The 112,401-nt window shown below is 56.7% G+C and carries 115 protein-coding genes and 5 tRNA genes (1 of these 120 running past the window's edge); 46 read left to right on the top strand and 74 right to left on the bottom strand.

Features of this window, described 5'->3' with window-relative positions; all coding sequences use genetic code 11:
- The 14 genes from AACV31_RS02420 to flhD form a co-directional block, all read right to left on the bottom strand.
- On the bottom strand, positions 1–863 hold the 5' portion of the coding sequence (locus AACV31_RS02420; RefSeq protein ID WP_007759975.1) for a protein-glutamate methylesterase/protein-glutamine glutaminase. It extends 187 nt beyond the left edge of the window; 863 of the gene's 1,050 nt are visible here — the first part of the coding sequence; it begins with the start codon at positions 861–863; the stop codon falls past the left edge of the window.
- Positions 860–1,726 carry a protein-glutamate O-methyltransferase CheR gene (cheR, locus tag AACV31_RS02415; protein ID WP_015741641.1) on the bottom strand — a complete coding sequence of 289 codons (867 nt, stop codon included), beginning with the start codon at positions 1,724–1,726 and terminating at the stop codon, positions 860–862. The genes AACV31_RS02420 and cheR overlap by 4 nt, the downstream gene beginning before the upstream one ends.
- A 282-nt stretch (positions 1,727–2,008) precedes the next feature.
- Positions 2,009–3,679: a methyl-accepting chemotaxis protein II gene (gene tar / locus AACV31_RS02410; RefSeq protein WP_165154533.1), complete on the bottom strand. Its 1,671-nt coding sequence runs from the start codon at positions 3,677–3,679 to the stop codon at positions 2,009–2,011.
- A gap of 96 nt (positions 3,680–3,775) precedes the next feature.
- A complete protein-coding gene (locus tag AACV31_RS02405) occupies positions 3,776–4,729 on the bottom strand; it encodes a Csu type fimbrial protein (RefSeq protein ID WP_161588607.1) in 954 nt (317 codons plus the stop codon).
- Positions 4,726–7,113, bottom strand: a complete 2,388-nt coding sequence (locus AACV31_RS02400; protein WP_105537814.1) for a fimbria/pilus outer membrane usher protein — start codon at positions 7,111–7,113, stop codon at positions 4,726–4,728. Before AACV31_RS02400 ends, AACV31_RS02405 begins: the two co-directional genes overlap by 4 nt.
- Positions 7,092–7,850 carry a fimbrial biogenesis chaperone gene (locus AACV31_RS02395; protein ID WP_165154535.1) on the bottom strand — a complete coding sequence of 253 codons (759 nt, stop codon included), beginning with the start codon at positions 7,848–7,850 and terminating at the stop codon, positions 7,092–7,094. The genes AACV31_RS02400 and AACV31_RS02395 overlap by 22 nt, the downstream gene beginning before the upstream one ends.
- A gap of 16 nt (positions 7,851–7,866) precedes the next feature.
- The gene (locus AACV31_RS02390) at positions 7,867–8,379 is read right to left on the bottom strand and encodes a Csu type fimbrial protein (protein ID WP_165154537.1); all 513 of its coding nucleotides are present in this window, start codon (positions 8,377–8,379) and stop codon (positions 7,867–7,869) included.
- 61 nt (positions 8,380–8,440) lie between these two features.
- Positions 8,441–9,007: a Csu type fimbrial protein gene (locus AACV31_RS02385; RefSeq protein ID WP_007769792.1), complete on the bottom strand. Its 567-nt coding sequence runs from the start codon at positions 9,005–9,007 to the stop codon at positions 8,441–8,443.
- A gap of 394 nt (positions 9,008–9,401) precedes the next feature.
- On the bottom strand, positions 9,402–9,905 hold the full coding sequence (gene cheW, locus AACV31_RS02380; protein ID WP_004384891.1) for a chemotaxis protein CheW: 504 nt from the start codon (positions 9,903–9,905) through the stop codon (positions 9,402–9,404).
- A 28-nt stretch (positions 9,906–9,933) separates the two neighbouring features.
- Positions 9,934–11,934, bottom strand: coding sequence for a chemotaxis protein CheA (gene cheA, locus AACV31_RS02375; protein WP_007769781.1), 2,001 nt, complete (start codon positions 11,932–11,934; stop codon positions 9,934–9,936).
- Positions 11,935–11,944: 10 nt separating this feature from the next.
- A complete protein-coding gene (gene motB / locus AACV31_RS02370; RefSeq protein WP_007769780.1) occupies positions 11,945–12,877 on the bottom strand; it encodes a flagellar motor protein MotB in 933 nt (310 codons plus the stop codon).
- Positions 12,874–13,761: a flagellar motor stator protein MotA gene (gene motA / locus AACV31_RS02365; RefSeq protein ID WP_007769777.1), complete on the bottom strand. Its 888-nt coding sequence runs from the start codon at positions 13,759–13,761 to the stop codon at positions 12,874–12,876. The genes motB and motA overlap by 4 nt, the downstream gene beginning before the upstream one ends.
- Before the next feature lie 131 nt (positions 13,762–13,892).
- Complete coding sequence (flhC, locus tag AACV31_RS02360) at positions 13,893–14,474, bottom strand: flagellar transcriptional regulator FlhC (RefSeq protein ID WP_007719451.1); 582 nt, start codon at positions 14,472–14,474, stop codon at positions 13,893–13,895.
- 3 nt (positions 14,475–14,477) lie between these two features.
- Positions 14,478–14,828 carry a flagellar transcriptional regulator FlhD gene (flhD, locus tag AACV31_RS02355; protein ID WP_015741652.1) on the bottom strand — a complete coding sequence of 117 codons (351 nt, stop codon included), beginning with the start codon at positions 14,826–14,828 and terminating at the stop codon, positions 14,478–14,480.
- 814 nt (positions 14,829–15,642) lie between these two features.
- Between flhD and uspC the strand changes: the two genes are divergently transcribed.
- On the top strand, positions 15,643–16,065 hold the full coding sequence (uspC, locus tag AACV31_RS02350) for a universal stress protein UspC (protein WP_165154539.1): 423 nt from the start codon (positions 15,643–15,645) through the stop codon (positions 16,063–16,065).
- A 43-nt stretch (positions 16,066–16,108) separates the two neighbouring features.
- Here uspC and otsA read toward each other — a convergent pair whose 3' ends face one another.
- The 7 genes from otsA to AACV31_RS02315 form a co-directional block, all read right to left on the bottom strand.
- Positions 16,109–17,533 carry an alpha,alpha-trehalose-phosphate synthase gene (gene otsA / locus AACV31_RS02345; RefSeq protein ID WP_007769774.1) on the bottom strand — a complete coding sequence of 475 codons (1,425 nt, stop codon included), beginning with the start codon at positions 17,531–17,533 and terminating at the stop codon, positions 16,109–16,111.
- On the bottom strand, positions 17,508–18,308 hold the full coding sequence (gene otsB, locus AACV31_RS02340) for a trehalose-phosphatase (RefSeq protein WP_007769773.1): 801 nt from the start codon (positions 18,306–18,308) through the stop codon (positions 17,508–17,510). The genes otsA and otsB overlap by 26 nt, the downstream gene beginning before the upstream one ends.
- 178 nt (positions 18,309–18,486) lie before the next feature.
- Complete coding sequence (gene araH, locus AACV31_RS02335; RefSeq protein ID WP_007769772.1) at positions 18,487–19,467, bottom strand: arabinose ABC transporter permease AraH; 981 nt, start codon at positions 19,465–19,467, stop codon at positions 18,487–18,489.
- Between the two features lie 13 nt (positions 19,468–19,480).
- Positions 19,481–20,995 (bottom strand): L-arabinose ABC transporter ATP-binding protein AraG, encoded by a 1,515-nt coding sequence (araG, locus tag AACV31_RS02330; protein ID WP_165154541.1) that lies wholly within the window; start codon positions 20,993–20,995, stop codon positions 19,481–19,483.
- Positions 20,996–21,058: 63 nt separating this feature from the next.
- Positions 21,059–22,048, bottom strand: coding sequence for an arabinose ABC transporter substrate-binding protein AraF (gene araF, locus AACV31_RS02325; protein ID WP_007747777.1), 990 nt, complete (start codon positions 22,046–22,048; stop codon positions 21,059–21,061).
- Positions 22,049–22,336: 288 nt separating this feature from the next.
- Positions 22,337–22,843, bottom strand: coding sequence for a cupin domain-containing protein (locus tag AACV31_RS02320; RefSeq protein WP_165154543.1), 507 nt, complete (start codon positions 22,841–22,843; stop codon positions 22,337–22,339).
- Between the two features lie 55 nt (positions 22,844–22,898).
- Positions 22,899–23,456, bottom strand: coding sequence for a DJ-1/PfpI family protein (locus tag AACV31_RS02315; protein WP_015741658.1), 558 nt, complete (start codon positions 23,454–23,456; stop codon positions 22,899–22,901).
- Positions 23,457–23,735: 279 nt separating this feature from the next.
- Between AACV31_RS02315 and AACV31_RS02310 the strand changes: the two genes are divergently transcribed.
- The 4 genes from AACV31_RS02310 to AACV31_RS02295 all read left to right on the top strand — a co-directional run bounded on the left by AACV31_RS02310 (position 23,736) and on the right by AACV31_RS02295 (position 27,365).
- On the top strand, positions 23,736–24,236 hold the full coding sequence (locus AACV31_RS02310) for a non-heme ferritin-like protein (protein WP_007769761.1): 501 nt from the start codon (positions 23,736–23,738) through the stop codon (positions 24,234–24,236).
- A gap of 202 nt (positions 24,237–24,438) precedes the next feature.
- Entirely contained in the window at positions 24,439–25,782 is a 1,344-nt protein-coding gene (locus AACV31_RS02305; protein ID WP_075199211.1) for an anaerobic C4-dicarboxylate transporter, read from the top strand.
- A 100-nt stretch (positions 25,783–25,882) separates the two neighbouring features.
- Entirely contained in the window at positions 25,883–26,725 is an 843-nt protein-coding gene (locus AACV31_RS02300) for an AraC family transcriptional regulator (RefSeq protein WP_015741661.1), read from the top strand.
- Positions 26,726–26,762: 37 nt separating this feature from the next.
- Positions 26,763–27,365, top strand: a complete 603-nt coding sequence (locus AACV31_RS02295; protein WP_075199209.1) for a LysE family translocator — start codon at positions 26,763–26,765, stop codon at positions 27,363–27,365.
- 26 nt (positions 27,366–27,391) lie between these two features.
- Here the strand turns inward: AACV31_RS02295 and AACV31_RS02290 are convergent, their stop codons facing one another.
- Entirely contained in the window at positions 27,392–27,640 is a 249-nt protein-coding gene (locus AACV31_RS02290) for a DUF2766 family protein (protein WP_007769747.1), read from the bottom strand.
- 189 nt (positions 27,641–27,829) lie between these two features.
- A complete protein-coding gene (gene azuC / locus AACV31_RS02285; protein ID WP_085958860.1) occupies positions 27,830–27,913 on the bottom strand; it encodes a stress response protein AzuC in 84 nt (27 codons plus the stop codon).
- A gap of 207 nt (positions 27,914–28,120) precedes the next feature.
- On the opposite strand from azuC, the gene AACV31_RS02280 reads away from it, so the two are divergent.
- Positions 28,121–29,542, top strand: coding sequence for an MFS transporter (locus tag AACV31_RS02280; RefSeq protein ID WP_165154545.1), 1,422 nt, complete (start codon positions 28,121–28,123; stop codon positions 29,540–29,542).
- A gap of 40 nt (positions 29,543–29,582) precedes the next feature.
- On the opposite strand, the gene AACV31_RS02275 is transcribed toward AACV31_RS02280, so the two are convergent.
- Both AACV31_RS02275 and AACV31_RS02270 read right to left on the bottom strand, forming a co-directional pair.
- Positions 29,583–30,221: an RpiB/LacA/LacB family sugar-phosphate isomerase gene (locus tag AACV31_RS02275; protein ID WP_075199207.1), complete on the bottom strand. Its 639-nt coding sequence runs from the start codon at positions 30,219–30,221 to the stop codon at positions 29,583–29,585.
- A gap of 136 nt (positions 30,222–30,357) precedes the next feature.
- Positions 30,358–31,614 carry a methyl-accepting chemotaxis protein gene (locus tag AACV31_RS02270; protein ID WP_165154547.1) on the bottom strand — a complete coding sequence of 419 codons (1,257 nt, stop codon included), beginning with the start codon at positions 31,612–31,614 and terminating at the stop codon, positions 30,358–30,360.
- 281 nt (positions 31,615–31,895) lie between these two features.
- Between AACV31_RS02270 and yecR the strand changes: the two genes are divergently transcribed.
- The 3 genes from yecR (at position 31,896) to tyrP (ending at position 34,449) form a co-directional block, all read left to right on the top strand.
- Positions 31,896–32,243 (top strand): YecR family lipoprotein, encoded by a 348-nt coding sequence (yecR, locus tag AACV31_RS02265; protein WP_185155270.1) that lies wholly within the window; start codon positions 31,896–31,898, stop codon positions 32,241–32,243.
- A gap of 267 nt (positions 32,244–32,510) precedes the next feature.
- Entirely contained in the window at positions 32,511–33,008 is a 498-nt protein-coding gene (ftnA, locus tag AACV31_RS02260; RefSeq protein ID WP_007769735.1) for a non-heme ferritin, read from the top strand.
- A 232-nt stretch (positions 33,009–33,240) separates the two neighbouring features.
- Positions 33,241–34,449: a tyrosine transporter TyrP gene (tyrP, locus tag AACV31_RS02255; RefSeq protein ID WP_165154549.1), complete on the top strand. Its 1,209-nt coding sequence runs from the start codon at positions 33,241–33,243 to the stop codon at positions 34,447–34,449.
- A gap of 32 nt (positions 34,450–34,481) precedes the next feature.
- Here the strand turns inward: tyrP and AACV31_RS02250 are convergent, their stop codons facing one another.
- On the bottom strand, positions 34,482–34,901 hold the full coding sequence (locus AACV31_RS02250) for a GNAT family N-acetyltransferase (protein ID WP_165154639.1): 420 nt from the start codon (positions 34,899–34,901) through the stop codon (positions 34,482–34,484).
- An 871-nt stretch (positions 34,902–35,772) separates the two neighbouring features.
- On the opposite strand from AACV31_RS02250, the gene cspE reads away from it, so the two are divergent.
- A complete protein-coding gene (cspE, locus tag AACV31_RS02245) occupies positions 35,773–35,985 on the top strand; it encodes a transcription antiterminator/RNA stability regulator CspE (protein ID WP_007720208.1) in 213 nt (70 codons plus the stop codon).
- Between the two features lie 650 nt (positions 35,986–36,635).
- Here cspE and AACV31_RS02240 read toward each other — a convergent pair.
- The 6 genes from AACV31_RS02240 to uvrY all read right to left on the bottom strand — a co-directional run bounded on the left by AACV31_RS02240 (position 36,636) and on the right by uvrY (position 40,193).
- Positions 36,636–36,722: transfer RNA gene (locus AACV31_RS02240), tRNA-Leu, on the bottom strand.
- Positions 36,723–36,734: 12 nt separating this feature from the next.
- A tRNA-Cys gene (locus tag AACV31_RS02235) sits at positions 36,735–36,808 on the bottom strand.
- Positions 36,809–36,861: 53 nt separating this feature from the next.
- A tRNA-Gly gene (locus AACV31_RS02230) sits at positions 36,862–36,937 on the bottom strand.
- Positions 36,938–37,102: 165 nt separating this feature from the next.
- Positions 37,103–37,651: a CDP-diacylglycerol--glycerol-3-phosphate 3-phosphatidyltransferase gene (gene pgsA / locus AACV31_RS02225; RefSeq protein ID WP_007699136.1), complete on the bottom strand. Its 549-nt coding sequence runs from the start codon at positions 37,649–37,651 to the stop codon at positions 37,103–37,105.
- 56 nt (positions 37,652–37,707) lie between these two features.
- Positions 37,708–39,540 (bottom strand): excinuclease ABC subunit UvrC, encoded by a 1,833-nt coding sequence (uvrC, locus tag AACV31_RS02220; RefSeq protein WP_015741673.1) that lies wholly within the window; start codon positions 39,538–39,540, stop codon positions 37,708–37,710.
- A complete protein-coding gene (gene uvrY / locus AACV31_RS02215; protein WP_004387982.1) occupies positions 39,537–40,193 on the bottom strand; it encodes a UvrY/SirA/GacA family response regulator transcription factor in 657 nt (218 codons plus the stop codon). Before uvrY ends, uvrC begins: the two co-directional genes overlap by 4 nt.
- Positions 40,194–40,675: 482 nt before the next feature.
- Between uvrY and AACV31_RS02210 the strand changes: the two genes are divergently transcribed.
- Positions 40,676–40,900, top strand: a complete 225-nt coding sequence (locus AACV31_RS02210) for a DUF2594 family protein (RefSeq protein WP_075199202.1) — start codon at positions 40,676–40,678, stop codon at positions 40,898–40,900.
- Positions 40,901–40,973: 73 nt separating this feature from the next.
- On the opposite strand, the gene sdiA is transcribed toward AACV31_RS02210, so the two are convergent.
- From sdiA to AACV31_RS02105, 21 genes are all read right to left on the bottom strand, one after another.
- Positions 40,974–41,699, bottom strand: coding sequence for a transcriptional regulator SdiA (sdiA, locus tag AACV31_RS02205; protein ID WP_165154551.1), 726 nt, complete (start codon positions 41,697–41,699; stop codon positions 40,974–40,976).
- Positions 41,700–41,950: 251 nt separating this feature from the next.
- Positions 41,951–42,703, bottom strand: coding sequence for an L-cystine ABC transporter ATP-binding protein TcyN (gene tcyN / locus AACV31_RS02200; protein ID WP_165154553.1), 753 nt, complete (start codon positions 42,701–42,703; stop codon positions 41,951–41,953).
- Positions 42,700–43,368: a cystine ABC transporter permease gene (gene tcyL, locus AACV31_RS02195; RefSeq protein ID WP_007769707.1), complete on the bottom strand. Its 669-nt coding sequence runs from the start codon at positions 43,366–43,368 to the stop codon at positions 42,700–42,702. The genes tcyN and tcyL overlap by 4 nt, the downstream gene beginning before the upstream one ends.
- A gap of 23 nt (positions 43,369–43,391) precedes the next feature.
- A complete protein-coding gene (gene dcyD, locus AACV31_RS02190) occupies positions 43,392–44,372 on the bottom strand; it encodes a D-cysteine desulfhydrase (RefSeq protein ID WP_165154555.1) in 981 nt (326 codons plus the stop codon).
- Positions 44,373–44,479: 107 nt separating this feature from the next.
- Positions 44,480–45,280, bottom strand: coding sequence for a cystine ABC transporter substrate-binding protein (gene tcyJ, locus AACV31_RS02185; RefSeq protein WP_032806368.1), 801 nt, complete (start codon positions 45,278–45,280; stop codon positions 44,480–44,482).
- A gap of 85 nt (positions 45,281–45,365) precedes the next feature.
- Positions 45,366–45,914 (bottom strand): flagella biosynthesis regulatory protein FliZ, encoded by a 549-nt coding sequence (gene fliZ / locus AACV31_RS02180; RefSeq protein ID WP_007769687.1) that lies wholly within the window; start codon positions 45,912–45,914, stop codon positions 45,366–45,368.
- A gap of 60 nt (positions 45,915–45,974) precedes the next feature.
- A complete protein-coding gene (locus tag AACV31_RS02175; RefSeq protein WP_004387973.1) occupies positions 45,975–46,694 on the bottom strand; it encodes an RNA polymerase sigma factor FliA in 720 nt (239 codons plus the stop codon).
- Positions 46,695–46,826: 132 nt separating this feature from the next.
- Positions 46,827–48,029, bottom strand: a complete 1,203-nt coding sequence (locus AACV31_RS02170) for an acyl-CoA reductase (RefSeq protein WP_165154557.1) — start codon at positions 48,027–48,029, stop codon at positions 46,827–46,829.
- Positions 48,013–49,095: a LuxE/PaaK family acyltransferase gene (locus tag AACV31_RS02165; protein ID WP_165154559.1), complete on the bottom strand. Its 1,083-nt coding sequence runs from the start codon at positions 49,093–49,095 to the stop codon at positions 48,013–48,015. Before AACV31_RS02165 ends, AACV31_RS02170 begins: the two co-directional genes overlap by 17 nt.
- On the bottom strand, positions 49,088–50,503 hold the full coding sequence (locus tag AACV31_RS02160) for an AMP-binding protein (RefSeq protein WP_165154561.1): 1,416 nt from the start codon (positions 50,501–50,503) through the stop codon (positions 49,088–49,090). The genes AACV31_RS02165 and AACV31_RS02160 overlap by 8 nt, the downstream gene beginning before the upstream one ends.
- A complete protein-coding gene (locus AACV31_RS02155; protein ID WP_165154563.1) occupies positions 50,500–51,468 on the bottom strand; it encodes a transketolase family protein in 969 nt (322 codons plus the stop codon). Before AACV31_RS02155 ends, AACV31_RS02160 begins: the two co-directional genes overlap by 4 nt.
- Entirely contained in the window at positions 51,465–52,286 is an 822-nt protein-coding gene (locus AACV31_RS02150; protein ID WP_015741686.1) for a transketolase, read from the bottom strand. The genes AACV31_RS02155 and AACV31_RS02150 overlap by 4 nt, the downstream gene beginning before the upstream one ends.
- A complete protein-coding gene (locus AACV31_RS02145) occupies positions 52,283–53,026 on the bottom strand; it encodes an SDR family NAD(P)-dependent oxidoreductase (RefSeq protein WP_075199194.1) in 744 nt (247 codons plus the stop codon). Before AACV31_RS02145 ends, AACV31_RS02150 begins: the two co-directional genes overlap by 4 nt.
- A 12-nt stretch (positions 53,027–53,038) precedes the next feature.
- Positions 53,039–53,785, bottom strand: a complete 747-nt coding sequence (locus tag AACV31_RS02140; RefSeq protein ID WP_041923698.1) for an SDR family NAD(P)-dependent oxidoreductase — start codon at positions 53,783–53,785, stop codon at positions 53,039–53,041.
- A gap of 16 nt (positions 53,786–53,801) precedes the next feature.
- Positions 53,802–54,041 carry a hypothetical protein gene (locus AACV31_RS02135; protein WP_015741689.1) on the bottom strand — a complete coding sequence of 80 codons (240 nt, stop codon included), beginning with the start codon at positions 54,039–54,041 and terminating at the stop codon, positions 53,802–53,804.
- Positions 54,042–54,078: 37 nt separating this feature from the next.
- Entirely contained in the window at positions 54,079–54,717 is a 639-nt protein-coding gene (locus AACV31_RS02130; RefSeq protein ID WP_105537793.1) for an acetyltransferase, read from the bottom strand.
- A complete protein-coding gene (locus AACV31_RS02125; protein ID WP_105537792.1) occupies positions 54,714–55,847 on the bottom strand; it encodes a DegT/DnrJ/EryC1/StrS family aminotransferase in 1,134 nt (377 codons plus the stop codon). Before AACV31_RS02125 ends, AACV31_RS02130 begins: the two co-directional genes overlap by 4 nt.
- 69 nt (positions 55,848–55,916) lie before the next feature.
- Positions 55,917–59,267: a bifunctional class I SAM-dependent methyltransferase/glycosyltransferase gene (locus AACV31_RS02120; protein WP_165154565.1), complete on the bottom strand. Its 3,351-nt coding sequence runs from the start codon at positions 59,265–59,267 to the stop codon at positions 55,917–55,919.
- A gap of 21 nt (positions 59,268–59,288) precedes the next feature.
- Positions 59,289–60,776 (bottom strand): hypothetical protein, encoded by a 1,488-nt coding sequence (locus tag AACV31_RS02115; protein ID WP_165154567.1) that lies wholly within the window; start codon positions 60,774–60,776, stop codon positions 59,289–59,291.
- Between the two features lie 213 nt (positions 60,777–60,989).
- Complete coding sequence (locus AACV31_RS02110) at positions 60,990–61,826, bottom strand: flagellin N-terminal helical domain-containing protein (RefSeq protein ID WP_007769644.1); 837 nt, start codon at positions 61,824–61,826, stop codon at positions 60,990–60,992.
- Positions 61,827–61,960: 134 nt separating this feature from the next.
- The gene (locus AACV31_RS02105; protein ID WP_158685763.1) at positions 61,961–62,164 is read right to left on the bottom strand and encodes a hypothetical protein; all 204 of its coding nucleotides are present in this window, start codon (positions 62,162–62,164) and stop codon (positions 61,961–61,963) included.
- 97 nt (positions 62,165–62,261) lie between these two features.
- Here AACV31_RS02105 and fliD point away from each other — a divergent pair, with 97 nt between their 5' ends.
- From fliD to fliT, 3 genes are read left to right on the top strand one after another with little or no spacing between them, the layout of a single operon-like run.
- Complete coding sequence (fliD, locus tag AACV31_RS02100; RefSeq protein ID WP_165154569.1) at positions 62,262–63,692, top strand: flagellar filament capping protein FliD; 1,431 nt, start codon at positions 62,262–62,264, stop codon at positions 63,690–63,692.
- A gap of 9 nt (positions 63,693–63,701) precedes the next feature.
- Positions 63,702–64,112, top strand: coding sequence for a flagellar export chaperone FliS (gene fliS, locus AACV31_RS02095; RefSeq protein ID WP_007769638.1), 411 nt, complete (start codon positions 63,702–63,704; stop codon positions 64,110–64,112).
- Positions 64,112–64,474, top strand: coding sequence for a flagella biosynthesis regulatory protein FliT (fliT, locus tag AACV31_RS02090; RefSeq protein ID WP_007769635.1), 363 nt, complete (start codon positions 64,112–64,114; stop codon positions 64,472–64,474). The genes fliS and fliT overlap by 1 nt, the downstream gene beginning before the upstream one ends.
- Before the next feature lie 267 nt (positions 64,475–64,741).
- Here the strand turns inward: fliT and yedD are convergent, their stop codons facing one another.
- Positions 64,742–65,155 (bottom strand): lipoprotein YedD, encoded by a 414-nt coding sequence (yedD, locus tag AACV31_RS02085; RefSeq protein WP_007769633.1) that lies wholly within the window; start codon positions 65,153–65,155, stop codon positions 64,742–64,744.
- Between the two features lie 203 nt (positions 65,156–65,358).
- On the opposite strand from yedD, the gene yedE reads away from it, so the two are divergent.
- The 4 genes from yedE to AACV31_RS02065 all read left to right on the top strand — a co-directional run bounded on the left by yedE (position 65,359) and on the right by AACV31_RS02065 (position 67,714).
- Positions 65,359–66,576 carry a selenium metabolism membrane protein YedE/FdhT gene (gene yedE / locus AACV31_RS02080; RefSeq protein ID WP_007769631.1) on the top strand — a complete coding sequence of 406 codons (1,218 nt, stop codon included), beginning with the start codon at positions 65,359–65,361 and terminating at the stop codon, positions 66,574–66,576.
- Entirely contained in the window at positions 66,573–66,806 is a 234-nt protein-coding gene (yedF, locus tag AACV31_RS02075; RefSeq protein WP_004386794.1) for a sulfurtransferase-like selenium metabolism protein YedF, read from the top strand. The genes yedE and yedF overlap by 4 nt, the downstream gene beginning before the upstream one ends.
- 78 nt (positions 66,807–66,884) lie before the next feature.
- Positions 66,885–67,568 (top strand): SOS response-associated peptidase, encoded by a 684-nt coding sequence (locus AACV31_RS02070; protein WP_165154571.1) that lies wholly within the window; start codon positions 66,885–66,887, stop codon positions 67,566–67,568.
- Positions 67,565–67,714 (top strand): hypothetical protein, encoded by a 150-nt coding sequence (locus AACV31_RS02065; protein ID WP_221413618.1) that lies wholly within the window; start codon positions 67,565–67,567, stop codon positions 67,712–67,714. Before AACV31_RS02070 ends, AACV31_RS02065 begins: the two co-directional genes overlap by 4 nt.
- 74 nt (positions 67,715–67,788) lie before the next feature.
- On the opposite strand, the gene AACV31_RS02060 is transcribed toward AACV31_RS02065, so the two are convergent.
- The gene (locus AACV31_RS02060; protein WP_165154573.1) at positions 67,789–68,658 is read right to left on the bottom strand and encodes a helix-turn-helix transcriptional regulator; all 870 of its coding nucleotides are present in this window, start codon (positions 68,656–68,658) and stop codon (positions 67,789–67,791) included.
- A gap of 589 nt (positions 68,659–69,247) precedes the next feature.
- On the opposite strand from AACV31_RS02060, the gene AACV31_RS02055 reads away from it, so the two are divergent.
- The 4 genes from AACV31_RS02055 to AACV31_RS02040 all read left to right on the top strand — a co-directional run bounded on the left by AACV31_RS02055 (position 69,248) and on the right by AACV31_RS02040 (position 73,009).
- Positions 69,248–70,258: a Gfo/Idh/MocA family oxidoreductase gene (locus tag AACV31_RS02055; RefSeq protein WP_165154575.1), complete on the top strand. Its 1,011-nt coding sequence runs from the start codon at positions 69,248–69,250 to the stop codon at positions 70,256–70,258.
- Between the two features lie 60 nt (positions 70,259–70,318).
- On the top strand, positions 70,319–71,260 hold the full coding sequence (locus AACV31_RS02050) for a sugar phosphate isomerase/epimerase family protein (RefSeq protein WP_165154577.1): 942 nt from the start codon (positions 70,319–70,321) through the stop codon (positions 71,258–71,260).
- A gap of 262 nt (positions 71,261–71,522) precedes the next feature.
- Positions 71,523–71,972, top strand: a complete 450-nt coding sequence (locus AACV31_RS02045) for a hypothetical protein (protein WP_165154579.1) — start codon at positions 71,523–71,525, stop codon at positions 71,970–71,972.
- A 125-nt stretch (positions 71,973–72,097) separates the two neighbouring features.
- On the top strand, positions 72,098–73,009 hold the full coding sequence (locus tag AACV31_RS02040) for an ATP-grasp fold amidoligase family protein (RefSeq protein ID WP_007769617.1): 912 nt from the start codon (positions 72,098–72,100) through the stop codon (positions 73,007–73,009).
- Positions 73,010–73,024: 15 nt separating this feature from the next.
- Here AACV31_RS02040 and AACV31_RS02035 read toward each other — a convergent pair whose 3' ends face one another.
- Both AACV31_RS02035 and AACV31_RS02030 read right to left on the bottom strand, forming a co-directional pair.
- Positions 73,025–74,089, bottom strand: coding sequence for an ATP-binding protein (locus AACV31_RS02035; RefSeq protein WP_165154581.1), 1,065 nt, complete (start codon positions 74,087–74,089; stop codon positions 73,025–73,027).
- Positions 74,086–74,790 carry a response regulator gene (locus tag AACV31_RS02030; RefSeq protein WP_165154641.1) on the bottom strand — a complete coding sequence of 235 codons (705 nt, stop codon included), beginning with the start codon at positions 74,788–74,790 and terminating at the stop codon, positions 74,086–74,088. The genes AACV31_RS02035 and AACV31_RS02030 overlap by 4 nt, the downstream gene beginning before the upstream one ends.
- Positions 74,791–75,059: 269 nt before the next feature.
- Here AACV31_RS02030 and crrC point away from each other — a divergent pair, with 269 nt between their 5' ends.
- Entirely contained in the window at positions 75,060–75,512 is a 453-nt protein-coding gene (gene crrC, locus AACV31_RS02025; protein ID WP_255491244.1) for a colistin resistant protein CrrC, read from the top strand.
- Between the two features lie 271 nt (positions 75,513–75,783).
- A complete protein-coding gene (locus tag AACV31_RS02020) occupies positions 75,784–78,873 on the top strand; it encodes a multidrug efflux RND transporter permease subunit (RefSeq protein WP_165154583.1) in 3,090 nt (1,029 codons plus the stop codon).
- A 154-nt stretch (positions 78,874–79,027) separates the two neighbouring features.
- Here AACV31_RS02020 and AACV31_RS02015 read toward each other — a convergent pair whose 3' ends face one another.
- On the bottom strand, positions 79,028–79,552 hold the full coding sequence (locus AACV31_RS02015) for a hypothetical protein (RefSeq protein WP_165154585.1): 525 nt from the start codon (positions 79,550–79,552) through the stop codon (positions 79,028–79,030).
- A gap of 404 nt (positions 79,553–79,956) precedes the next feature.
- On the bottom strand, positions 79,957–80,268 hold the full coding sequence (gene fliE, locus AACV31_RS02010; RefSeq protein ID WP_075199174.1) for a flagellar hook-basal body complex protein FliE: 312 nt from the start codon (positions 80,266–80,268) through the stop codon (positions 79,957–79,959).
- Positions 80,269–80,498: 230 nt separating this feature from the next.
- Here fliE and fliF point away from each other — a divergent pair, with 230 nt between their 5' ends.
- The 14 genes from fliF to rcsA all read left to right on the top strand — a co-directional run bounded on the left by fliF (position 80,499) and on the right by rcsA (position 92,235).
- On the top strand, positions 80,499–82,214 hold the full coding sequence (gene fliF, locus AACV31_RS02005; RefSeq protein ID WP_075199173.1) for a flagellar basal-body MS-ring/collar protein FliF: 1,716 nt from the start codon (positions 80,499–80,501) through the stop codon (positions 82,212–82,214).
- Entirely contained in the window at positions 82,211–83,233 is a 1,023-nt protein-coding gene (gene fliG, locus AACV31_RS02000) for a flagellar motor switch protein FliG (protein WP_041923703.1), read from the top strand. Before fliF ends, fliG begins: the two co-directional genes overlap by 4 nt.
- Positions 83,226–83,930, top strand: coding sequence for a flagellar assembly protein FliH (fliH, locus tag AACV31_RS01995; RefSeq protein ID WP_007769339.1), 705 nt, complete (start codon positions 83,226–83,228; stop codon positions 83,928–83,930). Before fliG ends, fliH begins: the two co-directional genes overlap by 8 nt.
- Complete coding sequence (fliI, locus tag AACV31_RS01990; protein WP_041923704.1) at positions 83,930–85,300, top strand: flagellar protein export ATPase FliI; 1,371 nt, start codon at positions 83,930–83,932, stop codon at positions 85,298–85,300. The genes fliH and fliI overlap by 1 nt, the downstream gene beginning before the upstream one ends.
- A 21-nt stretch (positions 85,301–85,321) precedes the next feature.
- Positions 85,322–85,765: a flagellar export protein FliJ gene (gene fliJ / locus AACV31_RS01985; RefSeq protein ID WP_007699260.1), complete on the top strand. Its 444-nt coding sequence runs from the start codon at positions 85,322–85,324 to the stop codon at positions 85,763–85,765.
- Positions 85,762–87,024 (top strand): flagellar hook length control protein FliK, encoded by a 1,263-nt coding sequence (fliK, locus tag AACV31_RS01980; RefSeq protein ID WP_165154587.1) that lies wholly within the window; start codon positions 85,762–85,764, stop codon positions 87,022–87,024. Before fliJ ends, fliK begins: the two co-directional genes overlap by 4 nt.
- Positions 87,025–87,127: 103 nt before the next feature.
- On the top strand, positions 87,128–87,601 hold the full coding sequence (gene fliL, locus AACV31_RS01975; RefSeq protein WP_004388144.1) for a flagellar basal body-associated protein FliL: 474 nt from the start codon (positions 87,128–87,130) through the stop codon (positions 87,599–87,601).
- Positions 87,602–87,605: 4 nt separating this feature from the next.
- Positions 87,606–88,610 carry a flagellar motor switch protein FliM gene (gene fliM, locus AACV31_RS01970; RefSeq protein ID WP_007769282.1) on the top strand — a complete coding sequence of 335 codons (1,005 nt, stop codon included), beginning with the start codon at positions 87,606–87,608 and terminating at the stop codon, positions 88,608–88,610.
- Positions 88,603–89,067: a flagellar motor switch protein FliN gene (gene fliN, locus AACV31_RS01965; protein ID WP_105582587.1), complete on the top strand. Its 465-nt coding sequence runs from the start codon at positions 88,603–88,605 to the stop codon at positions 89,065–89,067. The genes fliM and fliN overlap by 8 nt, the downstream gene beginning before the upstream one ends.
- Complete coding sequence (gene fliO / locus AACV31_RS01960; protein WP_015741714.1) at positions 89,068–89,445, top strand: flagellar biosynthetic protein FliO; 378 nt, start codon at positions 89,068–89,070, stop codon at positions 89,443–89,445. It abuts the gene before it with no gap.
- Positions 89,445–90,182, top strand: a complete 738-nt coding sequence (fliP, locus tag AACV31_RS01955; RefSeq protein WP_007769278.1) for a flagellar type III secretion system pore protein FliP — start codon at positions 89,445–89,447, stop codon at positions 90,180–90,182. The genes fliO and fliP overlap by 1 nt, the downstream gene beginning before the upstream one ends.
- An 11-nt stretch (positions 90,183–90,193) precedes the next feature.
- Complete coding sequence (fliQ, locus tag AACV31_RS01950; protein ID WP_004388139.1) at positions 90,194–90,463, top strand: flagellar biosynthesis protein FliQ; 270 nt, start codon at positions 90,194–90,196, stop codon at positions 90,461–90,463.
- 11 nt (positions 90,464–90,474) lie between these two features.
- A complete protein-coding gene (gene fliR, locus AACV31_RS01945; RefSeq protein WP_165154589.1) occupies positions 90,475–91,263 on the top strand; it encodes a flagellar biosynthetic protein FliR in 789 nt (262 codons plus the stop codon).
- 348 nt (positions 91,264–91,611) lie between these two features.
- Complete coding sequence (gene rcsA / locus AACV31_RS01940; RefSeq protein ID WP_007699277.1) at positions 91,612–92,235, top strand: transcriptional regulator RcsA; 624 nt, start codon at positions 91,612–91,614, stop codon at positions 92,233–92,235.
- Positions 92,236–92,403: 168 nt separating this feature from the next.
- On the opposite strand, the gene dsrB is transcribed toward rcsA, so the two are convergent.
- A complete protein-coding gene (dsrB, locus tag AACV31_RS01935; protein WP_007670278.1) occupies positions 92,404–92,592 on the bottom strand; it encodes a protein DsrB in 189 nt (62 codons plus the stop codon).
- A gap of 125 nt (positions 92,593–92,717) precedes the next feature.
- Between dsrB and AACV31_RS01930 the strand changes: the two genes are divergently transcribed.
- Both AACV31_RS01930 and AACV31_RS01925 read left to right on the top strand, forming a co-directional pair.
- Complete coding sequence (locus tag AACV31_RS01930; RefSeq protein ID WP_165154591.1) at positions 92,718–92,930, top strand: DUF2525 domain-containing protein; 213 nt, start codon at positions 92,718–92,720, stop codon at positions 92,928–92,930.
- 302 nt (positions 92,931–93,232) lie between these two features.
- Positions 93,233–94,048, top strand: coding sequence for a mannosyl-3-phosphoglycerate phosphatase-related protein (locus AACV31_RS01925; RefSeq protein WP_165154593.1), 816 nt, complete (start codon positions 93,233–93,235; stop codon positions 94,046–94,048).
- Between the two features lie 3 nt (positions 94,049–94,051).
- On the opposite strand, the gene dgcQ is transcribed toward AACV31_RS01925, so the two are convergent.
- From dgcQ to AACV31_RS01910, 3 genes are all read right to left on the bottom strand, one after another.
- Positions 94,052–95,722: a cellulose biosynthesis regulator diguanylate cyclase DgcQ gene (dgcQ, locus tag AACV31_RS01920; RefSeq protein WP_075199169.1), complete on the bottom strand. Its 1,671-nt coding sequence runs from the start codon at positions 95,720–95,722 to the stop codon at positions 94,052–94,054.
- Positions 95,723–95,923: 201 nt separating this feature from the next.
- Entirely contained in the window at positions 95,924–96,106 is a 183-nt protein-coding gene (locus tag AACV31_RS01915; protein ID WP_007769259.1) for a YodC family protein, read from the bottom strand.
- An 89-nt stretch (positions 96,107–96,195) separates the two neighbouring features.
- Positions 96,196–97,110 carry a DUF808 domain-containing protein gene (locus tag AACV31_RS01910; RefSeq protein ID WP_165154595.1) on the bottom strand — a complete coding sequence of 305 codons (915 nt, stop codon included), beginning with the start codon at positions 97,108–97,110 and terminating at the stop codon, positions 96,196–96,198.
- Between the two features lie 178 nt (positions 97,111–97,288).
- Here AACV31_RS01910 and yedA point away from each other — a divergent pair, with 178 nt between their 5' ends.
- Positions 97,289–98,188: a drug/metabolite exporter YedA gene (yedA, locus tag AACV31_RS01905; protein WP_161588568.1), complete on the top strand. Its 900-nt coding sequence runs from the start codon at positions 97,289–97,291 to the stop codon at positions 98,186–98,188.
- Between the two features lie 15 nt (positions 98,189–98,203).
- On the opposite strand, the gene AACV31_RS01900 is transcribed toward yedA, so the two are convergent.
- The 3 genes from AACV31_RS01900 to AACV31_RS01890 are packed head-to-tail and all read right to left on the bottom strand — an operon-like array spanning position 98,204 to position 100,877.
- Complete coding sequence (locus AACV31_RS01900; RefSeq protein ID WP_161588567.1) at positions 98,204–98,701, bottom strand: very short patch repair endonuclease; 498 nt, start codon at positions 98,699–98,701, stop codon at positions 98,204–98,206.
- Complete coding sequence (locus AACV31_RS01895; protein ID WP_234006126.1) at positions 98,685–100,118, bottom strand: DNA cytosine methyltransferase; 1,434 nt, start codon at positions 100,116–100,118, stop codon at positions 98,685–98,687. The genes AACV31_RS01900 and AACV31_RS01895 overlap by 17 nt, the downstream gene beginning before the upstream one ends.
- 60 nt (positions 100,119–100,178) lie before the next feature.
- Entirely contained in the window at positions 100,179–100,877 is a 699-nt protein-coding gene (locus AACV31_RS01890; RefSeq protein ID WP_075199165.1) for a phosphohydrolase, read from the bottom strand.
- A gap of 641 nt (positions 100,878–101,518) precedes the next feature.
- On the opposite strand from AACV31_RS01890, the gene ompC reads away from it, so the two are divergent.
- The gene (ompC, locus tag AACV31_RS01885) at positions 101,519–102,643 is read left to right on the top strand and encodes a porin OmpC (RefSeq protein WP_105537766.1); all 1,125 of its coding nucleotides are present in this window, start codon (positions 101,519–101,521) and stop codon (positions 102,641–102,643) included.
- Between the two features lie 154 nt (positions 102,644–102,797).
- The gene (locus AACV31_RS01880) at positions 102,798–103,037 is read left to right on the top strand and encodes a DinI family protein (RefSeq protein ID WP_007699307.1); all 240 of its coding nucleotides are present in this window, start codon (positions 102,798–102,800) and stop codon (positions 103,035–103,037) included.
- Between the two features lie 77 nt (positions 103,038–103,114).
- On the opposite strand, the gene AACV31_RS01875 is transcribed toward AACV31_RS01880, so the two are convergent.
- Together AACV31_RS01875 and AACV31_RS01870 are read right to left on the bottom strand one after the other, a co-directional pair.
- Complete coding sequence (locus AACV31_RS01875) at positions 103,115–103,909, bottom strand: SDR family NAD(P)-dependent oxidoreductase (protein ID WP_105537764.1); 795 nt, start codon at positions 103,907–103,909, stop codon at positions 103,115–103,117.
- Between the two features lie 29 nt (positions 103,910–103,938).
- Positions 103,939–104,784: a type 1 glutamine amidotransferase domain-containing protein gene (locus AACV31_RS01870; RefSeq protein WP_165154597.1), complete on the bottom strand. Its 846-nt coding sequence runs from the start codon at positions 104,782–104,784 to the stop codon at positions 103,939–103,941.
- A 123-nt stretch (positions 104,785–104,907) separates the two neighbouring features.
- On the opposite strand from AACV31_RS01870, the gene AACV31_RS01865 reads away from it, so the two are divergent.
- Positions 104,908–105,810 (top strand): LysR family transcriptional regulator, encoded by a 903-nt coding sequence (locus AACV31_RS01865; RefSeq protein WP_165154601.1) that lies wholly within the window; start codon positions 104,908–104,910, stop codon positions 105,808–105,810.
- Positions 105,811–105,818: 8 nt separating this feature from the next.
- On the opposite strand, the gene AACV31_RS01860 is transcribed toward AACV31_RS01865, so the two are convergent.
- The 3 genes from AACV31_RS01860 to AACV31_RS01850 form a co-directional block, all read right to left on the bottom strand.
- The gene (locus tag AACV31_RS01860; RefSeq protein ID WP_165154605.1) at positions 105,819–107,360 is read right to left on the bottom strand and encodes a GGDEF domain-containing protein; all 1,542 of its coding nucleotides are present in this window, start codon (positions 107,358–107,360) and stop codon (positions 105,819–105,821) included.
- Between the two features lie 286 nt (positions 107,361–107,646).
- The gene (locus tag AACV31_RS01855) at positions 107,647–108,366 is read right to left on the bottom strand and encodes a YnfC family lipoprotein (protein ID WP_165154609.1); all 720 of its coding nucleotides are present in this window, start codon (positions 108,364–108,366) and stop codon (positions 107,647–107,649) included.
- Between the two features lie 251 nt (positions 108,367–108,617).
- Positions 108,618–108,707: transfer RNA gene (locus tag AACV31_RS01850), tRNA-Ser, on the bottom strand.
- Between the two features lie 93 nt (positions 108,708–108,800).
- On the opposite strand from AACV31_RS01850, the gene mtfA reads away from it, so the two are divergent.
- Both mtfA and AACV31_RS01840 read left to right on the top strand, forming a co-directional pair.
- Positions 108,801–109,598, top strand: coding sequence for a DgsA anti-repressor MtfA (gene mtfA, locus AACV31_RS01845; protein ID WP_165154612.1), 798 nt, complete (start codon positions 108,801–108,803; stop codon positions 109,596–109,598).
- A gap of 101 nt (positions 109,599–109,699) precedes the next feature.
- Positions 109,700–109,775: transfer RNA gene (locus tag AACV31_RS01840), tRNA-Asn, on the top strand.
- Positions 109,776–109,998: 223 nt separating this feature from the next.
- Here AACV31_RS01840 and AACV31_RS01835 read toward each other — a convergent pair.
- The 3 genes from AACV31_RS01835 to AACV31_RS01825 are packed head-to-tail and all read right to left on the bottom strand — an operon-like array spanning position 109,999 to position 112,338.
- Positions 109,999–111,375 (bottom strand): hypothetical protein, encoded by a 1,377-nt coding sequence (locus AACV31_RS01835; RefSeq protein ID WP_165154615.1) that lies wholly within the window; start codon positions 111,373–111,375, stop codon positions 109,999–110,001.
- Positions 111,375–111,632 carry a PAAR domain-containing protein gene (locus tag AACV31_RS01830; RefSeq protein WP_075199157.1) on the bottom strand — a complete coding sequence of 86 codons (258 nt, stop codon included), beginning with the start codon at positions 111,630–111,632 and terminating at the stop codon, positions 111,375–111,377. The genes AACV31_RS01835 and AACV31_RS01830 overlap by 1 nt, the downstream gene beginning before the upstream one ends.
- A gap of 13 nt (positions 111,633–111,645) precedes the next feature.
- The gene (locus tag AACV31_RS01825; RefSeq protein WP_165154618.1) at positions 111,646–112,338 is read right to left on the bottom strand and encodes a T6SS immunity protein Tli3 family protein; all 693 of its coding nucleotides are present in this window, start codon (positions 112,336–112,338) and stop codon (positions 111,646–111,648) included.
- Positions 112,339–112,401: the final 63 nt, after the last annotated feature.

The following is a 112,401-nucleotide window of genomic DNA, read 5'->3' as shown; positions in this document are numbered from 1 at the left end:
GCGCCATCGTTGCCCATCCCGGTGAGGATCACGCCCACCGCGTTGCGCCCCGCATGTTTGGCTACGGAGTGAAACAGTACATCCACGGCCGGACGGTGCCGGTTGACCGGCGGCCCGTCGTGGATCTTGATCTGGTAGTTAGCGCCGCTGCGCGCGAGCTCCATATGCTTATCGCCCGGGGCGATATAGGCATGGCCCGGCAGCACGCGCTCGCCGTCTTCGGCTTCTTTCACGCTAATCTGGCACAGCTTGTTCAGTCGCTCGGCGAAAGAACGGGTAAAACCTGGCGGCATGTGCTGGGTAATCAGCACCGCCGGGCTTGAGAGCGGCAGCGGCTGGAGCACATGGCGGATAGCTTCGGTGCCGCCCGTGGAGGCGCCGATGGCAATCAGTTTTTCCGAGCTCAGCAGCGGGCCTGCTTTCAGCGTTTTCGGCACTACGTCCGGCATGCGGGCGGAGATCCGCGCGCGCGATGCGGTACGCACTTTATCGGCAATCAGTTCGCTGTAGGCCAGCATCCCTTCGCGGATGCCGAGCTGCGGCTTGGTCACGAAATCCACGGCGCCCAGCTCCAGCGCGCGCAGCGTGACTTCTGACCCTTTGCCCGTCAGCGACGACACCATCACCACCGGCATCGGACGCAGACGCATCAGTTTTTCCAGGAAATCGAGGCCGTCCATACGCGGCATTTCGACATCCAGCGTTAACACATCCGGATTGAACTGCTTAATCAGATCGCGGGCCACCAGGGGGTCCGGCGCTGTCGCCACCATCTCCATATCGCTGTGGCTGTTGATAATTTCGGTCATGATCTGACGCATCAGCGCCGAATCATCTACTGACAACACTCTGATTTTACTCATTCTTTTTCCTTACTCAGGGCATACACCGTCTGACCGCGCAGCGAGAAATCCCGACTGAGGTTACTGAAGTTTTCTGAGTGGCCCGCAAACAGCAGACCGCCCGGCTTCAGCAGCGGAACAAAGCGTTTGAGGATCTCCTGCTGTGTTTCTTTATCGAAATAAATCATCACATTGCGGCAGAAAATCGCATCAAATGGCCCTGGTACGTTGTACTGCTTATCAAGCAGGTTCAGCGAGGCGAACTCAATCTGGTTCGCCAGTTCGTTACGCACGCGCACCAGCCCCTGGTGAGGACCTGTGCCGCGCATAAAATAGCGTTGCATCTGCTGCGGCGAGAGGGTTTTCAACTCCTCCTGCCGGTAAACGCCGCTTTGCGCTTTTTGCAGCACTTCGGTATCGATATCCGTGCCGTAAACTTTCCAGCGGCCCGGCGCGGTGCCAAGCGTATCGGCAAGCGTAATGGCGATGGAGTAAGGCTCCTCGCCGGTCGATGCCGCGGCGCTCCAGATACGGTACTCGCCGCTGCGCTTACGCGCATGCTCCGCCAGAACCGGAAAATGGTGCGCCTCGCGGAAAAACGCCGTCAGGTTGGTGGTCAGCGAGTTGATAAACGCCTGCCACTCGGCGCTGTTCGCGTTGGCTTCCAGCATGCTGAGATAGCGTCCGAAATCATCCAGCCCGAGCGTACGCAGACGTCGAACCAGACGGTTGTAGACCATATCTCGCTTATGTTCGGCCAGCACGATCCCAGCGCGCTGGTATATCAATTGACATATCCGACGGAAGTGGGTGTCGGACAGCGCGAGGCGCTGTGTCATCTGTACTAATAATGACGTTTGCCCAGCAGGCATGGATGATGTCATATTGCCTTCTTCTTCACAGTCAGAGTGTTACTGGCACCACGCTCAGGGTGGTGCGGCCATCTTGTTACGCTTACAAAAGCCGTGTTCAAGGTTTAAGACTGAATCTTTTTTCATCTCAGACGCGCCGTGCAGCACGCATCTGATTCTGTTCGTTTGCACGGACGTGCTGTGCAGCACGTCCCCTGCTTTAGCGCTGTGCGCTGATCCCAAAAACCCTTCCGACAGCGTTCCCTTTTGGTACAACATGCCTGCTTCCTTAGCCGGTCATACGCCGGAGTCTGTTCAGAATGTTTCCCAGTTATCCTGGCCTGCGACGGCCGGTTTGCTTGCCGCCGCGAGCGCCGGGCTTGCGCTCACTGGCGCGGCCGCGGGTTCGCTACGCGGGGCGTTAGCACGCGCGCTGGCGAGACGGAAGGCGGCGACCGCCTGCGACAGACGGCTTGCCTGGTCTTCCAGCGCGCTCGCGGCGGCGGCAGACTGCTGCACCAGCGAGGCGTTTTGCTGCGTAACGCGATCCATCTCGGAGACGGCCAGCGCCACCTGATCGATGCCGCGGCTCTGTTCGTCGGAGGCGGAGGCGATCTCGCCCATAATGTCGGTCACGCGCGTTACCGCACCGACAATCTCCTGCATCGTCTCGCCCGCACTTTCCACCAGTACGGAGCCGGAATCGACGCGTGAGACGGAATCTTCAATCAGCGCCTTAATCTCTTTGGCGGCCTGGGCGCTGCGGCTGGCGAGATTACGCACTTCGCCCGCCACCACCGCGAATCCGCGGCCCTGCTCCCCTGCCCGCGCCGCTTCCACCGCGGCGTTCAGCGCCAGGATGTTGGTCTGGAAGGCGATGCCGTCAATGACGCTGGTAATGTCAGAAATCTTTTTCGAGCTGGCGGCGATGTCGTGCATGGTGTTCACCACGCCGTCCACCACTTTGCCGCCGCGCTGCGCGGTATCCGATGCGCTCAGCGCCAGTTGCGACGCCTGACGGGCGTTCTCGGCGTTCTGCTTCACGGTCGCGGTCAGCTCTTCCATGCTGGCGGCCGTCTGCTCCAGCGCCGAGGCCTGCTCTTCGGTACGCGAAGAGAGATCGGTATTGCCCGCGGCGATTTCGCTGGTGCCGCTGTAGATGGCATCGGTGCCTTCACGCACGCTGCTCACCGTCTGGATCAGCGCCTGCTGCATGTGCTGAACGCTTGCAGAAAGCTCTGTAATCTCGTTACGGCCGGAGACCGTAATGGTTTCGGTCAGGTTGCCGCCCGCAATCTCGCGAATGTGATGGATAACGCTCGCCAGCGGCGTCAACAGAACGTGGCGGATGCCGTACCACACCAGCGCGATGACCAGCACCACCAGCACTGCCAGAATGGCGGTCTGCCACTGAGCCAGACGGAAATCGCTGCGGCTTTCGTCCCAGGCCTGCTGCGCCAGGCGCACGTTCACGTCATCATAGCGGGTGACGGCTTTTTCCAGCGCGTTCTGTTTGCCCTGGGTCGCCTGCGCGAAGTAGGCGTCCATGTTGCCGGTTTCCAGGTACTGCACCAGTTCGCTCAGCGCCTGGTAGTAGTCGCGATAGCTTTGCTCGACGTCGCCTGCGGCGGCGTTGATTTCCGGCACATCCACTTTTACGCCTTTAAACGCGCTGAAATGGGTATCCGCTTCAGCCAGCACTTTTTTCGCCGTGTTGAGCAGATCGGTTTTCGCGCTGCTCTGCTGGTTGCTGGCGTCCATCATCATGCGCGCCGCCGAACGGCTTAAATTGATGCGGGTTTGTAGCAGCAGATTCCACGACTGGTTGAGCTGCGCCTGTTGCAGACGCAACTGGTGCGACGCGGCGAAACTCTGCTGGTTTTCATTCAGCGACGAAAAAAACACCCCACCGGAAATGAATTGCAGCAGTGCGAACACCACCAGCACCATCATCAACAGTGAGACAACGCGGATACGATTCAACATGCGACACCTTCCTTCTGGTTCCTGAAGGGGTTATCGGCATGGCCTGGGGGAACTTTATCGTTGTGTAAAGGAAATTTGCGTTAGTCGGCGGCGGGGTCAGAAGGCGACGTCCACCACCAGCGTATCGGTGTAGCTCCCGGCGGGCGGCGTGTTCTGGGTCGCGAGGATACGCGCCGTGTATTGATAGGATTTCAGCAGGCCGTCGGTGCTGACCTGCGAGGCGCTGGTGCTGGCCCAGCGTTCGGTGCCGCTGACGCCCCAGCGGTTCGTGGTGCTGCCTTTATAGATCTCATAGCTCAGCCGGTTCGCCCCGCTCGCCATATTGCGCACGCTACCCACGGCATTGTTGCCGTTATTAATGCCAACGGTATAAGTGCTGCCTTTGGTGCAGGTGATAGCAATGGTTTGTGATACCGGCGCGAAGTCTTTTACCAGCGGCGCGCTGGCGAAGTTGAGGTTCGGGGCGGTAATGGTGCTGCAGTCGTTGGTGACGGTGAGCGTCACCAGGCTGGTAAAGGTGGTGGTGCCGTTCTGCGGCGTCAGGCAGACCGCGACGCCCAGCGCGCAGATGCTGTAATTGACGCTGAAGTTGAGCGTTACCTGATACGTCCCCGCCGCGACGCTCTGCCCCTGAAGCGTGCGCAGGTAAATCGGGAAGGTGTAGCGTTTACTGGTTAACAGATTCAGTAACGACTGCCCGGTCCAGCGATAGCTGCCGTTGATGGCAAGCTCGCTGCCGGACGGGCAGCCGCTCTGGGCGCACACCTGGAGCGGAATACGGTCGGTGGTATCGCCGCTGCGCCCGAGCGTGGCGCGGGTGCCGGAGGTCGTGGTGGCGCCGGTCAACGTCAGGGTCACAAAGTCATTATTGAGCACGTTCAGTACCGCGTCGCAGTCCAGCGTCAGCGTCGCCGTGGTGGTCTGTACGGTGCTGTTGATGACAAAGGACGTCTGGCTGCCGTAAGCGGCGCTGGTGCCGCTTACGCGGCACTCCGCGAGCGCAGGGAGGCTGACAAGAGACAAGACGATGACCAGCAGCAGACGAATCATGGCGCAACCTCACGACAAATAAGCGGACCATAGGTTTCCAGGCGATGCGTGCGGTTCGCCCCGACCGTCAGGGTGACGCGGCACGTTTTACCATCAGGCTTCATGACGCGCAGCGGGTTAACTTCACCGATATCTTCAATCCATGCGATGCCATCATAGCCCACGACCGCCGTCGGGCGATCGTCGCGAAACACCTGGCTTGATACCGGCAGCGGCTGGTCATTTTCATCATGCAGGATGACGCTTGCCACGCGCTCCTGCTCCATCGGGAACGTCACCAGATAACCGCTGTTGCGCCGCAACGCGAGGCGCCGTTCGGTATCGCGAATGCGGGTATCGGCGGGCAGATTCAGCGCGTCGATGCTGTAGGTCGCCGGGTAGTAGGACGTCACCCCGCTCACCAGCAGATAGCCCTCCTCGTCGGTCTCCCCTATCGGCTGGTTTTCAAAGTTCACCGTCACGCCCGGCTGCCCTTCGGTACTGACTACCGCGAAGGCGTCGTTAATCTGGTTGGCCGCAAACAGCTCGCCGTCCATCGTCACCAGCGAGCCGGTGGCCTCGCCCCAGCGCGTGAAGTTTTTGGACTGGCCGTAAATGCCGCCCTGCGTCTCGACGTGGTTATTGCGCCAGCCCAGTGTGGCCTGCTGGTAATTGTCATCGCGCGACTGATTCGCATACGCCAGGTTCCAGCTAAAACCGCCGTCGCTTGGCATCGCGCTATTCACGTTAACGCGCTGGGTCGAGCCGCCCTGCGGCGTGTTTTCGGCGCTGATCGCTACAGAACTTTGCACGCCGAGCGGAATTTGCACCGAGAGCGCGAATGTCCAGTCGCGCTCCTCGTAGTCGTGGCTCGCGGCCAGATAGAGACTGCTGTTCCACAGCGTTTTATTCCAGGAGACGTTCAGCAGCCGCGTGTGGTCGCGGTTGAATGACTGCACATCAAGCCAGGCCGCGCCGACGCTGCCCGCCGCGCCCATATTGAGCGTCAGCGCATACTGCGTAGTGGCGCGGCTTAACGTGATGATAGGCTCCTGATACTGATCGTAGCGCACGGGCTGATCGTAGAGCGCCAGGTTGCCGAACCCGCGCGTGCGGCGGGTCTGCTGGGTAGAGAGGCTAAAGCCCGCCGTGTTGTACTGATAACCCCAGTTCCACTGCTGGCCGCTGTTTTCACGCATCTGGCTCCAGCTGCCTGCGCCGTTGACCACACCGAAGCGGCCCAGCTTCACCAGCGACCCAACGCCGCCGAGTTTCAGTTTTTCCGCCGCTTCGCCGTGGGTCTCCAGCGTCCAGAAATCCGTCACCCCGTAGCGCCAGGAACCGCTCGCCGCCGCCGGGCCGTAATCGAAATTTTTCACGCCGTAGTTGCGGCGCAACGCGCCTGCGCTGAACGAGCCGTCGCTTAAGCCGGGCTTGAGCAGCTCGCTTGCCACATAGAACGGCAGCGTGGTGGAGACCTGACGGCCCAGGGCGTCGGTCGTGACCAGCACCGCATCGCCGGAACCATTGATATAAGGCAGATTGGTCAGCGTGAACGGGCCGGGGGCGAGCTCGGTGGAGCCGGAGCGGTAGCCGTTGATAAATACATCGACCGTGCTCGGCACCGCCGCCTCGCCGGAGAAAGCGGGCAGCGGATAGGTGATGAGATCGGGGCGCAGCGAGAAATCGCGCCCGACCGAGATGCCGCCCATGCGCACGCTGTTGCTCCAGCTCAGGCTGTCGCTTATCACATCGCCCAGCGACCAGCTCCAGGCATTGTCGTCGTTGGTGCTGTTAAACATCGTGTCGTAGCGCATATAGCCTTCATCCTGGCCCGGATAGCCGCGAAAGACTTCTCGTAACGCCCCGGTGGACGAGAACGACCCCGCGTTGCCAAAGAGGCGCATCTCGTGCCAGAGAGACGCCTGGCGCAGGCCGTGATTGGTATCGCTGGCGTAAAAATCGTAATTGAGCACCGCGCCGTTGCTGGCGCGCGGCCGCACCCGCCGCTCCTGCTCGCCGAGCGCTACGGTACGCGCAGGCACCCAATCGGTGGGTACAGTTAACAAGAGCCGCTGGCCGGTACTGTCATAGCGGCTTTTCACCTGCGGGAGCGCATCGACGTTCACCTCGCCCTGCGGGATTTTATCGCCCGGCAGCCCGGCGCGCTGAAGATCCGCCGACGAAACCCACATGGCGCCGCCACGCCGCGTCACCGGCACCACCAGCCCGGTATCGTAATAGTTCACCACCAGCGACAGATGAAACACCGCCTGGCGGTCGATAGCCTGCGCGTCCGGCGGCGGCGGCAGCGCATCGTCCCCGTCCAGCGCGTTAACGACGGGAGAGACGACACACAGCAGGCTGATTATCACCCCCCGACTCACCGGGCGGCGGCTTGCCATGTCCCCTCGCGGGCATTGACGGAGGCGCTAAGCTGCGTGGGTTGCGATATACCGGCGGGCAGAGCAAAAACGCGCGACTGACCTGGCAGCACGTAACCCAGTAACCCTTCCGCCAGCACGCGCGGCTTGCCGCCCTGCTGCACCGTCACTTTACTGATCCGCGCATGGATCTGGTCACGGTTGGTGATTTCAATCGCGGGCTGGCCGTTTTCCCTGACCACGCGCCAGGAGAGGTTTTCCGGCTGCAGATAAGCGTGATGCGCGCCTGCGCGCTCGGTGGCGACGCCCTGGCCATAGACAAATAGCGGGATCGAGTAGCGCATTTGCAGCTTCAGCCCGAGCTGCGGTTTGCCAGGATCGGTCGGCTGCGGGATCTCATCGACCACAATACGGTAAGCCTGCTCCACGCCTGCCGGTACCTGAGCCTGGCTTATCAGGCGGATTAACTGCTTTTTGCCGCCGTCGATGCGCACGATGGGCGGGCTTGCCGCGACATCCTGCTGTTGTTGATAGCGCTCGTTGCCGCCCTCCTGCCGCCAGCGCACGATGCGCACCTGCATGGTCATTGGCGTGGCGCCCTGATTCTGTATCCACAGCTCTGCGGCGTTGTCGTCTGCCGCGAGATAAGGATCGATAGGCCAGATAAGCATATTACCGGCGGCCCAGGCGTTGCCTGTGACCAGCCAAAACGCGGCGGCCAGTCCGAGCCGCCTGAGAGACGTTGCGCCTTGCATCATGTCTGCTCTCCCTGTATCACCATGATAATGTCACCGTCAGCGTGTCGGTATAGCTGCCGGCGGGGCTAAAGCCCGTGAGCTGCGCTGCGCCAAAGAGAGGCAGCGAAATGTTATTGCTGTTGCTGTAAGCGATGGATACCGCCTGGTTGACGCCGATTTCACTCGTCGCATTTAACGAACTCGACGTATAGAGACGATACGGCACCCGCTCGGTGCCGCCGCCGCGCACCATATTGCGCACCGAGGAGCCATAATTCTGGCCGCCGTCAATGCTCATGCTGAGCGCCACGCCTGGCGTGCAGGCGAGCAGTAATGAAGAGGACGGGACAAAGCTGGTACTGACGCGCGTGCTTTCCACGCCGCTGCGGGTACCGAAATTAAGCGATCCCATCACGCCGCCGGTACCGGTGGTGACGGAGCAGCCAGCGGCAATGGTGGCGCTCACCTGAAACGACTGCGTCGTCACAGCCTGCGCGCCGCCGCAAGCGACGCCGAACAGACCTATGGCTCCCCACAGAATGCGCCGCACAGCGCTCTCCAGGGGCAACCGCACCCGGTGCCCTTCATCCTCATCGTGGCTCTGCTGGCGCTTAGTACGTGACGCTGACGTTAATGGTGTCAGTGTAAGTGCCCGGTACGACCGTGACGCTGTTACCGCCGCCCTGGATACGGCCATAAATGGTGTAGTTGCTTACCCCGCCCGTGGTGGAGGCGGCCGGAATGGAGGCGTTATTGGCGATAACGTTCTGGAAGGCGCTGTCGCTGTATAGGCTGTAGGCCACCCCCTGCGCGGTGTTGGTGGTATTGACCAGATAACGCCCCGGCGTGCCTGGCGTACCGACGACGGTGCCTGGGGCCTGGTTGGTGCTGCCTGTTATCTGTACGGTATATTCCGGCGTGGTGCACTGAATCGAGAAGGTGTTGCCGCCGCCTGCGCCAGCCAGCTGGGTGGTTAATGTGGAGAAGGTGGCCGGGCTGGTCCCGAAGTTCAGGGTACCGAAGTTAATCCCGTTCTGGCTCGGCGAGCCGTTGATCAGACAACCATTAGTCAGCGTTAAGGTTGCGCCGATGGTCCCGCTACTGGTGACCGCAAAGCTTACCGGCGCGCTCAGCATCATGCCGGCACCGAAGATAACCGCTAACAGACGTGTTTTCATCGTGTTTATCCTCAAACTCTCAACGGAAGTGACGCTGTGCCGGACCGGGATGACCACCTGAGCCATAAAGCGCAGCGCGTCAGACGAGACGCTACTCTGAAATTTAGTTTATGTTTCAAAACATCACAAAAGTTGTAAAAAGCATCAGCGAGGCGGAGTGAGAGGGGATAAAAAACAATGATAACAACGCGTTAAACAGTTTTTTAGATTTCAGAATGTAAATGGCAAATGATATATTGATTAATATGTGACATTTATCACGTTTTAAACGGCGATTCCTTCCAGAACGCCTGCCCCTTGTTCGCGACGGAGGGCGCGGCCCGACGCGATGTTCCCGGATGCCAGGCGAAAAAAAGGGGCGCTTACGCGCCCCGTGCCACTGCTTTTCTTGTTGTCACGCCACGCGGGCGGTTGCGCTGTCAATCAGCTCCATTTCTTCGCTGTTGAGCAGCTTCTCAATGTGTACCAGAATCAGCATACGTTCGCCAATAGCGCCGAGGCCGGTCAGGTATTCTGTGGAGAGCGTCACAGCGAATTCCGGCGCCGGGCGGATCTGTTCGGCGGTGAGGGACAGGACGTCGGAGACGCCGTCAACCACGATGCCGACCACACGCTGGCCGAAGTTCAGAACGATCACCACGGTGTTTTCATTATATTCCACATCGCCCTGCTCAAACTTCACTCGCAGGTCAACGATAGGCACGATAACACCGCGCAGGTTGGTCACGCCTTTAATGAAAGACGGCGTGTTGGCAATGCGGGTTACCTGATCGTAACCGCGGATCTCCTGCACTTTCAGAATATCGATACCATATTCTTCGTCGCCCAGGGTGAATACCAGGAACTCCTGGCCAGACGGCTCGCCGGCCAGTTTAGTGACGTTGCTCATACCGGTCATATTACTTACCTTTTCTACGATAGTGGCTTCAGGCGGCGGTCGGCGCCATACGTTGCTCACGGTTTAAACTTTGCAGCGCGGATACATCAACAATCAGCGCCACGCTACCATCGCCCAGAATCGTGGCGGCCGAAATACCCGGCACCTTGCGATAGTTACTCTCAAGGTTTTTCACGACGACCTGGTGCTGACCAATCAGCTGATCGACCAGCAGTGCATAACGGCGACCGGCGCTTTGCAGGATAACGACAATGCCCTGCGTCGCTTCGGTTTTCGCCCCTTGCACATCAAAGACTTTCCACAACTCAACCAGCGGCAGATATTCGCCGCGCACTTCCAGTACGCGCTCGCCGCCTGCCAGCGGATGCAGATCTTCTTCACGCGGTTGCAGCGATTCCATTACCGCGTTCAACGGCAGAATAAAGACTTCTTCGTTTACCTTAACCGACATGCCGTCGAGGATCGCCAGCGTCAGCGGCAGCAGGATACGGATTGTCGTGCCCTGGCCCTGACGGGAAGCGATTTCAACATGGCCGCCCATCTCCTGAATGTTACGTTTCACGACATCCATGCCGACGCCACGACCGGAAACATCGGTCACCTGCTCCGCCGTGGAGAAGCCCGGGGCGAAGATGAGCATGCCCACTTCGTCATCGGTCATGCTTTCGCTGACGGCCATGCCCTGAGACATCGCTTTCGCCAGAATGCGCTCGCGGTTCAGGCCTGCGCCGTCGTCGGTCACTTCGATACAGATATTGCCGCCCTGATGCTCTGCGGAGAGGATCAGGTTGCCCACCTGGGATTTACCCGCGGCGGCGCGTTTTTCCGGCGATTCGATACCGTGGTCAAGGCTGTTACGCACCAGGTGCGTTAACGGGTCGATAATGCGTTCGATAAGGCTCTTATCGAGTTCGGTGGAGCTGCCCTGCAGCGTCAGTTCAACCTGTTTGCCAAGCTTGCTCGCCAGATCGCGAACCAGACGCGGGAAGCGGCTGAAGACGTATTCCATCGGCATCATACGGATGGACATCACCGATTCCTGAAGATCGCGGGCGTTACGTTGTAACTGACTCATGCTGGTGATCAGGTCGCCGTGGGTAACCGGATCAAGCTCATTGGAGCGCTGCTGGAGCATAGACTGGGTAATCACCAGCTCGCCCACCAGGTTAATCAGCTGGTCAACTTTCTCTACGGCCACGCGGATGCTGGTGTTTTCTTTTTCACGGGCCGGTTTGTTCTGCTCGGCGCGCGGCGCGCTGGCGGCAGGCGCTTTGGCTACCGGTGCGGCAACCGGCGCAGGCGCTGCCTGAACTACCGGCTCAGCCGGTGCGGCAGGCGCTGCTTCGGCGGCGGGCAGCGGCAGGAATTCAATCTGATCGCCTTCGATGACAAAGCAGAGCACCGCGGTGATGTCATCCGCGCTGGCGCTGGTCTCGAGGGTGGCGACCAGATAATCCTCGCCCTTTTCAATCTGGCTTAAGGTGCCGAGATTGCCGAGCTCTTCCTGCAAGAGTTCAGTCTCAGTGCCTTTGAGTTTGCCAAGCTTTATGCGCAGCTTGCCGCCATCCGTGGTTGCGGCAGCCGCAGGCGCAGCGGATTCTGTTTCGACAACAGAGAGTTTCGCCGCCGCAGGCGCTTCGCCTTTGGCTTCGAGCGCCAGCTGGCGGAGTGCCTGACAGATGTATTCAAAGCTGGCAGCGTCCGGCTCCGAAGAGCTTTTATAAGCGTCAAGCTGTTCCTGCATAATATCTTTGGTTTCCAAAAACAGGTTGATAATGTCGGTGTTGAGTTGCATTTCACCCCGACGTGCTTCATCCAGCAGGTTCTCCATCAGATGGGTGGTTTCCTGCAGGATGGTGAAGCCAAAGGTCCCCGCACCACCCTTAATAGAGTGTGCGGCGCGGAATATGGCATTTAGCTGTTCGGCATCCGGCGCCTCGGGCACCAGATCGAGCAAATGCTGCTCCATGTCAGCTAACAGTTCGTCAGCCTCATCGAAAAATGTTTGATAAAAATCGCTAATATCCATACTCACGCTATCACCTCGTAACCGGTTGGGACGGTGTTGGGTTTGAGGCCGGGGGGACGGCGCCCGGTTGTTGTAATACGCTCAGTGACTCATTTTCGCTTTCGGCGTTTTCATGCACGATGGCATCTTCCGATTGCTTGTTAAGTACCAGCAAACTTATGCGGCGGTTCAGGGCTTCATTCGCACCTTTCTCCGCCAGGCGCATCGTGGCGGCCATGCCGACCACGCGCAAAACTTTGCCATCATCAAGCCCGCCGATAACCAGCTCGCGGCGCGACGAGTTAGCGCGGTCCGCCGAGAGTTCCCAGTTGCTGTAACCGCGTTCGCCATTCGCGTACGGGAAGTCATCGGTGTGGCCTGACAGGCTCACTTTATTCGGTATTCCGTTCAGCACCGGCGCGATGGCGCGCAGGATATCGCGCATGTAAGGCTCCACTTCGGCGCTGCCGGTTTTAAACATCGGGCGGTTCTGGCTGTCGATAATCTGAATACGCAGCCCTTCCTGCACCAGATCGATGCGCAGATGCGGGCGCAGCGCGCGCAGTTTCGGGTCGGCCTCGATCAGCTGATCCAGATCGCCGCGCAGTTTCTGCAGGCGGTTACGCTCCATGCGTTTTTTGAGCTCATCGATATTCGGCTCTTGTTTTTTCACTTCGCCTTGCGTCTGCGTGACATCATCCCCACCCCCCGGAATCGGGCTATCGCTATCCGCGATGCGATGCCCGCCGGTGATGGCGGCCGACAGCGGCGTGCGGAAATATTCCGCAATCTGCGTCAGTTCCTTCGGACTGGAGATGGAGATAAGCCACATCACCAGGAAGAAGGCCATCATGGCTGTCATAAAGTCAGCGTAAGCGATTTTCCAGGAGCCGTGCGAACCGCCGCCGTGCCCTTTATGCTTGCGCTTTTTTACGATAACGACGGGGTGGTTGCTGTTTTTCATGCGTCTTCTGTCACCTGCTGCTGGTTAGGCGATTTCACCGCGCGAACGTGTTCATCCAGTTCGGTGAAGGACGGACGCTCGCTCGAATAGAGCGTCTTACGACCAAACTCTACGGCGATAGGCGGCGCGTAACCGTTAAGGCTCGACAGCAGCGTCACTTTCACGCACTGCATCATCTTGGTGGTTTCAGCGCTCTTCTGACGCAGCACGGTGGCGAGCGGCGACACGAAGCCGTATGCCAGCAGGATGCCGAGGAACGTCCCCACCATCGCGTGTGCGATAAGCGCGCCGAGTTCCGCCGCCGGACGGTCTGCGGAGGCCAGCGCATGCACCACGCCCATAACCGCCGCCACGATCCCGAACGCCGGGAGCGAGTCACCCATCAGCGCCAGGCTGTTAGCCGGCACTTCCGCCTCGCTTTCGTGCGTTTCAATCTCTTCGTCCATCAGCGCTTCAATCTCAAACGTGTTCATGTTGCCGCTGATGATGAGGCGCAGATAATCGGTGATGAACTCCAGCATGGTGTTGTCCGCGAGGATGCGCGGGTAGCTGGTGAAAATCTCGCTCTCTTTCGGGTTCTCGATATCACGCTCCAGCGAGAACATGCCCTGCTGGCGCGATTTGGTCATCAGGCGGTACAGCAGCGCCATCAGATCCATGTACATACTTTTGGTGTATTTCGAACGGCGAAACAGCAGCGGCAACGCTTTTACCGTGCCCTTAATCGCTTTCCCGTTGTTACCGACGATAAACGCACCCACACCCGCTCCGCCGATGATAATTAATTCAGCAGGCTGATAGAGTGCACCAAGCTCCCCTCCGGTCATCATGTATCCACCGAAGACTGTTCCCAGAATGACCAGGTAACCTATTAAAATCAGCACGACATCATCCTTCCGCTGTTGGCTATGGCGAGGACGTTCAGGTGAGCAGAAAACGTTGCCGGTTTAAGTTAGGAAAAAAAAAGCAGCGGCCTTTTGGGCCGCTGCTGGAGTGGTTTTCCACACCTATCCGGTTAAACGGCCTGTTCGACCTGTTCATCCAGCAGTTGTGGAATAATATCGGCAGCATCTCGCGAAAGTTTACGTCTTTTTACGGCGCGAGACGGTGGTTGGCACAGGCTGCATGCGAAGCTGCCAACCGGCTGGTGTGCATGGGTAACAAAATTGCCGCCGCAGCTGTTGCAGCGAGATAATTCAAGCATTCCGCTGTCCATGAAGCGGACCAGCGTCCAGGCGCGAGTCAGCGCCAGCAGCGGGCCTTCGTCATTTTCTTGCGGGCATTGCTCCAGGTACAGACGGTACGCTTTGATAACAGCGTCAACGCCTGAACATAACCCGGTGCGCAGCAGATACTGCCATGCGTTACAGAACATCGATGCGTGGATGTTCTGCTCCCAGGTCATGAACCAGTCCGTGGAAAAGGGCAACATACCTTTTGGCGGCGGGCTGCCCCGCAGCTCTTTATAAAGTTTGATGAGTCTACCGCGGCTAAGTTGCGTTTCACTTTCCAGCATCTGTAAACGTGCGCCAAGGGTAATGAGTTCCATGGCGAGCTGGATATCACGGGCTTCCTGAACAATGCTCTTGTCGGTCATAGATTACGCCCTTTTCTTCCTGGCGACGTCTTCGGTGCCATTGGCCTCGTTGAGCAGACGCGTGGAGAGCAAAATACCGGTGTGGATCTGTTGCAGATCGTCTACGCGTGATTCTTGTGTTAAACGCGTAATCGACTGATGATCCTGGAAGCGGAACTGACAGACAAGCTGGTTGGTTTCAGCCAGTTTCACCATCTGCGGAAGCGTCAGATCGCCAAGCGTGGACGCCATCTCTTCGCTGATACCCAGGCGAAACATCGCAGACGCTTTATCCTGACTAATCAAGCGCTGTGCAAGCAACAAATATGACAGGTTGATGTCGTAGATATGTTTCAGCAACTCGGATGTATGCATTTTTCCCATCCAATAACAAACTATTATTTTAACGCGGCTACGCCGCACCCCGTGATGTCGCCGGGCAAATCCCGGTAAAAAAATAAATCGTTACGGCCAAAATGCATCGGTGAAACCAGACTTGTCGGTGAAACATTGTTCCCGTCAAATTCGAGTTATCCCTGGCAGGCTCCGTGCACGCCTTTCATCATTTCCTTACACTTACTTAAGATTTTTCCTAAATCGAGCAAATCGTACTCGGCGGACACCGTTCACACAATGTGCTTATGAAGAGAATTTGGAAAAAGTGTGACGAGTATCACACATTTTCGGAAAAAGTCACTAAAAAACCATCAGAATCGCTTTTCTTTTGTGCAAAAAATACACAATCACACCGCTTGCAATGCGTAAAATTCCGAATATTCATTCATCCTTAACTACGATGTAGCATCCGGTCATACTTTCATTTCGTAACTATTTGACATCACCTGGTCACGTAAAGTCACTATAAAAGAAACAGTACTATTCGAGGAGTACTTAAATCAACTTATTTAATAAAAACAGTGATTTGCCTCAAAAAAATGCAAGCATGCTAATGATGTTATTTTGAACAAAACGCAGGAAAATTTGTGTCAGGGCGCGCCTCGCGGCGAAGTTACAAGATGTTACGAGACAGAAATAATGGTTAAATTATTCCTTTGATAAGAATACCTAATGTATTCAGAAGAGGCGTTTCACCGTTCTTAAAGCGGCTTCACATTCTTTAGGGGCACGCCCGTCGTACTATTTCATCATTGCTGCTTCCTGCAGTTTTCTCTGGCGAAAGGACATCACTATGAGCTATTCCCATGTACTGGTTGCCGTGGCTGTCACACCCGAAAGCCATCGCCTCATCAGGCGGGCGGTTTCCCTGGTGAAACCGGTAAACGGCAGTATCACCCTTATTACTATCGCCACAGATCCGGAACTCTTTAATCAAATGTCAGCCCCAATGCTCGAAAATTTGCGCGACGTCATGTATGAGGAGACACAAACGTTCCTGGAAGCCCTGAAAAACGCGGCCGGATACCCGATCGTAAAGACCATCATCGCCAGCGGTGAGCTCGGAGAATATATTCAGGATATATGTGAGAAAGATGACATCGACCTGGTGATTTGCGGGAATCACAACCACAGTTTTTTCAGCAAAGCGCTGTGCTCAGCGAAAAAAATCGTCGCCACCAGCAGAACCGATCTTCTGCTGGTGGCGCTCGATTAGTCTGACGCTCCCGGGCGGGCGCCCGGGAAGGCGAGATGGCCCGTCAGGCCAGTTTCGGGAAGGTCGCCACTTTATTCTGCAGCTCACGTTCAGGGCTGCGTGGCGTTATCTGCTTTAGATCCTGGATAAAGGCCTCCTGCCAGTGGTTGATGTCGTTTTTACGGACAATCTCCAGCATCTCACTGTGGCGCGCGATACGCTCGGCGAGCGGCATTTTCAACGCACGGTCCAGCGCGGCCGCGACATCATCGCGATCGTAAGGGTTAACCAGCAGCGCGGCGGTCAGCTCATTGGCGGCGCCGGCAAACTGAGACAGCACCAGCACGCCCGGATTTTTCGGGTCCTGGGCCGCTACGTACTCTTTCGCCACCAGGTTCATCCCGTCGCGCAGCGGCGTCACCAGGCCCACATCGGAATAGCGGAAGACTTTCATCAGCAGTTTGCGGTCGAAATGCTGGTTGAGGTAATAGAGCGGCGTCCAGCCAAGCTGACCATATTTGCCGTTGATACGCCCGGCTTCGGTCTCCAGCTGATGACGAATGTCCTGATACGCCTGGACATCGCCACGCGACGTCGGCGCAATCTGGGTATAGCGGATTTTACCGTGGTGCTCAGGGTATTTCTCAAGCAGCGTCTCGAACGCCTGGAAACGCTCCGGCAGCCCTTTGGAATAGTCCAGGCGCTCCACGGAGAAGATATTCTTCACGCTGGCAAGCTCAGCCTTAAGCTGGGCCAGCTTCGGCGGCAGCGGGCCTGCGGAGGCCTGCGCAATCTCTTCCGGTTCAATACCAATTGGATAGACTTGCGTGCGGAAGGTTTTACCGTAAGCGGTATGTTCGCCGTCGCTGCTGGTAGAGAGGTGCGTATGCATCGCCAGACATTCCAGGAAGGCGACACGGTCATTTTCCGTCTGGAAGCCCAGGAGATCGTAATCGCACAGCTGCTCCAGCAGCTCGGTATTCGGCGGCAGCGCGTTGAAGATTTCCGGAGTCGGGAACGGGATATGCAGGAAGAACCCGATGCGGTTATTCACGCCGCGCTTGCGCAGTTCGCTCGCAAACGGCAGCAGGTGGTAATCGTGGATCCACAGGTTATCGTCAGGCTCAATCAGCGGTTTGAGTTTATCCGCCAGCAGGCTGTTGACGCGCAGATACCCTTCCCACGCTTCACGCTGGAAGTTCACCAGATCCAGACGGTAGTGGAACGCAGGCCACAGAACGCCGTTGGAGAACTGGTTGTAATACTGGTCGTGATCCTGTTCGCTCAGGTTAAATGACGCCCAGGTAATGTTGTCACGGGTGACTTTTTTAAGCGGGGCATCCTCATTGCCGATTTCACCGCTCCAGCCAAACCACAGGCCGCCTGCTGCTTTCAGCGCTCCCAGTATCCCTACCGCGAGGCCCCCCGCGCTGCTCTTTTTGTCATCCGGCGGGGCGATACGATTAGATACTACGACTAAGCGACTCATAGCCTTCTCTCCTTTTATTTGACGTTTTTTTTTCTTGTTCTTGAACTAATTGTTCCAGCCACGCGTGGACCGCCGGGACATCGGCGAGTTGCCACTTCGCCTGGGTGTCCCCCTGCCCGACTTTCACGCTAATGCCATTAAGCTGGTTTACGACGTAAAACCCGGCTTCGTCGGTGAGATCGTCACCCACAAATACCGGCACGCGGCCTGCGAACGGCGCTTCATTCATGAATGCCTCGATAGCCGCGCCTTTATTGATGCCCAGCGGTTTTAACTCCACTACGCATTTGCCCGGTTGCAGCCCCAGCTGCTTATGTTCGCTGGCGATGCCTTCCGCCAGCGCCAAAATCTGGTTTTCATACTCCGGCGCGCCGCGATAGTGCAGCGCAAACGCCATCCCTTTTGCCTCAAGCTCGGTGCCAGGCATCTGTGAGAGCGCCGCTTCAAGGCGCTGATGCAGATGCTCTACCAGCGATTCCGGCAGCGACACGACATGGCTCTGGCCACGGATATCACGACGCTCGGCACCGTGGACCCCGGCCAGCGGAAAATGGTGCGGCGCGGCAAGCTGGTCCAGCTCCGTCATGGAACGTCCTGAAATCAATGCCAGGGCTCCGTCATTCATGTCGGCGAGTTTTTGCAGCAGGCGACGAACATCGGAGGGAATGAACACTTGATCGGGATGCGGCTTGATGTCGGCAAGCGTGCCGTCAAGGTCGAAAAAAAAGGCAAGATTATCGCGGGCTACGGGCGGTACTGCTAACACTTCGTCCACCAGTGTTTCCTCCTATCCTTACGGGTTAAACAGCTAACCCTGAGGTTATCTGATAGTTTTACTGACCGTGTAAGTATAGACAGTGTGACGAGTGTCGCCATTCGGCAACGCCTTCCGACTGTCTGAAAAAACAGGTCGGAAGGCGTTTTTGCGAGGATTTAAGACGGGGAAAAGTGCATTACGCGACGCGTTTCGCTTTCTGTTTGTAACGGTCGAAAATCACCGCCGCAAGCAGGATCAGCCCGCGTACCACGTACTGCGCAAACGGGGAGATATTCAGTAAATTCATCGCGTTTTCAACGGTGCCGAGGATAAGGATACCCGCCACCACATACGAGATTTTTCCTATGCCACCTTTCAGAGAAACGCCACCCAGCACGCACGCCGAAATCACGATCAGCTCATAACCGATGGAGGTCATCGGCTGGCCGCTGGTCATACGCGAGGCGAGAATAATGCCTGCCGCCGCGGAGACCAGGCCCGAGAGCACAAAGATAATGATTTTGGTGCGCACCACCGGCACGCCCGCCAGACGCGCGGCCTCTTCGTTACCGCCAATCGCCAGCGTATTACGCCCGAAGGTGGTTTTATTCAGCAGGAACCCGAACACGATAAGACAGGCGACCGTCAGCCAGATAGGCGCCGGCAGCCCGAGCCAGTTGGCATAGCCGAGGGTAAAGAAGCTTTCGTCTTCGATGCCGACCGCTTTACCGTCAGAGATGATGTACGCGAGGCCGCGCACAATCTGCATGGTGGCAAGCGTGGTGATCAGCGCGTTGATTTTAAGCTTCGCGATGACAAAACCGTTGACCAGGCCGCTCGCGACCCCAAGCAGCAGGCCCGCCGCGACGCCCAGCCACAGGCTTTCGGTCATGTTGATGACCACCGCCGTGGTGACGCCCGCGCAGGCGATAACAGAAGCGACCGACAAATCGAAATCCCCGGAAGCGAGGCAGAACAGCATGCCGCAGGCCACCATCCCGGACATCGAAATCGCGAGCCCCAGGCCTTTCATATTGATAAAGGTGGCGAAGTTCGGCACGAAGATAGCGCAGGCGAGGAACAGCACGGCGAAGACCACCAGCATGCCGTACTGATCCCAGATGCGACCCACGGAGAATGAGGACTTCGGCGCACCGGATGTGGTTAGTGATGACATAATTTCTCCTTACTTAAGCGACAGCCTGGCTGGTTTTGGGCATAGCGAGGCTGAGCGCCGTTGATTCGCTGGCCTCCTCGTGCAGTAATTCACCGGCGATTTCGCCTTCGCGCATCACGAGAATGCGGTCGGCCACACCGAGGACTTCCGGCAGATCGCTGGAGGCGAAGAGCACCGCCACCCCCTGCGCCGCCAGCGCGTAAATCACGTTGTAGATCTCATGCTTCGCCCCGACGTCAATACCGCGGGTCGGCTCATCCAGCAAAATCACTTTCATCTCTTCCGACAGCCAGCGGCCCAGAATCGCCTTCTGCTGGTTGCCGCCGGAGAGATTCATAATCAGCTGCTCAGCGCCGGGGGTTTTAATATTCAGCGAGCGAATATGGTGGCGGGCGTTTTCCTGCTCCCAGCCGTTGTTGATAAGACAGCCCGCGCTGATGTGTTTGCGTCGCGCGCTGATGTTGATGTTGTCCTGCACCGAATGCACCGGAATGATGCCGTCGGCTTTACGGTCTTCGGGGCAGAGCATCATGCCCGCGCGAATGGCGTCGCCCGGCGCGCGGATAGCGATAGGTTTACCGTCGATCAGCACCTGACCGCTGGTAATGCGCGTGCCGCCAAACATGCCTTTCATTAACTCGCTACGCCCGGCACCCACCAGCCCAAACAGGCCGACGATTTCGCCGCTCCTGACGCTCAGGCTCACCGGCGCGCGTACGCCCGGCGCTTTTACCGCATCGAGACGCAACCGCTCCGGGCCATAGTCGCGCGGCTGCCAGCCATAGATATCGCCCAGATCGCGCCCGACCATCGCCTGCACCAGGCTGTCGTGGTTCACCTGCTGCATATCACTGAAGGTACGCACGTAGCGGCCATCTTTGAAGACGGTGATAGCGTCGCTTAAGGCGAAGATCTCTTCCATACGGTGCGACACATAGAGAATGACGCGCCCTTCTTTGCGCAGCTCGCGGATAACGCGGAACAGGTGTTCAATCTCACGCGCCGAGAGCGAGCTGGTCGGCTCGTCGAAGGCGATGATTTTGGCGTTGCGGGCCAGCGCTTTGGCGATTTCCACCATCTGCCACTGGCCGATGGAGAGATATTTCAGCGGGGTCTGCGGGTCGATATCGAGCCCCAGATGCTCCAGTTGCAGCTTCGCTTCGTAGTTGAGCAGCGAGCGGTTGACTATCCCGGCCTTGTGAGGGATCTGGCCCAGATAGATGTTTTCCGCCACGCTCATCTCCGGCACCAGATGCAGCTCCTGGTAGATGATGGCGACGCCCGCGTTGAGCGCCGCCGTAGTGTCGCTAAAGGTGACTTCTTCGCCTTTGATGGCGATGGCGCCGGTGGTCGGCGCGTAATTGCCGCTGAGAATTTTTAACAGCGTCGATTTACCGGCGCCGTTTTCGCCCATCAGCGCATGAACCTGGCCTGCGTGGCAGTCAAAGCTGATGTCCGAAAGCGCCTTCACGCCGGGAAAGGTTTTCCCGATGCCGCGAAACGAGAGATAGGGTGAAGATGTCTGCATGATACCTCCGGGCCACTCAAAAAGCGGGCGCGCAGGCGCGCCCGAACCGCGATAAATCGCCCATTACTTGCCGCCGAGACCTTTTTTCGCCAGTTCTTCTTTAAAGTTGTCGCGGGTGATCAGCACCACATCGGTGACTTCGGTGAACTTCGGCGGCTCAGCGCCTTTGGTGACCCAGTTGTAGAGCATTTCGCTGGATTTATAGCCGTGAACGTCCGGGCTTGGCAGCAGCGAGCCATAGAAGCCGGTCGCCTGCGCTTTGGAAAGCTCGCTTACCGCATCCACGCCGTTGATGCCGATGCCGATAACGTCAGCCGCTTTAAAGCCCTGCCCTTCGGTCGCGCGCACGCCGCCCAGCACGGTGTTGTCGTTCATGCCGACCACCAGCCAGTGTTTCACTTCCGGATGCTGAACGAGCATAGAGTTGGCGGCGTCAAACGCGCCGGGGATATCGTTGGATTTAGTCGGTACTTTGTAGATCTGTTTTTCCGGGAAGCCTGCCGCTTTCAGCGCGTCCATTGAACCACTGGTGCGACGGCGCGCGGTGTCGAGCTCATCGGCGGTAATTGCCATCACGCCGGTTTCTTTCACATCCCAGCCGCGTTTCTGCATCTCTTTATAGAGTTCCTGACCCTGGCGCTCGCCGATTTTAGTCGCGGCCATCATTACCAGCGGCACGGTTTCCATCGGTTTGCCTTTGGCGGTCACAAACTGGTCATCCACGGCGATGACTTTCATATCGTAGCCGCGCGCCTTGGCGACAATCGCTGAGCCGAGTTTCGGGTCCGGCGTACAGATAACGAAACCTTTCGCGCCGCTCGCCGCGAGGCTGTCGATGGCGTTCAGGGTTTTCTCGCCATCCGGCACCGCAATTTTGATGACCTCAAAACCCAAGTCCTTACCGGCTTTATCCGCGAATTTCCATTCGGTCTGGAACCACGGCTCTTCAGGCTGTTTCACCAGAAAACCGAGCTTCATGGTCTCGGCGATAGCGGATTGTGACATAACGGCAGCGAGCCCAATGGCCGCCAGCGCTTTAGTAAATTTGTGCATGGTTATCTCCAGCTTTAGCTTTCTTTTATGCAGGGTAAAAACCTGAAAGGTTCTGTTAATCGGACAGAAAACAACGTATTAGCCGTTCCCTCCCGGAAGCGGCGAACGCTGGAGATAGTTTTAGCGGGAAATTAATTCTCCATAGGAGAGCGAAATCACATCATGGAATTACAGTGATTGCGTACATAAATACAGCAATATCGGGCATAAATCTGGCCCGATATGTATGATGATTAAAGAGGGGTTTAGCAGATATCTCCATAAGCCCAGCCGGGGAATCCCTGAGGGCTACCAGAGTGTGGCAAGACCGCCTTCGGCACCAAAGAGCGGATCGCGTGCCGGCTTCGCGACCTGCGCCACATTATTGCGCGTTTGCGCCAGTTGCGCAGGCTCATCCAGGAATTTATCGGGCGATAGCCCTTCGGGGTAGGCGCCTGCGGCCATGAAATCGGCGCTGGCGTCAATTTGCTTATGACCCACACCCGCCGGGATCAGCACCGCATCGCCCGCGCGAAGGGTGACGACTGGCCCCGCTTCGCCGCCCAGCTGGATCTGCGCCTCTCCGGCGTAGATGCCGAGCACCTCATGAGTGTTGGTATGAAAGTGAGTATAAGTAAAGACCGGATAGCGCCAGCGCGCCGGCCACTGGTGCTGCGCGAAGCGCTGTTCAAACCAGACCGCCGCGTCGTCCGCGTCGGCGGGCAGCACCTGGCGATAAAGCAGCGCCGGCAGCGCGTTGTTCGGCACGCCGCCGCAGGGCTCGCGCAGATAAAGGGTTTCACACGGTTGCGTCATACTTTCCTCCTTGTCGCGAACAAAGGTTAAGTATAGCCCGCCGCGCCGCGCGGCTTTACCAGGGGTAATAGATGTGGTCGGCGTGTTCGCGCGCGGCGGGCTCATCGCCGGTAAGACGTGACGCCACCGTCAGCGCAAAATCAAATACCCGCCCCAGGCCCTTGCCGCTAATGAGATTGCCATCCTCAACGACCGGCGCATCCACATACTCGCCATCGCGCACGTCCTGCCACAGGTCGCCCGAGCAGACATAGCGGCGGCCTTTTAAGAGGCCATTCGCGCCGAGCACGCGCGCGGCGGCGGAGCAGATGGGGCAGATGAGCTTCCCGGCGGCGTCGTGGCGCGCTACAAACGCGATAACCTGCGGGTCCGCCGCCAGATTCACGCTGCCCTGCGGGCCGCCCGGCAGCACCAGCGCGTCATAGGTGTCTTCGAGGCGCTCCGCCAGACGCGCATCGGCCACCAGCGGAATGGCGTGGTAGCTCACGACAGCGCGCGTATCGGCGCAGGCGAGCGTGTCGACCTCAATGTTCAGCCGCCGTAATATATCGATAGTGACAATCGCTTCTCCTTCTTCAAACCCTGGCGCCAGCAGCACCGCCGCTCTTTTCATTTCTCGCTCCTTATACGTGAATAAACCGTGCCCGGCACGCCGGGGAGTTAATAATGAAACAATGTTTCAAAACTATTCCGGCGCTGCGTCACGTTTTAAGAAAGAAACGATTGGAGTGGCAAATAGCCACAGTTATACCAGGCTTAATACATCAGGGAACGATAATACACGCTTCTCAATTATGGCTGACGGGTGGCCACCCGCCGGGAACGGGCGGGCCAGCGCTCACCCGTCGCGGTCATTGACCGTTCCCCTTACCCCCTCAATAAGGATATTTATATGGCTCCCCTCGGCGTAGTGCAGAAACTGAATGCTCAAATGAATCAGGAATTTTATGCATCGAACCTGTGCCTTTATTACAGCGACTGGTGCGCGCAGCAGAGCCTGAACGGCAGCGCGACGGTGCTGAGACAGCAGGCGCAGCACAACGTCACCCAGATGATGCGGCTGTTCGATTACCTTAAACAAACCGGTGCGAACCCGGTGGTCGGCGCGCTTAAGTCGGTGAAACCCGACTGCTCAAGCCTTGAGGCGATTTTCCGCCAGATGCAGGATGAGCTGAGCGGTCGCCATGCGGCGCTGGCGCGTCTGATGAGTGAGGCGCAGGCGGCGCGTGACGACGCGATGCTCGCCATGCTTGGCGACTTCGAACAGGAGCTGCGGCTGGATGAAGCGCTGCTCGCCACCATTCTTCATGAACTGACCCTGGCGCGTCAGGCCGGGCTGTGCGCCGAAGAAGCGGACCAGCGCCTGCTGGAGATGATGGAACAGACCCACTGATTTTCACTCAGCTCCGCGCCCTCGCCTGAGGGCGCTTACGTTTCTCCCCCGCATTTTCCTCGCCTTTCGCCGCAATGTTAGCGTTAAGTTAACAATGTATTGTTTTTGTTAGGTTTTTATAAATTCGATCTGGCTCCCGTTGATTAACCACACAATTTGTAATGCTTAAGCGATTCACCCAACATTGCGTGGCAGGAGCCTTATGATCACCCTTGAATTTATCGTCATTATTTTGTGCTTGCTGGCGGGAACCCGTTTCGGCGGAATGGGGCTTGGCCTCATCAGCGGCATCGGTCTGTTTCTTTTAACGTTTATCTTTGGGCTGGAGCCGGGCAAACCGCCGGTGGATGTGATGCTGACCATCCTTGCGGTGATTGGCTGCGCCGCCACGCTGCAAACCGCCGGCGGCCTGAATGTGATGATGCAGTTCGCCGAGCGGCTGCTGCGCCGTCACCCGCAGCACATCACGCTGCTGGCGCCGCTCACCACTTGGACGCTGACCTTTCTGTGCGGCACCGGGCATGTGGTCTACACCATGTTCCCGATCATCGCGGACATCGCGCTGAAGAAAAATATTCGCCCGGAGCGGCCGATGGCCGTGGCGTCCGTCGCCTCGCAGATGGCGATCACCGCCTCGCCGGTGTCGGTGGCGGTGGTGTCGCTGGTGTCGATTCTTGGCGCGCAGCATGGCGTCGGCGAGGCCTGGAGTATTCTGGAGATCCTCGCGGTTTCCGTACCGGCCTCGCTCTTTGGCGTGCTGATTGCCGCCCTCTGGAGCCTGCGTCGCGGTAAAGATTTAAAAGACGACGAGGCGTTCCAGGCGCGCCTGCGCGACCCGAAACAGCGTGAATACATTTATGGCGGCAGTGAAACGCTGATGAACCAGCGCTTTGACAAACATGCCTGGTGGTCAACCTGGATTTTCTTCGCCGCGATAGCGCTGGTGGTGCTGCTCGGCGCGCTGCCTGCGCTGCGCCCGGCGTTTGAGGTGAAAGGCAAAATCGCCCCGCTCTCCATGAACCTGGTTATCCAGATGATGATGCTGATTGCGGGCGCCGTGATGCTGGTGGTCTGCAAAGTGAACGCGGCGTCTATTTCCAGCGGGGCGGTATTCAAGGCCGGGATGGTGGCGATTTTCTCGGTATTTGGCGTGGCGTGGATGAGCGACACCTTTTTCCAGGCGCATCTCGACGAGCTGAAGCTGGCGCTGGAAGGCGTGGTGAAAAGCCATCCGTGGACCTACGCGATTGTACTGTTTCTGGTTTCGAAACTGGTGAACAGCCAGGCGGCGGCGCTCACCGCTGTCGCGCCGATGGGGCTGATGCTGGGCGTTGAACCCAAAATGCTGGTGGCGTTTTTCCCGGCGTCTTACGGCTATTTCGTTCTGCCCACCTACCCAAGCGATCTGGCGTGCATTGGCTTTGACCGCTCCGGCACCACGCGCATCGGCAAATTTATTTTAAACCACAGCTTTATTCTGCCAGGCCTGATTGGCGTTAGCTGCGCCTGCGCCGCCAGCTATCTGCTGGTGCAACTGCTCTTCTGACCGCGTTTTTTACCAGGGCGGCCTGCGGGCCGCCTGCACAAATCTTCCAGACTTTTGTTAAAGACTCGTTATGCTAGAGTTTCCTTTCACAGGAGACGCTATGGCTAAAGACTGGATAGAATTACGTCAGCACGCTGATACCGGCATCGAAACCATTCGCGCCCATTTTGAAGGCCACGCCTACGATCCGCACTGGCACGACAGTTATCTGGTGGGCATCACGCAGTCCGGCACCCAGCAGTTTCACTGCCGCCGGGAGCGGCATCAGAGCACGCCGGGAGCGGCGTTTTTGCTGGAGCCGGGCGAAACCCATGACGGCGACGCGCCGCTCGCAGGCGGCTTTACCTATCTCACCTTTTATCTTGATGAACGCTGGCTGCGAGAAACGCTTGGCGGGCTTTACGCCGCCGTGCCGGACAGCTACGAGCTGCACTTTGCAAAGACCATTGCCCGCGAGCCCGCGCTGGTACAGGCGATCGCCTCGACGTTTACGGCGCTGCATCACGATGAGATGCGTATTGTGCAGCAGGGCGTGATGGATAATCTGTTAAGTCAGCTGACGCGTCACTGTCAGTGGCGCAAACGGCTGCCGGGCGACATCCGCGACGCGCAGATGGCCCAGCGCGCCCGCGACTATCTCTGGGCGCACCTTGGCGATAATATCGGGCTGGCGGAACTGGCCGCGGCGCTCGGCACCGATCGCTTTACGCTGTCGCGCACGTTTAAACACGCGTTTGGCATGGCGCCCCACGCCTGGCTGGTGCAGTTGCGCCTCGCCCGCGCCAGATCACTGCTCGCACGCGGCATGACGCCCGTGGATGTGGCGGCGGCGCTCGGTTTCGCCGATCAAAGCCATCTCGGACGCTGGTTCCAGCGCGCCTACCGGCTCTCCCCGGCACACTACCGCAGGCTGTGCACAAATCTTCCAGACGTCAGCGGGTAAGCGCCCGAAGATAGAAGCTCAGACAACGGGAGATGCCATGAGCCTGCTTACACAACAACTGCCTTTTTTATTCTTTGCCTTTGTGGCCTCTATTACGCCGGGGCCGACCAATATTCTGATCCTCACCAACAGCCAGCGCTACGGTGCACGCGCGTCGCTGCCTGCGGTTCTCGGCGCCTGTTTCGCCTCCAGCGCCATCGTGCTGCTGTGCGGCGTCGGGCCTGGCGAAGCGTTGCGCCACGCCCCGTGGCTGGCGCGCCTGATGGCGCTCACCGGCGCGCTGTGGCTAAGCTGGATGAGCTGGCAGTTGTTTACCTCGCCCGCGGTAGCGCTCTCGGGCGAAGCGACAAAACCGTTCGGCGCCCGCGCGGCGGCGGCATTACAGCTAATAAACCCGAAAACCTGGATGATGGCGATGGCGGTCGTTACGGTGTTCGCGCCGCATAATGGCCGCGCGCTGACTACGCTCGGGTTTCAGGCGCTGGGCTTTCTTGTAATTTCGCTGGCGTGTCTCGCCGCCTGGGCCTGGCTTGGCAGCGGCGTGCATCGGGTGTTTCGCAGCGACAAAGCGCTGGTGCGCTTTCAGCGGCTGATGGCGCTGTGGCTGTTCGCTTGCGCCTGGATGGGATTTTTTAACTGACAACGGCCCCGACGGGGCCGTTTTGCTTAGTGCGCTTCGCTCTGCGGGGTAAAGCGCAGTTCAATCAGCGCCACCGCTTTCTGAATGGCGCGCAGCGTCACCGGATCGGCGGAAGGATGGCCGGAAAAATCGATGCTTTTCAGCTGGCTCGCCATTTTGTCGCGCACTTCCACCGGCGCGATGACGTCGATAACGTCGAGGATCTGTTTAATCACCAACTGGCAGGCGACCACGTCGGAAACCAGTTCATCTTCGGCAGTGAGGGATTGTGACATTGCGTTCTCCTTAGCGTGAAGCGGCACATAGTAGCGGCAAAGCCCGGCGATTGCGAACCCGGCGCGCGCAAGGAGTAAAAATGAACCGTGATTTCAGAAAACGAAAAGCGAGGGTTTCAGAACGTAGCGAAGGCGGGTATAACGGGAGACGCAGACATAAAAAAACCTGCCAGCTGGCAGGTTTTTTTATTAAAACATCGCGCCCGGCGGAACGTCTTTGAAAGCCTGGCAGTAGTTTTTAAACATGCTTTTAAGGATTTTACGCAGTTTCATGGAAAGCTCCGACACTGTTTATCAGGGTTAGCAAGTTGCTGTAGGGTCATAATATGACATGCATCACAAAAATCAACCGTTTTGTGATTAAAATCACGCCAATTAGTTAACATCTTTAAGCACAATGTTAATAAAATGCTGTAAATTCCAGAACTTATCCTTTGTAGGTTTTGTTTAAATTTAATAAAAAAATTTTAGGGAGCAGGCATGGGGCAGAAGACGGCGAAAGCAGGCGCAGGCGGAGTCTCTCCCGCCGCGCTGCTGGTGGCGGGCGCGTTTTTTATGGAATTTCTCGACGGAACGGTTATCGCCACCGCCCTGCCGACCATGGCGCAGACCTTTGGCGTGGAGGCCGTCGCGCTCAATATCGGCATCAGCGCTTATCTGCTGACGCTCGCGGTATTGATACCGGCAAGCGGCTGGATTGCCGATCGCTTCGGCGCGCGTAAGGTGTTTACGCTGGCGCTGGGCATTTTTACCGGCGCCTCGGTGCTGTGCGGGCTGGCGGATTCGCTGGAGATGTTCGTGCTGATGCGCGTATTGCAGGGCGCGGGCGGCGCGCTGATGGTGCCGGTCGGGCGGCTCGCGGTGCTGCGCGTGACGCCCAAACACCAGCTCATTACGGCCATCGCCACGCTGACGTGGCCTGCCCTGGTAGCGCCGATTATCGGGCCACCGCTTGGCGGATTTATCACCAGCTATGCGAACTGGCGCTGGATCTTCTTTATTAACCTGCCCGCCGGGCTTATCGCGATGGCGCTCGCCTGGCGCCTGATCCCTGACCACCACGACAATGACCGTCGGCCGTTCGATACGCCCGGTTTTCTCGCCACCGCGCTGGCGATGGTGGCGCTGGTGTGCGCCATGGAGATGCTGGCCGCGCGCGACGCGAACGGCCTGTTCGCAGGCGCGCTGCTGCTGGCGGGCTGCGGCGCGCTTATCTATGCGCTGCGCCATTTTCGCCGCGCGCCGTTCCCGATGATCCGCCTTGATGCCATGGCGGTGCCGACGTTTCGCGTCACGATGTATGGCGGGTCGCTGTTTCGCGCCTCAATTAGCGCCGTGCCGTTTTTATTGCCGCTGCTGTTTCAGGTGGGTTTCGGGATGGACGCGTTTCACTCGGGGCTGCTGGTGCTGGCGGTTTTTGCGGGCAACCTGACTATCAAGCCCGCTACCACGCCGCTCATCCGCTGGCTGGGGTTTAAAAAATTGCTGCTGATTAACGGTCTGCTGAACGTGCTGGCGCTGCTCGCCTGCGCGCTGTTGACGCCCCAGACGCCGGTGTGGCTTATTCTGCTGATCCTTTTTCTGGGCGGCGTCTTTCGCTCCATTCAGTTTACCGGCATCAGTACGCTGGCGTTTGCGGACGTGCCTTCCGGCGAGATGAGTTACGCCAACACGTTGTTCAGCACCGCCACGCAGCTCGCCGTGGGGCTTGGGGTGACGCTCGGCGCCATCGGCATCCGGCTTGGCGAGGTCATTAGCGCGTCCTTTTTGACTGGCGATATTCCGGGCGTGGGCTTCCGGCTGGCATTTGTGATGATTGCGCTGATAAGCCTGGTGGGAATGACAGATACGCTGCGCCTCGCCGCGCATGCCGGGCACAGCGTCTCCGGCAAGCAGGCATAAAAAAAGCCAGCCCGCGGGCTGGCTTTTTCATCAGGCGTTATCAGCCAAGGAGTTCACGCACGAAACCTTCGATCGCTTTATCCTGGCAGTTATCAAAGAAACATTGCTGGAAACGCTCGCCGGAAACGGCGGTTTTTACCAGTTCAGGATCGATGGCGCGCAGGGTATCAAGATAGTTATCTTTCACCACGGCGGCTTTCACCTGGTTCAGGATACCCGCATTGCGCACCTGCGGCTCTTTACGCTCCGGCGGATACCCTTCGCCGTTGCGGCCGGTGAACGCTTTTTCAAAGATGAAGCGCACGTTGAGTTCGGCACCCCAGCCAAAGCCTTTCGCGAACGGCAGCGCCAGCGCGTTGCCGTTGTTGATCTGCGCGAACAGGAACGCATCCGCCGGATCGATGCAGTAGCCGCACACCACGCCCGGATGAATATTCAGGGACATCAGCGCGCCCTGCCCGGTGCCGCAGCCAGTCACCACGAAATCCACCGCTCTGGAATTCAGCAGGATGCTCGCCATAATCCCGAGGTGAATGTAGGTCAGATGATGATCGTTCTCATCGCTCATGCCGACGTTGTACACCGGGAAGGCTTTTTCGTCCGCCACCGCTTTCAACTCTTTATAGATGATCGCGTTTTTGGCCGCCTGACTGTTTTCCATCATCAGTGCAATTTTCATTGGGTTGTCTCCTGAAAAGGCTATGAATAGCAAACTGTGCGTTCACCATACTATTCACCAAACGCACTTTCAAATTAAATGAAAGATTGTTTTAAAAAGTAGAGTGGTGCTCACAGTTTTCTTTCAAGCCGATTTTTCAGAAGGTTTCCCAGTTCGTCTCCGTGGCGACCGCTTTCGGCGCGCTAACGCCCGCTGGCGCTGGACGCACAAGCGGCGCGGCAGCGGCAGGCTTCGCACGCGCCGTCTGACCACGCAGGCGGAAAAGGCCAACCGCTTCGGTCAGATGCGCGGCCTGGCGCTCCAGATCGTTTGAGGCCAGCACGGATTGCTGCACCAGCTGGACGTTCTGCTGGGTCACGGCATCCATTTCTTTCACCGCGATGCCCACCTGGCTGATGCCGTCGCTCTGCTCGCCGGAGGCGCTGGCAATCTCGGCCATAATGTCGTTGACCTGACGCACGGCGGCCAGGATTTCATCCATCGCCTCGCCCGCCTTTTTCACCTGACCAGAGCCGGTCTGAACATTACTGACCGATTCGTTAAGCAGCGTTTCTATCTCTTTCGCCGCCTGCGCGCTGCGGCTCGCGAGATTGCGCACTTCGCCCGCCACCACCGCAAAACCGCGCCCCTGCTCACCCGCGCGCGCGGCTTCCACCGCGGCGTTGAGGGCCAGAATGTTGGTCTGGAACGCGATGCTGTTAATCACATTAGTGATATCGACGATTTTGCTGGAGCTGCTGGAGATGCGCGACATGGTTTCCATCACCTGCTTCACGGATTCGCCGCCCGTCTGCGCGATGCGTGTGGCGTTACCGGAAAGCTTACTGGCGTGGCTCGCGTTTTCTGCGTTGAGTTTTACCGTACTGCTGAGCTGCTGCATGCTGGAGCTGGTCTGCTCAAGCGCTGCCGCCTGCTCTTCCGAGCGCGTGGAAAGCTCTGTATTGACGCCCGACACCTCTCCCGCGTGGCTGCGAATGGTGTCTGCGCTTGCGCGAATAGCGCTGACGGTTTTTTCCCAGTTATCCTGCATGCGCTGAATATACGGCACCATCAGCCCGACGCAGTTGCGCCCGAGATCCTGAAGCTTCACCTCCAGATTCCCGTCCGCCAGCACGTTCAGATGACCGCGAATGATCTCCACGGGGCGCACCAGGCAGAAGTAGAGATAACGTTCCATCAGAATGGTGAGGGTAATACTGCCCGCCACTGAGAGGAGTAACAGGATCTGGGCGGTGTCGACCCAGCCAGCCTGCTCGGCGTTCAGTTTAAGACTATTTTCCAGGTGATGTAGAAACCAGAGCGTCGCTCCGGAGACCCCCACCCAGGCGATGGTGGATAAGAGCAAAACCCATACCACCATCGCGCGGATTTTAACGTTGCGAATAAAGTTCATAGTGTCGTTTCCTGGTGTGAAGAAGCCGTCCCTGCGCAATCATGACGGTGCCTGTCCGTGCCTTTTCTGCATTTCTTTACGTCACAGATAAAGACTGACCGTATCGTAGTTGTCGGCCTGCGCATGCAAAACTTAAGCATTGCAACAATAAACTTAAGTAACTATTGAAAGTCACGTCGCGTGAGCTTTTGACTAAAAGCGCGGGATACGGGGTGATCCGGGGGCTTTTCAGGCGATTGCGAAAGGCGCTTCCATGGCATGATGTTATAAAGGCAAACTTTGTGAGAACACCGATGCGCAAGGTCATTATCATTACCGCGCTGCTCGCGCTGAGCGGTTGCACCATTACCAAAACGCCGGAAATCGTTGGCGGCAGTAAAGTTACCGGCACCGTGAGACTCGGCATTAGCGAACAACCGCTGCAACATGCGAAAGTGGATAACTACGTCGCGCAGTCGATGGCGAATCGCCAGTGTCAGGACTGGGGCTATGCGGTTGCTGAAGCGTATGGCGCGCCGGTAAAAACCTGCTCCGTCGTGACGGGCACCCAGTGCATGACGGAATCTATCGTGCTGGAGTATCAGTGCCGCGGCTTTACCATTAATAACCGCGCGGTTAGCGGCTGGTAAAATGGCTTTACAGCTGCCGTCGCCCGGCGGTGGCTGCGCGCCCTCTTTTTATACGTGTATTTCCCCGTCGCGATCAGGTTTATCCTCTTATTTCACGCCGCTTTTATTTCCGCTTCTCCGCGCAATAATAATTCTCATTTAATTAATGAATGACTTTAATTCCCATTTGCATTATTAACGCCGCGCTTTTTTATTTTATCTTTTGCAAACAGTTTAATAACAAATTATAGTGCAGCGATAATTACCCCCCTTATTGCGGAGAGAAATATGCTGAAGCCGGATATGATTGAAAAACTCAATGAGCAGATGAATCTTGAACTCTATTCTTCTCTGCTTTACCAACAGATGAGCGCCTGGTGCAGCTATCACAGCTTTGAAGGGGCGGCGGCGTTTTTAAGCCGTCACGCGCAGGAAGAGATGACGCATATGCAGCGTCTCTTTAATTATCTGACAGATACCGGGAGTTTCCCGCGCATCAACGCCGTGCCGTCGCCGTTTGCCGACTACGCCTCTCTCGATGCGCTGTTCCAGGCGACTTATGAGCATGAGCAACTGATCACCCGTCAGATTAACGCACTGGCGCATGTCGCCATGACCACTCAGGATTACCCGACGTTTAATTTCCTGCAATGGTATGTTGCGGAACAGCATGAAGAAGAAAAACTCTTTAAATCCGTGCTGGATAAACTGAGCCTCGCGGGTAAAAGCGGCGAAGGGCTTTATTTCATCGATAAAGAACTGGCGACGCTCGACACTCAGGCCTGATATTTCCCCGGTAATGGCGCCCGTCATTACCGGTTTTAATTCCCCCTCCCTTTTATTTCTTTTAACGCCTCCCTTTTTCTGTGTGCGTATGCTGCGCCAGACGATTGCTGCCTTAAATAAACTCGTAAAGATAATATTACAGCGCGCGTAACGTCAGTTTGACGAAGCCGCCAGAATTCTTTACCCTGCGCAGCATAAACTTTCAGTCGATCATTGCAGGGCAGAACACCGCGTGAAGAACCGCACTCTTGGCAGTATTTTTATCGTCGCCGGCACCACCATCGGCGCAGGGATGCTGGCGATGCCGCTGGCGGCGGCGGGCGTCGGCTTCGGCGTTACCGCGCTGCTGCTTTTCTTACTCTGGGCAGTGATGTGCTATACGGCGCTGCTACTGGTGGAAGTCTATCAGCATCATCCGGCCTCCACGGGCCTCGGTACGCTGGCATTGCATTACCTCGGTAAGCCAGGCCAGTGGCTGGCGGGCTTTAGCATGTTATTTTTGATGTATGCGCTGACGGCGGCCTATATCAGCGGCGCGGGTGAACTGCTGGCCTCAAGCCTCAGCCAGTGGCTCGACATGCGTATCACGCCTGCGACCGGCGTGCTGGCGTTTACGCTGGTGGGCGGGCTTATCGTCAGCATCGGCACGCACAGCGTTGATATGGTGAACCGTCTGCTGTTTACCGCCAAAACGGTGTTCCTGGTCGTAATGCTGGCGATGATGATGCCGCATATTCATCAGGTGAATCTGCTGACGCTGCCGGTGGAGAAAGGCCTGGCGCTCTCTGCACTGCCGGTGATTTTTACCTCGTTCGGCTTTCACGGTAGCGTGCCGAGTGTCGTGAGCTACATGAAAGGCGACGTGCGCAAGCTTAAACTGGTTTTCATTACCGGCAGCGCGATCCCGCTGGTGGCGTATCTGTTCTGGCAGCTTGCGACGCTTGGCGCAATCCCTTCAGACACCTTTATGGGCCTGCTCGCCAACCATGCCGGGCTGAACGGTCTGCTGCAGGCGGTGCGCGATGTTGTTGCCTCGCCGCATGTAGAGCTGGCGGTACATCTGTTCGCCGATCTGGCGCTCGCCACCTCGTTTCTTGGCGTGTCGCTCGGGCTGTTTGATTATCTGGCGGATATGTTTAAACGCCGCCGTACCGTGGCAGGCCGCGCCCAGAGCGGGCTGATGACGTTTGTACCGCCGCTGGCCTTCGCGCTTTTCTACCCCCAGGGGTTTGTTATGGCGCTCGGCTATGCGGGCGTGGCGCTGGCGGTACTGGCGCTGCTGCTCCCGGCGCTGCTGGCCTGGCAGAGCCGTAAACGCCACGCGGCGGCCTGGCAGGTCGCGGGCGGCAACATCATGCTGGCGCTTATCTTCGCCTGCGGCATCGGCATCGTGGCTATCCAGTGCCTGATTAGCGCGGGCATCTTGCGAGAAGTCGGTTAAACATAAAAGGCCCCTGACTCGGGGCCTTGTTGTTAGCCGTGACTGAGCGCCTTACCGAGATAAAAACGGGAATGGCCTGCGAGATAATCCGGCGCCACGCCGTAAATTTTATAGCCCTGTTTGCGGTAAAATTCCGGCGCCTGAAAACTAAAAGTATCGACAAATACCCGTTTGCAGCCGCGCTTACGCCCTTCTTCTTCGGCCATCGCCATCAGCACCGCGCCGGTACCCTGCCCGCGCAGCGATTCATCAACCCAGAGAAACTCGATATGCAGGCAGCCCCAGTAGCTGCGCCCGGTAAGGCCTGCGCAGAGTTCTCCCTGCGCATCGTTCACGCTGATAATCAACTCCTGCGCGTCAGCCGTCATATGCGCTGCGTTATACCGGCCAAGCTGTTTTTTAATGCGCGTCTTGAGTTCGTCATCGGGAGTGTTGGTCAGTAGGTATTCCATCATCGTCTCCTTGTTATCATAAAGAGACCATAAGCGTTTCAGGCAAAGGGGGTAAGCCCTCAAATCCGGCAGGCGTCTTTCTGAGAAGGTATGGGGTTTGCGGGCCGCGTGGGGTAAAAAAACAGCCAGTCCTCATGGACTGGCTCAGTATATAGTGGTTTGCGCCGTCCTGGCCCTTGTTCCGCAATGTACGATTCTCCCCCGAGGGGTCCGCGGCAGAATGGCTCAACCCTGGGGCCTGCCCGCAGACCTGGAAAACTCACTGCAGCTTATGGATAGCACCATGATGGGGTGCACTTAAAAGGTAGCCGCCGCCCCGAAAAGTGCATACATGATATATTTTGATAGGCCATTTTCTTGCCGGAGTGTGATTATGATCAAGTCACAAAGCGGAACGCCTCTCGCATCTGCAAAGAGGGGTCGTCGTCATCTCGTTAACCCCTGTTATCTGGACGCCCGCTTAACGTTTTACGTCATTGCATGAGCGCCCGGCGTGACGCTCTGACGCTGACGAAACAATGTCCACAGATTTCTTAATACGAAACGGGTCAACGCGCCCAAATTCTAATGTGCCTTGCTCCCACTCTGTTTAAAAACGCGGCGAATAAAACCGAGGTGAATAGCCCTGTAGCCGTCCGGGCATATAAGCGGTTAAAATAAACGTTGCTAAACAAAATTTTATATGACTTAATAGCGTCATCGGTTTGGAATACAGACCTTATGAAAGCAGTTTTAGTAAAGCAGTCCTCAGTTCAAGTGTTATCAGCAGATATCCTTCCTCATGAGCCTTCTCCTAAGTGCCAAATAAGTATCTCTCTAATGACAGGCCATCATCGCCGCGCTTAGTGGCTCAAAAATTAAGGAAGTATCTATGTCTAATAAAATGACTGGTTTAGTAAAATGGTTTAACGCTGATAAAGGTTTTGGCTTTATCACCCCGAATGACGGCAGCAAAGATGTGTTCGTACACTTCTCTGCGATTCAGAGCGACAACTTCAAAACGCTTGATGAAGGCCAGCAGGTTTCTTTCACCATTGAAAATGGTGCTAAAGGCCCGGCAGCAGGTAATGTCACTCCGCTGTAAGCGCTGAATCTATCAGCAGGTCTTACGACTGCGACGAAGGTTATCACCTGAGCAGCTAAGCGCTACTGATAATAAAAGAACCCGCCTTGTGCGGGTTTTTTATTATATTAATTCAGTACACCTCTTCATTTCCCCCTCCCCGCTCCGAATACAATATCAGCCCGGAAAGGGTTAATACTCAGGGCCGCATTAAAGGTTCAATTCCAATCCACTTCACCGTGGGCTGCCAGCACAGTTTTAGCGGAGGGAGAGGAATTTTCTGTCCTTCTGATTCAAGCTCACCCGGATAAATAGTCCACTTCACGTTTGCATATTCTTGATAAATTTTAAATACGACATACGCTGAGCCATAGTCATCATTATTCGTGATCCTGGGGACATTACGGTGCACTTCATCACTGTTGATGTCATAAGGTGAAGGCCTGGCATATGTGCCCTCCAGCTTCGCTTAGAGGACGCGCTTCGGGCAAAGAGGGTCATGAGGCTATATGTGAGTAAGCCAGGCCGTGAAAGAAAGCGGGAAGGATTTTACAAGGGAATCAGGAAAGATGTCAGGAGAGATGTCAGGAAAAGGCGGTACAAAATAAAAAACCACCCGAAGGTGGTTTGCACGACACTGCTTATTGCTTTGATTATTCTTGTCTTTCCCATGGTGCCCGGGGCGGGACTTGAACCCGCACAGCGCGAACGCCGAGGGATTTTAAATCCCTTGTGTCTACCGATTTCACCACCCGGGCTCGGGAAGAAAGTGGAGGCGCGTTCCGGAGTCGAACCGGACTAGGCGGATTTGCAATCCGCTACATAACCGCTTTGTTAACGCGCCAGAATTGCTTTGCCTTTTCAGGCGGACACCAGCAAAAGGCTGATATCTAAATTTGGAGCGGGAAACGAGACTCGAACTCGCGACCCCGACCTTGGCAAGGTCGTGCTCTACCAACTGAGCTATTCCCGCTTATCAAAGTAACTGAAGCGAATCGCTTAATCTAATTACTTGATTTGCTTATCGTCCAACGAACCGTGCCGCCGTTCGATGCGTTGCATTCTACTTACCTCACGCAACGAGTCAACGAAATTTTCAGGCAACGCGATTCGTTTGCTGAATTTTGCGCCGTATAGATCACCGTTCGAGCAAATCGCCGCGTGCGGCGTTCAAATACTGGAACATCGACCAGAACGTCAGCACCGCGGCGACGAAAAACAGCGCAATCCCGGCATATTCGATCCACATGTTCGGGCGCCACAGTAAGCCTATCAACGCCAGCATCTGCGCCGTGGTTTTCACTTTGCCAATCCACGAGACCGCCACGCTGCTGCGTTTGCCGAGTTCCGCCATCCATTCGCGCAACGCGGAGATAATAATTTCGCGCGCGATCATGGTGGCCGCCGGCAGGGTTATCCACCAGCTGTGGTAATGCTCCACCACCAGCACCATCGCGATACCCACCATCACTTTATCTGCGACCGGGTCAAGGAACGCGCCGAAGCGCGTGCTTTGGTTCCAGCGGCGGGCGAGAAAACCGTCAAACCAGTCGGTGATCGCCGCAAAGCAGAAAATCAGCGCGCAGAGGAAAGGCGCCCAGTGAAAAGGCAGATAGAACGCGAGCACGAAAAACGGGATCAGAATGACACGAAACAGCGTCAGCAATGTAGGGATATTAAATCGCATAGTGCAGGTAACTATCTGTCATAATTTGAGATTACCGCTATGTTGCTACATAGCCCTTAATGTTTCAACGAGTAGTAGATCTTTTCTGCGAGGGCCTGAGAGATACCCGGCACTTTCGCAATTTCTTCAACCGACGCGTTCAACAACGGCTGCAACCCACCCATGTATTTGAGCAGCATCTGGCGGCGTTTCGGCCCGATGCCTTCAATCGTCTCAAGCGTGCTGGTGTTCTTCACTTTGGCGCGTTTTTTACGGTGACCGGTAATCGCATGGTTGTGCGACTCATCGCGAATATGCTGAATCACATGCAGCGCCGGTGAGTCAGACGGTAAGGCGAAGCCCTCCCCTTCCGGCTCCAGAAACAGCGTTTCCAGCCCGGCCTTGCGGTCGCTGCCTTTCGCCACGCCAAGCAGCAGCGGATGATGTTTATCCCAGGGCACGTCGAGCTCGGCAAAAACTGTTTTCGCCTGGCTAAGCTGCCCTTTACCGCCATCGATGAGGATGATATCCGGCACTTTACTCTCTTCGATGGCTTTGCCGTAACGACGGCGCAGCACCTGATTCATCGCCGCGTAATCATCGCCCGGCGTGATGTCGGTAATATTATAGCGGCGATATTCCGCGCGCAGCGGCCCGTTGGCGTCAAATACCACGCAGGAAGCCACCGTCTGCTCGCCCATCGTATGGCTGATGTCGAAACACTCCATACGCTTTATTTCCGGCAGATGCAGCGCCTGCGCCAGCGCGGTGAGGCGCTGGCTGATTGTCGACTGCTGGGAAAGCCGCGTGGTCAGCGCCGTCGCCGCATTGGTGCGGGCAAGCTTCAGGTAGCGCGCGCGATCGCCGCGCGGGCGAGTCTGGACATTCACCCGGCGTCCGGCGATTTCAGTCAGCGTCTCGGCCAGCAGCTCCGGCGTGGTAAGCGGGAAATCAAGCAGGATTTCGCCCGGCAACGTGCGCATCTGGCTGCCCTGCAGATAGAACTGACCGACAAAGGTTTCCACGACTTCCGCCAGTTCAGTGCCGCTCGGCACTTTCGGGTAGTAGCTGCGGCTGCCCAACACTTTCCCCTGGCGGATAAACAGCACATGCAGACAGGCCATGCCCGACTCAAACGCCACGCCGATGACGTCCAGATCGTCGCCGTTATTCGAGACAAACTGTTTTTCCGTCACGCGGCGCACCGCCTGAATCTGATCGCGCAGGCGCGCGGCCTCTTCAAATGCCAGATTCTGGCTCGCCTGCTCCATGCGCGACACCAGCTGGTTAATCACCTGATCGTCTTTACCGGCGAGAAACAGCCGCACGTACTCTACCTGCTGCGCGTAATCTTCTTCGCTCACCAGCCCTTCAACGCACGGCCCGAGGCAGCGGCCAATCTGATATTGCAGACACGGGCGCGAACGGTTGCGATAGACGCTGTTCTCACACTGGCGAATCGGGAAAATCTTCTGCAGCAGCGCGAGGGTTTCACGCACCGCGTAGCCGTTCGGGAACGGGCCGAAATACTCGCCTTTGGCGTGCTTGGCGCCGCGGTGTGTCGCAAGACGCGGATGCGTATCGCCGCTCAGGAAAATATACGGGTAAGATTTGTCATCGCGCAGCAGCACGTTATAGCGCGGCTGGTAGAGCTTAATGTAGTTATGCTCCAGCAGCAGCGCTTCGGTTTCGGTGTGGGTTACCGTCACGTCGATATTCTGGATTTGCGCCACCAGCGCTTCGGTTTTACGGCTGGCGAGATTGCTGCGAAAATAGCTGGCAAGGCGTTTTTTGAGATCTTTGGCCTTGCCGACGTAGATAACCGTCCCGCTGGCGTCATACATACGGTAGACGCCAGGCTGGCTGGTGACGGTTTTCAGAAACGATTTGGAATCAAAAACTTCACTCACTGACTTGATAAGGTCTCCGCGTTACACAGGCCATGGCGGATGGCCAGATGCGTCAATTCGACATCGCCGTGAATGTTTAGCTTACTAAACATACGATAGCGGTAGCTGTTGACGGTTTTGGGACTGAGATTAAGCTGCTCAGAGATTTCATTGACCTTCTGGCCTTTGGTAATCATCAGCATAATCTGCAATTCCCTTTCCGACAAACTTGCGAAAGGGGATTCGCTGCGGTCGGGCTCAATCTGACTGAGCGCCATCTGCTGTGCGATGTCGGAAGCGATATAGCGCCGCCCGGCGTGAACCGATCGGATAGCGCTCACTACTTCGGCGGGAGCCGCACCTTTACTCAGATATCCCGCGGCGCCGGCCTGCATGACTTTAGCCGGAAGCGGATTTTCCGTATGTACGGTTAACATGATCACTTTAATGTCTGAAGAATAACGAGCGATTTTGCGAGTCGCCTCCAGGCCGCCAATGCCCGGCATATTCATGTCCATCAGCACGACATCCACGGGGTGAATGCGGCACCATTTGATGGCGTCCTCGCCGCAGCAGGCTTCGCCTGCCACTTTAATGCCCTTCATATCTTCAAGTATGCGTCGTATCCCTGCGCGCACCAGTTCGTGGTCATCAACAAGAAGAACGTTGATCAAAGGAAAACACTCCTCAAAAAGGGATAACGCTGCTGGTAACTTATTCGCCCCATATTAGCGTTTTTTAACTCAATTTTGAAACGCAAAAAATGCACTTATGTAAGCATCGGCCCCGTTAAACCCTATTAAAACGCGTTTTTAAACCACTAACAGAGGCGCAGACACTTAAAAACCGCCGAAAAATCAAAGCACAGCATTTTTGGGTATAACTTATTACGGACTGACAATTTTAAAGCGCTGATAAGCAACTTTTAAATTTACAACGAAGAAACTTATTAGAAACATATATTTTCACCGCTACGTCAGCGAACCCTGTGTAATCCGGCATATCAGGGAAAGCTTATTATAATAAGCCGCGCGCGCGGTAAAATGCTCAAAAAATCGGCGCTAATTACTTTTTTGGACCTTATGGTATACTCCGCCGCCTTATAACATCGACAGGCGTGCCCCGCGCACGCAGTTACACTGACAGAGGACAAAATATGAGCGCTCCCGATATTTCCACCGCAGAGAACAATCAGGAACTGGCCACCGAGGTGTCCTGCCTGAAATCCCTGCTGACCCTGATGCTACAGGCGATGGGCCAGGCAGATGCGGGCCGGGTTATTCTGAAAATGGAAAAACAGATAGCCGAAATGGAAGACGCAACGCAGGCGGCGGTTTACACCAACACCGTTAAGCAGATTAAACAAGCTTACCGCCGTTAATAAAAAAACCGGCTGGAGAGCGGTTATTCTTCCAGCCGGTTCGAGTGTCTGACACGCAGAACAAATTACCCGATCAAATCAGCCCTATTGCAGCAGCATAGCAGGCAATTTGGGTTTTGTTCGGAGCATTAAACTTCTTCTGCATATTTTTCTGGTGGAAATTAACGGTATTTTCCGAAATAGATAATATTATCGCTATTTCCGCAGACGTTTTACCTTCCGCCGTCCACTGCAATATCTCTTTTTCTCGCTTACTCAGTTTCATTTCCAGCACGGTCGCCGCCGGATCTTCCAGACGCATCATCGCGACGAGGCTTTGTTCCACTAAATGCTGAAGTCGCAACGCCAGTTCGTCATCCGGCATGGAGTGTCCACGCGGGCTGGTTCCAGAGACGGACAAAAATCCCTGGGCGCGGTTAGGCGCAATGACGCACTGCGTTACGCCCTTGACCAGACCGTGGTCGCGCGCGGCATTCCAGAGCTCCTCTGCGGCGCCGGCAAACAGCGCGTCATTCCATGAGAGCGGGCCTATCAGATAGTTGGCGGGCTTCAGCACCGGATCTATCACGTAGTAATTTTCCGCCTGATAATGCTCAAGCCAGGCTTCAGGATAGGTGGTGTGCAGCGTCAGTTTTGGGCGCGTGAAAGGCACAGGATGGCGAACGCAAAGCGCGAAATAATCATATTCCATGTTCTGCGTTTCGGTTTTCAGGAGCGAATAAATGTCGCCTGAATCCTGAATTTCCTGAAAGCGGGTCGCCATTTCCCGACGCCAGTTAAAAAAGTCACTTTCCTTCATGCTGTGGGGCGAAACTCCTGTCGTGCTGTAAGCATTATTTTTTGTGATATGACAAAGTAACACATTCTACATAATTATTAATATCAATAATCGGCATTCTGCACGGGACATTGCGCCAGACGCAGGCTTTAAGGCAAATTAAATCGCTAAGGGACTGTTGATGCTGATTAATTGGTCAGACGTATTTTAAAGCTTATTTTTTACAGGGTTTCCAGGGAGAGCCCGGCGCGGGAAACACGCCGGGCAACCAGTCAGGCATTAAGAAACTTATCTAAAAACTGGCGGGTGCGCGGCTGCGTCGGGTTAGCAAACAGGGTTTTCGCCTCGCCCTGCTCGACGATTTTTCCCTGATCCATAAAGATGGCGCGATCGGCCACATCACGCGCAAAACTCATCTCATGGGTCACAATCACCATCGTACGCTTCTCCTGCGCCAGCTGGCGAATCGTGTTCAGCACTTCGCCCACCAGCTCCGGATCCAGCGCAGATGTGGGCTCATCGAACAGAATCACCTCCGGGCGCATCGCCAGCGCGCGGGCGATCGCCACACGCTGCTGTTGTCCGCCGGAGAGGCGCTTCGGGTAGCTGTTTTCTTTACCGGAAAGCCCCACTTTCGCCAGCAGTTCGCGGGCGCGCGCCGTGGCGTCGGCTTTCGGTTCGCCTTTGACGATAACCGGGCCTTCGATAATGTTCTCAAGCACCGTGCGATGCGGGAACAGATTGAAACTCTGAAAGACAAAGCCGACCTGCTGGCGCAGCTGGCGGACCAGACCACGCTGTTCGCGAATCGATTTGGCGGTATCAATCGTGATATCGCCCACGCGCACAGTGCCGTTTTCAGGCTGTTCCAGCAGGTTAATGCTGCGCAGGAGCGTGGTTTTGCCGGAGCCGCTGGGGCCGATAATCGCCACCACTTCCCCGGTATGTACTTCCAGGTCGATGCCGTGCAGCACCGTCTGCCCGTGAAACGACTTCACCAGGTTTTTGACCTCAATGGCACTCATTTCGGATCGCGCTCCTGTCGGTTCAGCTGGTTTTCAAAATGGTTTTGCAACGCGGAAAGCACCGTCGCCATCACCCAGTAAATCAGCGACGCGGCCAGATACATGGTAAAGACTTCCAGCGTGCGCGAGGTAATGAGCTGCGCCTGGCGGAACAGTTCCGGCACCTGAATGGTGGCGGCGAGCGAGGTATCTTTCACGAGGCTGATAAAACTGTTGCCGAGCGGCGGCAGCGCCACGCGGGCGGCCTGCGGCAGAATGGCGCGGCGGAGCGTCTGCCACGGCGTCATGCCGATACTGGCCGCCGCCTCCCACTGCCCTTTATCGATAGACGAAATCGCCGCGCGCAGCGTCTCGGAGGTGTACGCCGCGGTATTAAGCGAAAGGCCGATCATCGCCGCCGGGATCGGGTCCAGCTCGATACCGAACTGCGGCAGACCGTAGTAGATCATAAACAGCTGTGCGATAAGCGGCGTGCCGCGAAACACCGAAATATAAAAGCGCGCCAGCCACGATACCGGCCAGAAAGGCGAAAGGCGCATCATCGCCAGCAGAAAGCCTAATACCAGGCCGAAAAACATGCCGCCGATGCTCAGCTGTAGCGTAAAAACGGCTCCTTTGAGAAGAAAGGGCGCCGAGTCGATAACCAGTTGGATACTTTCCTGCATTATGTTGGTTTCACCCTGCGTTTTCAGACATGCGGATGGTACGCGAACAGCGCCGGAGCGCCGCCGGTGTGAATAAAGAGAATCGGGCCATTATCTTTGAAACGGTTCTGGGCGATGCCGTCAATCAGCCCGGCCATCGCTTTGCCGGTATAAACCGGATCCAGCAGAATGCCTTCAAGGCGCGCCAGCAGCTTCACCGCTTCCATGCCTTCGTCATTCGGCATGCCGTAGCCCGGCGCGAAGTAATCGTCCCACAGCAGAATAGCAGCCCGCGCTTCCAGCTCCAGCGCCTCAGCGACGCCCTGCTGCAATGCCACCACTTTCGGCTTCTGCAACGCGACGCTTCGCGAAACCGTTACGCCGATAAGCTCGGCGTCGGGCATCCCCTGCTCCAGCCCGACCGCCAGTCCCGCGTGCGTACCGGCGCTGCCGGAAGCCACCACCACGGAAGACGGACGCACGATGCCTTCGCACTGCTGCACAATTTCAAGCGTACTTTCGACATAGCCGAGCGCGCCCAGCACATTCGAGCCGCCGACCGGGATCACATAAGGCCGAAAGCCCTGTGCCTCCAGACGCACCGCCAGTTCGTCAAGCTGCTGGTCCGGCGCGTCCAGCGCGTCGCACATTTCAACCTGCACGTTAAAGAGATCCAGCAACAGCCGGTTGCCGTTCGTCAGATAGTTCTCTTCACGCGTGGCGATCGGGTTTTCCAGCAGCGCCACGCAATGTAAACCGAGGCGCGCGGCAACCGCCGCCGTCTGGCGCACATGGTTAGACTGGATAGCGCCCGCGGTCACCAGCGTGTCGGCCCCTTCGCGCAGCGCCTGGGCCGCGAGAAACTCCAGCTTGCGCAGCTTATTGCCGCCCATCGCCACCGGCATCGCGTCGTCGCGCTTGATAAAAATTTCGCGGCCCAGGTAGTCGGACAGGCGCGGCAGGAAATCCAGCGGCGTGGGCGCGCCGATAAGCTCAAGACGCGCAAAGCGGGTAAGATTATGCATGGTGAAACCTCATGCCAGTTCAGCGGTTAAACCGTCATTATGCAGCAATTCTTCGCAGGCATAAAAAAAGGCGCTGATATCAGCACCTTTTTTGCGCAACGAAACCCTTATTTGGTCACGTCCGCGCCAAACCACTTCTCAGAGATTTTCTTCAGCGTGCCATCTTTCTGCATCTCAGCGATGGCGCTGTCGACGGCCTTCACGAAATCGTCGTTGCCTTTACGCACCGCGACGCCCGCTTCCTGACGAGAGAACGGCTCACCGGCCGCGGCCAGCGTATTATTGGTTTTCTTCACCAGATCCAGTGCCGCCAGGCGATCCACCAGAATGGCGTCAATGCGGCCTACGCGCAGATCCTGATATTTGGTCGGGTCGTCGTCGTAGGTACGGATATCCACACCCTGTACGTTCTGGCGCAGCCACTCTTCATAGTTGGTGCCAAGCCCGACGCCGACTTTCTTGCCCTTGAGATCGGCGGCGGTTTTAATGCTCTGCGCGTTCTCTTTCTTCACCAGCGCCTGAATACCGGAAACGGTATACGGCGTTGAGAAATCATATTTTTTCTTGCGCTCGTCGGAGATAGTGACCTGGTTAATCACCACGTCAATACGCTTAGAATCCAGCGATGCCAGCATCCCGTCCCATTTGGTCGGCTTAAGGGAGGCTTTCACGCCCAGGTGCTTTGCGAGCTCCTCGGCGAACTCCACTTCAAAGCCAGTCAGCTTGCCGTCATCGCCCTGGAAGCTAAACGGCGGATAGGTGCCTTCCAGCCCCACCAGCAGCGTGCCGCGTTCTTTAACTTTATTCAGCAAATTTTCCGCAGCATAGGTTTTCACGCTCATGCCTGCTACCAGCGCGACCGCCATGACGCCCATGAGTGCCTGACGACCAAAAAGTGCAAGTTTCATAAGTACCCCGAATTAACGAAATTGAGTGCTAGTGTAAGTAGTTACGCAAAGAAATCAAAATCACTGTGCTACAACTTATGCTTTTTTAATATATATCAGAAGTTGCCGACGAGTCGGTTTTCTCCGTCGGGACTAAAGAGACTTGCTGATACTGGGCATACTTACGAAGCGCAATACGGTAATTATTGGTACTGGTAAGCGGCAGCCACGCCTCCAGATGCTCGTCGAGATTATCCTGACGGGCAAGGGAGAGCGGCACCTGGCGTTGGGTGAGATGCGCGCCGAGACGGCGCAGGCGCACCACATATTCGCGGATCGTGCCATGGCTCATATCGGTCTGCTCGAAGAGATATTGCTTAAAGCCGATGATATCGAAATAGTTGCTCTGCTCTTTGCAGTGCAGATCGCCACAGAAGCGACAGAGCGCCACCCAGTCCAGCTTTTCCTGCTCCCAGGCGGTCTCGTCAAGTAGCGTATCAAGCGCAGCGATAGCGACCTTGTTCACAATCTCGCCGCGATGGACCAGCGTAATGCGATCCAGCAGCTTGTGACAATGGGCACAATGCGTCTGTGAGTGCTTAAAATCTTTAAGGTAGCGGCTCAGGGGCCGCCTTTTAGGTTGCTGCGCCGTCATGATAACTCCTGGTTGTCGTAACTGTATGCGGCATTACCAGGATGATGACGAATCAACAACCTATAGCTTACCCAGCTTGGTTCGCAGACGTTTAATGGCCTGGCTATGCAACTGGCTAACCCTTGACTCGCCCACTTCCAGTACCGCGCCAATCTCTTTGAGATTGAGCTCTTCCTGGTAGTACAGCGTCAGCACCATCTGCTCGCGCTCCGGCAGCGATTCAATCGCTTCCATGACACGCTCGCGCAAATTGCTTTCCAGCAGTTGATGCAGCGGGTTTTCGTTCTGGTTATCTTCCGTCACCAGTTCGATACTATCGCCATGCTCTTCACGCCATTCGTCATAAGAGAACAGTTGACTATTGTTCGTGTCGAGCAACATCTGACGATATTCTTCAAGCGGGATACTCAGTCGCTCTGCGACCTCCAGTTCCGTCGCGTTACGCCCCAGTTCCTGCTCCAGTTGGCCTATTGCCTGCGCCACCTCGCGCGCGTTGCGTCGGACACTGCGTGGCACCCAGTCACGGCTGCGCAGCTCGTCCAGCATCGCGCCACGTATACGCTGCACTGCGTAAGTGGTAAATGCCGTTCCTTGCAGGGCGTCGTAGCGTTCTACAGCATTCAGCAAGCCGATGCCGCCCGCCTGTAACAAATCGTCCAGTTCGACGCTCGCCGGCAAACGCACCTGCAGGCGCAACGCTTCGTGACGCACCAGCGGGACATAACGCTGCCAGAGCGAGTGTTTATCCATTACACCATCAGCGGTATAGAGAGAATTCACGATAAACAGCCCTGCGTTAGTTGAGTTATCGGCGTGATTATCTAATTCTACAGCGCTTTTTAATCGGGAGAATAATGGTCTAAATAAGGGGTTATTTTCAGGTTATGCGCTAAATCACTGAAAATAAGCTGATTAATAAGAAATTAAAGTTAAACGTCGGGTGAGCGTTTCGGCCAAAGGATACCCATCCCAGAGCAAAGAAAACTGCATACTCTGCCCAATCGGCACGATGCGATCGACGCCGCGTGGTTTGGCAGTCGCCAGAAACCATTGAAATTGCTCAGGATCAACCCCGTACGTAACGATCGTCTGGCACTTCTCCCCGCACAACGGGGCGATGTCCAGTAGATCCCGCGCGACATATTCAATAAACAACCCGCTCTGGTGATGATCCGCCAGCAACGCGCCATTCGGCGTGTCAGTTTGCGCCAGGAAAAGACGATTGTCCGGCTGCGCGATGCGCCTGAGCGTCGGATCCTTCACCGTCTGCGCGCAAAACCACGCCAGGTTACTTACCGCCGTCGTCGGCAGCGGCGCATAGCGCTCGCCGCAGCAGTCGCGAAACGCGGGCCAGAACTGCGCGCGCGCTTCATCGGCGCGATCTCCGGTCCAGACCACCATTTTCGCCGCCGTACACGCCTGCTGGCTCGTCAACAGCGTGTCGTTATAAAACCCTTCCAGCAGGCGCGCTTTATCAGGCGCGGCAAGCCAGGCGTCGGCGTCGATCACCGCAAAGGAGTAACGATCCGCAAAGGCGATATCCACCGCGCGCGGACGCAGCGCCGAGCGCCGCACCTCGCTAATAGTGCGATCGCCGCCCCAGATAAGCCGCGCGTCGCACAGCGCGGAGAAATAATCGGTTAGCGCCGCGTCGTGCGGGTACTGCACAAGACAAAGGCTGTCGGCCATCGCGGGCACATGGGCCAGCGCCCCTTTCAGCGCATCGCAAATCAGCGCAGTCTGGGGAAACGGTTTTGAAGAGAGCCGGACAATATTGGCGTTGCCGGTAAGCAGCCCCGCCGCCAGCGAAAACGCGAAGTTCACCGCCACGTTGGACGGCGCGATATGAAACGCGACGCCGCGCCCCTGGGTGATGCCCTGAGGCATAAATTCCTGGCGCAGCTTTTCCAGCGACGCCGGTCGACACCAGAACGCCAGGCTCACCACATCGCTGTAGGCGCGCGCGCGCGGGTCGGCCAGCAGCTTACGGGAGAACTCGCTTAAGAACGTAAGCGTCTCGTCATCGAACGGCGCGCGCGGGCGAAACGCTTCCAGCGCAGCAAGCTGGGCGGCATCGCCCAGCAGAAAAGTCAGGTTGTCAAAACTGGGCTGCATAAGTGTCGCTACATCCTCTGATTTCGGCCTGTTGCAGGCGTCCGTTGATGCGGAAATATTTACCGTGCCGCCCACAGGGACAATCATCCTCGCCAAGCAAAACGCCCTCATCTTCCGTGAGCAGCGAATGCCCCGGATAGGATTCCGGGATCAGCGACAGCACCTGCACGATCCCCGCGCGCCCCGGTGGACAGACCGAGAAATCGTGCGGATCGCGGATAATCACATCGGAAAAAATACTGGCGTGCAGATGGCCCTGTTCGCACTGCATATAAATGCAGCCGGTCTGCTCCACCATGCCGTAATAGTCATAAATGCGCGTCAGCCCGCATACCTCGTGCAGACGGCGGGCGAACTCCTGCGGCGATACCGCCTCGCTGATGAGCTTTTTCCAGCCGCCGCCGTGGATCAAAATCCCCTGGCTGAGATCGAGCCGCTGGCCGCGTTGCGAAAGCGCGCGCCAGAAATGCTGCCAGATCATAAAGGTGAAACCGAACAGCAGCACCGGCTTGCCCGCGTGTTTCGCAAGAAACGCCGTGATGCCGTCGATATCAAGATTCATCTCGTCATCGAGCGCAAACGCGCGATCGGCGCCGAAGATCGAAAACCCCAGAATGCCCGCGCCGCGCGCGGAAAACATGGTGCGATCTTTGAGCACCGACGGCGTGTCGATAATCAGCATCGGCAGACGCCCCGCGCCGGTAAAGGCGCTGACGATCTTCACCAGCGTTTTTTGCTGGTTGGCCGCCGTTTGCTTATCAAGATAGATCCGCGATACCGCCTGGCCCGTGGTGCCGGATGAGGTCATCACCTTCACGGCTTCGTCGGGCGGAATGCTTGCAAGCGTCAGGGTTTTAAACAGCGACACCGGCAGAAACGGCACGTCTTCCGGCGCTTTCAGGGCGGCGATATCCACGCCGAGGCCGTCAAGCATGGCGCGGTACGGCGCGCAGTGCGCGCGGTGATGGTCCGTCAGCCATTGCAGGCGCTGCGTCATCAGCGCGCGTTTTTCATCGCGCGCCAGCGAATAAGGGGGTTGCTGTAACCACTGCGCGTAATCAAGCACTGAGCGCCTCCAGTTGTGCGTAAAGCGTTTTTCCGGCCGCGTTTTTCGGAATCGCGTCCAGGATCACCACGCGAAACGCGCTGTGATGTAACTGGCAGGTCTGCGCCAGCCAGTTTTTTACCGTTTCGGCCTGGGTTTCATCGGTAAGAAACAGCGTAATGCGATCATCGACGCCGCCCGTGGCGCACTCCAGCCCCACAAACTGGTTCTTCACCAGCTGTTCCAGCTCATCGAGCCCGACGCGGTTGCCGAATACTTTCAGGAACCGTTTTTTGCGCCCGACGATGGTATAGACGCCGTTCTCGTCGCGGCGGGCCAGATCGCCTGTCGCGAGCCGCCCTTTAAAATCATCGCCGCGCGCCAGACACTCCCGCGTTTGCGCGTAGCCAGGACAAACGTTCGGGCCATAATAGATAAGCTCGCCGGTTTCCTGCGCCGCGGTAATTTCCGCGCCGTTCTCATCTTCAAGCGTAAAGCGCCCGCCCGGAATAGCTACCCCCATCGCGCCCGCCATGGTTGCCGCGTGCTCCGCAGGCAAATAGCCCATCCGCGAGGTAGCTTCCGACGCGCCATACATCACCACGAAACGCTTGCCCTGCTCCTGCGCCCAGGCGGCGAACGCCTCATGCAGCGCTGCGGAGAGCTTGCCGCCCGCCTGCGTTAACGTGCGCAGCGAGGGGAGCGTCATGCGCATAAAGCGCAGCTTATTGAGCATTTCGAAGGTATAAGGCACGCCCGCGAGCGACGTGGCCTGCTGGCTTTTCACGAACGCCCAGAAGCCCGGCTGCACCGGGCCGCTGCGGGTCATCAGCAGCGTCGCCCCTTGCGCCAGGTGGGAATGGATAACCGATAAGCCATACACATAATTCATCGGCAGATAGACCAGCGGACGCTCGTTCGCGTCTATAGCCAGATAGTCGCAAATGCTGGCGCAGTTACTGAGGAGATTCTCATAGCTCTGGCGCACCAGCTTCGGACTGCCGGTCGAGCCGGAGGTGGTTATCAGCAGCGCCAGCGCGTCGTCCATCGCCGGTGCCGGCTCATTTGTCGCGATAAGCTGATATCCGTTGTGGCGCAGCAGCACCTCGCCCGGCCACGCGCGGCCTTCCGGCAGCCAGAGAAAACCCGGCCGCCAGCGCGCCAGCAGCGCATCGGCCAGCGTCTCATCGAGCTGACCGTCAAGCATCACCGGCACCGCGCGGGCGTTCAGCGCCGCCAGATAACCGGTCAGCGACGCCGCGCTGTTTTCGCAAAAGCAGAACATCAGCGCGCGGGCGGGCAGATGCGCGCGCACCTGCGCCACGCGGTCAGCCAGCTCGCCGTATGAGAGCGTCGCCCCGCCGTCTTCAATCAGCGCCACGGCATCGCGCGGCGCCTGTGTCAGTTGCCAGAAAGGCACAGCATTCATAACACCGCGTCCAGAATCTGTTGTGTTACCTGTGGCGCGGTCAGGCCGCACTGCTCCAGCATCCAGGCGTATTCGCCCGCCGGGCCGTAGCCCTGAGGAATGCCCAGACGCAGCAGCCGCGGCGCCCCGCCCTGTTCAGCGAGATATTCCGCCACCGCGCCGCCAAGGCCGCCCACGACGCTGTGTTCTTCCAGCGTCACCAGCAGACGGCTGCCGAACAGGCTCTTAAGCGTGTCGGTGTCGAGCGGTTTGATGGTATGCATATCAACGACCGCGCAGCGCAGCCCGTGAGCTTCCAGCGCGTCGGCGGCTTTCAGCGCCACCGCGACCATGCTGCCGGTGGCGACCAGCGCGATATCCTCGCCGTCGCGCAGGCGCATCGCTTTACCGAGCTCAAACACGGCCTGCTCGCGGTAGACCACCGGCGTGCGCATCCCGCCGGTGAGGCGCAGATAGACCGGGCCGTGATGGCGCGCGGCCAGTTCGGTCAGTTGCGCCGTCGCCGTCGCGTCGGCGGGCGAAAGAATGGTCAGCCCGGAAATCGCGCGCAGCGTGGCGATATCTTCAATGCCGTAATGCGTGGTGCCGAACATCCCCATCGCAAAACCGGAGGCCAGCCCCACCACTTTAACATTCTCTTGCAAGTAGCCGAGATAGTGGCGCATCTGCTCGCAGGCGCGCAGCGCCGCGAAATTGGCGAACGTGGTGGCGAACGGCACCAGCCCCTGAGAGGCCATGCCCGCCGCCACGCCGATTAAATTCTGCTCGGCGATGCCGAGGTTAAAAAAGCGCTCCGGATAGGTGCTGCTAAAGCGCTCCATCCCGGAGGTGATGGCGAGATCGGCGGTCAGGCCGACCAGCGCCGGGTTCTCTTCGGCAAGCTTCAACAGCGTGACGCCAAAGGTGCCGCGCGTGCCCATCATGGACCAGGCGCGGATCTCGGCAGGCGTAATCGTCAGGCTCATGCGTGTGCCTCCAGTTCGGCGAGCGCGGCGTCGCGCTGGGCCGCCGACAGTCGGGCGCGATGAAACGCGTTGTTATGCTCCATAAACGACACCCCTTTGCCTTTGACGGTGCGCGCCACAATCGCTTTCGGCTTGCCGTGCGACGGCGCGTCGAGCGCGGCCAGCAGCGCCGCGATATCGTGGCCGTCGCAGGTTTCCACGTGCCAGCCGCAGGCGGCCCACAGTGCCGGGAAATCCATCTTTATCGTCTGCTCGCAGGACCAGTCGGACTGAAAACCGTTGCAGTCAACGATAGCGGTAAGCTGATCCAGCCCCTGCTGGGCGGCGAAAAACGCGCTTTCCCAGACCGAGCCTTCATTGCATTCGCCGTCGCCGAGCACGATGTAATGACGCCAGCTTTCGCCGCGCAGACGCTGCGCCAGCGCCGCGCCGCAGGCGTAACCGACGCCCATGCCGAGCGAGCCGCCCGCGAAATCAATCCCGAGCGGCGGGTTCATCGGCGTCAGCGCCGGAAAGCGCGAGCCGCTGTGATCGAACGTCGCCAGTTCTTCGTCGCTCAGCACGCCGTAGTGGTGCAGCGTGGCGTAGAGCGCCAGCGCCGCATGGCCTTTACTGAGCAGAAAACGGTCGCGCGCCATCGACGCCATATTCTTCGGATCAAAGCGCATCACCGCGCCATACAGCGCGGCGGCGATCTCTACCATCGAGAGCGCCGGGCCAAGATGCACGCCGTCTACCGGCGCCGCGCTGGCGGTGCGGATAATCGACTGACGGATGGCGCGCGCGTCGAGGGCAAGCTTACCGACGCGGGCGTTCATCGCAGACCGCCGTCAACGCGCAGCGTCTGGCCGGTTACGTAAGACGAGAGATCGGACGCCAGCCAGACGGCGGCAGCGGCTATCTCCTGCGGCGCGCCGAGGCGGCGCAGATCGGTGCCGTTACGGGTCTCTTCGATAATGTAATCCGGCATCGTGGAGAGCATGTCCGTTTCGGTCATGCCCGGCGCGATGCAGTTCGCGCGAATGCCCTGCTCGCCAAGCTCCGTGGCGATGGTGCGGGTCAGCGCGACGACCGCCGCTTTGGCCGCGCCATAAGCCGCTTTACCGGCATTGCCGTCTTCGGCGGCGGTCGAGGCGATATTCACAATGCTGCCGAAACGCTGACGGGTCATCAGTTTTGACACCATCTGGGTAAAGCTGAACAGCGAGAAGAAGTTCACTTCGAATTGCTCACGCAGCGCCTGCATCGTGGTCATCTGGAACAGCGCGTTCCAGGTGACGCCCGCGTTGTTCACCAGCGCGTGCAGCGGTCGTTTGTCGCTCATCAGGCGTTTAACCGCGCCTTTCATCGCGTCGTTATCGGTCAGATCGAAGCACAGCGGCCAGATCTCGACCTGGTAACGTTCGGCAAGCGCCGCCATGTCGGCCAGAAATTCCGGCGTTTCGCTGCGCGCATGGGCGTAAATGCACGCGCCTTCGGCGGCGAAAGCCTCCACCATCGCGCGCCCGATACCGCGCGCGCAACCGGTGATAATGACGTTTTTCTCTTTTAACAACATGGGCTTCCCCTTTTAATAGCCGATCCCGCCGTCGACGCGCACCACCTGGCCCGTCACGTAGCTTGCCGCGTCAGAGCCGAGCCATACCAGCGTGTCGGCTACTTCGTCCGCCCGTCCGGTACGGCGCAGAGCGCTCTGCGCCAGCTTGCTGTCCACCACGTCGCTTGCGAGGTTTTCGGTCATCGGCGTGGCGATAACGCCTGGCGCCACCGCGTTCACGCGAATGCCCTGCGGCGCCAGCTCAATGGAAAGCGTTTTGGTCGCCGCCACCATCGCGGCTTTCGAGGCCGCGTAGGCGAGCTGACCGCTGTTGCCGTCGAGGCCGGAAATACTCGCGATGTTAATGATGCTGCCGCGTTTATTGCGCAGCATCAGGCGGGTGAGATACTGGGTGAACACCATCTGTGAAAAGAAGTTGATGGCGAAGGTCTTGTGCAGCTGCTCCATGGTGACCATCGGGAACAGCGCGTCGAGCGTCACGCCCGCCACGTTCACCAGGATATCCACCGGCACTTTCGCTTTCTGAATCGCCATCGCGGCCTGCTTGATGGACGCATCGTCCAGCAGATCAAAGCAAACCGGCGTAATGGTCACGCCGTATTGCGAAGCGAGTTCAGCGATTTGCGCGCTGAACGCCGCGTCTTCCTGCTGAACGCAGGCGAAGATATTCGCCCCGTGGCGCGCGTAAGCGACCATCGTGGCGTTGCCGATCCCCTGCAGACAGCCGGTGATTACCGCATTTTTTCCTGCGAGCAGCATGCTGACCTCCGTCATATCAGGCGATTTCTACGTCGTATTTTTGCAGGATCTCTTTGCCTTTCTGCCACGAGGAGAAATCGATGATGTCTTCGGTATCCATCATGATGTCGAAGGTTTCTTCCAGTGCGGCGATCATGGTCATGTGGCCGACGGAATCCCAGGACGGGGTGTCCTGATATTTGTAATCCGCGAGCACCTCTTCCGGCACTTCAAACGTTTCCATAAAAATGGTGTTGTACTTCGCTAAGTTAGTCATGGTCATACTCCAGATAAAAAATGTTCTGTCGCGGCGCTTATTTAAACACCTTGCCCTGGGTGTTCTGGCGCATCGCCCTGGCCGGGTTGCCCAGTACGATCGTGGCGTCCGCCACGTCGCTGAATACCGCAGAGCCCATGCCGACGATGGCGTCATCGCCGATGCGGGTCTGCTCTTTTACGCAACTGTTCATGCCGATAAACACGCGCTCGCCCACCACGCAGTGGCCTGCCAGCGCCACCAGGCTTGAGACGACGCTGTACGCGCCGATAGCGCAGTCATGGCCGACGCAGGCGCGCGGCTGGATCAGCACGTTTTCGCCAATCGTCACGCCGCAGGAGATCAGCGCGCCGTCGCAAAGGATCGCGCCGGGGCGGATCTCGCTTTGCGACGGAACATCGACATTCGGGTGAATGAGCGTCGCGAGCGGCGCGACGCCTGAGAGCTTCTGCGCCAGGCGCTGGCGCAGCGCGGGTTCGCCGATAGCGATAGCCACTTCGCACTCTGCCGGGCGCGCGTCGAAACGCACCACCGCCGCGCCGTAGACCTCCTGCGCGTCGGTTACATCGTCAATAAAGAAAATCTCGCTCCAGCGCGACGTGCACTGGTTAATGGCGCGCGCCAGCATCAGCACCTCGCGCCCTAACCCGCCTGCGCCGTAAATGCCAAGCTTCATGCCACTTTCTCCGCAAGCCCCAGCGCGGCCTGCGCGCGGATGGCGTCCACCACGCGGCGCTGATCGTCTTCGGTCAGATCCGGGAAAATCGGCAGACACAGAATGCGCTCGGCGATACCCGTGGCGATCGGCAGGTGCTGCGGCTGCGCCGACGGCAGATGGCGGTACATGGAGAACGCGCTGATCAGCGGGTAGAAATAGCGGCGCGAATAAATGTTTTCGGCTTTCAGCGCTTCATAGAGCGCGTCGCGGCTCACCGGGAATTCATCGCCCACGCGGATCGGGAAGTAAGAGTGGTTCCACTCCACGTCATCCGGCGCGCTGAAGGTTTCGATGCCAGGGATATCGGCCAGCCATTCGCAGTAACGGTCGTGGATAGCCGCGCGGTTCGCCAGCGCTTTATCGATATGCCCAAGCTGCACCAGGCCAAAGGCCGCCTGCACTTCGTTCATTTTGGCGTTGATACCCGGCGCGACCACGGTCGTTTCCCCGGCGAAGCCAAAGTTTTTCAGGTAGTCGATGCGCTGTTTCATGCGCGCGTCCGGGCAGATGATCGCCCCGCCCTCAAAGGTGTTGAAAACTTTGGTGGCGTGGAAGCTCAGGATCGACAGATCGCCGCAGTTCAGGATGCTCTGGTGGTTTTTCTTCACGCCGAACGCATGCGCGGCGTCGTAGATAACCTTCAGGCCCCAGGCGTCGGCGATGGACTGAATTTTGTCGACATCGCATGGCAGTCCGTAGCAGTGAACCGGCAGGATAGCCGAGGTCGCTGGCGTTATCAGCTGTTCGATTTTGTTCGGATCGATGTTGCAGGTGACCGGATCGATATCGGCGAAAACCGGCGTCAGGCCATTCCACAGCAGCGAATGCGAGGTGGCGACGAACGAATACGGGGTGGTGATCACTTCGCCCGTAATGCGCAGCGCCTGAAGCGCGGTCAGCAAGGCCAGCGTGCCGTTGGAAAACAGGCAGAGGTGTTCCACGCCGAGATACTCAGCGAGCCGGGTTTCCAGCTCCTGATGAAACGGGCCGCCGTTGGTCAGGTATTTGTTTTCCCAGATCTGCTCAAGATACGGGATAAACTCTTCCAGCGGCGGAAGCAGCGGGCTGGTGACAAAAAGATTTTGCATAGTACACCTCGGTGTTTTACACCAAACGTTTCCGGCCCCGGCCGGTATGGGTGATGCCGTCGCGACGCGTTATTCCTCGACGAAGAACGAACGCGGCGCCTCTCCGGTACAGTAAATTTTCCACGCTTCGCGCAGCCCTTTTTCAAAGGTGTCAGCCACCCGGAACCCGTCGGCGTTATCGGTCGGGATGCGGCTGCGCATAGAGAGGCGAATCGCGTTCAGTTCCTCAAAGCGGCCCTGCCAGGAGAGCGCTTTTTCGACGTAGTCCGCTTTATCGTTCGCCACGAATTCCGGCAATCCATAGCCGTTCATAATGTCCACGCCCTGACGCCCCGCCATCGTTTCGCCGCAGAGCGTGAGCGTAGGAACGCCCATCCACGCGCCGTGGTTGGTGGTGGTGCCGCCGGTATACGGGAAGGCGTCGAGCAAAATATCGATGTGATGGTGGTATTCGAGATACTCGATAAGGCCGGTGCGCGTTCTGAAAATGAGCTGTTCCGGGCGCGCGCCGAAATGCGTAAGGCGGCGCGTCATCATCGCTATCATCTCGTCATCGGCCATAAAGCCCATCAGCAGTTTCGCGCTCGGCTCGCGCACCAGGATCTGCGCCCAGAGTTCAAGCACGTCATCGTTGACTTTTTTCGGGCGGTTGAAGCTCGCGAACGTCAGATGGCCGTTACGCAGCGCCGGCAGCGAGTTAACGTCCGGGCTTTGCGGATGCGGCTCGAAAATTTTGCGCATCGGCACCCAGAGGATCTGCTCGGTAAACTGTTCGGTCATGCCCGGCGGGCTTGCCAGCGTCGAGGAGAGCAGGCGGTAATCCATCGCCGGCACGCCGGTGGTGCCGGGGTAGCCAATCCAGGTCATCTGCAGCGGCGCCGGACGCAGCGCGAACATCGGCAGTCGCGTCCAGGTCGTATGCCCCGAGAGATCGATAAGAATGTCCACGCCATCGTCGTTGATCTGGCGCGCCAGTTCGCGATCGCTTAACTGATACGCGTCGCGCCACAGTACGGCGCCCGCGCGCAGATGATCCGTCACCTCGTCATGCATCGGCGCGGCGTTATAGCCCACCAGTTCAAACTGCGTGCGGTCAAACGACTCCCAGAACGGCAGCAAAAAGTTGCTGACCGGATGCGTGCGCAGATCGCCTGAAACAAACCCGACGCGCAGTTTGCGGTTCGGATCTTTCACATTATTGAGCGGCAAATCGAGCGCGCAGCGTACGGCGTGGGCGGTGACGCGCTCGCCATATTCGCGGTGCTTCGCCAGCAGCTCCTGTGCGCTGACGCGATTGTCATGGGTCAGTACAAACAGCAGGCTGGTGAAGCAGTCGAAATCCTGCGGCGCTATCTCAAGGGATTTTTCCAGGAAGTAACGCGCTTCGTCGAGCTTCTGGTTATCGCTCAGCACCACGCCCATCATCGCCAGATAGCGCGGGTTGCGCGGCTGGAAGCGAAACGCCTCGCGAGCGCATTTTTCCGCGAGCGTCATGTCGCCGCGCGCGTGATAAAGCGTACCGAGGGAGTTCCAGAACCCGGCGTTTTTCTCATCGAGACGCAGCAGGCCGCGCACCACTTTACGGGCGTTGAAGTGATCGAGCGTTTTTTGCAGCGCCGTCGCCAGATCGTAATAGATATCGAGGCTTGAGAAGTAATGGCCCATCAGGCGGCAGAGCGCCTCCAGCGCCTCGTCCCACGCGCCGGTCAGCACGCAGGTGCGCGAGTAGCAGCGCAGAATGTGCATATTCTGCGGGTCCTGCGCCAGCAGCTCGCGGGTATACTCGCGCGCCTCTTTCGCCATCCCTTTGCCAATCAGCCGGTTCGCCTCTTCATAGACGGCATCCATCTCGACGCTGTCGGTCTGGCTGTCGGCATCCTGATTGGTTTCGCTTTGCAGCAGGCCGCCGCGCCGCTCGCTGACGCTTAACAGCAGCAGCGTATTCAGGAACTGTTTCAGCCAGGCCACTTTGCCGGTGCGCAGAAACGGCTGAATGGCGTTTTTCCAGGCCAGCGGCGAGCCGTTCAGCACGCCGCGAATGCGCAGCGCGGTAAAACTCGCCCACGCTTCGTCATCGGTCGCGCTCATGCCGTCGCGCAGCCAGCGCCAGTGCGCGGGCGCGACGGTAACCGCCTCGCCCCACAGGTTCAGCACGCGGGTCTCTTCGTCGGTCTCAGGTAGCGGCGCAACCGGTGCCAGAATGTCATTTTCCGCGCGATTATAGGGCCCTGGCGCCGCACTCCAGTGCAGCCCGTCGAGGTTATTGAGAAACAGATCGCGCAGCGATTCCAGCACCAGCTTGCGGGTGTCGTCGCCCGGACGCTCCGGCAGGCGGCAGTTAAAGACCAGCTGGTCGACGCTCAGGCTCATCGGCCAGGCGCCCGCCAGCAGGTCGAGAATTTGCAGCGTTACCGGGTTTTCAGTTCGCACCGGCACGCCGGACTGTGAAATATGGCCGCTGACCACTTTTCCGTTCAACGCAAAGACGCGGGTGAAGTTGCCGGCCCAGTGCAGCGACTCAAGGACAGCCAGATCCGGCACGAACGACGGCTCTGCCGCGCCTGTGGCGCACAGCAGGGTGAAACGCTCACGGCGGTTGACCGCGAAATCGAGGTACTGGCGCGCGCTGTGGCGATCGCTCTGCCCCGCGATCATGGCGTGGAGCTGTTGCTGGCGCTCGCCGTAGGACGCGGCAAGCTCGGTCTGCGGGAGCGCATCGCCGATGCACGCCAGATCCAGCGCCTGCATCTCGCGGGCGAAATCGGTGTAGTCGCTCGCCGCCGCGTCGCTGGCCGGATAGCGCTGCATCAGCGATGCATCGTCGAGCGCTTCCGCCTCCAGCACCTGGGTTTTCAGCGCGCCGTCCGGCAGCGTCATCGCCAGATACCCGAGCATGGCGCGCGCCGAGGCGAGCTGTTCATCCTGGCTTGCGGCACGCTGGCAGTGAAACGCGAGCGCGTCGCGAAGCGTGGCGTCGTCGCGGTTATCCGCAAGCGCCGCGTGATACGCAATAATCCCCTGCGCGGAGAGATGCTGACGGCACCAGCGCAGCAGGATGTCGCGCGTGTCTGCGTCGGTGTGAGAAAAACGCCCATGAATAATGATGTAGTCAAACTCGCCCGGCGACACCGCCAGCAGATCGCCAAGACCCGCGGCGAACAGTTCGATATTGTTAAGGCCGCTTGCCTGGATCTGTTGCTGCCCTTCGCCGATACGCGCCTCATCAAGATCGATACCGAGCGCGATACTGTTCGGCCAGGCGCGGGCGTGCGCGATCAGCGCCTCGCCTGCCCCACAGCCAATCTCCAGCACCCGCGCGAACGCAGGCGACGCCGCCGCCACATGGTTAAGCGCGGCGCTGGCGTGCAGGGCGACAGGGCTAATGCGGTGTTCCGGGTAGAGCGTCTTCACATCATTCATCCGTATTAATAAATAGAAAGTTTATGCGCTGAGGTATTTCGCCATCAGACTGGTTTTGTAATCGCTGAATGTACCCTTCCCATTTTTAACTGTTGTAACCATCCAGGCGAAGGCGTCCGGCGTATGGTTTATACAAACCAGCCGTGAAGCATCTTCTCTGCGCACCTGCATCTGCTCTACCGCGGGCAGCATGTCGAGCGCAAAGGAGAGCGCCACCTGATCGAGGAACCATTCGTTGTTTTCTGCCGCCAGGTTGCGATCGATAAACCGGGCCACGATATCCAGATAGCGGAAATTCGCCTCAGTCGGCCGGGCGTAAATAAAGGCTCCCAGCACCCGCTCCCAGAGCGGCGCGCCGTTGCTGCAGGTCAGGATAAGGTTGGCGTCGCCAAGGCCCACATACACGTCGGCCCACGGCTGGCGCACCAGGCAGTCGGCGTCCAGCAGGATAACCGGGGCGTCGAACTGCTCCAGCGCATGGCGCAGGAAGACAAAACGGCGCGAGGCGAAATGCACGTTAATCCCGCGCACCGGCGCGATGGTTTCACTGCTAAGAGAAAGGTTCAGCCCAGGAAACGCCGCCTGCATCTCATGCACGCGGGCTTCGCAACGCGCGTCGCAGTTATAGATGTGCAGATGCACATCCAGCGCCGTGCCGTTCGTTTCATAGACCGAGGCCACCAGCGCCTGGGCGTGGTCGAAGAAATATTTCGGATCGCAGGAGACCAGCACGGTGGTATTACCGGTCGCCGCTTTCGGGATGTGCCAGGTATAACGGCTGTAATCCGGCAGCGGCAGCGGTTCGGTCAACGGGCGAAAATCGATAAAGGAATCCGGGCAGCCGCCGAGCTTATAAATGCCGCAGACGATCATCAGCAGCACCAGCGACTCTTCTTCTATTAAGGCAGAATCCGCCGTCAGCGCCTGAATCACGACCTGCGCCTGGTTGTAGTCTTCTTCCATCAGGCAAATGAGCAGCAGAATTTTCAAAACCGGCGCGCTGTTGCTGAGGTTTGACAGGTGGTTGGAAATTAAAAAGACCGCGCCGTCGATTTCATTCACACGAAACAGCAGCTGAATAGCAACCACCACAAAATTGACCGAATCGTCACGCTGAAGCGCTTCGACGACGTGCGCCGTTACCTGCTCGCTGAAACCGTCTACCGCGGCCACCTGATGGCCCTGCTTTTTGCTGTCGAAAGCCTGGTTGGCAAGCGTCGCGGCGCACAGCAGATGTTTAATCGCCAGCGTTTTTGCTTCATCAAGATCGGGTGGGGTTGGCGCCGCCATGATGGCAGGCTCCATCGCCGCGTAATCGGTGCTCCAGAAGTGCAGCACTTCCGCCACAAGGTGGGACGGCATCACATCCGCTTCAGGAAGATAAATATTGCGGGTGAAGATGTCACGATAGTACTGGTGCATTGCACGACACTGGGCAAACTGATTCATCGGTTTTAACTCATCATTAATTGCAACGCGCGACGGCGTTTTGCCAGTCAACCCGGCCATATCTGTCGCAACCTGAAGATTATTCCCGTTCGCGGCACGCAAAGAGGAAGCTTTCCTGAAAGGGTAACATCGGGCGCGCGGGCATAATGGAGGGAAAAACCCTGCGAATAGCGGCTTATTTTGGAGATTGCATTTAAGGAGAAGGCCGATAACTAACAGGCAAAAAAAAAAGGTTGCTGTTTCCAGCAACCTTTTTGAAAGCTTGAGCGTCTATTAACGCAGCAGGGACAGCATGGACTGCGGAACCTGGTTTGCCTGAGACAGTACAGAAGTACCAGCCTGTTGCAGGATCTGAGCGCGAGACATGTTAGAAACTTCGGTCGCGTAGTCAGCGTCCTGGATACGGGACTGTGCCGCAGACAGGTTGTTGATAGAGTTGTTCAGGTTGTTGATGGTAGATTCAAAACGGTTCTGAATCGCACCCATGTTAGAACGCGCGGTATCGATCTTAGCGATAGCAGCATCAGCAGCAGAAATCACAGCCTGAGCGGTGGAGTTGTCTGCGATAGAGGTGCTCAGGCTAGAGTCCAGAGTACCAGAGGTCGCGTTGATCAGGGCGTTGCTGTCGATGGAGATGGTATCGTTAGAAGAAGTACCAGCGCCAACCTGAATTTTCAGAGCGGTGCTTACAGAACCGTCCAGCAGTTTTTTGCCGTTGAAGTTAGCACCACCAGCGATACGGTCGATTTCAGACAGACGCTGAGTGATTTCCGTGTTGATGGAAGTCAGGTCGGTAGAACCGTTGGTGTCGTTCGCAGCCTGAACAGCCAGCTCACGGATACGCTGTAAGTTGGTGTTGATTTCGTTCAGGTTACCTTCAGCGGTCTGAACCAGGGAGATGCCGTCGTTTGCGTTACGAGCAGCCTGGGTCATACCTTTAACCTGAGAGGTCATACGGTTAGCAATCGCCTGGCCAGCAGCGTCGTCTTTCGCGCTGTTGATACGCAGACCAGAGGACAGACGCTCGATAGCAGTGCCCAGAGCAGACTGAGATTTGTTCAGGTTGGTCTGAGTGGTCAGGGACAAAAGGTTAGTATTGATAACTGACATAATTTAATTCCTTCAAAAATTGGGTTTAGGTTCGGTGCCTAACACTCACGGCGTCTCTCACCGTCAACAAGGTTATCGACGCTTCTTAAAAAGACTTTAGAAACAAACTCAAAAAATTTACATGTTATTGTTTATTAACGTTTTATTTTATTTAATGTCTTTTTATAAGTCTCGGAACTAAGATTTTTCTTATGTATTGTATAAATAAATTCTGGCTGCCTTTTCCCTTTTATTAATGCGCCATGGCGCTTTTTTGCAGACTTTTTTCCAGACATATAAAGAAGGGGAAGATTTCGCTTAAGGCAGGCTATCGGTTCAATAGCCTGCGTCTGCATCATCTATTCCTGGGATCATTTTTTTGCCGCTGAGAGTAAACTTTTGCTTTGCGTCGCCGATAAGAGACTGAAACGACCATCGACTTCAAGGAAATCACGCATGGCTACAATCAGTAATCTCGGGGTAGGCTCGAATCTTGGGCTTGCCGATCTGTATGACAAGCTGGAAGCGGCAGAACAAACCAAACTGACGGTTATCACGACACAGCAGACTGCCTATAACACGCAGCTGAGCGCCTACAGTAAGCTGCAAAGCTCGCTGCAGAGCCTGCAAACCGCGACAGCGACCCTGGGTAAAACCGCAACATGGAACTCCACGTCGGTCAGCAGCACCAACACCGCGTTTGCCGCAACCACCACCAGTGATGCGATGACCGGTGACTATACCGTTAACGTAAAACAGATGGCGAAAGCCCAGGTGCTGACCTCCGGCTCTATCGCCAGCAGCACCACGCAGCTGGGGGCCACAACGGGCACCACCCGTACCGTCACCATCAGCCAGCCGGGCACCTCAAAACCGCTGACCGTTTCTCTGGCTGATGGCGATACGTCGCTGAACGGCATTGCGAAAGCTATCAACAAAGCGGGCGGTAATGTCTCTGCGAGCGTGATCAAGGCCTCTGACGGCGATTTCCGCCTGATGCTGACCTCCAAAACCACCGGCACCACTAATGACATGACCGTAACGGTCACCGGCGACGATACCCTGCAGGGCATTATCGGCTTCGATTCCAGCACCAAAACCGGCGCGCTCTCCATCCAGACGGCCTCTCAGAACGCCAAAGTGGTGGTGAACGATATCGAAATCGAGCGCTCCACCAACGTCATTTCCGATGCCCTGCCGGGCACCACGCTGACGCTGAAAGCGCAGAGCACCGCCAACGAAACGCTCTCTGTGACCCGCGCGACCGACGCCAACAAAAAGGCGGTCACCGACTGGGTTACCGCGTACAACACGCTGCAGTCCACCATCGCTTCTGTGACCAAATACGTCAAAGTTGATAAGGGCGACACCCAGTCTTCCAGCAACGGCGCGCTGATTGGCGACAGCAACGTGCGTTCTATCCAGTCTCAGCTGCGCAGCACGCTGACGCAGGTGCAGAGCGGCAGCGTCGCTATTCTGGCGCAGCTTGGCGTGACGCAGGATCCGGTTCTGGGCGCCGATGGCGCCGCTGGCGTACTGAAAGTTGACGATGCGAAGCTGACCAAAGCGCTGACCGAAAACCCGGACGCCGTCCAGGCGTACTTCGTGGGCGACGGTAAAACGACCGGTTTGGCCACGCAGATGAATAACACCCTGACCTCAATGCTCAGCACCACGACGGGCAAAGAAGGGGTGATTCAGAACGCGAAAGACAGTATCAACGACACGCTGAAATCGCTGGATAAGCGCTATACCGCGATGGAAGCTTCCATTGAAGCCACCATGGCGCGTTATAAGTCGCAGTTTAGCAACCTGGACTCCCTGGTGAACAAACTGAACAGCACCTCAACGTACCTGACTAAACAGTTCTCCTCTTCAAGCAGTTAAGGAACGGATATGTACAATAGCTCTGGTGTTCAGGCCTACCAGCAGGTGGGCCTGGAAAGTGCGGTAATGAGCGCAAGTCCACACCAGCTGGTCGTAATGTTGTTTGACGGGGCACTCAGTGCCCTTGTCCGCGCGCGTCTGTTTATTGAACAGGGCGACACGCAGGCGAAAGGTCAGGCCCTGACCAAAGCCATCAACATTATTGATAACGGACTTAAGGCCGGCCTGAATATGGATATTGGCGGTGATTTACCCCAAAACCTGGCCTCGCTTTATGAATATATGGTGCGACGTTTACTGCATGCGAACCTGCGTAACGATGTTGATGCCATCAATGAAGTCGAAACCCTGATGACCAATATTGCTGACGCCTGGAAGCAGATTGGTCCCGGCACCACTCTCGCGCAGGAAACCTATTGATGAATGATTTCATCTCATCCCTAAATAACTGGCAGGCGCTTTACGCGCTTAGTAATACCATGCTCAGCCTGGCGAATTCAGGACAGTGGGATGAGCTGATTGAACAGGAAGTAAAATACGTTACCCTGGTCGAGGCGATTGCCCGTAACCCGATTGAGCCGGACAACAGCGTGTTTCATGAGAAAGCGCGTGACCTGCTGACGAAGGTGCTGGCCAACGAAGCCGAGCTAAAAGTTAAACTTCAGGCGCGCATGGAAGATTTGCGCGTTTTGATAGAGCAGAACGGCAATCAGAAATCCCTGGTGACAGCCTACGGTAATCTTTCCGGCAACGTGTTGATGCCAAACGATCTGAATCAATAATTTCCTGTCATTCAGGGCCGTGGCGTTAAAACCACGGCCCTGCGCTTTTCTCCCGTCCGGGAACGTAAAAATTGTCGTGTGATGTGTGAAGCGGATGTCTGGCCTGAGGGTGGGTGTTTCGCCTGGTGGTGGGTGTTTCGTCTGGTGGTGGGTGTTTCGTCTGGTGGTGGGTGCGCTGCGCTTACCCACCCTACAAAAAACACTCCAGCCCGTAGGGCGGGTAAGCAACGCGCACCCGCCATCAAACTCTCGCTTATAAAAAAGCCATTACGGCAGCGGCGTGTCCAGCGGATTTTTGGCGAGGAAATCCGCGCACTCGGCCGTCGGACGGTCCACGCGCTCAAGCGTCATCCCCGCGTACTCCAGCGTGTCGCCCTCGCGCGCGAGCTTATAAACCTCCAGCTTTCTGGTCACGTTATAAAGCGCATCGCCGCGCCGCATCAGCTTGCCGGGCAGCGCTATCACCCGCTGCCACTGACGGCAATCAAGCGTATCGCCATCGGCCGTCACCACCAGGCTCGCCATCGCTTCCGGGCTCACCAGTTCGCTCTGCGGCCCTTTCGACTGCCAGTATCCCGCAAGCCCCGCCGGCGGCGGCGTTTTCACCACGTCGTTATAATTCTCCACCTGAACGCATCCGCTCAGCCCCAGCATCATCAATCCCAGTGCGATTTTTTTCATCGTTTGTCCTGCCCGTGAAGAAAAAAAGATTGTGGCATTAAAGCGTTAACGCTTCCACCCCAACGCCGCGCCGCAGGAATTGATCCAGATTCACTTTTGCCGAATTTTTGCTGTGCGAAAGCCGCCAGCGGCGTAATATGCGGGCTTCTTTTGGCGCCCGCGCGGCGCCTTTTAGTTCCGTCTGAGTTCAGAGGCTAAAATTCATGTCATGGCACGACTTTAAACAGCAATACCTCATCCGTTTCTGGGCCCCGCTGCCCGCCGTAATCGCCGCAGGCATCCTCTCCACTTACTATTTCGGGATAACCGGCACCTTCTGGGCCGTCACCGGCGAATTCACCCGCTGGGGCGGCCAGCTCTTACAGCTCTTTGGCGTTCACGCCGAAACCTGGGGCTACTATAAGCTGATTCATCTGGAAGGCACCCCGCTCACCCGTATCGACGGGATGATGATCATCGGGATGTTTGGCGGCTGCTTTGCGGCGGCGCTGTGGGCGAACAATGTGAAGCTGCGTATGCCGCAGCACCGCATCCGCATTATCCAGGCGGTGGCGGGCGGCATTATCGCGGGCTTCGGCGCGCGTCTGGCGATGGGCTGTAACCTGGCGGCGTTCTTTACCGGCATTCCGCAATTCTCCCTGCACGCGTGGTTTTTCGCGCTGGCGACGGCCATCGGCTCGTGGTTCGGCGCGCGCTTTACCCTGCTGCCGCTGTTTCGTATTCCGGTGAAAATGCAGAAAGTGAGCGCCGCCGCGCCGCTGACGCAAAAGCCTGACCAGGCGAAGCGCCGTTTTCGCATCGGGATGCTGGTGTTCGCGGGCATGGTGGGCTGGGCGCTGCTCACCGCGATGAACGCGCCGAAACTGGGTCTGGCGATGCTGTTTGGCGTCGGTTTCGGCCTGCTTATCGAACGCGCGCAGATCTGCTTTACCTCGGCGTTTCGCGATATGTGGATAACCGGCCGCACCCATATGGCTAAAGCGATTATTTTCGGTATGGCGGTCAGCGCCATCGGTATTTTCAGCTATGTGCAACTGGGCGCCGAGCCGAAAATCATGTGGGCCGGCCCGAATGCGGTGCTGGGCGGGCTGCTGTTCGGCTTCGGGATCGTACTGGCGGGCGGCTGTGAAACCGGCTGGATGTATCGCGCCGTGGAAGGTCAGGTGCACTACTGGTGGGTCGGGCTTGGCAACGTGATAGGCTCGACGGTGCTGGCCTATTTCTGGGACGACCTTGCGCCGTCGCTCGCCACTAACTGGGATAAGATCAACCTGCTGAATACGTTCGGTCCGCTTGGCGGGCTGCTGGTGACCTATCTGCTGCTCTTCGCCGCGCTGATGCTGGTCATCGCGCAGGAGAAACGCTTTTTCCGCCGTCAGAAACCTGCTACCACCGTTGCTGCTGTTAAGGAGGGCGCATGAACGCCATTACCCCTGATTATCGCCTGGATATGTCCGGCGAGCCCTGCCCTTACCCGGCTGTCGCCACGCTTGAAGCGCTGCCGCAGCTGAAAAAAGGCGAAATCCTGGAAGTAATCAGTGACTGCCCGCAGTCTATCAATAACATTCCTTTAGACGCCCGCAACCACGGCTATACGGTGCTGGATATCCAGCAGGATGGCCCGACCATCCGTTATCTCATCCAGAAATAACCCTCTGCGCCCTCCCCGCCGGGAGGGCGCGCGGTTCCTGCCCTATACTTCGGTAAAGCCTGTTAACCGGAGCCTGTTATGTGCGGCAGATTTGCCCAGACCTTAAGCCGTGAAGAATACATTGCGGCGCTTGATGAAACGATCGAGCGTGATATCGCTTTCGATCCAGAGCCGCTGGCGCGCTATAACGTGGCGCCCGGCACCCGCGTGCTGCTGCTGAACCAGCGCGACGATCTGTTGCATCTCGACCCTGTCCACTGGGGCTATGCGCCGCAGTGGTGGCACAAAACCCCGCTGATTAACGCGCGAGTGGAAACCGCCGCCACCAGCCGGATGTTTAAGCCGCTGTGGCAACACGGGCGCGCCATTGTTTTCGCCGACGGGTGGTATGAGTGGAAACGCGAGGGCGATAAAAAGCAGCCTTATTTCATTCACCGCGCCGATGGTCAGCCGTTGTTTTTCGCTGCCATCGGCAAAGCGCCGTTTGAGCATGGCGACGATCGGGAAGGGTTTGTGATTGTCACCGCGGCGGCGGACAAAGGGCTTATCGACATCCACGACCGCCGCCCCGTGGCGCTGACGGCTGAGGCCGCGCTCGCCTGGCTGAGCCCGGAGACCTCAGACGCCCGCGCCGAAACGCTCGCGCACGACGCTGCTCTCGGCCCGGAAGCGTTTATCTGGCACCCGGTGGATCGCGCGGTCGGGAATATCAGAAACCAGAGCCCTGACCTGCTCGCGCCCATTAATGACCCCGTGGTGTGACGCTTTTATTAGGTAATCCGCCGCGTTACGGGCATGATGTTAAGGAAGAATTTAATCAGGGAACGGAGACGATGCGCAAGACGACGATTATTTTAGTGGTAGTGGCGGTTGTAGTCTGGGGCGCCGATTATATGGGCTGGCTGTAGATATCCTGGGTACGCCCCGTCCTGTTTCAATGTTGCGGGCTGGCTAACCCTGCGTCATACCGCACGCCTGGATATCAGCGTTTAATTTTTCCGGTCAGCCAAAGTTTTTTATAACGCGCCGGTGAAATACCGACCAGATTATTGAACAGGCGATGGAAATTGTTAACGTTATCGTAGCCCACTGCATGGGCTATCTCCGTGACGCCAAGGCGCGTGCTGAGTAATAAGTTTTGTGCCTCGCCGATACGCAAACGGGTCTGATAATGTTTGGGCGAATACCCGGAATAATATTTAAAGACATGCGCCAGGTAAAAATGATTCACATTGATAGTGGCGGTCATGGAGCTGAGCGTAATCTCTTCTTTATAATGGCTATCGATGTACGCCTTAATACGCTGGCCGAGCCGCATATTATCACTTTCCTCTTCCCCACTATTTTCGCTCCAGAGGCGGCGACAGAGTAATAACAATACGGCCAGAAGGTTATCGCCTATGTCCGCGCTGTAAAGCGCGTGCCGGTTAACCTGCGCCAGCATCATTTCGAATAACTGGCCTATTTCGTCATAATAGTCACCGCTGTGCATGACGGCAGGTTGCGCTCGCGTTGTCAGTACATTAAGCGGCAGACCCTCCACTTTTAATTGTTCGACGCCGCAACTGTAAATCAGTAATTCATCGGACGCCTCCGGGATTTCATCATGCAGCACGTGCGCATTAAAGAGAATGATGTCGCCCTGTTTCACGTGGTAGTTACGACCATCAATGTTGTAAACCCCGCGGCCTGAGCGAATAAACATCACTTCGAAACGATCATCGTGCTTGTGCATAATGCGGGGAATAGCCTCTTCCCGCCCTTGCGCTTTGCAGATAAAAGCCAGGCGTGGCCGCACGCCCTCGCTGAACCCGCTCGCGGGCGGATGCTCGTTAAGACAAAACGTGATCATGATCTCTCCTGTCCCTGTCCCGCTATGTCGTCGGATCTAAAACGCAACGCCCCTGATCGTCGATGTTACTCAGAAATCGCTGAAAGGAGAATCTCGTTAGGATTGTCCTGATGAGAGATTCACATAAAAAACCACCGCTGTCGGCGTATTCTCATTGAAAATGAAAATATCATCAAAATTGCTTTGTATAACTTCCCTTAATAAACCCCTTTAAAAATGTCATGACTCACCGTACTGCTGACGATCCGCTTCCGGAGCCGGTTTTACCGCCCGCCGGAATACTTTTATTGCGGCTGCCCTGGCGGTAATTTTCAGGTCTTCAGGCCGGTCTTTTCGGGATATCTTCATTCTTGTCATGTCAACGAACCCATACGAGTTTGTGACGTATACCCCACCATTTTGTGCTTTTTACTCTCAAATTATGATCGCTGGCACAGCATAAAATCGCCGGAAGGCACGCCTCTTTTTTCGGTCGTTCGCTCTGATATAACGTTGTCGCAACACCACCGTAGTCATCCCGTGGGCCACCAGGATTTATCGCGATGGTGATACCGCGGGCTTTAGCGTCTTTATATCTGAGGAATTATCAATGACGGTTAAAATCGGCCTGATAGGTCTGGGAATGATTGGTCGCGATCACCTGAAACGCTTGCAAACGGTTATTTCAGGCGCGCAGGTGACAGCGGTGTGCGATATTAATCACGCGGCCGTTGATGCGCTGGCGAAAGAGACTGGCGCCGCCGCGTTTTATGATGCCCAGGAAATGATCCATTCGCCGCTGGTCGATGCGGTATTTATCTGCTCGACGGGTCCGGCGCATAAAAACCAAATTCTGGCCGCCTTTGCGGCAGGCAAACCGGTCTTCTGCGAAAAACCCCTGACGCCAACCGCAGATGAATCGCAGGAGATTATCGAGGCGGAAATCAACGTCGGTAAGCGGCTGCTGCAACTCGGCTTTATGCGTCGCTTCGATCCGGGTTATCAGGCGCTGAAGCAAACCATTGAGAGCGGCGCGCTCGGCGATATTCTGCTCATTCACTGCGCTCACCGTAACCCGTCGGTGCCGGAGAGCTATACGCTTGAGATGGCCATCAACGACTCGGCCACCCACGAAATTGACATCATTCGTTATCTGCTGGGAGAGAACATTACCTCGGTGCGCGTGGACAGGCCGCGCAAGAAAACCCGTCATGCGCTGGCGCATTTACAGGACCCGCTGATGGTGATTTTCGAGACCGCGTCAGGCGTGCGCATTGACGATGAGCTGTTTGTGAATTGCCAATACGGCTACGACATCCGCTGCGAAGCGATTGGCGAAAACGGTATCGCCGCGCTGACGGAACAGCAGTTCATCAGCACCCGCTCACTCAACGGCAACGCTCAGCATATCCCGCAATCCTGCATGGAACGTTTCGCAACCGCATACGATCGCGAGGTACAGCATTTTATCGATAGCGTACGCGAGGGGCGCGGCATCAGCGGTCCCTCGTCATGGGATGGCTACGTGGTGGCGCGGGTATGCGACGCCGGGCTGGCGTCGCTCAAGGACGGCGGCAAACATGATGTGGTCATCCCGGCGCAGCCCGCGCTGTACCGCTAATCGCCGTACGTGACGGCAGGTTGAGAAAGCATCCATCGCGCACCCGATCAAGGAGCAATAATGAAACTCGCATTATGTACTGACGTTCTGGGGAATTTACCCTTCCCGGCCATGCTGGATAAAGTGAAAAGTTATGGCATCAGCGGCGTGGAGATGACCGCGGGCGGCTGGTCGCCGTGTCCGCACGTGCCCACCGACGCGTTACTCGCCTCGCCAGAGAAGCTTGAAGCGTTCAGAGACGAGCTGGCGACGCGCGAGATGCGTATTGTGGCGCTGAATTGCTCCGGTAATCCGCTGGCGCCGGGTGAACTCGGAGAAATACACAGCAGAAGCAGCTACCGCGCCGTTGAGCTTGCCGGCAAGCTGGGCGTAAAAAAAATCGTAATGATGAGCGGCCTGCCGGGCGGCGGCCCTGACGATCGTATTCCAAACTGGATAACCTCTACCGTCTCCTGGCCTGACTATATGCCAGGCGTCATTGATTATCAGTGGAATGACATCGCTATCCCGTGGTGGAAAAAGTTCGTGCAGCATGCGAAGACGCATGGCGTTGAGCACATCGCTATTGAAGCCTTTCCCGGGCAACTGGTTTACAACCCTTCCACGCTGCTGCGTCTGCGTCATGCGGCAGGCGACATCATTGGCATGAATCTCGATCCCTCGCACCTGATTGCGATGGGCGCGGATCCGATTGCCGCGGTGCGTAAGCTGGAAGGCGCGATATTCCACGTACACGGTAAGGATGCGCGTATTGAACGTGGTCTGGCCGATGTGGACGGGCTGATGGAGTATCAACCGGTGACCAGTACCAGAACCCGCACATGGAACTATGTGGCGGTGGGCTGCGGCCAGGATTTGAAATGGTGGAAGGAGTTTTTCTCGGTACTGCGCATGACTGGCTATGATGGCGACGTGTCGCTGGAGATGGAAGATCTCACCATGAGCGTAGAGGCTGGACTGCAGACTTCAATCGATGCCTTAAACAGCACCATCAGTCGTTAGTCTTGAGCGCGCAGAGGGCAACGTAAGACGTTGCCAGGCTCTGGCTTCAGAATGGACAACGCTTCAGGTAAGGCGAAGACGGAATCGTTCTTCGCACGCCTTGAGGCAGGTAAGCCCTCTGCCCTTTTGATTCTGTTATTACCTTCGGCGACGCTTTTACTTTACGCGATATAACATCAGACCCGCGCCAGGTATTACTACCCGGTTGACAACCCTGTACGCATCGGTGAGGATCAATATAAATCAATGCACGGAAAAGCACATGCAGCAAATAATGAATGTTTTATTAGGCTTATTACCCCTGATTGTGATTTGTATTCTGCTCAGGCTGTTCCTTCGCAAGCTGCGCAACCCAAAGCCTGCCTTTTCAGATAGCAATGAAATGAAACAGATATCATATAATCCTTCGTTGTTTGGCTGGGGCCTGACAAAAGAACGCTATTGTTTTGACAAGCACGCTTTATACAGAATGAAGGGAGATACCACAGAAGAAATTAACCTTTCTGACATCGTCAGTGTTAAACCAGGCTATACCACGGTCAATAACCGCCGTAACTGGGTGGTGGTTTATAGTAATAATGGACTGAAAAAAGAAGCGCGCTTTTTTCATAATATCACCCTGCTAAATCATAACTTCGCACAATTTCTTGTTGCGGTAAAACAAGCCAACCCTGAAGCGGACGTTAAAGAAATATCGCTTTTTAACGTCTGAGGTCAGAAACATGGGCGCGTCTCTGACGCGATGCGCTCCTCGCTCTCCATATTGGCTCCATACGCCAGACAATAAGAATCAATACTTCACCTGCACACTATCGCGTATACCCCGGAGAGGACGCGATGAGCAGACTAAATTATCATTTAAAATGTGCTGAGTTTTTCCTCAGGAAATGCAGAACCGTTTTCAGCTCAGACCTGAAATTTCATACCGGCAGGCTCCGGGAAATAACCGGATATTGCCCTGATATCAAAACGCCCACCACGCTAAGCGAGAAGATCTGTCACCGCTTGGTGTATGAACGTGATGACCTCTATACCCTTCTGGCAGACAAACTCGCCGTGCGTGATTACGTCCATGCCAAAACGCAGAGAGTAAAAACGGTGCCCTTAATTGGCGTTTACATCAGGGCTGAGCATATTGATTTTACAAAACTTCCTGGAAAGTTTGTTTTAAAATGCAATCATGATAGCGGCAGCACAATGGTGTGTACGAATAAAGAGGCTTTTAATCACCATAAATCAGTATACAAGCTTAAGCTTGCGCTTAAGAAAAACATGTATTACACCACGCGAGAGTGGCAGTATAAAAATATTAAGCCCTGTATTTTATGCGAGACCTATATTGACGTCTATGCCGGCGCAGACCAAAGCACCACGCCTGAAATGTTGCGTATACACTGTTTTCACGGTGAGGCCAGTTTTATCGAGGCCGATTTTACCGATGCGCAGGGAAAGGGGTTTGTGAATGTCTATGATCGCTACTGGCAATTACAGCCCTTCCGGATGGAATATCCTAATACGCCGGAAGCGATACGCGAGCCTGCGTTATTTCATCAGGCTATTCTGGCCGCGCAGGAGCTGGCGAACGGCATCGGGTATTGCCGGGTCGATCTGATGCTCACGAAAGCGCACATCTATTTTAGCGAAATCACGCTAAGTCCGCGACGCGGTAAACTGACCATCACGCCAGTGGAGTGGGATGCAAAGCTCGGAAGACGGTGGCATTTAAAGAGCCGGGAAAGGCTCGTTTGAGCCTGCCCCGGTTCATCAGGCGACCGGCCAGGCCAGCCTGAAGATTGAGTGATGCTGCTTCGTTAACCGATACGTCGCATCACCACCGTGGGCTGACATAATGGCTTTTACCACGGATAACCCTAAGCCGCAGCCATGCGGGTTAAGGGCGCTGGCGTCTTTCTCACGCTGAAAAGGCTGAAAAAGAAAGGTGTGAAACGCTTCAGGAATGCCAGGGCCCTGGTCCTGAATAATGATGTAGTTTTCTTTATTCGTAACGCCATTTTTTATAGTGAGCGACCGCGAAGTGGAGTAGTGCAGCGCGTTATCAAAAAGCACCGTCAAACACTGATTAATACGCAGCGCATCACACATGCAGCGCTGCGGTTTGAGTTCTGTCTTAATCTCAAATTGCTGGCGCTTAAATTGCGGCATAAAGGCATCAAGCGCCTCCGTTATCGTCTCCCTGAGATCGACGTCGCTTTGGCTTAACGTGTACCCAGCGCCGCCGTCAGAGCTGACGACCCGGAGATCTTCTATCAGTCGGGTCAGTCCTTCGGTTTGTTTAAGCAGCTTTTGAAACAATACCGGCTCCGGCGTAAAGACGCCGTCCACCAGCCCCTGCAGCCTTCCCTGCAAAATGGTGACGGGCGTCCTTAGCTCATGGGCGATGGCGGCATTCCACGCTTTGCGCTGCACGTCGAGCGTCTGTAGTTTCTCAGCCATATCGTTAAAGTCGTTGACCAGATGATTCATCTCGCCCAGTTGAGAACTGGCGCAAAAGGCTCTGGCATCAAGATCCCCTTTCGAGATTCGCTTAAGGCTATAGGCCACTTCATTTAAGGGCGTAAGGATGCGGGACGAGAGCTTGACCGTAAAAAAAAGCGAAACCATCAGACTAATGGTCGAGGCGGTCGCGATCCACAACCAGTCCCACATCGTCATCGAATCTTCATTCCCCGCGTCCGCCCCACCGGGAATATAATCCAACAGAAAGGTATAGAATAAATACGAGCCGAGAATGGCGATAAAAATAATAATAAACGTCAGAGAGAGCATATACGTCAATATTTGACGACTCAGGACGGGCTCTTGTTTCATTTATTTTCTCCGAGTCGGTAGCCTATTCCTCTTATGCTTTCCGGCACCCCGTTAAGGCCCGCGAGCTCAAGCTTTTTACGCAGTTTGCTCATATGGCTGTCCACCGTCCGGTCAAGCGTGTCGCCATCAGGCAGGCAGGCGTTGAGCAGTTCTTCACGGGTGCAGACTTTGCGCGGGTTTCGCGCGAGATGCATCAACAGCTTAAATTCCGTGGTGGTCAGCACCGGCGTACTCACCCTGCCGTCGGCGGTAATTTCCACATAGAAATCATCCGGGTAGATAGTAAGAAAAGGCGTTCTGACCGGCCGGGAGCCGGGGCTTTCCGCCCCCGGTCTGGCCCTGCGTAATACCGCTTCAACCCGCGCGACCACCTCGGAAGGATTAAAAGGCTTGATAACATAATCATCTGCGCCAAGCCGCAGCCCCATGAGCTTATCCACGTCCTGATCGAGCGCCGTGACCATAATGACAGGCACATTACTCTCCTGGCGCAGCGTGGAGAGGACTTTCCAGCCGTCAAACACCGGCAGGTGTATATCCAGCAAAATGAGTTCCGGCTTATAACGACGCACCGCATTGATGGCCTGCTCTCCGTCCGTCGCCCGCAGCGTTTTCATTCCCGCCTGATGCAGATAGCTTGTCAGTATATCGGCAATTTCGTCGTCATCTTCTGCGACAATAATCAAATTGTGTGCGTTCATTTTATCTCTGTTCATACGGTAAGCCTGTAGCGACTGGCTATTATTTGCATAAAAATCGTGGCGGCAATAATGACTCGTAGCCGGGGGAATATTCCCTGTGCGCAATGAAGCGCCTGTTTTATCTTTTGTCCGGTTGCTATGGAACATTGAGACCTTTCGGGCGCAGGAAAGTTGCCGCTGCGACAGAAAATTTACGGCCGCGGTCGGCGTTACGCTCTCCACACTGGCTACACATAATCCCTATCATCACGCAACACGTCAGGGAAATAATGACCAGCAATGGCATCCGACAGGGAATGTCAGTCAGTGAGACCGTATTTATAGAGAAGCCAATGATGATGTGTAATCACTTTTTCATTATCCGGAAAATCGCAACCGCTTGTCTCTTTCTGCTTGTTTCCTGGGCGCTCCTTCACCTGTGGTTAATTTTAATACACAGCATCGACGAAAGGGTCGCGGCCACCCTGCTCTCCTCGCCCATTATTTTCATCTGTATGGGCGTTACCGTGTTTTCTGTACTGGCGCAAAAGCAGGCGGGCGTCGCGCAGGCCTGGTATATAATGACGCTTGGGTTAGTCCTCGCTTTTATTATTCTTATTTTACTGTTCAGCGTGCTACTGAATACACTACCGGATCTCGACGATTTGGTTTTCTACTATGAGTGCTTTCTCATCCTCTTTTTTACCGGCTCGCCTTTATATCTTTTTATACGAATGCTGTAAAAACGCGCCTTATCATGACTACGAGGAGGATGCGGGTATCCAGGGGCGCTCCACACTTCCTCCATAAACCGTCCATACGCCTTAAACGCGCGGCCCTTAGAATGCTTTTTTTATTATTTCGCCCCGGATAACCCGGTTAACAGAAACATTCACAGGCGCGCCAGCTCCCGGACTGCGTTACGTCATCATGACCGGTTTATGCCTTAAAGAGTTACCCGACAAAACGTTCTGTTTCAACGCCACAATAGCATGCTCACTGGAAATCGTATTCATGTCGCACTTTTTTATTGAACGCCCTGTTTTCGCCTGGGTCGTGGCGCTTTTTATCGCCCTCACCGGGGTTATCTGTATCCCGCATCTGCCTGTGGCGCAATATCCCGCCGTGGCGCCGCCCGGAATCATCATTTCCGTGAGTTACCCGGGCGCCAGCCCGGAGGTGATGAACACCTCCGTGGTTTCATTAATCGAGCGCGAAATTTCTGGCGTTGATGATTTGCTCTATTTTGAATCGTCCAGCGATACCACCGGCATGGCGTCGATTACGGTGACCTTCAAACCCGGCACCGATATCAAACTGGCGCAGATGGATCTGCAAAACCAGATAAAAATTGTCGAGCCTCGTTTGCCCCAGGCGGTGCGGCAGAATGGCATCAGCGTTGAGGCCGCAAACGCCGGGTTTCTGATGATGGTGGGCCTGAAATCGCAGAACGGCCAGTATGAAGAGGCGGATCTCAGCGACTATTTTGCGAGAAATGTCACCGATGAGCTGCGCCGCGTACCGGGGGTGGGCAAAGTGCAGCTGTTTGGCGGCGAAAAGGCGCTGCGTATCTGGCTGGACCCAATGAAACTTCACGGTTACGGGCTTTCCATCACCGACGTTTTAACCGCGCTTAGCCAGCAGAACGTCATCGTTTCGCCAGGCAGAACGGGCGATGAACCGACAACGCCCGATCAGGGCGTGACGTATCCCATTACGCTCAAGGGCCAACTGACCTCGGTTGAGGCGTTTCGCAATATTACGCTTAAATCAGAGACCAGCGGCGCGCGCCTGACGCTCTCTGACGTCGCCCGCGTGGAGTCCGGCCTGCAAAGCTACGCTTTTGGCATACGCGAAAATGGCGTACCGGCGACCGCGGCCGCTATCCAGCTCTCACCTGGGGCGAATGCGATCAGTACCGCCGCCGGCATCCGTTCGCGGCTTGCCGAACTGTCACCCGTGCTGCCTGACGGCATGACGTTTACCGTGCCTTTTGATACGGCCCCTTTTGTGAAGCTGTCCGTCATGAAAGTGGTGAAGACCTTTGTCGAAGCGATGATCCTGGTCTTCCTGGTGATGTTTCTTTTCCTGCATAAAATCCGCTGCACCCTGATCCCGGCGATTGTGGCGCCTATGGCGCTGCTCGGGACGTTTACCGTCATGTATTTAATGGGGTACTCCATCAATATTCTGACTATGTTCGGCATGGTGTTAGCCATCGGCATTATTGTCGATGACGCTATCGTGGTGGTGGAGAATGTCGAACGCCTGATGCATGAAAAAGGATTGTCGCCACGCGATGCCACCCATGAGGCGATGCGGGAGATAACCCCCGCCATCATTGGCATTACCCTGGTGCTGACGGCGGTCTTTATACCGATGGGGTTTACGGGCGGATCGGTCGGGATTATTTATCGCCAGTTCTGTATTGCTATGGCGGTCTCCATTTTGCTGTCCGCCTTCCTGGCGCTGACGCTGACGCCCGCGCTCTGCGCTACGCTGTTAAAGCCTCAGCAGAAAGCCAGCGCGTTTTCCCGCTGGTTTAATACCCGTTTCGATACTCTGGCTTCGTTATACGAAACTACGCTCGGAAGGCTTCTGAAGCGTACCGGACGTATGATGATGCTTTATGCGGCGTTGTGTCTCGCGCTGTATGCCGGGTTGTCGTCTCTGCCCTCCTCGTTTCTGCCGGAAGAAGATCAGGGCTACTTTATGTCGTCGATACAGCTGCCTTCCGACGCCACGATGCAGCGAACGCTTAACGTAGTGCATAAATTCGAAGAAGAGATAGCAACGCGCCAGGCGATTGAAAGCAACATCATGATCCTGGGGTTTGGGTTTTCAGGCTCCGGGCCTAACTCCGCGATGGCGTTTACCACGCTGAAAGACTGGGGCCAGCGCGAGGGGATCACGGCGCAAAGTGAAGCGAACCATATTCAGTCGAGCATGGAAACGGTGTCGGATGCCGTGACAATGAGTCTTCTCCCCCCGGCGATTTCCGATATGGGGACCTCATCTGGTTTTACGTACTATTTGCAGGACAGAGGGGCCAGGGGCTATGCGGCGTTAAAACAGGCCGCGGACAACCTTGTTCAGCGCGCGAACCAAAGCGATACGCTAAGCGATGTTTATATCGATGGCCTTGCGGACGGCACCCGTCTCGCGCTTGACGTCGACAGGGAAAAAGCGCAAGCCCTGGGCGTGTCGTTTGAGGAGATCAACCAAACGCTTTCCGTCGCGGTGGGATCAAATTATGTCAATGATTACACCAATAATGGCCGCGTTCAGCAGGTGATCGTTCAGGCGGATGCCCCGTTCCGTATGCAACCGGAGCAGGTGCTGCGCTTATCGGTGAAAAACCGCCAGGGAGAAATGCTGCCGCTGTCGACCTTCGTGACGATGTCCTGGAACCAGGCGCCGCAGCAGCTCAATCGCTACCAGGGCTACCCGGCTATCCGCATCACCGGAAGCGCGGCGCCAGGGAAATCCAGCGGCGCCGCCATGGTCGCGATGGAGCAACTGGCGAAAACGTTACCGACGGGTTTCGCCGGCGAATGGGCGGGCAGCTCCTTGCAGGAGCAGGCGTCTGCCGCACAGCTTCCCGGCCTCATCGCGCTCTCCATTCTGGTGGTCTTTATGGTGCTCGCCGCCCTCTATGAAAGCTGGTCGGTTCCGCTTGCGGTGATGCTGGTGGTGCCGCTCGGCCTGCTCGGCTCCGTAACGGCGGTGATGGTGGCGAATATGACGAATGATGTGTTTTTCAAGGTGGGCCTGATCACCCTGATTGGGCTTTCCGCTAAAAACGCGATTCTGATTATCGAATTTGCGAGGCAGTTACGCGCCAACGGCGCGAGCCTGAGCGAAGCGGTGATGACGGCCGCACGCCAGCGCTTACGCCCTATTCTGATGACCTCGCTGGCGTTCACGCTTGGCGTGGTGCCGCTGATGCTCGCGAAAGGTGCAAGCGACAGTACCCAGCATGCGATAGGCACGGGCGTGTTCGGCGGGATGATAAGCGGGACGCTGCTGGCGGTGTTTTTCGTTCCCTGCTTTTATGTCGTTATTACGCGCGCCGTTGAATATCGCCAGCGAAAGCAGGATTAAAAACGCGCTATGCAATAGCGTGCTTATTACGGCGGTTCGATTTACTGAAGCGCTGTTTTGCATTCACCGGTTTCTGAAAGCAAAAGGTTTGCGCACCTCTGCCTCATGCCTGCCCGACGCATCATCGTATGAAGCTCAGGCAGGCCGCCTGACGCTACCCGTTATTATTTTCAGACACTATCGTACATAGCGTGACGGGGCCATCTGCATACCCCTGAACGGTGAAGTCAGGAAATTTTGTCACCATCACCATGCTGTCTGATTGATAACTCTCAGGGGTATTACGCAGCTGGGATTCATTCTGTTGGGCCATTTGTACGGAATATGGACTGGTAACGCTGATGCTGTCCGGATCAACCTTATGCTTCTCTCCCGTATCGTCTGTCATCACGTTGAGGCGATAGCGTTGTGTAATAACAGGCGTGGTCGTGCCAGACGGTACGAATGTCGTAATGACCTGAAATACTCGCTTGTTACCCTGATTTGAAAGCACGGTCATGTTGTGTCGGATATCCAGCGTCACGGGCTTCTGGTCCACGATAATATTCCAGGGAACGTGGCATATAACCTGGCTGCCTACCTTCTGTGCGGCATTTACCTGCAATATCTCTTCATGTGAGGCCGCAAAACACAGTGGCGGTATGACCAGGCATAGTAATAAAACGAGACGACTGAACATCTTCATATTTCCTTATCCACCTTTACCTTCCAGTATCGATACCTGTTATACCTTTAAAAACACCCCATGCGTTATTCAGACAAGGGTTATTTATGGCTAAAGGCTTCATCATACAATCGACAGATCTTTTCCGCCCCTCGTTTAACCGGGTGTAAAGTTGCGCTGTATTCCCGTCAACCCGCCGCGCATATCACTCGGCACCAGGATGTCCCGCTGCCGCATCCCGTACGCTTCAATCCCCTGCCAGTCAAATTAGCCCGCACCGCTAACCCGCTTGCGGCCCTCAGCCCCATAAAGCAAAAAAAGCAGGCAGCCCTGAACAGACAGAGATTCTCTGCCAGCTCATCGCCACCTGCTCATAAAAGCGTGCCTGATAGATTTCTATCAACCCGTTTAGCGGGTTACTACACCTGCATATTCATAATGTCCTGGTATGCCGCAACCAGCTTGTTACGCACCTGGACGCCCATCTGCAGTGAAATGGACGATTTTTGCAGGTCAACCATCACATCGTTCAGCGCCACGCCCGGCGTGCCGATTGCGAATTTTTCCGCCTGAGTGCGGGCGGCGTTTTGCGTATCGCTGATACGTCCAAGCGCGGCCTGTAACTCTCCGGCGAAACTCACGGAGGGCGGGGTCTCGACAGCATTATTGCGCGCCACCTGCATGGTGGCCTGCATCTGCTGGAGTACCCCTTCAATACCCTGAATAGCCATCTTTTACCCCTGGATGATTTTTCAACGGGGTGCAGAGTAACATTTTGTCAATGGGATAAAGGCTCTAAATAACGATAAAAAACCAACCTATTTGACCCATAGAAAATCGCGTAACAGCCAATAATGACCCTCGCCATCATAGTGGAACTTTAGTCGTGCTTGCCGACCCTGGAGTCCGTTTTGCTTCATAACACGCATTATTCTGTCAACGCTGAGTCAAGAGGGGCGCAATGACTGCCGCAGCTTCAACTCAAACGCCACAAAATAAAACCGTAGAGTGGCTCAACCGCTTACGCGCAAACCCGAAGATCCCCTTAATGGTGGCCGGGGCCGCCGCGGTTGCTATCATTGTGGCTCTGGTGCTCTGGGCAAAACAGCCGGAGTACCGCGTGCTTTACAGCAATCTGAGCGATCAGGACGGCGGCGCTATCGTCACCCAACTGACTCAGATGAACATCCCTTACAACTTCGCGGATAACGGCGCCTCTATCATGGTGCCTGCCGAGAAGGTGTACGACCTGCGTCTGCGTCTCGCCCAGCAGGGGCTGCCGAAAGGCGGCGCCGTGGGCTTTGAGCTGATGGATCAGGAAAAATTCGGCATCAGCCAGTTCAGCGAGCAGGTTAACTACCAGCGCGCGCTGGAAGGCGAACTGGCGCGCACCATCGAGACCTTAGGTCCGGTGAAGTCGGCGCGTGTTCACCTCGCCATGCCAAAACCCTCTTTATTCGTTCGCGAGCAGAAATCGCCTTCCGCGTCGGTCACCCTGAGCCTGCAACCGGGTCGCACGCTTGATGACGGTCAGGTCGCTGCCGTCGTGCATATGGTCTCCAGCGCGGTCGCGGGCCTGCCGCCGGGTAACGTGACGCTGGTGGATCAGGCAGGTCGCCTGCTGACCCAGTCCGGCACCGGCGCTCGCGATCTTAACGACGCCCAGCTGAAATACGCCTCCGACGTTGAAGGCCGTATCCAGCGCCGTATCGAATCTATCCTTGCGCCTATCGTCGGCACCGGCAACGTCCATGCCCAGGTTACCGCGCAGATCGATTTCTCTAATAAAGAACAGACCGAAGAGCAGTACCGTCCGAACAGCGACCCGTCGCAGATGGCGGTACGTTCTCGCCAGCTGAACACCAACGACCAGGTGGGCGCGGGCAATCCGGGCGGCGTACCGGGCGCGCTCTCTAACCAGCCGGCACCGGCGAACAGCGCGCCTATCGATGCGCCTGCCGGGCAGAATGCCAACGGACAGAACGCTAACGGTCAGAATGCGAATGGCCAGAACGCGCAGCGTACGCAGAGCACCAGCACCACTGGCGCCAGCAGCGGCCCGCACAGCAGCCAGCGTGACGAAACCACGAACTACGAAGTGGATCGCACCATTCGCCATACCAAGATGAATGTGGGCGACGTGCAGCGTCTCTCTGTTGCCGTGGTGGTGAACTACCGTCAGCTGGGCAACGGCAAGCCGCTCGCGCTGACCGCCGATCAGCTGAAACAGATTGAAGACCTGACCCGCGAAGCGATGGGCTACTCCGACAAGCGCGGCGACACCCTGAACGTGGTCAACTCGCCGTTTACCGCGAGCGATGAAGCCGGTGGCGAACTGCCATTCTGGAAGCAGCAAGCCTTCATCGATCAGCTCCTGTCCGCAGGCCGCTGGCTGGTGGTGCTGATTGTCGCCTGGCTGCTGTGGCGTAAAGCGGTCCGTCCGCAGCTGCAGCGCCGCGCTGAAGAAGTTAAGCGCGTACAGGAAATTCAGCAGCAGCGTCAAGAAGTGGAAGAGTCCGTGGAAGTTCGCCTGAGCAAAGACGAACAGACGCAGCAGCGCCGCGCTAACCAGCGTCTGAGCGCAGAAGTGATGAGCCAGCGTATCCGCGAAATGTCAGATAACGATCCGCGCGTGGTCGCGCTGGTCATCCGCCAGTGGATGAGTAACGAGCTATGAGTAACGCTAATTCCAACGCTAATCCGAATGGGCTGTCCGGCACCGACAAAAGCGCCATTCTGCTGATGACCATCGGCGAAGACCGCGCGGCGGAGGTGTTCAAGCACCTCTCGCCTCGCGAGGTGCAGCACCTCAGCGCCGCGATGGCGAGCGTGCGTCAGATCTCTAACAAACAGCTGACTGACGTGCTGGCGGAGTTTGAGCAGGAAGCGGAACAGTTCGCGGCGCTGAGCATCAACACCAACGACTACCTGCGTTCGGTGCTGGTCAAAGCGCTGGGCGAAGAACGCGCTTCCAGCCTGCTCGAAGATATTCTCGACTCCAAAGAGACCACTTCGGGTATGGAAACGCTCAACTTTATGGAGCCGCAGAGCGCCGCCGACCTTATTCGCGACGAGCACCCGCAGATTATCGCCACCATTCTTGTGCACCTCAAACGTGCCCAGGCGGCGGATATTCTGGCGCTGTTCGACGAGCGTCTGCGTCACGACGTGATGCTGCGTATCGCCACCTTCGGCGGCGTCCAGCCGGCGGCGCTGGCGGAACTGACCGAAGTGCTGAACAACCTGCTCGACGGCCAGAACCTCAAGCGCAGCAAAATGGGCGGCGTGAGAACCGCGGCGGAAATCATCAACCTGATGAAAACCCAGCAGGAAGAAGCCGTTATTACGGCGGTTCGCGAGTTCGACGGCGATCTGGCGCAGAAAATCATCGACGAGATGTTCCTGTTCGAAAACCTGGTGGAAGTCGACGACCGCTCCATCCAGCGCCTGCTGCAGGAAGTGGAGTCCGAATCTCTGCTTATCGCCCTCAAAGGCGCCGAGCAGCCGCTGCGCGAAAAATTCCTGCGCAACATGTCGCAGCGTGCGGCCGATATCCTGCGCGACGACCTGGCCAACCGCGGTCCGGTGCGTCTGTCTCAGGTGGAAAACGAACAGAAAGCGATCCTGCTCGTCGTCCGTCGTCTGGCGGAAACCGGCGAGATGGTAATTGGCAGCGGCGAGGATACCTATGTCTAATAAGCTTCCCTGGCAGCGCTGGATGCCGGATGACCTCGCCCCGCCTGTAATGCCGGAATTTATGGCATTCGAGGAGACGGTCAACGGCGAAAGCGAAGAAGTCGACGAAGAGCAGTTACGTCTGCAACAGCAGCAGCAAGCGCTGGTGATGATGCAAACCCAGGCGCATGAGCAAGGCTATAACGCCGGGCTCGCCGAAGGGCGTCAGCAAGGCTTCGAGCAGGGCCGCCAGGAAGGCCATTCGAAAGGACTTGAACAAGGGCTCGCCGAAGCGCGCGCCCAGCAGGGGCCGATCCATGCGCGTATGCAGCAGCTGGTGAGCGAATTCCAGTACACGCTGGACGCGCTCGACAGCGTGATCGCCTCTCGCCTGATGCAGATGGCGCTGGAAGCCGCGCGCCAGGTGATCGGCCACGTCCAGGTGGATAACAACCATCTGATTAAGCAGATCCAGACGCTGCTGCAGCAGGAGCCGCTGTTCAGCGGCAAACCGCAGCTGCGCGTACACCCGGACGATTTACAGCGTATCGAAGAGATGCTCGGCGCGACCTTAAGCCTGCACGGCTGGCGTCTGCGCGGCGACCCGACGCTGCATCCGGGCGGTTGCAAAGTCTCCGCCGATGAAGGCGATCTTGATGCGAGCGTGGCGACGCGCTGGCAGGAACTGTGCCGCCTGGCCGCACCAGGAGTGGTGTAATGACCGCCCGTCTGACTCGCTGGCTCAATACCCTCGATAATTTCGAGGCCAAAATGGCGCAACTGCCGTCGGTGCGCCGCTACGGTCGTCTGACCCGCGCCACCGGCCTGGTGCTGGAAGCGACCGGGCTGCAACTGCCGCTCGGCGCGACCTGCATTATCGAGCGTCAGGAAGGCACGCAGCTCCAGGAAGTGGAAAGCGAAGTGGTCGGCTTTAACGGCCAGAAACTGTTTTTAATGCCGCTTGAAGAAGTGGAAGGCATTTTACCAGGCGCGCGTGTTTATGCCCGCGCGGGCCTGGGCGAAGGGTTACAGAGCAGCAAACAGCTGCCGCTCGGCCCACAGCTCCTCGGTCGCGTGCTGGATGGCGCGGGCAAGCCACTTGACGGTCTGCCCTCCCCTGACACCGAAACCACCGGCGCGCTGATCACGCCGCCGTTCAACCCGCTGCAACGTACCGCGATTGAAGATGTGCTGGATGTCGGCGTGCGCCCGATCAACGCCCTGCTCACCGTCGGTCGCGGCCAGCGTATGGGCCTGTTCGCCGGTTCCGGCGTCGGTAAATCGGTGCTGCTCGGCATGATGGCGCGCTACACCCAGGCGGATGTCATCGTCGTAGGGCTTATCGGCGAGCGTGGCCGCGAAGTCAAAGACTTTATCGAGAACATCCTCGGCGCCGAAGGGCGCGCCCGCTCGGTGGTGATCGCCGCCCCGGCGGATGTCTCTCCTTTATTACGTATGCAGGGCGCCGCGTATGCCACCCGCATCGCAGAAGATTTCCGCGACCGTGGTCAGCACGTACTGCTGATCATGGATTCGCTGACCCGTTACGCAATGGCGCAGCGTGAAATCGCGCTGGCCATCGGCGAGCCGCCGGCGACCAAAGGCTATCCGCCTTCGGTTTTCGCCAAACTGCCCGCGCTGGTGGAACGCGCCGGTAACGGCATCACCGGCGGCGGCTCGATTACCGCGTTTTATACCGTACTGACCGAAGGCGACGACCAGCAGGATCCGATCGCCGACTCCGCGCGCGCCATTCTCGACGGCCACATTGTGCTGTCGCGCCGCCTCGCGGAAGCCGGTCACTATCCGGCAATTGATATCGAAGCGTCCATCAGCCGCGTGATGACAGCCATCATCAGCGAAGAACATTACGCGCGCGTGCGGACCTTCAAACAGCTGCTCTCAAGTTTCCAGCGCAACCGCGATCTGGTGAGCGTCGGAGCTTATGCCAAAGGCAGCGATCCGATGCTGGATCGCGCCATTACGCTGTGGCCGCAACTGGAAGCGTTTCTGCAGCAGGGTATTTACGAACGTTCCGGTGTAGAGGATGCGTTGCAGGCACTGGAACTTATCTTCCCGTCAGTATGATGAGGTATGAGGGAGGTAGCCATGAAACAAAATGGCGCGCTGAACACGCTTAAAGATATGGCTGAGAAAGAAGTCGACGATGCCGCGTTGCGGCTTGGCGAAATGCGTCGCGGCTGTCAGCAGGCGGAAGAACAACTGTCGATGCTGATGAACTATCAGCAGGAATATCGCAATAACCTGAATCAGACCATGACGCAGGGGATTGCCAGTAACCGCTGGGTCAATTACCAGCAGTTTATCCAGACGCTGGAAAAAGCGATTGAACAGCATCGCCTCCAGCTGTCGCAGTGGAATAACAAAGTCGATCAGGCGCTCTCCTTCTGGAAAGAGAAGAAGCAGCGTCTTCAGGCCTGGCAAACACTCCAGGACCGGCAGGCCAGCGCGGCGCTGCTGGCGGAAAACCGGCTCGATCAAAAAAGAATGGATGAATTTGCCCAGCGGGCATCAATGAGGAAAGGCGAATGATTACGTTGCCCAATGTTGTGCTGACCAGCGACGTCGATGCGACCGGCACGGGTGCCGGGCTGAAAGGCCTCGATGCGAAAGGCGGCGACGCGGCGCAGGATTTCCTGGCGCTGTTAGGCCAGCATTTCGCAGGCGGACTCCCGCTTGCCGACGGTAAAACGCTGTCGCTCGCGCAGTTGCAGGGCGCCGGTAAAGAGACGCTGGCGGGTAAAACGCTGGCCGACGCCACGGCAAGCCAGCCGGGCGTGCAGAACGATCTGGCGCGACTGCTGGATCAACTGACCAACGGCGAAATCACCCCGGCCGATCTGACGCTTGCCGCAGGCGATGCGCAGGCGGTGACGGCTGACGCCGCGAAGCCCGCGCTGAAAACCGCTGGTCTTGACGACGATAAAAAGCTCAGCGATGAAGATATGGCCGCCTTAAGCGCCCTCTTCGCCATGCTGCCGCCGACTCAGCAGCCGAACGCGGCCGCGGGCGCAACGATGCAGACGCAGGCTCAGGGCGTCGCCGCACTGAGCGCCAGCGGCTTTAGCCCGGCGGCGAGCCTGACTCAGACGCTCGGCAACGCCAAAAGCGATGCCAAAACCAGCGCTAAAAGCGATGACGCCGCCACCCCGCTGACGGCGGCCGCCGCCAGCGCGCCGGTGACCGGCCAGGTAGCTGCGGATGTCGTCGCGCCTGTGTCAACGCTCGATAAAACCGCCGCCGACGTCAGCAGTACGCAGGTGCCGCACAACCTGAACCTGCATGCGCTGTCGTCCACGACGACTCAGGGTTCGCAGAACACCGCCCCGGTGATCGCGATGCCGACCCCGCAGGTCACCGCGCCGCTCGGTACCCCGGACTGGCAGAGCTCGGTGAGCCAGCACATTACGCTCTTTACCCGCAACGGCCAGCAGAGCGCCGAGCTGCGCCTGCACCCGGAAGAACTGGGCGCGGTACAAATCAGCCTGAAGCTTGACGACAATATGGCGCAGGTGCAGATGGTGTCGCCGCACAGCCACGTGCGCGCCGCGCTGGAAGCTGCCCTCCCGACGCTGCGCGCGCAGCTCGCGGAAAGCGGTATTCAGCTGGGCCAGAGCAGCATCAGCAGCGAAAACTTTAGCGGTCAGCAGCAGCAAAACAACCCGCAACAGTCTGCCTCATCCCGTTCCGGCGGCGGTTTTAGCCTGAATGGCGAAGAAGAAGCGATTGCCGCTCCGGCAAGCCTTCAGGCAGCCGCTCGCGGCAACGGCGCGGTCGATATCTTTGCCTAACGCCAGAGGTAACGTGATTATTCCCGTTTTTTCCAGGCTTTGACTGCGCGCAGAGACGGGATAATCACTCTATCGCAGTACTGATACAGGAAACCCGAGTCTGATGACTGACAGCGCAATCACCAAAGGTAAAGGCCGTAAACGCTCCATCTGGATCCCGTTACTGGTCATTATAACTCTCGCTGCCTGTGCGACGGCAGGTTACAGCTACTGGCGTATGCAGCAGCATGGCACCACCGCGGCTAAAGCGGCGCCAGAACCGCCGCCGGCGCCGGTCTTTTTCGCACTGGACACCTTCACCGTGAACCTGGGTGATGCCGACCGCGTGCTGTATGTCGGCATTACGCTGCGTCTGAAGGACGAGGCGACCCGCCAGCGTTTGAGCGACTATCTGCCGGAAGTGCGCAGCCGTCTGCTGCTGCTCTTCTCTCGTCAGGACGCCTCGCAACTGGCGACCGATGAAGGCAAACAGAAGCTGGTGGAGGCTATCAAACAGACGCTCTCCGCGCCGCTGGTGGCAGGACAACCGAAGCAGGTAGTGACTGACGTCCTCTACACTGCCTTTATCTTGCGGTAAAGCCATGGGCGACAGCATTCTTTCTCAGGCCGAAATCGATGCGCTGTTAAACGGCGACAGCGAGCAGAGCGCGGAACAGCAAGCGACAGGCGGCGATGGCGACATCCGCCCCTACGATCCCAATACCCAGCGTCGCGTGGTGCGCGAGCGCCTCCAGGCGCTGGAGATTATCAACGAACGCTTCGCGCGCCAGTTCCGTATGGGGTTGTTTAACCTGCTGCGCCGCAGCCCGGACATCACCGTGGGGGCGATTCGTATTCAGCCTTACCACGAGTTTGCCCGCAACCTGCCGGTGCCGACCAACCTTAACCTGATTCATTTAAAACCGCTGCGCGGCACCGGGCTGTTTGTGTTTTCGCCAAGCCTGGTGTTTATCGCGGTGGACAACCTGTTCGGCGGTGACGGCCGCTTCCCGACTAAAGTGGAAGGCCGCGAATTTACCCACACCGAACAGCGCGTCATCAACCGTATGCTCAAGCTGGCGCTTGAAGCCTACAGCGACGCGTGGAAAGCGATTAACCCGCTGGACGTAGAGTATGTGCGTTCAGAAATGCAGGTGAAATTCACCAACATCACCACCTCGCCGAACGATATCGTGGTTAACACCCCGTTTCACGTCGAGATTGGTAACCTGACCGGCGAGTTTAATATCTGCCTGCCGTTCAGCATGATTGAGCCGCTGCGCGAGCTGCTGGTCAACCCGCCGCTGGAAAACTCCCGTCAGGAAGACCAGCACTGGCGCGACAACCTGGTACGCCAGGTTCAGCACTCGGAGCTGGAGTTGATTGCCAACTTCGCCGAGATCCCGCTGCGACTCTCGAAGATCCTGAAGCTGAAGCCAGGCGATGTGCTGCCCATTGAGAAGCCAGATCGCATTCTGGTGCACGTGGATGGCGTACCGGTTCTCACCAGTCAGTACGGCACCGTGAGCGGACAATATGCCCTGCGCGTTGAACATTTGATCAACCCAATTTTGAATTCGCTGAATGAGGAACAGCCCAATGAGTGACATTAACAAACCGTCCGATGAAAAAGCAGGTGACGTGGACGATCTGTGGGCTGATGCATTGAACGAACAAAAAGGCACCGGCGATTCCGCAGAGGATCTGTGGGCCGATGCGTTGAGCGAGCAGAAAACCGCGGGCAAGAGTTCGGCGGACAGCGTGTTCCGCGCGCTGGAAGGCGGCGACATGGTCGGCGCGTTGCAGGATATCAACCTGATTATGGATATCCCGGTGAAACTCACCGTGGAGCTGGGCCGCACCCGCATGACCATCAAAGAGCTGCTGCGTCTGACGCAGGGTTCCGTGGTCGCGCTTGACGGTCTCGCCGGCGAGCCGCTGGATATTCTGATTAACGGTTACCTGATTGCTCAGGGTGAAGTCGTGGTCGTCGCCGATAAATATGGCGTGCGCATCACCGATATCATCACCCCGTCAGAACGTATGCGTCGCCTGAGTCGTTAAATGAAAAATCAGACCACTGTCCCACAGCCGGCAATGCCCGACGCCGGCTCATCCTTAATCCAGGTAAGCGGCGCGCTAACGCTGATTATCCTCTTTATTCTGCTGTTTGCCTGGATGGCAAAGCGTTTTGGCTTCGCGGCTAAAACCACCGGGATCCGTGGTCTGAAGCTTCACAGCAGCCTGAGCGTTGGGGCTCGCGAAAAGATTGTGATTGTCGAAGTGGAAGACGCCCGCCTGGTGCTGGGCGTGACCGCCACCTCGATTACGCCGCTGCACACCCTCCCGCCTGCGCCGCCCGCGCAGGAGCCGGAAACCGTGCCTGGCGCTGAATTCCAGAACCTGATGAAAAATCTGCTTAAGCGTAGCGGGAGAAAGTAATGCGTCGTTGGTTGAATCTTTCTTTCCTCGCGCTCGGCCTGCTGGCCGCGCCGGCGATGGCACAACTGCCGGGTCTTGTCAGCCAGCCGATGTCTGGCGGCGGTCAGAGCTGGTCGCTGCCGGTACAGACGCTGGTGTTTATCACCTCGCTGACGTTCCTGCCCGCCATTCTGTTAATGATGACCAGCTTTACGCGCATCATTATTGTGTTCGGTCTGCTGCGTAACGCGCTCGGCACCCCCTCCGCGCCGCCAAACCAGGTGCTGCTGGGCCTCGCGCTGTTCCTGACCTTTTTTATCATGTCGCCGGTTATCGATAAGATCTATTCCGACGCCTATCAGCCGTTCACCGAAAACAAAATTTCGATGGAAGTGGCGCTCGACCGCGGCGCGCAACCGCTGCGTGAATTTATGCTGCGTCAGACCCGCGAGGCGGATCTGGCGCTGTTCGCGAAGCTTGCCAATACGCAGCCGATTCAGGGGCCGGAAGCGGTGCCGATGCGCATCCTGCTGCCCGCGTATGTCACCAGCGAACTGAAAACCGCATTCCAGATTGGCTTTACCGTGTTTATCCCCTTCCTGATCATCGATCTGGTGGTGGCGAGCGTATTAATGGCGCTCGGGATGATGATGGTGCCGCCTGCGTCTATCGCCCTGCCCTTCAAGCTGATGCTGTTTGTGCTGGTCGATGGCTGGCAGCTCCTTGTCGGTTCGCTTGCCCAAAGCTTTTACAGTTAACGAGGTGCATGATGACGCCAGAATCGGTCATGATGATGGGCACGGAAGCCATGAAAGTCGCGCTCGCGCTTGCCGCGCCCCTGCTGCTGGTGGCGCTGGTTACCGGCCTGTTTATCAGTATTTTGCAGGCGGCTACCCAGATTAACGAAATGACGCTGTCGTTCATTCCGAAAATCCTGGCGGTGTTTGTGGTTATCGTGGCGGCGGGCCCGTGGATGCTCAACCTGCTGCTCGACTATATGCGCACCCTGTTTTCCAACCTGCCGTATATCATCGGCTGACGGCCGCGCCCATGCTGCAATTCACCAGCGACCAGTGGCTTCACTGGCTGACTCTGTACTTCTGGCCGCTGCTGCGGGTGCTGGCGTTGATCAGCACCGCGCCTATCCTGAGCGAGCGCTCCATCAGCATCCGCGTCAAAATTGGTCTGGCGCTGCTGATTACCATTGCGCTTGCGCCGAATATTCCCGGCAGCAACGTGCCGATTTTCTCGCTCGAAGGGCTGTGGCTGGGGCTACAGCAAATGCTCATCGGCGTCGCCATCGGGTTTACCATGCAGTTCGCGTTCGCGGCGGTGCGTACCGCAGGCGAGCTTATCGGGCTGCAAATGGGCCTGTCATTCGCCACGTTTTTCGATCCGGGCAGCCGCCTGAATATGCCGGTGCTGGCGCGTTTTATCGACATGCTGGCGATGCTGCTGTTTCTCACGGTTAACGGTCATCTGTGGCTTATCTCCATTCTTGCCGATACGTTTTATACCCTGCCCATTGGCGGTGAAGCGATTAACAGCAACGCCTTTATGGCGCTCTCCCGCGCCGGCGGTTTGATATTTGTTAACGGCGTTATGATGGCGCTACCGATGATTACGCTGTTGCTGTCATTAAACCTGGCGCTTGGCCTGTTAAACCGTATGGCGCCGCAGCTGACCGTTTTCGCTATTGGCTTCCCGCTGACGCTGAGTATTGGGATAATCGTTCTGGCCGCGTTAATGCCTTTAATAGCACCGTTCTGTGAACATTTATTCGCAGAAATATTTCACTTGTTGACTGATATCGTTAGCGAAATTCCTGCTAAGGGTTAACCCCTCTTTTTAAATGGTCATCCTAAGGATATTCCTAATGTGGAGAATATATTCTCCGGCTGACCATACATCCCAGGCGGAATTAATGATTTTACGCCTCTCACAGAACCGGATCGCCTCTTTACTTTAAGAACTTTCCTGGCAAATTATACGTAACTTTACGGGATAGTTGGGGTCGCCTGAATGACTTCGATACCCGGCTGATACGATTCACGCTATCGGTCTGCGGTACGCCGTTTGACGCTTTATTATCCCGTAAATGCTGGTCTTAGCAGAACGGCGGTCGTTCTCAGGCTGGTGGAGCAATCGTTGTGCTTTAACGGATAACGCGTTTAGTGAGGGTAGGCTATGTCAACGATTATTATGGATCTCTGCAGCTATACCAGGCTCGGGCTAACCGGTTATTTATCGACGAGAGGAGTGAGGAAACGACAGATATTTCATGCTGATAGCGTTGAAACTCTGGAAGAAGCCTGTCAGTTACGTAAGCCCCATGTGGTGTTTATTAATGAAGACTGTTTTATTCACGATCCCGAAAGCAGTCAGCATATAAAGCACATCATTAATCAGCATCCCGGTACGTTATTTATCGTTTTTATGGCGATTGCTAATATTCACTTTGATGAATATTTACGGGTGCGTAAAAATCTGTTAATTAGCTCTAAATCCATTAAACCGGAGTCGCTGGATGCCATTCTGGGAGATTATTTAACCAAAGATATGCAGTGCATCGGCAAAATCAGTTTGCCTACACTTTCTTTAAGCCGTACTGAATCCAGTATGCTGAAAATGTGGATGTCGGGCCAGGATACGATTCAGATTTCCGATCAGATGAATATTAAGGCCAAAACCGTTTCGTCACATAAAGGCAATATAAAACGTAAAATCAAGACCCATAATAAGCAAGTGATCTATCATGTCGTCCGGTTGACCGATAACGTCACCAACGGCATTTTTGTGAATATGCGCTAACGCCATATATTACTTTTACCCTGTACCCTGCACGCTTCGCTTCTGGCGCTCGCCGGAAGGATAAATGAATTTTTCATCGTATCGCTCAGGCGAGGATGAACCCTGCCGTAAAATAACGCCGCCCCGAATTAACGGGGCGGCGTAACAATAAGCAGAAAGTATGACGCGTTATTCTACTTTTTCGACAAATACGCCGTCCGGGTGATCTTTCTCATTAAAGAACCATATTCCCAGCGGATACTCCTCAAGCGAAACCAGATACATCGTACCTTCATTAAAAGGCTCAACGGCCAGCACGACGCCTGGGCGGCGCGGCCCGCCATCCGTCTTAACGGTAACCCTATCGTTAACGTTCATAACTGCTCCTCTTATCACTATTGAGCCAGTGTAGAACAAAACCGCTTTGCTGGCACCGGGTACAGGGTAGCGCCCGCGTAAGGAGAGCTATAATTAGCGTGATGGGGCCGCCTGAGGTAAATGCCATGAAACCGGAAAACCCAACGCCAGAAACGCCGCAGGCCGATATCGACGCTCTGCTGGGCGCGATTGAGGTGATTAGCGAAGACGAGCAGCACACGCCAGAAAGCGTCTCCCCGACGCAGGCGGATGCGCGCAGGCAGGATGCGTGTCGGGAGCTTGGCGAGGAGTTCGAACTGGATATCCGCGACACGGGGCCGAGCGAAGTGAACCGCTGAGCATAAAAATATCCCGGCCTGGGGAGCCGGGATAAGCTTGCGAAAGCAAGAAGCACTTAAAATTCGTTACACCAGGGAAACTGATGTCGATGAACAACATACCGCAAAAATCTTGCTACACAAGGATATATTCTTTCGGTGAATAATACACTGCTAATATTATGCGAAGATATATTCACTGTAAGCCAACAACCGCGCGCCTTCCATGGAACCGATCCCGTAATAACCCTGCAAACGAGGCCGATTAATTGAGATTATTCCTGGTCAGCCGCGTAGTCGGCAGCGCATAAAAAGGAGCCAACATGGCGCATCTGAATGACGATTTGCTGGTGATTACCGACCTTGACGGCACGCTGCTTGATCCGAACACGCATGAGTGGGAGCCCGCGCAGGCGTGGCTCACGCGCCTTATCGACCATCAGGTGCCGGTTATTCTCTCCAGCACCAAAACCGCAGCGGAGATCGTCGCATTACAGGACGCGCTGGGGCTCTCCGGGCAGCCATTTATCGCCGAGAACGGCGCGATTATCCAGCTTGACGCCCGCTGGGAAGATAACCCCGATTTCCTTCGCCTGCTGAACGGCATTCCTCATGACGATATTCTCGCGGTGATCAATCGCCTGCGCGACGAGCACGGCTATAAGCTTTTCTGCTTCAGCGATGTCGACGAGAAAACCATTGCCGAATGGACCGGGCTTAACCCGAAACTCGCGGCGATGGCGAAGCTGCTGGAGGCTTCAGAGACCGTTATCTGGCGCGACAGCGACGACAACCTGGCGCGCTTTACCGCAAGCCTTGAGGCGCTCGGTTTGATGATGATTGAGGGCGGCCGATTCTGGCATGTGCTGGACGCGCGCGGCGGCAAAGGCCAGGCGGTGAACTGGCTTAAGGAGCAATACCGCAAGCGTGAAGGCTCACTGCGCACCACGCTTGGGCTTGGCGACGGGCCGGACGACGCGTCGCTTCTGGATAACGTCGATTTTGCGGTGGTGGTGAAGGGCCTTAACCGTCAGGGCGTCACGCTAAAGCAGGATGAGCCGCAGCGTGTCTTTCGCACGACGGAAAGCGGCCCCGCGGGGTTTCGCGAAGGGCTCGATCACTTTCTGGGTAAGGCGTAAGCCCTACCCTTCGTCGCACACCTGGTTGCGCCCGCGCTGTTTGGCGAGATACAGCCGGCGATCGGCTATCGATTGCAGATGCTCGAAATCGTAATCGCCGTCCCGTAACGCTTCGCTGACGCCGACGGACACGCTGATGCGAATGGTGGTGTCCGGGCGCACCAGGATCTCCTGGCTGTTAATACGCTGGCGTATCCGCTCTGCCACATGCCGCGCGCCTTCCGAAGGCGTACCCGGCAGGATAATGCAGAACTCTTCGCCGCCGACGCGCCCGGCAATATCTTCCGCGCGCAGCGAGCGGCTTAACATCCCCGCCGCCCATGTCAGCACCTTATCCCCTGCCTGATGGCCGTAGCGGTCATTGATGCTCTTGAAGTGATCGAGATCGAGCTGGATAACCGAGAACGGCGCCTGCTGCGCGTCGCATGTCTTCGCGGCCAGACGGGCGCGCTCAAAGAACGCGCCGCGGTTATACAGCCGGGTGAGCGTATCGTACCAGGCGCGCCACTTCAGCGAACGCTGCATGGTAAGCATATTGCGCACCATGCCCACGATTACCCGCCAGGAGATAAACAGCATGGCGGTAAAGAGCAGCCACAGCAGGCCGAGCACCATCGCCACCTTGCCGAATTTCCCTTCCGCGCTCTGGGACACCGTGGTGACTTTCACCAGTACGCCGTCGAAATAGTCGAGCTTTGCCCAGGCGATAAAACGGGTATCCATGCGCGCGTCGCCCTCGTTGGCAAGCTCCATCTGGCGCGCCAGCGCCGCTTTATCCTGCGCCGTGAAGTGCAGCGCGGTGTCGTTGCGGGACGAGGTGGTGGTGATGGGGCTGAGCTGGCGATCGAACAGCAGGATCTCGCCGCCGCTGTCGTCATCATTGAGCGCGTTTTTCAGGAAATCACGCATCGCAGGGATAGGGAAATCCATCGCCAGCACGCCAAACCAGCGGCCGTTATCATCCAGCGGAATACTGGCGGTAACGCGCTGGCCGGACGGCATGCTGAGATCGCGCCCGTGCAGCCAGCGCACGCCGCGTCCGGGATTGCGCCGTAAAGATTGATCGAGAAACCAGCGGCTGCTGACTTGCTGATAATAGAGCTCCGGAATGCTTCCGTGGCCGAAAAACGGCAGATTGGTGAGGTAAAACCCGGCGCGCGAGACATAGAAGGTACGCACTTCCGGGCGCTCGCTACGGGCATCGGCGATGCTCAGCATATGGCCGAGCGCCAGCGTGGCGTTCAGCTCGTTGTATAACAGCGCCTCGTCGCGCTCAAGCAGCGTACTCTGGGCGATAAACGCATCCGACACGCCCTGTATCTCCGGCGCCAGATCGCGCCCCGTAGGCAGCGTCCATTCACGCTTGTGGCGATCCGCGTTGAAGCCTGCCATCACGGCGTCGGTCTGCGGGCCCTCCAGCAGATTGTGCATGGCATAGCGCATACCAGCGCGATAAAACAGCAATTTATCAACGCTGTATTGCAGATTGCGGTCCATCGCCGTGGCGATACTGTCAAGCTGGTTGCGCTGCGAGGAGATAAACGCATCCTGCAAAATCACACCCTCACGCCATGTCAGCAGCGTGGAGAAGATAAATACGACGCAAAAACAGAAGTTGACGACCCGTATGGGGTTTTTGGTCCGCCAGCGGCTGATGAGTATCTTGTCAGGCACGTCAGACTCCCTGTACTGATAAAGGCTCGACTCGTTGAGGTTGAGTGAAGATCGGGCGGCTCAGATAATACCAGGCGGCGCGGATATTAAAAGTGTGGCCGTTTTTTTACGGATTGTCGCCTGTAACGTGAAAGGATGTCGTTGATCTGTTACAGGATGGGGAAGGAAAGAAAACGCCCGGCGCAATGGCCGGGCGTTATTTCAACGACGCTCTTCGCGAGACTTCCTTTCGCCCGGAAGGAGTTCGTCTTCACGAAACGCCTCCCGCTGCACGCCGTACCCGTCATACCAGCGGCATTCCACCATGCCGCTCGAATAACCGGTCACAACCATGCGTTGACCACTCTTTTTGCGCTGGACTTCATCGCTGACTAAAAAGACCATGACTGCCTCCTTTATCAGTGTGAAAACATCCAGAAGATAGTCAACGCGCGCGATTTTCGCCTGTCACGCCGCAAATTTCAGGACTATTCTCAGTGCGCCGGTTTGCCGCGCAGCCGTCCGATAAGCGAAACAACCGCGAGCACAAGGGCGCCGATGATAAAACCGAGCACCAGATTCAGCACGGTGGGCATCACTGCCGCGCCAATACCGCCGAGCCTCTGCGCCCAGTGTTCAATGGCGTGATGCAGCGGCGCGATGCCATGCACCACAATGCCGCCGCCCACCAGGAACATCGCCACTGTGCCGAGGATCGAGAGCGCCTTCATCAGCCACGGCGCCGTGACCAACAGCCCTTTGCCGACGCCGCGCGCCAGCGCCGAGCGCTTATCCGCAAGCCAGTAGCCCATATCGTCAAGCTTCACGATAACCCCGACGATGCCATACACGCCGAGCGTCACGAGAATGGCTATCCCGCTCAGCACCAGCACCTGGTTTAACAGCGGCGCTTCGGCCACGATGCCAAGCGTAATGGCGACGATTTCCGCCGAGAGGATAAAATCGGTGCGCACCGCGCCTTTCACTTTATCGCGCTCGTAGACTTTAGGGTCTTGCTTTGCGATGTCGTTAAGACGCTGTTGCTTTTGCTCCGGCGTCTCTTTATGTTTGCGCGCGTGCAGGCTGTGTACCACCTTTTCCACGCCCTCGAAGCACAGAAACGCGCCGCCGACCATCAGCAGCGGCGTAATCGCCCAGGGCGCAAAGGCGCTGATGATAAGCGCGAGCGGCACCAGAATCAGTTTATTGAGCAGCGAACCTTTCGCCACCGCCCAGACCACCGGCAGCTCGCGGTTAGCGCGTACCCCGGTCACCTGCTGCGCGTTAAGCGAGAGATCGTCGCCCAGTACGCCTGCGGTCTTTTTTGCCGCGAGTTTTCCCATCATTGAGATATCGTCCAGTAAGGTGGCGATATCATCCAGCAGCGTTAATAAACTACTTCCGGCCAAAATTTCATTCCTTCGTGTTGTGATTCTGGAGTGTTAAGTATGGAGCAAAAGCCGTGGCCCCGAAACTACCACCTTCTGTCAACGCAAAATTAACCTAAGTGAAACAATTAAAAACCTCGCCTCGGCAATAATTTTATCGTTCACTATAAGCGTTCTTTATTTCGCGTCGTGAGGGCGTATGCGTTTCGGTCGAGTTTTACCGCTGTTGGGCGCGCTGTTCGCGCTGTATATCATCTGGGGTTCCACCTATTTTGCTATTGCCGTCGGCGTGAAAAGCTGGCCGCCGTTTATGATGGCGGGCGTGCGCTTTCTGTGCGCGGGCGTCCTGCTATTGACGTATCTGCTGGCGACCGGCCATAAGCTCCCGGCGCGGCGACCGATGCTGAACGCGGCGCTGATTGGCGTTCTTCTGCTGGCGGTCGGCAACGGCTTTGTGACGGTCGCTGAGCATCAGCATGTGCCGTCAGGCATCGCCGCCGTGATGGTCGCGACCGTGCCTCTCTTCGCCCTCATTTTCAGCCGTTTCTTCGGCATCCAGACCCGCAAGCTGGAGTGGCTGGGCGTCGCCATCGGCCTTGCAGGCATCGTGTTGTTAAACAGCGGCGGCAACCTGAACGGCAACCCCTGGGGCGCGCTGTTGATTCTGATTGGCTCGTTAAGCTGGGCATTCGGCTCGGTCTACGGCTCGCGTATCGAACTGCCGACCGGCATGATGGCAGGCGCGATTGAGATGCTGGCGGCGGGGCTGGTGCTGATGGCGGCGTCACTGCTGACCGGCGAGCGAATGACGACGATGCCCGACCTCTCCGGCTTTCTGGCGGTGGGCTATCTGGCGCTGTTTGGATCGGTTATCGCCATTAACGCCTATATGTACCTTATCCGCAACGTCTCGCCTGCGGTCGCCACCAGCTACGCCTATGTCAACCCGGTCGTGGCGGTGCTGCTCGGCACCGGCTTTGGCGGGGAAAGCCTGTCACAGATGGAATGGATGGCGCTGGGTGTGATTATTGTGGCGGTACTGCTGGTAACGCTCGGTAAATATCTGCTGCCAGCCAAACCGGTCGTAAAGGCGCTGTAAGCAGAGAAGTCACGCTTAACCGGCGAGCGGCGCAGGCGGCTCGCCGTCAAGGGCGTGTATACCCTGAATGTCTATTTCGGCGTGCGCCCCGCCGCTGCAAATCCACTCTTCCAGCCGTTCAGCAAGCGCCTCGTCAGCAAGCTTTTCGCGCCCCCGCAACGCGCACTCCCAGACTAACAGGACGCGCCAGCCCTCTTTTAACAGGGACGCCACGTCGCGCTTATCGCGCGCCACGTTTTTGCCAATTTTATCGAGCCAGAAATCGGTGCGGGTAGCGGGCACTTTAAAGAGATAACAGTGGTGGTGATGCCAGAAACAGCCGTGGGTGAAAATGACGCAGCGGTAGTCGTCGAGCACAAAATCAGGACGTCCGGCGAGCGCGGCGTCCTGTACGCGAAAGGTAAAGCCTTGTTCTGTGAGCAGCGCGCCGAGCCGCTTTTCAATGGCGGTATCGCGCGTGGCGATGGCGCGCATATTTTTACTGCGAATGGCCTTGCTATGAACGTCCGCCATCGGTCTTCTCCAGACGCTGACGCACCGCCTGCGCGATGCGCGGGCGCAGTAGTTGGGCGACGGCGGCAAAGGCAGGCACCACGACCGAGTTGCCGAATTGGCGATAGGCCTGAGTATCGGAAACCGGAATGCGAAACGCGTGGCCCTGCGGCGCTTCAAAGCCCATCAGCCGCGCGCATTCGCGCGGCGTCAGGCGGCGCGGGCGGCGCTGCTGGTTGGCCGCATCATCAAAATCCTGCTCGCCCAGCGCTTTATCCCAGCCGCGATCGATTAAGATTTCCGCGCCATCTTTGTAATAGCGCGCCGAGAGAGTGCGCGCCACGCTGGCGGGGTTTTGCGGGTCCACCAGGCCATAGCCGAAGCCGTTGCCCTTCGCCTGATGCTTCTGGGCGTAGCGGTAGAGATATTTCCACAGCGTCGGCGTCAGTACATAGCGCGCGTCGACGGTCGGGTCGAGCAGCTCGCCAAACGCCGGGCGTCGCGCCGGGTAGAGCTCAGGCAACGCGCGCAGCGTAAAGCCGTCGTGCAGGTTGAGATCGCGACGAAAGCCCACCAGCACGATGCGCTCGCGGTGCTGGGGCAGGAAATGTTTGCCGTCGATAATTTTCGGATCGTCCGGGCCCATCTCAGCGGCGTCCGCCACCTCATAGCCCAGCTCATCCAGCGTCTGCATGATGATGCGAAAGGTATTGCCTTTGTCGTGACTCTTAAGGTTTTTGACGTTCTCCAGCACGAAGATCGCGGGCTGACGCGCGGCGATAATACGCACCACGTCGAAAAAGAGCGTGCCCTGGGTTTCACAGGCGAAACCGTGCGCGCGGCCCAGCGCATTTTTCTTCGACACGCCCGCCAGCGAAAACGGCTGACACGGAAAGCCCGCCAGCAGAACGTCATGCGGCGGAATGCACGCGCGGATGTGGTCGGCGGCGGCCTCGTCGCTCACCTCGGGCTTGTGGCTTAGCGTGACGTCGCGGATGTCTTCATTGAACTGGTGCAGTTGCGGGTCGCAGTACCAGTTAGCTTTATAGGTGCGCACCGCGTGTTTGTTCCATTCGCTGGTAAACACGCACTGCCCGCCTGCGGCTTCAAAGCCGCTGCGGATGCCGCCGATACCGGCGAAGAGATCGATAAAGCGAAAGGCGTAGTTCGGATGATGGCGCGGCGGCGTGGGGAGCAGCGCAAGAAGACGGCGATACTCTTCGGCGCCAAGGCGCGCGCCGCCCGCGATGAGCTGCTGGCGTTTCAGCCTGGCGCGGCTCCAGCGTTTTTCACCTGCGTCATTTAAGATAGCCACCAGCGTTTTGGTGTCGTAAATCTCCAGCACTTTTTGCAGCAGCGCGTGCGCGCTCAGCGCAGGGGCGGCGTTAAGATCCGCGCCTGCCAGTACATCCTCAGTAACAGAGTGATTGTCGAGCATTACCTTCGCCATACAAAACCGATATCTGACAGAGTAACACACTTTCGCGCGGGGCTGCGGTTAAGGCGTGACCTGAATAAAGCGCCGCAACACCTCTTCATCAAGCTGGCAAAAATCGCCTTTCAGCTCGGCGCAAAGCTTGGCCATGTAGTGAACGAGAAAATCGGCGTTATGGCGCGCCAGCGCCCTGCCCGCCTCAGTTTGCATGGTGGAAGGCAGCGTCAGCAGTTTTTTCTGGAAGTGATCAAGCGCCCAGGCGGTGTCGTCGAGTTCACGATCTTGCGCGAGCGGATCCTCGCTGTCGAACAGCGCCCTGCCCAGCGCGCCGGAGACATAAAAGACCCGCGCCAGACCGATGGCCCCGAGCGACTCCAGACGGTCGGCGTCCTGGACGATTTTCGCCTCAAGCGTCGTGGGGGCTATCCCGGCGCTGAAGCTGTGCGCCCGCACCGCATGGGCCACATCGTCATACGCGTCGCGGGGGAAATCGGGAAAGTGAGTCTCCAGAATGCGCAGCGTCTCCTGGGCGGCAAGCGTCGAAGCCAGATGGCGCTGCGGATGATTCTTGGGAAGATTAACGATATCGTGGAAGTAACAGGCGGTCAGCACTACCAGGCGGTTGGCTTCGCTGCCTGCCATGATCTGCTGGGCCGTATTCCAGACGCGGCGAAAGTGCGCGACATCATGGGCTTTATCGTCCTGATTCCAGCTTTGATGCAGCCAGTCGTCAAAACGCTGCTGCCAGTGGGTTAGCGACATAAAGGCTCCTTGTGCGCGGGTCAACCCGATTTGTTTCTGTAATGCAGATCACAAAATTAGCACGCTTTGCGCGCTTTTGCGCGCGTCGATGTCTCCCTGCGAGCCGTATGCGCCGGGCGTTAATGTATAACGCAGTGCAATAGATCTGATTATTTTTCCTCGCCCGTTAAAGCCATCACGCGAAAATGAAGGGTTCATGTATTTATTTTCGGCACCCCCATTCTGAATACTGAAAACGGACGTCTTCTGGCATCATTAAGCCGATTTCATACCCTTCTGTTTTCCGAAAATTAATTACCGTGATAATAATTCCCAAGGAAACAATATCCTTGCGCTCTTGCCTTTTACAGCAACTATATATCTCCCCTGAAGCCAGGCGCCATGCGGCTTAACGTGCCCTGCCGGGCGTCATTATTATTAATGACGTGTTTTTATTTCGGACTAAATAAATTGATATCAATAATAAAGTAATCGATTAAATAACCCACGCAAATAATTTAAATTCAGCCGCGCCCTTCTCAATAAAATAATCTTCGTCGCGAAATTTCATTCTGCTAATATGCGTGCCGCGGACAACGTTCCGCCACGTCATTCATTTACACCAATCATTGATATTATTTATGACGATAAGGAAATTGATAATGAAAAGAAAAGTACTGGCTCTTGTTGTACCCGCATTATTATTCGCAGGCGCTGCCAATGCGGCAGAGATTTATAATAAAGACGGCAATAAACTCGATCTGTTTGGTAAAGTTGACGCGCGTCATACGTTTTCCGATAACCCGGGCGACGACGGCGATGGCACCTATATGGAGTTTGGCTTTAAAGGCGAAACCCAAATCAGCACGGACCTGACCGGCTATGGCATGTGGAACTACAAAATCATGGCCAACAGCCCGGAGGACAGCAACACCTCCTATAACAAACTCGCTTTCGCAGGCCTGAAATATGGCGATTACGGCTCTTTCGATTACGGCCGTAACTATGGCGTGATTTATGACGTCGAAGCCTGGACCGATATGCTGCCGGTGTTCGGCGGCGACTCCTATACCTACAGCGACAACTACATGGTGGGTCGTGGTAATGGTATGGCGACGTATCGCAACACCGATTTCTTCGGCATGGTCGAAGGGCTTAACTTCGCGCTGCAATACCAGGGCAATAACGAAGACGATGGCAACGGCAACGAAGGCACCGCGGGCGGTCACGGTATCCAGACCCAGAACGGCGACGGCTTCGGTCTGTCCACCACGTACGATTTCGGCATGGGCTTTAGCGCGTCCGCCGCTTACTCCAGCGCCGATCGTACCGCAAAACAGGTCAACTATGGCCGTGGCGACTCTATCGTCGCGGGCGGCGATCGCGCCGATGCGTGGGCCGCCGGTCTGAAATATGACGCTAACGATATCTATCTGGCCGCCACCTATGCCGAAACCCGCAACATGACGCCGTATGGCGACGGCGACGGTATCGCTAACAAAACGCAGAACATCGAAATCGTGGCGCAGTACCAGTTCGATTTCGGCCTGCGTCCGTCGCTGGCGTACCTGCAGTCCCGCGGCAAAGACCTGTGGCATGCCGGGAAGTACCAGGACAACGATCTGGTTAAATACGCGGATATCGGCGCCAGCTGGTATCTCAACAAAAACTTCCTGACCTACGTTGATTACAAAATCAACCTGCTGGATGAAGACGACGACTTCTACAAAGACAACGGCATTGCGACCGATGACATCGTCGGTATCGGCATGGTGTATCAGTTCTGACGCGTCACGCGCATCCCCTTTCAGGCCCGCCGCACGCGGGCCTTTTTATTTTTCACGCTTCTTCGCGCACGCCCTCACTCTCCACTTTACCGGACGTCATACGGGCGCTATAGTGTGCCAGGACTGTATATATATCCATACTGTGGAGTTTTCCATGTTTGTTGAACTGGTTTATGACAAACGCAATGTCGCAGGCTTGCCCGGCGCGCGTGAGATTATCCTGGCCGAGCTGACCCGCCGCGTACACCGCATCTTCCCAGATGCTGACGTGCGTGTTAAGCCAATGCAGGCCAACGGTCTGAATTCCGACGCCACTAAAAACGATCGCGAAAAGCTGAACCGGATGCTGGAAGAGATGTTCGACGAAGCCGATATGTGGCTGGTCAACGAATAAGCGACGCTAAAAAACCCGCCGGTGCGGGTTTTTTAGTCTCTGCGGGCCTGATGGAGTCACGCTCAGCCCGCGTCTGATTACAGAATCGAGCGGTATGTGCCGCCTTCAACGCGTACCGCCGCGCCGTTCGACGCCGCCCCCAGCGGGCTTGCCAGCAGCGCCACCACTGCGGCTATCTCATCGGCTTCAATCATGCGCGCAATCAGCGAGCTCGGACGATACGTGGCGAAGAAATTCGCTTCGACCTGCGCGTCGGTCATACCCGGCCGCGGCGCGGTCTGTCGCAGATATTCCATAATGCCTTCTGAACGCGTGGCGGAAGGCAGCACGCTATTCACCGTCACGCCGGTGCCTTTGGTTAACTCCGCCATGCCGCGCGACACGGCAAGCTGCGCCGATTTACTCATCCCGTAGTGCACCATATCCGGCGGCGTAAACGCGCCCACCTCGCTTGAGATAAAAATGACGCGGCCCTGGTTCTTCGCCAGCATCTGCGGGAAATAGTGCCTGGAGAGCCGCACCCCGGACATCACGTTCACGTCAAACATCCGCAGCCACGCGTCGTCGGTAATTTCCGCAAAGGGCGTCGCCTCATAAAACCCGAGATTATTGATCAGAATATCCGTCTCAGGCTGGTTTGCGATCAGCGTAGCAACGCCTTCTGGCGTGCTGACATCCGCCAGTACACCGGTGACGCGGCTGCCTGTTGCCCCGGTTTCAATCGCCGCTACCGCCTCGGCCAGCTTCTCGCGGTCGCGACCGGTAATGGTGACCGCCGCGCCTTCCTGCGCCAGCGTCCGGGCGATGGCAAGGCCAATGCCTGCCGTCGCCGCCGTCACTATCGCCGTTTTGTTGTTCAGTTGCAGATCCATTTTGGTTCCTTAATGCAGTGCGTCAGGGGTTAGTGGAGACGTTCCAGCAGCGCCTGCGCTACTGCCGTCGCCGAAGCCGGGTTCTGGCCGGTGATCAGTTCACGATCCGTCACGATATGCGACGTGAACGGTTCGCTATTGCTGCTGTACTTTCCGCCCGCCTGCTCAAGCGCGGTTTGCGGGTAAAATTTCATCGCGCCGCCTTTCGGCAACAGGCCTTTGGCTATCTCCTCTTCCGCATTGCTGATGACCGTCATCCGGTAGCCCGCGTAGATCCAGCCGCGCTGCGCCGCGGCGTGGCCCGTTTCCGCCAGTTGTCGGGTAAACGCCGGGGCGTCCGGCAGCGTGGAGAGCAGCGCGATGGGGCCGTGACAGACCAGCGCCGTCGGCTTACCGGCGGCATGGAACGCGGCCAGCGCCTGTCCGAGCGCCGAGCTTGTCAGCAGATCCTGCATCGGCGCATGGCCGCCCGGAATGTAGATAGCATCGAACTCGCCGTAGCCGCGCTGCGCGGCGCGCGCCAGGCTGATAACCGGCGAAGACGCAGGCGAAGTGAGCCTGAGCTTATTGAGTAGCGCGCGATGCGTGCGCCACGCGTTGACGTCGTTGTTAAAATACATTTTGTCGTCAGAGGATTTATCGAGCGTCGGCGCCAGCCCGTTCGGCGTGGCAAACGTGACCTGATGCCCGGCGTCCAGCAGACGTTTTACCGGCTGCATCAGCTCATTCAGATAAAACCCTGTCGGGAACACCTTGCCGTCTTTGAGATCCAGATGGTCAGCGTCAGACAGCACCACCAGTACGCTGGCGGCGTGCGCGTTCAGCGCAGAGAGGCCCAGCGCTGCGGCGAGCGCGAGATGACGAACGATTTTCACGATGTACTCCTGTTCATGTCGGTGGATTCGCAAGCCTCGCCTGCGTTCTGCACACACTGTAGTGTTTCCTTAAAAGTGGATAAACTACCGCCAAAGACATTCATTTGTTCTTCAGGAGACATAATGAGCCGACGCTTTGCCCATCTCAGCGATGTGGAAATCTTTGTGACGATTATTGAGAAAGGCTCGATCACCGCGGCGGCAGTGGCGCTGGGTACAACGGCATCGGTGCTGAGCCGCGCGCTGACGCGGCTTGAGACGCGCCTTGGGGTTCAACTGGTGAGGCGCACCACGCGTCAGCTCAGCCTGACGCAGGCCGGGCGGCACTATTACGAACAGGCGTGCAGCGCTTTCAGCGTTTTCGAACGCGCCGAGCGCGATATCCAGGGGCGTGGGGCCGAGACGGTGGGCCATGTCAGGCTAAGCGCGCCGACCACCTACGCGCATTACCGGCTCCCGGCGCTGTTGACGCGTTTCGCCGCGCAATATCCGGGCATTACCGTTGAGCTTAACATCACCAACCGTAACGTGGATTTAGTGGCGGAGGGGTACGATCTGGCGATCCGTCTGGGCATGCTGCCGGACAGTCGCCTGGTCGCGCGTAAGCTGGAGGAGGCGCCGCTGTGTCTGGTCGCCGCGCCGTCCTACCTGCGCCAGCACGGCGAGCCGCAGCAGCGAGCGGATCTGGAAAATCATCGCTGCCTGCCGTTTATTATGCCGAGCAGCGGACGTGTCGCGCAGTGGAGCCTGTGCGAGGAGGAAAAGCCAGTCGAGTGGACGCCGAAGGGGCAGATTCAGGTCTCTGATGACATTCTGGGCGTTATCTCGCTTGCCGTCAGCGGCGCGGGCATCTGCCAGACGTATGATTTTATCGCGCGACCGTTTATGGAAAACGGCCTGCTGACGGAGGTCCTCCGCCAGACCCGTGGGCGAACACGTCCTTTCTCGCTCATCTACGCGCCGCATAAAGGCCTGTCGTCCGCCTGTGAAGCGTTTATCCGCTTTATGCAGCAGGCGACAGGCTAACGCACCCATTAGGGCAGACGCACCGCGCGGTTGCGGCCGGTGCTTTTGGCCTGATACAGCGCCTCATCCGCCCCTTTGATAAGCTCGGTCAGGCACGCCATCCTGCCATCCGCCGTCATGCTGTAACAGCCTGCGCTGATAGTCACCACGCCTTCGGGCAGCTCGGTATCCGGGTGCGGCAACGCCTGCTCTCTGACCATCCGCACTACCTTTTCCGCCACATGCAGCGCGTCGTCTGAGGCAGTCTGCGAGAGAATAATCGCGAACTCTTCGCCGCCGTAGCGCGCCACCAGATCGCCATGGTTAAAAGTGGCCTGTTGCAGCACGCCGCCGATGCGGCGTAAACAGGCGTCCCCGGCGACATGACCGCGGTTATCGTTATAGCGTTTGAAAAAGTCGACATCGATAAGAATGAGCGAAACGGGGAGTCCGGTCACGGCGGAATCCGCCAGCGCCTGTTCAAGGAAGGCGTCAAAACGGCGCCGGTTGGCAAGCCCCGTCAGGCCGTCGATCATCGCCATCGAATGTAGCGTATGGTTGATTTTGACCAGTTCGTCACGTAGCGTCGCCAGCTCGTTGCGGTCGCGAATGTTGACCCTCACCTGCCTGAACAGCACGATGCCCATCAGAATGATGGCAGTCAGCAGCGCGCCATTAATGAGTAAATCCGGAATACTGTTTTTAAGCCAGGTCGCGCGCAGATTGTCTTTGTCATACCCCGCCACCACGACGATCGGATAACGCGTCGAGCGTGCGAATCCGTAAATCCGAATGACCTGATCGAGCGCGGAGAGCCAGGTGGCGCTTCCCTGCCGCGAGCGCAACAGTACCTGCGTAAAGAGCGGGCTGGCAGAGAGATCTTTACTCAGCACGTTTTCATCAAAGGGGCGAATGTACAGCGGTTTGCCGTCCACCAGCAGCAGCGCCAGAATGTCGTTGTTGCTCAGTTCAAAATAGCTGTAAAACTGACGGAAATAATCCATTTTCACCGTAGCCATGACGACGCCCGCGAAGCCGCCGGTGATATCGTTGAGGCGCAGAGAAACCGGAATAACCAGCTGGCCGCTGATTTTACTGCGCACGACATGCCCGATGTGCACGCCCATCCAGCCATGATCTTTGTGATAGAGAAAATCATCGCTCTGCGCAATGTTTTCCTCCGACGGCGCCTCCCCGAACGAGCTGTTACGCCAGGCGCCGCGCGTATCGTAAATAAACAACCCGTCGAGCTGCGGCAGGCGCTGCTCCAGCTCGGCAAGCGAGGCATTTAGCTCATGATCGGGCAGATAGCCGTATGCCAGATTGCGGCGGATCTCCTGTAAGGTCAGCTCCGTCTGTAAAAAAGTATCATCCGCCTGGCGTACCTGGGAGAGCGACAGGTTAATCGCCTTGCTCTCCGCCTCCTCGACGGTGCGCTCCCAGGAGAGATACAGCGTCACCGCATTGGCCGCAATGCTCCCTGCCAGCAGAATAAACAGAAAGAAGGCCAGGCTGCGGCCCAGCGGCGTATCCAGCGCCAGTATACGGATAAACTGCTTTTTCTCAGGCACGACGGCCACCTCCTGCGTATCCTGCCCGCGTCTCATTAATCGTACTGAAGTTTATCAGAAACCGCCTCCGGCCCACCTTTTTACACGCAGGGGTAACCCATGGACGACAAACCTGAAAATTCCGGGGCTTATCTTCAGCCAGTGTTGAAGTAAGAATAGACCCGATCGCGCCGCTGACGGCACTTTTCTGAAAGCGAGAGCAGGAACCGTTAAGCATGCTGTTGTTTAACGGGCGCGCATTTTACGCAGAAAAACCCGCCCGGAGGCGGATTAACGCCAGCGTGAATTAATACCAGGTCACTGCGGTTTTACTGGAATAATGATTCTCTTGCGCAACCTTATCATCACGAACTTTTTTCGTGATGGCGGTGCATTCGCGCGGGACTTTCCGGTCATCATAGAGACAGGTACTTTCGCCATAAACGGTATATTCCTGGCCAAATACCGTTTTCATTTTAAAATCGAGCGGCTTATTGTGGATATCGGAATACGTCACGTCTGAATAGGTGGCGGCCTTATCATTCAGGTAATACTCACTTCCGGCAAAGCTGTCGCCAGCAATATAGCGGTAGGCAGAGAGTTTTTCGCCGTTAGCCATGGTCTGTTCAATCAGGCCCGCGTTATTAAGCTTAAACGTTTTCACGCCGTATTTGTCCGTCATGCTGACCAGATTGCACTGGTTATCGAAGACATAGCTGAGCGGGCTGTTATCAAACGTGCCTGTTAAATTATTTCCCTGACGCTTCAACGCGATATTGCCATAAGCCCCGTCATCGCTGCGCTCGAATTGCTCAATACAACCCTGCGAAGACAGCGTTAGCGTAATACTGAAATTTTCCGTTTCACTGCGCACAGTGGTTGTCAGCGTTTTAACGTGTCCTCGCACCGGATTAAAATCGTACATCACGGAGAAATTATATAATGAGGGAATATAGTTTTCGGCGGCCAGCGCATTACATGCCAGGAGACCTGTCGTCAGCGCCAGTACGTTTTTGATGAGTGCCATCTTAATTGCTTTCCCTGTTCTGAAAAGCCAAAAATAGCAGAATAGCCTTATCAGGTCGACCTGATGAACCGCCCGGCCCGGTGAACGGCACAGGCAAAGAAAGCACGCCTGGGCACACCGAATTATGCAAAGAAAGGTAAAAAGCACGCAGGCGAGACGCGAACATGGGCACAATTCACGGCGCGATTAATCTCAATTTATCTCAACGGGATTGTTATCACTGAAAAACGAGGCGGTAAGTGCTTGAATAGTGGCGGAGAGAGGGGGATTTGAACCCCCGGTAGAGTTGCCCCTACTCCGGTTTTCGAGACCGGTCCGTTCAGCCGCTCCGGCATCTCTCCGTACTTGAGGTTGCCATGATGCCAGGATCTTTGGCATTTTAACAGTCCCTGCCTCTTCGATTTTGTTCAAGTGACGAGTTTGCGAGCAATAAGATGATTAAGTGGCCCTGGAAAGCAAATGAAACCGCCGAACTGGCGCCCCTTCCCTGGGAAGCGGCGCTTGCCATTCCATTACTGGCGGGCCTGAGCGATGAACAGCAGCAAAAGCTGGTGCGCCTCGGCGAGCGTTTTTTACAGCAAAAACGGCTGGTCCCGTTACAGGGCTTTGAGCTGGATGAACTGAAAAGCGCCCGTATCGCCCTGCTCTTCTGTCTGCCGGTGCTGGAGCTCGGTTTCGAGTGGCTGGACGGCTTTCACGAAGTGCTGATCTACCCCGCGCCGTTCGTGGTGGATGATGAATGGGAAGATGATATCGGGCTGGTGCATAACCAGCGCGTGGTGCAGTCCGGCCAGAGCTGGCAGCAGGGGCCGATTATCCTCAACTGGCTCGATATTCAGGATTCATTCGATGCGTCCGGTTTTAATCTCATCATTCACGAAGTAGCCCATAAGATCGATATGCGTAACGGCGATCGCGCAAGCGGCATCCCGCTTATCGCCCTGCGCGAAGTGGCTGGCTGGGAGCATGACCTGCACGCGGCGATGGAAAATATTCAGGATGAGATAGACTTGGTGGGTGAAAGCGCCGCCAGCATCGATGCCTACGCCGCCACCGACCCGGCGGAGTGTTTCGCGGTGCTCTCCGAATATTTCTTTAGCGCGCCGGAGCTTTTCGCGCCGCGCTTCCCGTCGCTGTGGCAGCGCTTCTGTCATTTTTACGGACAGGATCCGCTGCTGCGCTTGCGTCAGCGCGAGACCACCGCTTTTTCCGAAGGCGGTCAGGTGCATTAAAGCCGCAAACTGACGCAGAATTAAGCATTTGAATCCATAGCGTAATTTTTTGCGTTGACACCGATACGGGGCATGATTATTATGCGCCCCGTTCACACGATTCCTCTGTAGTTCAGTCGGTAGAACGGCGGACTGTTAATCCGTATGTCACTGGTTCGAGTCCAGTCAGAGGAGCCACATTTTAATCCTGTGATGTGTTTGTCCATCCTGGGATGCCATAAAAAACAAATTAGCCCGGTGCTTCTGCTGAAGATTGCCGGGTTTTTTGTATCTGCGAATCAAAACCAGCGTTTCAAAGCGTTCTTAGCAAAAGCTTCACTGATGTAAAAGAAAAATCGTTATGGAGTCTGCGGTGATAGCTTAAAAAAGATATTTTAATGCGCTTTCTCACAGGATCTTATCAGTAACCCCACATATGTTCGCGCGCCTTATTCTCCATAAAATAAGTCACAAACACGCCCAGCCCGATAAAAATAACAAGCGGGAGCAAAACCATTAATAAAAGGTACCAACCCAAACTACTCATTTCAGTCTGAATCGTTTCTGAAAGGACCAACAGGATAAAGATGCTACACATTATGCCCGCCGTGCCACCATTATTGTAAGGCAGAGAGTAATATCTCTCACTGGGCTCTTCTGGCAAACAGGTTAACCGCGAAGAGAGTGCCGTGATTGCAAACTGATTTTTTTCTGACATGGCTACAAACTGATCGCCCTGAGCATATTTTACAGCGTCTGAAGCAAGTGCCAGAGCCAGCCAGCGATAACCACGCGAGGCTACTCCCAGAGAATCTTCGAGACACAATCTTTCAGAGGCTTGTTTTTGCTCATCCAGAGCCTGTATGAGCGGGTATTTTTGCACTTTAGATAATCCCGTATACCAGAGTATTTTTGGCTTGCTGACGGGCTCCATTTGCAGGTAAACGGGCATTGCCGTTTCCACATCATTCATCCCAATCATTGGCTGATAAAGATAAACTGGCTTTTCTCCCTCCATGCTGGCATAGCCGTTACTCAACAATAATGCCGTGGCATTCTCCATACTTTTTGATTCGTCCCCTTCGCCATGCAGATCCACGCAAATCAGCAAGCGCACCACGTTCAGATACCCGGCTTTATCCAGCCATTCATTAATCAGTGCGTAGTCCGGGCACTCGGAAAGAAACGATATTTTTTCAACGGTAACATCCAACCGGGCCAGCGTTCTGCGCAATTCCTCAATACATGACTCATCTCCGCCTTTAACCCATACCACTGCCTCAACATGTCGATAACCGGGGTGATTCAACTTGTCCACCATCGGCTCCAGTAGCCGGCAAAAAAACTGTTCATTACGGGTGTAATCAAATTCATCGGCCAGCGGAATTTTTAAGGGTGTTTTGGGAACGAGGGGAAACTCGCCTTCCAGCCGGAGCATATTAAGTGCAGGCTCTTCCAGCGGCGTTAGCGCAGACCAGCCCGCAAGTATTAAATGACGGCGTGCATAAGTCTGGAGCTTATATTCCTGTGTGGCGGCGATAAGCAGGCGAGTCTCGGCGTAATGACGAAAACCATTCAGGACGAGAAGAAATAATTCAAGCAAAGTAACCAACAAAGCCAGAGGCATTATTATGGCCTGTACTGCAAACTCCATATCCACATGTTTATTAGCAGGCCATGTGATCGCACGGAAAAAAGTGCAAATACCGATTACGCTGATAAAAATTATAAACACTGAAAAGTCAGGAAATTTATCTTGTTCAGGGTCGACTTGCTTCGGAAATAGCCACCACTTCATCAGGCCACCCCCGCTACCGGTAACGTAGTTTTTATCACGCAACCACACTCGGCCTTACAGCCATCAATCACTACGCCACGCCCGTACATCGTCCATGACGCATGACAGTCAGAGATGGCAAATATTCCTTTATGTTGGGGGCACTGAACTTTATCCCCCTTCAGCGCTACAGGCCTTCCCATAAAATCTGCACCAGACGCGGTAATCACTTTCCCTCCGCTTACCAGCGGATCGTTTAATCGAATGACGCCTTTCATTAATGTTTACTCCTTATCGCCCTGCATCCATGTCGCACCGCATATGATCCCAGCCGGTGTAGCCCTTCACTTCTGGCACTGTATCCGGCTGATCCTGCCAGCTACTCTGAAGCTCCTGAACGGTGCCTTTCAATCCCTGTTTAGTCATGTAAACCAGTCCCCAGGCCCAACCTGCAGAACCATATTTGATATCCCCTTTAACACCATCAGGCAGTTCATAATGAATACCCGAACCTCCTGGCAAAACGCGCGGATCGTCGAACGGCTTTGACGACATATACAGCCGATGTTTCGTCTGTAAAAAACCCTGATCGTTGACGACGGTGAAGGAAAGAATATCGTCATATGGTGGTCTGTCTTCTCCGTTCGGTTCGTTTTCTCCTGGAGAGTAATGGGCTCCCGTCCAGGTTTGACCATAGTCTTTTGATACTGTAAATCCTCCACCCCATGATGAAATCGCCATATACCGCTCAGAAGCATGGATAAATTTTCGGGTAAATATCCGATAAAACTGGCTCCATACCTGACTATGAATCCCTCGCTTCGTGTCCGTATACCAGAGCTCGCCTTCACAATCCCATCCTTTGAGTTCCAGGTAACGATGGTCATCGAACCGATAAACCACCTGCGTTGGTGGCTCTTTCGCCTGACAACCCGCAGCAAAAAAGATTAGCGTTATTAATAAAAAAACTGTGAGTCCTTTCATATTTCAGCGCCCCGCATCCATATCACAACGCATATGGTCCCAGCCGGTGTAGTTCTTAACTTC

Origin of the sequence: Cronobacter sp. EKM101R (genome assembly GCF_963888145.1) — a bacterium.
Taxonomy (GTDB): Bacteria; Pseudomonadota; Gammaproteobacteria; order Enterobacterales; family Enterobacteriaceae; genus Cronobacter; species Cronobacter turicensis.
This window is presented reverse-complemented; position numbering and strand designations above follow the sequence as displayed.

Excerpts from the sequence above, each read along its gene's own strand:
- cheR (WP_015741641.1), bottom strand. The coding sequence starts at position 1,726 with ATGACATCATCCATGCCTGCTGGGCAAACGTCATTATTAGTACAGATG.
- tar (WP_165154533.1), bottom strand. The coding sequence starts at position 3,679 with ATGTTGAATCGTATCCGCGTTGTCTCACTGTTGATGATGGTGCTGGTG.
- AACV31_RS02405 (WP_161588607.1), bottom strand. The coding sequence starts at position 4,729 with ATGATTCGTCTGCTGCTGGTCATCGTCTTGTCTCTTGTCAGCCTCCCT.
- AACV31_RS02400 (WP_105537814.1), bottom strand. The coding sequence starts at position 7,113 with ATGGCAAGCCGCCGCCCGGTGAGTCGGGGGGTGATAATCAGCCTGCTG.
- AACV31_RS02395 (WP_165154535.1), bottom strand. The coding sequence starts at position 7,850 with ATGATGCAAGGCGCAACGTCTCTCAGGCGGCTCGGACTGGCCGCCGCG.
- AACV31_RS02385 (WP_007769792.1), bottom strand. The coding sequence starts at position 9,007 with ATGAAAACACGTCTGTTAGCGGTTATCTTCGGTGCCGGCATGATGCTG.
- cheW (WP_004384891.1), bottom strand. The coding sequence starts at position 9,905 with ATGACCGGTATGAGCAACGTCACTAAACTGGCCGGCGAGCCGTCTGGC.
- cheA (WP_007769781.1), bottom strand. The coding sequence starts at position 11,934 with ATGGATATTAGCGATTTTTATCAAACATTTTTCGATGAGGCTGACGAA.
- motB (WP_007769780.1), bottom strand. The coding sequence starts at position 12,877 with ATGAAAAACAGCAACCACCCCGTCGTTATCGTAAAAAAGCGCAAGCAT.
- flhC (WP_007719451.1), bottom strand. The coding sequence starts at position 14,474 with ATGACCGACAAGAGCATTGTTCAGGAAGCCCGTGATATCCAGCTCGCC.
- flhD (WP_015741652.1), bottom strand. The coding sequence starts at position 14,828 with ATGCATACATCCGAGTTGCTGAAACATATCTACGACATCAACCTGTCA.
- uspC (WP_165154539.1), top strand. The coding sequence starts at position 15,643 with ATGAGCTATTCCCATGTACTGGTTGCCGTGGCTGTCACACCCGAAAGC.
- otsA (WP_007769774.1), bottom strand. The coding sequence starts at position 17,533 with ATGAGTCGCTTAGTCGTAGTATCTAATCGTATCGCCCCGCCGGATGAC.
- araH (WP_007769772.1), bottom strand. The coding sequence starts at position 19,467 with ATGTCATCACTAACCACATCCGGTGCGCCGAAGTCCTCATTCTCCGTG.
- araG (WP_165154541.1), bottom strand. The coding sequence starts at position 20,995 with ATGCAGACATCTTCACCCTATCTCTCGTTTCGCGGCATCGGGAAAACC.
- araF (WP_007747777.1), bottom strand. The coding sequence starts at position 22,048 with ATGCACAAATTTACTAAAGCGCTGGCGGCCATTGGGCTCGCTGCCGTT.
- AACV31_RS02320 (WP_165154543.1), bottom strand. The coding sequence starts at position 22,843 with ATGACGCAACCGTGTGAAACCCTTTATCTGCGCGAGCCCTGCGGCGGC.
- AACV31_RS02315 (WP_015741658.1), bottom strand. The coding sequence starts at position 23,456 with ATGAAAAGAGCGGCGGTGCTGCTGGCGCCAGGGTTTGAAGAAGGAGAA.
- AACV31_RS02310 (WP_007769761.1), top strand. The coding sequence starts at position 23,736 with ATGGCTCCCCTCGGCGTAGTGCAGAAACTGAATGCTCAAATGAATCAG.
- AACV31_RS02305 (WP_075199211.1), top strand. The coding sequence starts at position 24,439 with ATGATCACCCTTGAATTTATCGTCATTATTTTGTGCTTGCTGGCGGGA.
- AACV31_RS02300 (WP_015741661.1), top strand. The coding sequence starts at position 25,883 with ATGGCTAAAGACTGGATAGAATTACGTCAGCACGCTGATACCGGCATC.
- AACV31_RS02295 (WP_075199209.1), top strand. The coding sequence starts at position 26,763 with ATGAGCCTGCTTACACAACAACTGCCTTTTTTATTCTTTGCCTTTGTG.
- AACV31_RS02290 (WP_007769747.1), bottom strand. The coding sequence starts at position 27,640 with ATGTCACAATCCCTCACTGCCGAAGATGAACTGGTTTCCGACGTGGTC.
- azuC (WP_085958860.1), bottom strand. The coding sequence starts at position 27,913 with ATGAAACTGCGTAAAATCCTTAAAAGCATGTTTAAAAACTACTGCCAG.
- AACV31_RS02280 (WP_165154545.1), top strand. The coding sequence starts at position 28,121 with ATGGGGCAGAAGACGGCGAAAGCAGGCGCAGGCGGAGTCTCTCCCGCC.
- AACV31_RS02275 (WP_075199207.1), bottom strand. The coding sequence starts at position 30,221 with ATGAAAATTGCACTGATGATGGAAAACAGTCAGGCGGCCAAAAACGCG.
- AACV31_RS02270 (WP_165154547.1), bottom strand. The coding sequence starts at position 31,614 with ATGAACTTTATTCGCAACGTTAAAATCCGCGCGATGGTGGTATGGGTT.
- ftnA (WP_007769735.1), top strand. The coding sequence starts at position 32,511 with ATGCTGAAGCCGGATATGATTGAAAAACTCAATGAGCAGATGAATCTT.
- AACV31_RS02250 (WP_165154639.1), bottom strand. The coding sequence starts at position 34,901 with ATGGAATACCTACTGACCAACACTCCCGATGACGAACTCAAGACGCGC.
- cspE (WP_007720208.1), top strand. The coding sequence starts at position 35,773 with ATGTCTAATAAAATGACTGGTTTAGTAAAATGGTTTAACGCTGATAAA.
- pgsA (WP_007699136.1), bottom strand. The coding sequence starts at position 37,651 with ATGCGATTTAATATCCCTACATTGCTGACGCTGTTTCGTGTCATTCTG.
- AACV31_RS02210 (WP_075199202.1), top strand. The coding sequence starts at position 40,676 with ATGAGCGCTCCCGATATTTCCACCGCAGAGAACAATCAGGAACTGGCC.
- sdiA (WP_165154551.1), bottom strand. The coding sequence starts at position 41,699 with ATGAAGGAAAGTGACTTTTTTAACTGGCGTCGGGAAATGGCGACCCGC.
- tcyN (WP_165154553.1), bottom strand. The coding sequence starts at position 42,703 with ATGAGTGCCATTGAGGTCAAAAACCTGGTGAAGTCGTTTCACGGGCAG.
- tcyL (WP_007769707.1), bottom strand. The coding sequence starts at position 43,368 with ATGCAGGAAAGTATCCAACTGGTTATCGACTCGGCGCCCTTTCTTCTC.
- dcyD (WP_165154555.1), bottom strand. The coding sequence starts at position 44,372 with ATGCATAATCTTACCCGCTTTGCGCGTCTTGAGCTTATCGGCGCGCCC.
- tcyJ (WP_032806368.1), bottom strand. The coding sequence starts at position 45,280 with ATGAAACTTGCACTTTTTGGTCGTCAGGCACTCATGGGCGTCATGGCG.
- fliZ (WP_007769687.1), bottom strand. The coding sequence starts at position 45,914 with ATGACGGCGCAGCAACCTAAAAGGCGGCCCCTGAGCCGCTACCTTAAA.
- AACV31_RS02170 (WP_165154557.1), bottom strand. The coding sequence starts at position 48,029 with ATGCAGCCCAGTTTTGACAACCTGACTTTTCTGCTGGGCGATGCCGCC.
- AACV31_RS02160 (WP_165154561.1), bottom strand. The coding sequence starts at position 50,503 with ATGAATGCTGTGCCTTTCTGGCAACTGACACAGGCGCCGCGCGATGCC.
- AACV31_RS02155 (WP_165154563.1), bottom strand. The coding sequence starts at position 51,468 with ATGAGCCTGACGATTACGCCTGCCGAGATCCGCGCCTGGTCCATGATG.
- AACV31_RS02150 (WP_015741686.1), bottom strand. The coding sequence starts at position 52,286 with ATGAACGCCCGCGTCGGTAAGCTTGCCCTCGACGCGCGCGCCATCCGT.
- AACV31_RS02145 (WP_075199194.1), bottom strand. The coding sequence starts at position 53,026 with ATGTTGTTAAAAGAGAAAAACGTCATTATCACCGGTTGCGCGCGCGGT.
- AACV31_RS02140 (WP_041923698.1), bottom strand. The coding sequence starts at position 53,785 with ATGCTGCTCGCAGGAAAAAATGCGGTAATCACCGGCTGTCTGCAGGGG.
- AACV31_RS02135 (WP_015741689.1), bottom strand. The coding sequence starts at position 54,041 with ATGACTAACTTAGCGAAGTACAACACCATTTTTATGGAAACGTTTGAA.
- AACV31_RS02130 (WP_105537793.1), bottom strand. The coding sequence starts at position 54,717 with ATGAAGCTTGGCATTTACGGCGCAGGCGGGTTAGGGCGCGAGGTGCTG.
- AACV31_RS02125 (WP_105537792.1), bottom strand. The coding sequence starts at position 55,847 with ATGCAAAATCTTTTTGTCACCAGCCCGCTGCTTCCGCCGCTGGAAGAG.
- AACV31_RS02120 (WP_165154565.1), bottom strand. The coding sequence starts at position 59,267 with ATGAATGATGTGAAGACGCTCTACCCGGAACACCGCATTAGCCCTGTC.
- AACV31_RS02115 (WP_165154567.1), bottom strand. The coding sequence starts at position 60,776 with ATGGCCGGGTTGACTGGCAAAACGCCGTCGCGCGTTGCAATTAATGAT.
- AACV31_RS02110 (WP_007769644.1), bottom strand. The coding sequence starts at position 61,826 with ATGTCAGTTATCAATACTAACCTTTTGTCCCTGACCACTCAGACCAAC.
- AACV31_RS02105 (WP_158685763.1), bottom strand. The coding sequence starts at position 62,164 with ATGATGCAGACGCAGGCTATTGAACCGATAGCCTGCCTTAAGCGAAAT.
- fliD (WP_165154569.1), top strand. The coding sequence starts at position 62,262 with ATGGCTACAATCAGTAATCTCGGGGTAGGCTCGAATCTTGGGCTTGCC.
- fliS (WP_007769638.1), top strand. The coding sequence starts at position 63,702 with ATGTACAATAGCTCTGGTGTTCAGGCCTACCAGCAGGTGGGCCTGGAA.
- fliT (WP_007769635.1), top strand. The coding sequence starts at position 64,112 with ATGAATGATTTCATCTCATCCCTAAATAACTGGCAGGCGCTTTACGCG.
- yedD (WP_007769633.1), bottom strand. The coding sequence starts at position 65,155 with ATGAAAAAAATCGCACTGGGATTGATGATGCTGGGGCTGAGCGGATGC.
- yedE (WP_007769631.1), top strand. The coding sequence starts at position 65,359 with ATGTCATGGCACGACTTTAAACAGCAATACCTCATCCGTTTCTGGGCC.
- yedF (WP_004386794.1), top strand. The coding sequence starts at position 66,573 with ATGAACGCCATTACCCCTGATTATCGCCTGGATATGTCCGGCGAGCCC.
- AACV31_RS02070 (WP_165154571.1), top strand. The coding sequence starts at position 66,885 with ATGTGCGGCAGATTTGCCCAGACCTTAAGCCGTGAAGAATACATTGCG.
- AACV31_RS02060 (WP_165154573.1), bottom strand. The coding sequence starts at position 68,658 with ATGATCACGTTTTGTCTTAACGAGCATCCGCCCGCGAGCGGGTTCAGC.
- AACV31_RS02055 (WP_165154575.1), top strand. The coding sequence starts at position 69,248 with ATGACGGTTAAAATCGGCCTGATAGGTCTGGGAATGATTGGTCGCGAT.
- AACV31_RS02050 (WP_165154577.1), top strand. The coding sequence starts at position 70,319 with ATGAAACTCGCATTATGTACTGACGTTCTGGGGAATTTACCCTTCCCG.
- AACV31_RS02045 (WP_165154579.1), top strand. The coding sequence starts at position 71,523 with ATGCAGCAAATAATGAATGTTTTATTAGGCTTATTACCCCTGATTGTG.
- AACV31_RS02040 (WP_007769617.1), top strand. The coding sequence starts at position 72,098 with ATGAGCAGACTAAATTATCATTTAAAATGTGCTGAGTTTTTCCTCAGG.
- AACV31_RS02035 (WP_165154581.1), bottom strand. The coding sequence starts at position 74,089 with ATGAAACAAGAGCCCGTCCTGAGTCGTCAAATATTGACGTATATGCTC.
- AACV31_RS02030 (WP_165154641.1), bottom strand. The coding sequence starts at position 74,790 with ATGAACGCACACAATTTGATTATTGTCGCAGAAGATGACGACGAAATT.
- crrC (WP_255491244.1), top strand. The coding sequence starts at position 75,060 with ATGACCAGCAATGGCATCCGACAGGGAATGTCAGTCAGTGAGACCGTA.
- AACV31_RS02020 (WP_165154583.1), top strand. The coding sequence starts at position 75,784 with ATGTCGCACTTTTTTATTGAACGCCCTGTTTTCGCCTGGGTCGTGGCG.
- AACV31_RS02015 (WP_165154585.1), bottom strand. The coding sequence starts at position 79,552 with ATGTTCAGTCGTCTCGTTTTATTACTATGCCTGGTCATACCGCCACTG.
- fliE (WP_075199174.1), bottom strand. The coding sequence starts at position 80,268 with ATGGCTATTCAGGGTATTGAAGGGGTACTCCAGCAGATGCAGGCCACC.
- fliF (WP_075199173.1), top strand. The coding sequence starts at position 80,499 with ATGACTGCCGCAGCTTCAACTCAAACGCCACAAAATAAAACCGTAGAG.
- fliG (WP_041923703.1), top strand. The coding sequence starts at position 82,211 with ATGAGTAACGCTAATTCCAACGCTAATCCGAATGGGCTGTCCGGCACC.
- fliH (WP_007769339.1), top strand. The coding sequence starts at position 83,226 with ATGTCTAATAAGCTTCCCTGGCAGCGCTGGATGCCGGATGACCTCGCC.
- fliI (WP_041923704.1), top strand. The coding sequence starts at position 83,930 with ATGACCGCCCGTCTGACTCGCTGGCTCAATACCCTCGATAATTTCGAG.
- fliJ (WP_007699260.1), top strand. The coding sequence starts at position 85,322 with ATGAAACAAAATGGCGCGCTGAACACGCTTAAAGATATGGCTGAGAAA.
- fliK (WP_165154587.1), top strand. The coding sequence starts at position 85,762 with ATGATTACGTTGCCCAATGTTGTGCTGACCAGCGACGTCGATGCGACC.
- fliL (WP_004388144.1), top strand. The coding sequence starts at position 87,128 with ATGACTGACAGCGCAATCACCAAAGGTAAAGGCCGTAAACGCTCCATC.
- fliM (WP_007769282.1), top strand. The coding sequence starts at position 87,606 with ATGGGCGACAGCATTCTTTCTCAGGCCGAAATCGATGCGCTGTTAAAC.
- fliN (WP_105582587.1), top strand. The coding sequence starts at position 88,603 with ATGAGTGACATTAACAAACCGTCCGATGAAAAAGCAGGTGACGTGGAC.
- fliO (WP_015741714.1), top strand. The coding sequence starts at position 89,068 with ATGAAAAATCAGACCACTGTCCCACAGCCGGCAATGCCCGACGCCGGC.
- fliP (WP_007769278.1), top strand. The coding sequence starts at position 89,445 with ATGCGTCGTTGGTTGAATCTTTCTTTCCTCGCGCTCGGCCTGCTGGCC.
- fliQ (WP_004388139.1), top strand. The coding sequence starts at position 90,194 with ATGACGCCAGAATCGGTCATGATGATGGGCACGGAAGCCATGAAAGTC.
- fliR (WP_165154589.1), top strand. The coding sequence starts at position 90,475 with ATGCTGCAATTCACCAGCGACCAGTGGCTTCACTGGCTGACTCTGTAC.
- rcsA (WP_007699277.1), top strand. The coding sequence starts at position 91,612 with ATGTCAACGATTATTATGGATCTCTGCAGCTATACCAGGCTCGGGCTA.
- dsrB (WP_007670278.1), bottom strand. The coding sequence starts at position 92,592 with ATGAACGTTAACGATAGGGTTACCGTTAAGACGGATGGCGGGCCGCGC.
- AACV31_RS01930 (WP_165154591.1), top strand. The coding sequence starts at position 92,718 with ATGAAACCGGAAAACCCAACGCCAGAAACGCCGCAGGCCGATATCGAC.
- AACV31_RS01925 (WP_165154593.1), top strand. The coding sequence starts at position 93,233 with ATGGCGCATCTGAATGACGATTTGCTGGTGATTACCGACCTTGACGGC.
- AACV31_RS01915 (WP_007769259.1), bottom strand. The coding sequence starts at position 96,106 with ATGGTCTTTTTAGTCAGCGATGAAGTCCAGCGCAAAAAGAGTGGTCAA.
- yedA (WP_161588568.1), top strand. The coding sequence starts at position 97,289 with ATGCGTTTCGGTCGAGTTTTACCGCTGTTGGGCGCGCTGTTCGCGCTG.
- AACV31_RS01900 (WP_161588567.1), bottom strand. The coding sequence starts at position 98,701 with ATGGCGGACGTTCATAGCAAGGCCATTCGCAGTAAAAATATGCGCGCC.
- AACV31_RS01895 (WP_234006126.1), bottom strand. The coding sequence starts at position 100,118 with ATGCTCGACAATCACTCTGTTACTGAGGATGTACTGGCAGGCGCGGAT.
- AACV31_RS01890 (WP_075199165.1), bottom strand. The coding sequence starts at position 100,877 with ATGTCGCTAACCCACTGGCAGCAGCGTTTTGACGACTGGCTGCATCAA.
- ompC (WP_105537766.1), top strand. The coding sequence starts at position 101,519 with ATGAAAAGAAAAGTACTGGCTCTTGTTGTACCCGCATTATTATTCGCA.
- AACV31_RS01880 (WP_007699307.1), top strand. The coding sequence starts at position 102,798 with ATGTTTGTTGAACTGGTTTATGACAAACGCAATGTCGCAGGCTTGCCC.
- AACV31_RS01875 (WP_105537764.1), bottom strand. The coding sequence starts at position 103,909 with ATGGATCTGCAACTGAACAACAAAACGGCGATAGTGACGGCGGCGACG.
- AACV31_RS01865 (WP_165154601.1), top strand. The coding sequence starts at position 104,908 with ATGAGCCGACGCTTTGCCCATCTCAGCGATGTGGAAATCTTTGTGACG.
- AACV31_RS01855 (WP_165154609.1), bottom strand. The coding sequence starts at position 108,366 with ATGGCACTCATCAAAAACGTACTGGCGCTGACGACAGGTCTCCTGGCA.
- mtfA (WP_165154612.1), top strand. The coding sequence starts at position 108,801 with ATGATTAAGTGGCCCTGGAAAGCAAATGAAACCGCCGAACTGGCGCCC.
- AACV31_RS01835 (WP_165154615.1), bottom strand. The coding sequence starts at position 111,375 with ATGAAGTGGTGGCTATTTCCGAAGCAAGTCGACCCTGAACAAGATAAA.
- AACV31_RS01830 (WP_075199157.1), bottom strand. The coding sequence starts at position 111,632 with ATGAAAGGCGTCATTCGATTAAACGATCCGCTGGTAAGCGGAGGGAAA.
- AACV31_RS01825 (WP_165154618.1), bottom strand. The coding sequence starts at position 112,338 with ATGAAAGGACTCACAGTTTTTTTATTAATAACGCTAATCTTTTTTGCT.